The sequence below is a fragment of the Thermasporomyces composti genome, assembly GCF_003386795.1.
Lineage (GTDB): Bacteria > Actinomycetota > Actinomycetes > Propionibacteriales > Actinopolymorphaceae > Thermasporomyces > Thermasporomyces composti.
In genome coordinates, this window is the sequence record NZ_QTUC01000001.1 from 3678870 (window position 1) to 3794212 (window position 115343).

The following is a 115343-nucleotide window of genomic DNA, read 5'->3' on the forward strand; positions in this document are numbered from 1 at the left end:
GACGGTGCGTGCCCTACCCTGGCGATCGTGAGCCAGGGTGGTGACTTTCGTCAGGAGGCGCTGGCCGCGATCGCCGACCGGTACCACATACCGATCGACGATGTCGTGCCCGCTCCGATTCTGGGCGCGGCCAACCACGTGTACTTCCTGGGCGACCACCTGGTGGTGCGGATCCCGCGCGGGGGAGGAGCTCGGCTCGCCGAGCTGGCCAAGGAGGCGACCGTCATCCCGGTCGCCCGACGTGCCGGTGTCCGGACACCCGCGGTGGTGACCTACGACGACAGTTGCACCGTGGTGAACGTGCCCTACCTGGTCATCGAGCGTGTGCGAGGACGTGACCTGGCCGCGCTCGGCACCTCGCCGTCCGAGGCCGCGGACGCCTACCGTGACGTGGGCCAAAGCCTGGCACGGCTGCACGGGCTCACCCGTGAGCTGGTCGGCTCGCTGCCCGGTCTCCACGTCCACGAGCCAGACGACCCGCACGCCACCGTGGACCAGCTGGCCAGCGCCGGCTCCATCGACCTGGAGACTGCGCAGTGGCTGCTGGAGTGGCTCGATCGGCTCGAGGAGTGGCGCCCCGCCGACGTCGAGCCGGTGATCGTCCACGGTGACGCCTCGCCCACGAATGTCGTGGTCGACGCGGACTCACCTGACGTCGCGAGCCTGGTCGACTGGGGCGACGCCGCCTGGGCGGATCCCGCTGTCGACTTCGCCAAGCTGCCCTTGCGGGCGGTGCCCTTCGCGTTGGAGGGGTACGCCGCTGCGTTGAGCGGGCGGGAACGACGCGAGGCGATCCACGAGTGGTCCGCCCGCGTGCTTTGGTACCACCTCAGCTGGGCGCTGGCCGCCCTCCGACAACCAGGCGGTCACAACCGGACCTCACCGTCGGCTGACCGGCTGCTGGAGATGTTGCGGTTCTTCGCGGAGTCGCCGCCATCACCGTGGCCGTCGCTCGTCTGACGCGCCTGGCGCCGTCGTCCACAGCTCCTCGGCTCGGTCGCGCTCTCCACAGCGCGGTCGTCGAACCGTGAGCCGAAGCACGCCCGCGTCCTAGCGTCCGGGGCATGGTCTTGTGGCGTGCCCCTCGTCCCGACGATGCCGCGGTGGCGCTCCACCGCGTGCGTGCGTTGGCTCGCCCTCGCTCACGGGTGGGTGGATGGGTTCCGCGGCGAGGGATGGCCGTGCCGGATGGCGGCGGCGAGCACGAAACGACGAGCGCTGCCGACCCACAGACCGACGCGGCCCCAGCCTCAGGTGGCCGCGGTGGTCTCGCGGCCGTGGGCGACGTCCTCGCGGCGGCGTGGTACGTGCGCCGAGGTCATGTGGTCGTCATCGCGGCCCTGCTCCTGGCCGCGGTCCTGGCCACCGTCGTCACGGCGGTGCGGGACCGGCCTACCCGCATCGACCTCACCCCCGATGACGCGGCGGCCACCCCCCGAACGCTCGTGCCGGTCGCGACCAAGGCTGGTCCGCCCTCGCCCACGCCGGCACCCACCATCGTCGTCCACGTCGCGGGGAAGGTCCGGTCGCCTGGTGTCCTGCGTCTTCCCCCGGGCTCCCGCGTGGTCGACGCGGTGTCGGCCGCAGGCGGTGCGCTGCCAGGGGTCGATCTCTCCACACTGAACCTCGCGCGTCCTCTCGGCGACGGTGAGCAGGTCCTCGTCGGCGTCACTCCACCGCCTGGCGTTGCGTCTCCTGGCCCGTCGCGTGGCCCAGCCGAGGGTGGGTTGGTCGATCTCAACACCGCCACCGCCGAGCAGCTCGAGATGCTGCCGGGCGTCGGACCCGTGCTCGCCCAGCGCATCCTCGAGTTCCGGGCGAGACACGGCCGCTTCTCGAGCGTCGACGAGCTACGCGAGGTGGCGGGCATCGGAGAACGTCGGTTCGCCGAGCTCGCCGCCCGCGTCACCGTCTCGTGACCGCGGTTGAGCGGGTGGGCGCCATGGGGGAGTTCGCGGACTCATCCCCTTGGCGACGGCGTCCGCCCGACCTGCGACTGGTTCCTCTCGCAGCGACCGCCTGGCTGTGTGCGCTCGTGGTTCCTGTCGCTCCCGTGCCCGTCGTGGTGGGGACGGCGATCGGCTTGGCGGCGCTGGTGCCGGTGATCCTGCTCCTCGGCCGACGTCGGGCGCCGGATCGGCGCTCGGCACTGGGGCGGGGCGTCAACGTGCTGGCGGTCGTCCTCCTCGGCGGCGCCGCCTTCTCGTTGATCACCCTCGTGCACGTGTCCAGTACCCGTGCGGGACCTGTGCCCACGCTCGCGGCCGACACGGCTGTGGTCTCGGTCGACCTCCGAGTGCGCAGCGACCCGGTACGTCGCGAGGGACGTGGCTTCCGCTCCGCCTACGTCGTCCTGGACGCGGAGGTGGTGCGCGTCACCGCGCGCGGTGTCACCACCCGAGTCTCCACTCCTGTGGTGGTGATCGCTCCCATGTCGTGGGGGAGCGTCCAACCGGACGAGCTCGTGTCGACGACGGGGCGGCTGTCTCCGACCGAGCGAGGCGATCGTGCGGCCGCCGTGCTCTCCGCCCGCTCGCCGCCCCACCTGGTCGAAGCGGCGTCGCCTGCTCACCAGGCCGCGAGTCGGCTTCGTGCTGGCCTGCGAGCGGCAGTCGCTGACCTACCGGAGGCCGAGCGAGGCCTGGTGCCGGCGCTGGTCGTGGGAGACGAGTCGAACCTTCCGGACCACGTCGTCGACGACTTCGAGCAGGCCGGGCTCACGCACCTGACCGCGGTGTCCGGCACGAACTTCACCCTCGTCCTCGCCGTGGTACTCACCGCGGCGCGCTGGGCGAGAGTGCCGTTCGGTCTGCTGCCGGTTCTGGGCGTGCTGACCACCCTCGGCTTCGTCCTCCTCGCACGACCGGAGCCGAGCGTGCTGCGGGCCGCCGCGATGGGTCTGGTCGGCCTGCTCGCCGTGTTCGCCGGAACCCGTCGATCCGGTGTACCGGCGCTGGCGGTTGCCGTCATCAGCGTGCTGGCCCTCGACCCGTGGCTGGGCCGTACGTACGGGTTCGCTCTCTCCGTCCTCGCGACCGCCGGCATCCTGGCGCTCGCGCCGAGCTGCACCGACGCGCTCCGGCGTTGGTTGCCGCGGACGGTCGCGGCGGCGATCGCCGTCCCGCTGGCCGCCCAGCTGGCGTGCGCACCCGTGGTGGCCATGCTGTCCGGCTCGGTCAGCGTCGTCGCCGTCTTCGCCAACGTCGTCGCCGCTCCCGCGGTCTTTCCCGCCACGGTCCTCGGTCTGCTCGCCACTCTCACGACACCGCTCGATGTGCGGCTTGCGGCGGTGCCGGCCCGGCTCTCCGGCTACGCCGCCCGCTGGATCATCGAGGTGGCCGAGGTGTCCGCCTCGCTCCCGGGTGGGAGCGTGTCCTGGCCCGCCTCGTGGCTGGGCATCGCGGTGCTGAGCTTGCTGTGTCTCGCTGCCGCGCTCACCGCCCCGGCGCTGCTCCGACGGCGGGCCCTCACCCTGGCGGTCGCCGGCCTGACGACCTGCTGGGTGCTCCAGCCCATCCGATCGTTCGTGCCGCTGGCCTGGCTCACCGGTTGGCCGCCGGCCGGGTGGGTGGTGGTCGCCTGCGACGTGGGGCAAGGAGACGCGCTCGTCCTACGGGCCGGACCGCGGACCGGTGTCGTCGTCGACACCGGTCCCGAACCAGCGACCGTTGACCGGTGCCTGGCCGAGCTCGGTGTCACCGACGTCCCGTACGTCCTGCTCACCCACTACCACTCCGACCACACCAGTGGGCTCCCAGGTGTTCTGCGGGGAAGGCGCGTGGGTGAGATCGGCGTCCGTCCCTTCCAGCCCTCCGCCGGCCGTCCCGGGACCTCACCCAACGCGGCCCAGCGTGTGCTCGCGTGGGCCGGCGACGCCGCCGTGCCGGTGACCGTGGCGGTCCCGGGAGAGCGGCGGCGTGTCGGGCAGGTGACGTGGACGGTCGTGAGCTCGTCCGAGGACACCCTCGCGGCGGACGCGCCCTCGCGCCGGGACGCTGTTCCGGGAGATGAGTCGGCCGAGAACGACGCGAGCGTGGTCGTCGTCGCCGAGACGCAGGGCCTCCGTGTGCTGCTCACCGGCGATATCGAGCCACCCACGCAACGAGCGCTGCTTCGGTCGGGCGTCGACCTGCGTGCCGACGTCCTCAAGGTTCCCCACCACGGGTCCCGCTACCAGGACCACGACTTCCTCGCCGCCACTCAGGCGCGGATCGCCCTGGTGAGCGTCGGTGCCGGCAACGACTACGGCCACCCGTCGGAGTCCGTCCTGAGAGCGCTCAGGCGCGGGGGTGCCGTCGTCGCGCGCACCGACCGGGTTGGCTCGGTGGCGATCGTTCGTGACGGAGATCGGTTGGCGGTCGTCACGCGCCGGGAGGACGAGACGCTGTCGGCGTGGCGTGGGATGCTGGCGCTCGATGGCAGCGAAGTCACGGTCACCCGAGGTCTCGGTCCTCGGCGGAGTCACCCTCATCGTGGGCCCGGAGGACTTTCTCGCCGAACGCGCCGTCGCGGCCGCGCTCCGCGCGGTGCGGGAGGCTGATGCCGATGCCGACGTCGCCCAGGTCGACGCCGCCGGTCTCGGCCCAGGAGCCTTGTCCGAGCTGACGAGCCCGTCCCTCTTCGCCAACGCGCGGGCCGTCGTGGTCCGAGGGCTCGAGTCGCTCCCCGCGGAGACCGGCGACGCGCTCGTCGCCTACGTCAAGAATCCGCAGCCGGACGTCGCGCTCCTGCTGGTCCATCGCGGCGGGCAGAAGGGCCGGGCGATCGTCGACAAGCTGCGCAAGGCGCGTGTGCGCACCGTCGAGTGCGAGGCGGTGAAGAGCTCCGACCTCCCGTCGTTCGTCATGCGGGAGGCCCACGCGGCCGGCGGACGGATCAGCGAGGAGGCGGCGCGGATGCTCATCGAGGCGGTCGGCAGTGACCTGCGCGCCCTTGCCGGGGCTACGTCCCAGCTCGTCCAGGACGCCGGTGGCGCTCCGGTGACGGAGGAGGTCGTCGGTCGGTACTTCGCCGGCCGAGCCGAGGTGACCAGCTTCGCGGTGGCCGACGCCGCCGTGTCCGGGCGGACCAGCGACGCGCTGGAGCAGCTGCGCTGGGCTTTGCGAACTGGTGTGGCGCCGGTGCTCGTGACGTCGGCCCTGGCGTCCGGCTTGCGGAGTCTGGCCAAGCTGGCCGGAGCGCCACGAGGACTGCGCGATGCCGACCTGGCGAGAGAGGTCGGGGTGCCTCCGTGGAAGGTGCGCATCCTTCGCGGCCAGCTCCGCGGCTGGAGCACCGAGGGGCTCGCGCGCGCCATCCGAGCGGTCGCGAGAGCCGACGCGGAGGTCAAAGGAGCGGCCGAGGACGCCGAGTACGCCCTGGAGCGAGCCGTCCTGGAGATCGGGCGAGCCCGCTCCAACCGAACGCTGAGCTAAGCCCCGTGGTGGTCGGCGTCGAGAGGCAGCCGGCTCGCGGCGCGACGAGGCCCAGACGGATCGGGTTCAGACAGACACGTGGCTACCCGGCTCAGCCGGGTAGCCATCGAAGCCTGGTCCTCGTGTGCCGCTCGACGTCGCCGCCCGCTCAGGCGGGGTCGAGCGCCAGCAGGCTCAGAGCGCGTTGACCTTCTTGAAGATGGCCGACTTCTTGTTGGCGGCCGTGTTCTTGTGCAGCACGCCCTTCGACGCCGCCTTGTCCAGCAGCCTGCCGGCGTGACGGGCAAGCTCCTCAGCCCTGGCCCTGTCGCCAGCCTCAGCGGCTTCACGGAACTTGCGAATCGCCGTCTTCACCGACGAACGCACCGACTTGTTCCGCAGCCGGCGGCGCTCGTTCTGCTTGATCCGCTTGATCTGGGACTTGATGTTCGCCACGGAGCTTGTGCCTCGATCGACGTCTTCGGACGGATTGGATGGGGTTGGAAGGTGCCCAGGTCGGTCCTCTCACTGACCCCTGGACACGCGACGGGAAAGCCTACCAGCCGACCCGGGCGGGGGGCGAATGAGGCGGGATCGGACGTCGCCCAGACCATCCTCCCGGGCATCCCAGGTGCCTCTCCCGCAGGGCCCGCCCCGTCGGCAGCGGCCCACCGACACGTGCACGTCGCGCCCTGCCGACCTTCTCCTCACCACCCTCTACTCACCTCTACTCACTCTCCGTGAGGGTGAGCGAGCGCAGCCGTTGCCCAGCCAGCACCGTCGCGAGCACGGTCACGACGATGAGCAAGATCGTGCCGGCTCCCGTACCCACAGCCGCCTGGGCCGTGTCCGAGGAGACCATCGCCTCGGTCAAGGCGAGGGCCCACTGCTGGATGCTGAGCATCTGCGCGCCCGGGATGAAGCCGCCGACCATCGACTCCCAGATCAGGGCGTAGATCAAGCCGAAGACGACCGCGTGCTTGGTCACGACCGCGAGGAGCAGGAAGAGAGCGCTGTAGGCGATCCCGGCGACGACGGCTCCCACGCCGAAGCCCACGGCCATCCCCTCGTCGAGACCCACCATGACGAGGCCGGCGGCGACGATCGGGATCGCCGCGAAGACGACCAAACACGCGATCGAGACCAGGAGCTTGGTCACGACGATGACCGAGCGGCGCACCGGCTTCGACAGGATGTAGACGATCGAGCCGTCATCGATCTCCGACCCGATGACACCCGTTCCGGTGATCAGGCCCAGGAGCGGCACGATCGTCCCCAGCGCGAACGTCTGGAGCAGCCCGGCGCTCAGGTGAGGGTCCGGCCCTGCCAGCCAGCGGACGAGGACGGCGAACCCGAGCAGCAGCGCCGGCAGGATCACCAAGAACAGGGCCCGTCGCTTGCCGAGCAGGGTGCTCACGGTGAGCCGGGCGATGGTTGCGTTCATGCTGTCCTCACGAGGTGACGAGGTAGGAGAAGACGCTTTCGAGGGACTCGTCGGTCGGGGAGACCTCGTAGAGCCGGACACCGGCATGTCGGGCCACCTGGGGCACCAGCCAGGTGAAGCGCTGGAAGTCGACGGCCTGCACCCGTAGGCACCCCTCGCGCGTGTCGACCTCGACGCCGGAGGAGGAGCCGTCGGCGATGAGCGCCGCGGCGAGCCGCCGGTCGTCGCTGGACCGGATGACGTACTGGTGCGGGCGGTCGGCCATCAGCCGCCGGATCTCGCGGAAGTCGCCGGAGGCGGCGTGCCGTCCAGCGACCACCACCTCGATCTGGGAGGCGACCTGCTCGACCTCCTCGAGGATGTGCGAGCTGAACAGCACGGTGCGGCCTTGCTCGCCGAGGTGGCGAAGGAGGTCCATCATGTGCAGCCGCTGCCGCGGGTCCATGCCGTTGAAGGGCTCGTCGAGGAGCAGCACGGCCGGGTCGTGGACGAGCGCGGTCGCCACCTTGATCCGCTGTTTCATGCCCTTGGAGTACGTGCCGACGCGGCGGTGCTGCGCGGACGTCATGTCCACCAGCTCGATCGCCCGTCTCGCCGCGGCCTCGGGGTCGGGAAGCCTGTGGAGCTGGGCGTTGGCGAGGACGAACCGCCAGCCCGTGAGGTTGTCGTAGAGAGCCTCCCGCTCGGGGACGAGCCCGATCCGTCGATACACCTCGTGGTTGCGCCACAGCGGCTGCCCGTCCAGCGTCACGCTCCCGGCCGACGGGGCGAGGAAGCCGCTCATCATGTGGATGAGGGTGGACTTGCCGGCCCCGTTCGGACCGAGCAGACCGGTCACGCCGGGACCGATCGTCATGGTGACGTCGTTGACCGCGACGACATTGCCGTACCAGCGGGACGCCCGCTCCAGCCGTAGCACACTCATCCTTGCCTCGCTTCGATGTGACCCGCGACGGGCGGCGGCACCGCGGGGCAGCTCTGACTGATCACGACCCGGTCACCTTCCGGTAGCGCAGGAGCAGCAGCCCGACCGAACCGGCCACGACCACGACAGTCGCCAGCAGGTACACGGCGGTGGCGAGCGCGGTGTCGGGCGGCGGCACGACGCCGCTGAACTCCCCGCCGAAGATCCGCGCCTGGAGGCCGTCGACGAGGGTGATGGGCGAGAAGACGCCCAGGTAGCCGGCCACCTCCTCGTGGTCGGAGTGCTGGATGACCTCGGCGGCGAGCGAGGTGCCGGCGTAGCTCAGCGTCAGGACGCTGATGATCCCGGCGACGCCGAAGCCCCGGCGCGTGGTGAGCGACGCGATGACCGCGCCGATGCCGGCGAGGACGCAGGAGAGGACCAGTGCGCCGGCCGCGCCGACGGCGAAGTCCTTGGTCTGCTCGCCCACCGGCAGCTTGGCCAGGAGCGTGCCGAGGTAGAGCACGGCCAGCGGGGCGATGGTCACGATGGCGACGGCCGAGACCATCGCGGCGTACTTGGCCAGCACGTAGTCGCCGCGTGGCATGGGCCGAGAGAAGTACAGCGCCAGCGTGCGGAACCGCAGGTCGCGGGAGAACAGCACGGGCGCCTGCGCCGCGACGAAGACGCCGATCACCGCCTGCATGATGACGGTGTAGCGGGGATACGGCACCGGCAGGCTCGGCGCGTTGATCACCACCATGATCGCGACGATCAGGGCCGCCGGCATGAGCATGACGCCGAGGAGGAGGAACGGCAGCACCTTCGACCGGGCGCTGCGACCCAGACCGAAGGCCGCGCGAACGCTGTGGGTGTAGAGCGCGCGGAAGATGGCGGCTCGGCCGAGCCGGGCGCCCTCGTACCGGCGGTAGCCGATGTCGTGGATCACGCCGCCCTGGCCGGAAGCACCGGCTGGTGCGGTCGCGGTGGCGCCAGGGGCACCGTCTCCTGTGGGAGTGGATCCCGGGGAACCGGGCCCCGTGGCGGGCGCGTCAGGGGGCACCGACATGCTGCGACTCCTCCTCGGACTCTGGCGTGGCCGCACCGTCACGGAAGACCTCTGCGATGCGGTGCCGGCGTTGGTGCATCCGGACCAGACCCAGCTGTAGCTCCGCCGCTGTGTCGCGGACGACGTCGTAGGTGCGCTCGTCGGCGATGTCGACGGCGAGACAGCGCCCGTCCGCTCGTACGCGCAGACCTCGTGCGGCCAAGGCCTGGCCCATGCGGTCACGCGCGTTCGTCGGCCCGGCCTCGTCGAACGCCACGACCTCCACCGTCAAGACCGGTGTGACACGGGTGAACTCCGCGGTCGACGAGGCGCGCAGCAGCCGGCCGCCGTCGATGACCACCACGTGGTCGCAGATGCGCTCCAGCTCGCCGAGCAGGTGGGAGGTGACGATGACCGAGATCCCGAACTCGGTGCCGATCCGGCGGATGAGGTCGAGCATCTCGTCCCGGCCGGTCGGGTCGAGGCCATTGGTCGGCTCGTCGAGGAACACCAGCCGTGGGTCGTGAACCAGGGCCTGCGCGAGCTTGACGCGCTGCCGCATGCCGGTGGAGTAGCCGCCGACGAGGCGATAGCGCTCCTCGTACAACCCGACGTGCCGAAGCGTGTCGGCGGTTCGCTCGCGCGCGCTGGCCGCCGGCAACCCTGCCATGCGCGCCATGTGGACGACGAAGTCGGTGGCGGACACGTCGGGCACGAGGCAGTCGTGCTCAGGCATGTATCCGACGTACCGGCGGATCTCCTGGGCATGGGTGGCGACGTCGAGGTCGAGCACGCGTGCGTGCCCGGAGGTCGGCCGCTCCAGGCCGAGGAGGATCTTGATGAGCGTCGACTTCCCCGCCCCGTTGGCTCCGACCAGCCCGGTGACGCCGGTTCCGACGTCGAGCGTGAGCCGGTCGAGCGCCGTGACGCCCGGGAAGGTCTTGGTGAGGTCGCGTGTACTGACCACAGGCACGGGGACGACGCTAGTGGACCCGCCGCCTGCTGCCGTCACCCTGTCGGATGAAGCAGGTTGCGGCCCAGGTATGACTTTGGTCGTGCGGTCCCGTAAGGGCTTCCCCGATCAGCCCACCCAGCCGCGACGGACGGCGAGCCAGGACAGCGCGGCGGCGGCGTACGACGCCTGGTGCGCTCGGAGGTGGGGCGACCTGGCGTCGGGCGGGAGCAGGGACGACCGCGTGAAGTAGCCGGCGAGCCCGGCGAGGACGGCGTCGACCGCCTCGGCGTCGACGTCCGCGCCCAGCGGATGGGCGGCGAACAGCGCGTCGGTGTCGTAGCCGTCAGCCCGTGCGGAGATCAACAACAGCAGCAGGTCGAACCACGGCGCGCCACGGCTCGCCCAGTTCCAGTCGCAGAACCACACCTGGCCGCCGTCGCCGACGATCACGTTGTCGTCCCGGAGGTCCGCGTGAATGATCGAATCGCCGCGCAGCGCGTCGAGGGCGTCCTTCTCCAGCGCGGCGAGCTCGGCGACCTGAGGATCGGTCTCCCCGGAGCCGTGACCGGCGAGCTGGGTCCAGTACCCGAAGTCGTCGCGGAGCCACTCGCGGGCCTCGGGGACGACGAGGTCGGGCGGCCCTGGGGTCAGCGCCTGCGCCATCACCGTCAGCGCGGTGAGGGAGGCGGTCAGCTCCTCGGGGCGCCACGGCCGGTGCGGCGGGTGGCCGGGGACATCGTCGAAGCACAGGACCGTCCACCCTGCCTCGTCGAAGGTCCACCGCAGGACGGGGGCGGGCACCTCCTCCGGAAGCCGCGCGGAGGTCTCGGCCTCGACGCGATAGGCACTGGCAAGGTCGGGTGTGTCCTCGACGGACGCGGCCTTGACGAACACGCGCTGGCGTCGCCCGATGACGAGCCGAGCAGCGAACCCGGGGGAGAAGCCGGAGTCCTGGCTGGTCACGGCGACCACACGACCGCCCAGGCGCTCCTCGATGCGAGCACGGATCAGGCCGGGAAGCTCGTACCACTGCAGCCTGACGGCAGTGGCACCGTGGGGGATGGACGGCGAGGACGGCGACGACGACCGAGGCGACGACGAGGGCTGCGAGGAGTTGGACATCGGCGAGATCCTGACATCCCGGCTGTGCGCACAGTGGCCGGGGGAGGGCTGGAGCCGGAGGCCACCTGGAGCGTCCTGGACAAACCGGCCCGTGCCCGGCGATCCGGGCCGGCTGGGTCGTCGGGCCCCCGGAGGCCTCGGTGGGACGGGCAGGCGAGCGAGCGGCGTGGGATGATGAACGTCGTTCCCCGACCACAGTGAATGGATCGTCCGTGCCCGTACCAGTTCAGGGATCCGTGCCGCAGCCGGGACAGACCGACCCGGCGCTGATCCGGAACTTCTGCATCATCGCGCACATCGACCACGGCAAGTCGACGCTCGCCGACCGCATGCTGCAGCTCACCGGGGTGGTCGACGAGCGCGTCATGCGGGACCAGTACCTGGACCGCATGGACATCGAGCGTGAGCGGGGCATCACGATCAAGAGCCAGGCCGTCCGACTGCCGTTTCGGGCGACGGCGGGCGAGCACGCCGGGACGACCTTCGTCCTCAACCTCATCGACACTCCCGGGCACGTCGACTTCACCTACGAGGTGTCCCGCTCGCTGGCCGCCTGCGAGGGGGCGGTCCTGCTGGTCGACGCGGCGCAGGGGATCGAGGCGCAGACGCTCGCCAACCTCTACCTCGCGCTCGACGCCGACCTGCAGATCATTCCCGTGCTCAACAAGATCGACCTGCCGTCGGCGCAGCCGGACAAGTACGCCGCGGAGCTCGCGAGCATCATCGGCTGCGACGAGAGCGAGGTGCTGCGGGTCTCCGCCAAGACGGGGGAGGGTGTCGAGAACCTCCTCAACGAGATCGTCAGGCGGGTGCCCCCGCCGGAGGGTGACCCGGACGCGCCGCCGCGGGCGCTCATCTTCGACTCGGTCTACGACACCTATCGCGGGGTCGTCACCTACATCCGGGTCGTCGACGGGAGCATCTCCCACCGGCAGCGCGCGCTGATGATGGCGACGAAGGCGTCGCACGAGATCCTCGAGATCGGCGTCATCTCCCCAGAGCCCGCTCCGGGCCAGTCGCTCTCGGTGGGGGAGGTCGGCTACATCATCACCGGCGTCAAGGACGTCCGGCAGTCCCGCGTGGGTGACACGGTGACCGTCACCGCCAACCCCGCGGGGACCCCGCTGGGGGGCTACCGTCACCCGAAGCCGATGGTCTACGCCGGGCTCTACCCGGTCGACGGCGACGACTATCCCGACCTGCGGGACGCGCTGGAGAAGCTCCAGCTCAACGACGCGGCGCTGACCTTCGAGCCGGAGACGTCGGGCGCGCTGGGCTTCGGGTTCCGCTGCGGCTTCCTCGGCCTGCTCCACATGGAGATCGTGCGGGAGCGGCTGGAGCGCGAGTTCGACCTCAACCTCATCTCGACCGCGCCCAACGTCGTCTACCGGGTGCAGATGGACGACGGCAGCGAGGTAACCGTCACGAACCCGAGCGAGTTCCCGAAGGGCAAGGTGGCGCAGGTCTTCGAGCCGGTCGTCCGGGCGACCATCCTGACGCCCGCCGACTACATCGGCGCGGTGATGGAGCTTTGCCAGTCCCGGCGCGGGCAGCTCCAGGGCATGGACTATCTGTCCGAGGACCGGGTGGAGATGCGCTACACGCTCCCCCTGGCCGAGATCGTCTTCGACTTCTTCGACGCCTTGAAGAGCCGCACCCGCGGGTACGCCTCGCTCGACTACGAGCCCACTGGTGAGCAGCCGGCCGACCTGGTGAAGGTCGACATCCTGCTCCACGGGGACCCCGTCGACGCGTTCAGCGCGATCGTCCACCGCGACAAGGCGTACTCCTACGGTGTCTCGATGGCCCAGAAGCTGAAGGAGCTCATCCCGAGGCAGCAGTTCGAGGTGCCGATCCAGGCCGCGATCGGCTCCCGCGTCATCGCCCGTGAGACGATCCGCGCGCTCCGCAAGGACGTTCTGGCCAAGTGCTACGGCGGGGACATCACCCGCAAGCGCAAGCTGCTCGAACGTCAGAAGGAAGGCAAGAAGCGGATGAAGATGGTCGGGCGGGTCGAGGTGCCCCAGGAGGCCTTCATCGCGGCGCTGTCGGCGACGGAGCCCAGCGGGAAGAAGTAGGCCGTTGTATGGCCGCGTCAAACCGGATCGCGGCCCCTTGTGGGCGTGGAGCCTGGCGTGCCGGTCGCTCGTGCACCACGATGGTCGCGGCGAGTTGACGACGCGTGACCGCATCGCGCGTCCGACCCGCCTCGTTCGTGGTGAGATGCCTGGGTTCGGGCGGCGCTCGCCGCGAGAGACGTGGGCCGCCGGGCTGTTGGGCGCAACGGCCCGGCTGATCGCAGAAGGTGGAGGGACGCGATGTCCAGCGACCTGATTCGGGGCGCCACGCCCCGCCAGCCCGACCAGTCCAAGGTCGACAACCGCGCACCCACCGTGCCACGGATGATCTTCGACCGGATCTCCGCCACCCCGGACGCCCCGGCATTCAGCTACCCGGTGGGTGATCGCTGGGAGTCGGTTACCTGGCGTGAGGCGGGCGAGCGGATTCGCCACATCGCCGCCGGCTTGATCTCGCTCGGCATCCAGCCGGAGGAACGGGTCGCGATCGCGTCGACGACGAGGTACGAGTGGATCCTCGCCGACTTCGGCATCATGTGCGCGGGTGCCGCCACCACGACCATCTACCCGACGACCACCTCGTCCGAGGTCGCCTACATCATCGGTGACTCCGGGAGCCGGGTGGTCTTCGCCGAGGACGACGACCAGGTCAAGAAGATCCGGGAGCACCGTGCGGAGCTTCCCGACCTCCGCCTGATCGTGACGTTCGACGGCTCCGCGGACCTCGGTGGTGAGGTCATCACCTTGGCCGACCTGGAGGCGCGGGGGCGCGACCACCTCGCCAGGAACCCGTCCGCGGTGGAGGACGCCAGCGCCGCCGTCGGCCCGGACAGCCTCGCGACCTTGATCTACACCTCTGGGACGACCGGCAAGCCCAAGGGTGTGCGGCTGGTCCACGACTGCTGGACCTACGAGGGGGCGGCCATCGACGCCGTCCAGATCCTTCGTCCCGACGACCTTCAGTACCTGTGGCTGCCGCTCGCGCACTCCTTCGGCAAGGTGCTGCTGATGGCACAGCTGCAGATCGGCTTCGCCACGGCGGTGGACGGGCGGGTCGACAAGATCGTCGAGAACCTCGCCGTGGTGCGCCCGACGTTCATGGCCGCCGCCCCGCGGATCTTCGAGAAGGCGCACGGTCGGATCGTCTCGATGATCGAGCAGGAGGGCGGCATCAAGGCCCGCCTGTTCGACTGGGCCTTCGGCGTCGGCAAGCGGGTCTCGCAGCTGCGGCAGAACGGCCAGGACGCCAGTGGCCTGCTCGCGCTCGAGTACGCCGTGGCCGACCGGTTGGTCTTCCGCAAGATCCGACAGCGGTTCGGTGACCGGCTGCGCTTCTTCGTCTCCGGGTCGGCGGCGTTGAGCCGAGAGCTCGCCGAATGGTTCCACGCGGCGGGCATCCTCATCCTGGAGGGCTACGGCCTGACCGAGACCAGCGCGGCGACGTGCGTCAACCTGCCGGGCGACTTCCGGTTCGGCACGGTGGGACGCCCGTTCCCGGGCACCCAGCTGCGGATCGCTCACGACGGCGAGATCCTCGTCAAAGGCCCCGGTGTCATGCGGGGCTACCACAACCGTCCGGAGCTTTCCGACGAGGTGCTGGAGCCTGACGGCTGGTTCCACACCGGCGACATCGGCGAGCTCGTGGACGGCGGACGGCTGTGCATCACCGACCGGAAGAAGGACCTGTTCAAGACCTCGGGCGGCAAGTACATCTCGCCGCAGGCGATCGAGGTCATGTTCAAGGCGATCTGCCCGTGGGTGAGCCAGATCGTCGTCCACGGCGAGAACCGCAACTTCTGCTCCGCGCTCATCACGCTCGACCCCGATTCGATCCAGACCTGGGCGGCGGAGGTCGGGCTCCAGGGCCGCTCGTACGCCGAGATCGTCACCTCCGACGCCGCGCGGGAGATGGTGCAGGGGTACATCGACCAGTTGAACGCGCGGTTGAACCGTTGGGAGACGATCAAGCGGTTCGCGATCCTCGACCACGACCTCACGATCGAGGACGGTGAGGTGACCCCGAGCCTGAAGCTTCGGCGCAAGGCGGTCGAGAACCGCTACGCCGCGATTCTGGACTCGTTCTACTCCTGATCAGGCTGTCTTTGGTCGGACTCTCCTCGGGCTGCCGATGATCGGGTCGCTGGGGGACCGGCGTCGGTCCGATGTGTCGGGTCAGTTGTGGGTCGGGTCAGCTGTCGGTCGGGGCCGGGTGACGTGCTGCGGCGCACCGACTGCTTCGGTCGGACTTCGCCGGATCTGCCCTGACCGGGCGGCGGGTCGGGCGCGGACCGGGCCCCCTGGGCGGGCTGCTTCGTGGGTGCGCGGCCTACCCTGGCCGCATGCCGTCCACCTTGCCCGACGGCGAGCCAGCGCCCCCCTCCGGAGAACTCCCCGCGTCGGCCCTGGGGGAGCTGGGCGAGCGTCCGTTCGGGATCTACGTCCACGTGCCGTTCTGCGCGACCCGCTGCGGCTACTGCGACTTCAACACCTACACCGCGGCCGAGCTCGGATCGGCTCCGGGCGCGTCGCGAGCCACCTACGCGGACGCGGCGATCCGGGAGATCCGGCTGGCGCGCAGGGTGCTCGGCGGCGTCGACCTGCCCGTCGTCAGCGTCTTCGTGGGAGGGGGGACGCCCACGCTCCTGCCACCGACCGACCTTGGACGGATTCTGCGGGCCGTCCAGGACGAGTTCGGACTCGCTCCCGACGCGGAGGTGACCACCGAGGCCAACCCGGAGTCGGTGGACGAGCGGAGCCTCACGGCGTTGCGTGCGCACGGCTTCACCCGGGTGTCGTTCGGTATGCAGAGCGCCCGTCCGCACGTCCTGGCGGTGCTGGAGCGCCAGCACACTCCGGGACGGGCAGTACGGTGCGTCGAGGAGGCGCGCTCGGCCGGCTTCGACCACGTCAACCTCGACCTCATCTACGGCACGCCGGGGGAGTCGGCGGACGACTGGCAGGCGAGCCTGGACGCCGCGATCGGCGCGGGGCCGGACCACGTGTCGGCCTATGCGCTCATCGTGGAGGAAGGCACTCGTCTGGCGGCGCGCATCCGGCGCGGTGAGCTCCCCATGCCGGACGACGACGTGCTCGCCGACCGCTACGTCCAGGCGGAGGAGACGCTGAGCCGGGCGGGCCTGTCGTGGTACGAGATCTCCAACTGGGCCCGGTCGCCTGGCGACCGTTGCCGGCACAACCTGCTGTACTGGACCGGGGGCCACTGGTGGGGCGTTGGTCCAGGCGCGCACAGCCACGTCGGCGGTGTCCGCTGGTGGAACGTCAAGCACCCGGCGGCCTACGCCGAGCGCCTCGCCCAGGGCCTGAGCCCCGCGGCAGGCCGGGAGGTGCTCGACCCGTTCACTCGCCGTTTCGAGCGGATCATGTTGGAGCTTCGCCTCGTCGACGGTCTCGACCTCGAGGTGCTCGACCCGGACGGCCGGGCGGCCGCCCACGCCGCAGCGTCCGAGGGGTTGCTGGAGCCGGCGGCGCTCCGGGACGGGCGAGCGGTGCTCACGCTTCGCGGGCGTCTGCTCGCCGACGGCGTGGCTCGCGACCTGGTGCCGACGGGCGAGAGCCTGGCAGGACAAGCCTGACAGGTCGGGCGTGAGCGCCTGGGAGTGAGCGCCCGGGAGAGGGCGCCAGCGCGGGCTGGCGTGGCGCCCGGCTCACGCGACCGGCGCGGTCACGAAGTCGATGAGCTCCTCGACCCTGCCGAGCAGTGCGGGCTCCAGGTCGCGGTAGTCGCGCACCCGGCCCAGGATGCGGCGCCAGGCCTCGGCGATGTCGGCCTGGTCGGCGTGCGGCCAGCCGAGCGCTGCGCACACGCCGTGCTTCCAGTGCTCCGACCGTGGGATGTCAGGCCAGCGGTCGAGGCCGAGCCGCTGCGGCCGGACCGCCTGCCAGATGTCGACGAAGGGGTGCCCCACGACGAGCACGTGCTCGCCGTAGGGGCCTCGCGCCACCTCCTCGGCGATCCGGCTCTCCTTGCTCCCGGGCACGAGGTGGTCGACGAGGACACCGAGCCGGCGGTGCGCCGTGGGTTGGAAGTCCCGGACGATGGCGGCGAGGTCGTCGACTCCGGCGAGGTACTCGACCACGACGCCCTCGAGGCGCAGGTCGTCGCCCCAAACCTTCTCGATCAGCTCGGCATCGTGCCGACCTTCGACGAAGATGCGGCTCGGACGAGCCACGCGCGCCCGTGCGCCTTCGACCGCGAGGGAACCGGACGCGGTCCGACGGGGTGTGGCGCTGGCCGCGCGCCGCGCCGGTCGCCGGATGGCGACTGGACGGCCTTCGAACAGGAAACCCGGCCCGAAGGGGTAGCTGCGTCGGGCTCCGAAGCGGTCCTCGAGCACCACGAGGTCACGCTCGATCGCTACGACCGCGCCGCAGAAGCCGGTGACGGGGTCCTCCAGCACCATGTCCAGCTCGACGGTGAGGTCGACGGTGCGCCCACGGGCTGGGGCGCGCCAGTCGGTGGCGAGCACGTCGCGACCGTAGCGATCAAAGGACGCGGCCATGGTGGGGCAGGGTACCGGTCGACGGAGGGCTCGTTCGTGACGCTGGCTGGCGTGTCGGTGTCGGCGAGGTCACGGGCGTCGCTCGATCCACGGTCGGGTCGCTCGGCGTGTGGGCCGGAACGGCTCTCACGAGTGGTCGTCTCGGGGCAGCAGCGGGAGGGAGGTCCGACCACCGGGCTGGACCGGCCGGGTGGCCGTGGGTCCTCCGGACTCGGCGAGGTGGGCGTAGCCGCGGCGTACCGCTTCCTCGAGGACCTGCCGGGGGTACGGCCACTCGGCGGCGTCCCACACCCGGTCGAGGGGAACCCCTTCGGCGGCGAGGCGACGGATGGTCTGGGCGACGAGGTGGATGTCGTCACGCTGGTTCGCCACGAAGCCCCGGTCGACGACCGCGCCGTGCCCGGGGACGACGGCCGTACGGGGGGTGAGCAGGCCAGCCACGACGTCCAGCGTGGTCGGCCACTCCAAGGGATACGAGTCGTCGCCGTACGCCGGTGGTCCGGACTCCTCGACCAGGTCGCCGACGTAGACCACGTCGGCGTCGGGAACCCGCACGACCACGTCGCCGTCGGTGTGGCCGCGTCCCGGATGGATGAGCTCGACCACACGATCGCCGAGGTCGATCGTGGCGACGGAGACGAACGTCCGGGTGGGTGGGCGCAGCGTCAGCTCAGCCATGTCGCGGGCCCACTCTGGCGAGCGCCTGGCCAGGTCCGCGCGAACCTCGTCCGCGCGCGCGGCGAGCGTCTCCGGCACCGTCTCGTGGCCGTAGATGACGGCGTCGGCGAACCGCGCGTTGCCGAAGCAGTGGTCGAAGTGCCAGTGGGTGTCGACCACCCACCGCACGGGCGCGCGGGACAGCCTCCGCAGGTCGGCGAGCAGCTCATCGGCCTCTCGCAAGCTCGCGCGGGTGTCGATGACGAGGAGGCCGTGGGACCCCACGACGACGCCGACCGACACGTCGAAGGAGGAGTACCGCCGCACGTAGCAGCCGCGGCCGATTTCGGACCAACCGGACGTGTCCGCGCTCATGTCCCACAGCATGGCATCCGCGCCCGCGCGCGATCTCGGCTGTTCGCCGTAGACTGGCACTCGGGTCAGGGGAGTGCTAGAGCACTGTGGTCGCCTGCCCGCAGAGTCGCGGTCGTTGGAACGTGCGTCGTCTCGTTTGGCGGGTGTGCCGAGCGGGCGAGTACTGGCGACCGCACGAACGCGAGGAGGTGCGAGCGGTCCATGCTCGATCAGAGGAAGCTGGCTGTTCTCCGCGCCATCGTCGAGGACTACGTGCGCACCGAGGAGCCGGTGGGTTCCAAGGCGCTCGTCGACCGGCACAACCTGGGTGTCTCCTCGGCTACTGTCCGTAATGACATGGCGGCGCTGGAGGAGGAGGGTTACATCCAGCAGCCCCACACGAGCGCGGGTCGGATCCCCACCGACAAGGGGTACCGGCTGTTCGTGGACAAGCTGACGAGCATCAAGCCCTTGTCGCCTGCCGAGCGTCGTGCCATCTCGACGTTCCTCGACGGCGCGGTCGACCTCGACGACGTCGTCAACCGCACCGTTCGCCTGCTCGCCCAGCTCACCCGCCAGGTCGCGGTGGTGCAGTACCCCACCCTCACCCGGTCGAAGGTCCGGCACGTCGAGCTGGTGACGCTCTCGTCCACTCGGCTGTTGCTCGTCCTCATCACCAGCACGGGCAGGGTCGAGCAGCGGGTCGTGGACGTGAAGACGACGTTGCGCGACGACCTGTTGAGCGACATCCGCAAGCGCCTCAACGAGAAGGTCGTCGGCAAGAAGCTCTCCGAGGTCAGCTCGCTGGTCGCCGACTTGCCGGACTCCTTCGACGTGGAAGACCGACCCTACGTCGCGACGATCCTGGCGACCTTCCTGGAGACCGTCGTCGAGCGCCCCGACGAGCGGATCGCGGTCGGCGGGACGGCGAACCTCATCCCGCCGGGCCAGGAGTTCCACTTCTCGATCCGTCCGGTCCTCGAGGCCCTCGAGGAGCAGGTCGTCCTGCTCCGACTGCTGGGGGAGGCGAACGGGTCGTCACGGGAAGTCACCGTCCGGATCGGCAGCGAGAACCCCTACGCGGAGCTGTCGTCGGCCTCGGTGGTGGCGAGTGGATATGGTCCTGGTGACGAGACCGTCGCCAACCTCGGTGTCGTCGGACCCACACGCATGGACTATCCCGGCACGATGGGTGCGGTTCGGGCCGTCGCCCGCTATGTCAGCCGAATCCTCGCGAGTGAGTGACACATAGGCGAGTGACCGAGGACAACTCCCAGTGCACGAGGCCACCCACAGCATGAGCCAGGACTACTACGAGCTCCTCGGCGTCGACCGTGACGCGTCGCCGGAGGAGATCAAGCGTGCGTACCGCCGCTTGGCGCGAACGCTGCACCCCGACGTCAATCCCGACCCGGAGACGCAGGAACGCTTCAAGGAGATCACGCGCGCCTACGAGGTGCTGTCGGACCCCAAGAAGCGGGAGATCTACGACCTCGGCGGCGACCCCCTGTCGGCCTCCGGGCGTGGCGGTGCGAGCACCGGCTTCGGGTCCGGCTTCTCGTTCACCGACATCATGGACGCGTTCTTCGGCACCACGACGACGCGGGGACCTCGACCCCGCAAGCGTCGGGGCCAGGACGCGCTCCTGCGGCTGTCGGTGGAGCTCGCGGAGGCGGTCTTCGGCGCGGTCAAGGAAATCCAGGTCGACACGGCGGTCGTGTGCTCGACCTGCTCCGGTGCCGGGACGGCGCCGGGCACCACTCCCGTGACGTGCACGGTGTGCGACGGCCGGGGTGAGGTGAGCTCGGTCCAGCGGTCGTTCCTCGGTCAGGTTATGACGACCAGGCCGTGTCCCCGCTGCCAGGGCTACGGGACCGTGATCCCCAGTCCGTGCCCGGAGTGCGCGGGCGAGGGGCGCGTCCTGTCCCGCCGCACGCTCGCGGTGCGCATCCCGGCCGGCGTCGACGACGGCACCCGGATCCAGCTCGCCGGCCAGGGCGAGGTGGGCCCTGGCGGCGGCCCGGCCGGCGACCTCTACGTCGAGATCGAGGTCGAGCCGCACGAGGTGTGGACGCGCCGTGGGCATGACCTGCACTGCTCGGTGACGCTCCCCATGACCGCCGCCGCGCTCGGCACGACCATCACCCTCGAGACCCTGGACAACGACATCCTGGAGCTCGACGTCAAGCCGGGCACCCAGTCCGGGCACCAGATCAGGGTTCCCGGCCACGGCGTGCCCCACCTGTCGAGCCCGCAGCGTGGCGATCTCATCGTGCACGTGATCGTCGAGACCCCGACCAAGCTGGACCACGCCCAGCGGGAGCTGCTCCTGCAGCTCGCACGGTTGCGGGGAGAGGACAAGTTGACCGGTCAGTTGGCGTCCGGGCGCAAAGGGGTCTTCTCCCGGATTCGCGACGCCTTCAACGACAGGAGCGCGTGACCTGTGACAGCCAGTCCTGTGCCAGCCAACGCCGACTGCGTCTTCTGCCGGATCGTGGCCAGGGAGATCCCGGCCACGATCGTCCGTGAGACCGACCGAACCCTGGCGTTCCGCGACGTCAACCCTCAGGCGCCGGTCCACGTCCTGGTGGTCCCCAAGGCGCACACGACGACCCTGACGGAGCTCGCGGACGACGCGGAGCTCCTGGGAGTCCTGCTCCAGGAGTGCGTCGCCGTCGCCCGGAGCGAGGGCATCGTCGACACCGGCTACCGGGTCGCCGTCAACACCGGCGAGCAAGGCGGCCAGGTCGTCCAGCACTGCCATCTCCACGTGCTCGGTGGTCGGCAGCTCGTCGGTTCCCTCGGCTAGGAGGGGAGACGCTGCGGGGTTCGAGACGGTTCTGGACGCTTGTCCGAAAGACCCCTCATGCGAGGTTGACCCCTGTTCCCGCGCGCAATACGCGTGCTCGCGCGGCACCGCGCGGGCTACGATGAACGTCGTTTCGAATGCTGGCGCGCCTTGCCGAGCGCCGGCGACTGAGTGACGACATGACGAAAAGGAGCAAGGCCAGCAGGCCGCCCATGGCCAAGACGAACTCGTCACAGACCAAGATCGTCGTCCCGGCGAGCATCCCCATGGTGAGCCTTCTCGGGCCGCGCGACGAGTTCCTCCGGGTCGCCGAGAAGGAGTTCGACGCCGAGATCCACGTCCGAGGGAACGAGATCACCGTCACCGCCGCACCGGAGGAACGCATCCTCGTCGAGCAGCTGTTCGACGAGCTGGTCGCCGTTCTCCGCTCCGGACACGGGTTGACGTCTGACACGGTGGAACGCTCCGTCGCGATGCTCCGGGCCCGCGAGGCGGAGCGCCCGGCCGAGGTCCTGACGGTCAACATCCTCTCCAACCGCGGGCGCACGATCCGACCCAAGACGCTGGGGCAGAAGAGGTACGTCGACGCGATCGACAAGCACACCGTGGTCTTCGCCATCGGTCCGGCCGGCACGGGTAAGACCTATCTCGCGATGGCGAAGGCCGTGCAGGCGCTGCAGGCCAAGCAGGTGAACCGGATCATCCTCACCCGACCGGCGGTCGAGGCAGGCGAGCGGCTGGGGTACCTGCCGGGCACCTTGTCGGAGAAGATCGACCCGTACCTGCGGCCGCTCTACGACGCGCTCCACGACATGATCGACCCCGACTCGATCCCACGCCTGCTGACGGCGGGGACCATCGAGGTCGCGCCGCTGGCCTACATGCGGGGCCGCACGCTCAACGACGCGTTCATCATCCTGGACGAGGCGCAGAACACCTCGCCAGAGCAGATGAAGATGTTCCTCACCCGGCTCGGCTTCGGCTCGAAGATGGTCGTCACCGGCGACATCACCCAGGTCGACCTGCCCAGTGGCGTCCACTCGGGCCTGAAGGTGGTCCGCGAGATCCTCGCCGGCATCGAGGACGTCCACTTCGCGACGCTCACCGGCCACGACGTCGTCCGCCACAAGCTGGTGGGACGAATCGTCGCGGCCTACGACGAGTACGAAGCACGCAACTCCGGGCGCTCGGACGCCAGGCGGAGCCGACGCACCCGTGAGGAAACCTGACGACCGTGCACGGCGTCTACACCTCACCTACGGGGAGAGGAGGCGGGTCGGCACCTTCGGTCGCTTCGTCGACATCCTCCGTGCTCGGGTGTCACGCGCACCCCTCCAGGGCCTTGTGAAGTAGCCATGACGATCGACATCGCCAACGAGTCCGGGGTCGAGATCGACGAGCACGAGCTCGCCAGGCTCGCCCGTTTCGTCCTCGACCGGATGCGCTTGCACCCGCAGGCCGAGCTGTCCATCGTCCTCGTCGACGAGCAGACGATGGCGGAGCACAACCTGCGGTGGATGGACGAGACCGGCCCGACCGACGTCCTCGCGTTCCCGATGGACGAGCTGCGTCCTGGCCGCGACGGCGAGGAGCCGCCCTTGGGGCTGCTCGGGGACGTCGTGCTCTGTCCGCAGGTGGCCGCGCGCCAGGCCCGCGAGGCCGGACATACCCTCGAAGACGAGCTGCACCTGCTCACGGTCCACGGGATCCTGCACCTGCTCGGCTACGACCACGCCGAGCCCGAGGAGCATCGAGAGATGTTCGCGTTGCAGGCGAGACTGCTCGCCGAGTGGCAGCCGCGACGAGAACGCGAAGGTGGCGTCGCCGATGGGCGGTGACCCGCAGCTGCTCATCCTCGCGGCGGCCTTGGTGCTGGTCGCGGGGGTGCTCGCTGCGGCCGAAGCCGCCCTGTCGACCTTCTCGAAATCCCGCGCGGAAGGGCTCGCCGAGGCCGGCCGGCGGGGTGCCGAACGAGTTCGGATGATCGTGGCGGACAGCGCCCGGTACCTCAACACCGCGCTGTTCCTACGGCTGGCGTGCGAGCTCATCGCCACGATCCTGGTCGCGGACGTCTTCTTCGGCTGGATCGAGACCACGTGGCTGGCGATCCTCGCGGCCGCCGGGGTCATGATCGTCGTGTCCTACGTCGTGGTCGGGGTGGCACCCCGCACAATCGGCCGTCAGCAGGCCGACCGAGTGGCCTTGCTCACCTCGGGTCTGCTCATGGGGCTGACCCGGGTCCTCGGGCCGCTGCCGAAGCTGCTGATCTGGCTCGGGAATCTCCTCACGCCAGGCAAGGGATTCCGGGAGGGGCCGTTCGCGACGGAGGCGGAGCTGCGCGAGCTGGTCGACATCGCGGAAGCGAGCCGTGTCATCGAGTCCGGTGAACGGCAGATGATCCACTCGGTCTTCGACCTCGGCGACACGATCGTCCGCGAGGTCATGGTCCCGCGGACCGACATCGTCGTCATCGAACGCCACAAGACGCTCCGCCAGCTGATGTCGCTGGCGCTGCGCAGCGGCTTCTCGCGCATCCCCGTCATCGGCGAGAACCTCGACGACATCGTGGGCGTGGCCTACCTGAAGGACGTCACGCAGCGGATCTACGACAACCGCGCGGCCGAGACGACGGAGCGGGTCGAGCAGGTCATGCGGCCGCCCGCGTTCGTCCCCGACTCCAAGCCGATCGACGCGCTGCTCCGCGAGATGCAGCAGCAGCGCACCCACCTCGCGATCGTGTTGGACGAGTACGGCGGTACGGCCGGCCTCGTCACCATCGAGGACATCCTCGAGGAGATCGTCGGCGAGATCACCGACGAGTACGATGTCGCGCCGCAAGCCGTGGAGCGCCTGGGAAGCGGCGCCGTGCGGGTCAGCTCACGGCTGCCCATCCACGAGCTGGGCGAGGTGTTCAACATCGACCTCGACGACGAGGACGTCGACAGCGTCGGCGGCCTCATGGCGAAGTACCTCGACAAGGTGCCGATCCCGGGCGCGAAGGTGACCGTCGACGGGCTCCAGCTCGTGGCGGAGGGGCCGGTCGGTCGGCGGAACCGGATCCCCACGATCCTGGTCACGCGGATCGACACGCCGGAGGACGGCGAGGTTCCGAGCACCGAGGAACGAAAGTGACCTGGCTCGTCAGGCCGACAGGCCGCCGTCGACCATGAGGGTCGCCCCCGTGATGTAGGAGGCCTCGTCGCTGCCGAGGAAGAGGATCGCGTACGCGATCTCCCGGGGCTCGGCGTGGCGTCGCAGCAGCGTGGGCGTCTGTCGGGCGAGCGCCTCCCGCGCTTCGTCCAGGTTCTCGCCGGTGGCCTCGGCCCGCCGACGCACGTGGAACGTCGTCAGGGTCGGGCCCGGACACACCGCGTTGACTCGGATGCCCTCGTCGGCGTGGTCGTAGGCCATCGACCGGGTGAGCGCGAGGAGCGCCGCTTTCGTGGCGTCGTACTGGGCCATGCCACTCCGGCCGGTGACCGCGTTCGCGGACGAGACGTTGACGATGCTGCCACCGCCCCCGGCGACCATCGCGGGCACCGCGAACTTCGAGCAGTAGGCCACCTGGAGCAGGTTCCCGCGCAGGATCACGTCCCAGGACCGCGGATCCGCCGTGGTGATCGGGCCCCACACTCGCACACCGGCGACGTTGGCGAGGATGTCGAGCCGCCCGAAGCGGCGGACGGTCTCGGAGACGGCCCGCCGGGCTTCGCCCTCCTCGTCCAGCCGCGCGGTGACGGCCACCACCTGTTCGCCGGTCGGGTCGATGTCGTGGGCGGCCCGCGCGACCGCGTCCGCGTCCACGTCGACGAGCACGACGCGGGCGCCCTCCTCGGCGAACAGCTGGCCCGTCGCCTGACCGATGCCGCCACCGCCGCCGGTCACGAGGGCGACTTTGCCAGCGACCCGACCCGTCATGCCGCGTCCTCCCCGCCGGTCGTCTCCTCGCCGGCCCCACCTCGCCGGTCGTCATCCCGCGTCACGGGACGACCCGATCATCGCACCGCGCCCTCGCTTCGTCGTCGCTCGCAGCCGGCATCGGCCGACCAGCTCGGCGGGCGCCGAGGGAGCGCGGACGTCTCGCCGCCTAGGATCACGGCGTGCACGAGCTCGACCCTGAGGACGCGAAGATCGTGACGCTGGCGCGGGCCACCCGGGCGCGTGTCGGGGCGGCGGAGGGCGCCGCGGTGCGCGATACGACTGGTCGCACCTACACGGCCGCGACCGTGACGCTGCCGTCGCTGCGGCTGTCCGCGCTCCAGCTCGCCGTCGCGATGGCGGTCTCCAGCGGAGCGGAAGGGCTGGAGGCCGGAGCTGTGGTGTCCGACGCGGACGACGTCTCCGCGGAGGACCGGGCCGTGATCGGAGACCTGGGCGGTGCCGGTGTCCCGATCTTCCTCGCCGGCGTCGACGGCGAGGTCCGAGCTGTCGTCCACACCGGTTGAGCGGGCCGTCGACCGTGGCGTCGACTGGCCCGGGCGCGTCCGTCCCGGGCATCCCCGGCCGGGACGAGGTTCTCGCCGTCCGTCGATGGACGACCGGGCGCGGCCAGCCCGCCGCTCGGGTACGGCAGAATCGGCGGAGTGAGTGAGACGACGGGGTTCCGCTGCGGCTTTGCGTGCCTGGTCGGGCGTCCCAACACGGGCAAGTCGACGTTGACCAACGCCTTGGTCGGGCAGAAGGTGGCGATCGCGTCGTCTCGTCCGCAGACGACCCGCCACACGATCAGGGGCATCGTGCATCGCCCGGACGCGCAGCTCGTCCTCGTCGACACACCCGGGCTCCACAAGCCCCGCACCTTGCTCGGCGAACGTCTCAACGACCTCGTCCTCACCACACTCGGCGAGGTCGACGTGGTGGGGATGTGTCTGCCAGCCGACGAGAAGACCGGGCCCGGTGACCGGTTCCTGGCACGGGAGATCGCGAGGGTCCGCAGCCGGTCGACGTTCGCGATCGTGACGAAGGCCGACCTGGTGGGCAAGGCGAGGATGGTCGAGCGGCTGGTGTCCGTCCAGCGGCTCGGCGAGGAGATCGGCATCGAGTGGGACGAGATCGTCCCGGTCTCGGCCAAGACGGGCTTCCAGGTCGATCTGCTGGCCGACCTGCTGGTGGCTCGACTGCCGGAAGGGCCCCCGCTCTACCCGGAGGGCGAGCTGACCGACCAGCCCGAGGAGGTGCTCGTCGCCGAGCTGATCCGGGAGGCCGCGCTCGAAGGCGTCCGCGAGGAGCTGCCGCACTCGATCGCCGTCGTGGTGGAGGAGATGGGTCTGCGGGAGGACCGTCCGCCCGACCGGCCCCTCCTCGACATCCATGCCAACCTCTACGTCGAGCGGCCCAGCCAGAAGGCCATCATCATCGGCACCAAGGGGCGGCGCCTGGTCGAGGTGGGCACCAAGGCACGGCAGCAGATCGAGGCGCTGCTGGGTACGCCGGTCTACCTCGACCTGTACGTCAAAGTGGCCAAGGACTGGCAGCGCGACCCCAAGCAGCTGCGCAGGCTCGGCTTCTGAGCCCCGTCACCAGGGCACACCTCCGCCAGAGGGACCATCCGGGCGCCCTCCCGCCCGGACATCTGGGACGCCCGAGGGGGAGGCATGGCGGAGGAGGCGGTGCCGGCCCGACCGATCGTCGGGACCGCGGCCGAGCACGCGTCGACCGAGGTCCCGGAGGCGGCGCCGGGGGACACCGTCGCCGACGTCCTGGCGCTCCTGAGGCGACGGGCCTTCGACAGCGTGTCCGTCATCGCGGTCGTCGACGGCGAGCGGCTGGTGGGCGTCGTGCCGATCGAACGCCTGCTCATCGCGCCCGACGGCCAGCCGATGCGGGACCTGGTGGATCCCTCGGCGCCGGTCGTGGCGCCGACCACCGACCAGGAGCGGGCTGTGTGGGCGGCGCTGCGGCGCGGCAGGCTGGGTGTAGCGGTGGTCGACGACGAGGGCCGATACCGCGGAGTCCTGCCGCCGCGGCGGCTGGTGGGGGTCCTCGTGCAGGAGCACGAGAAGGACCTCGCCCGGCTCGGCGGCTTCGGCGGGTCGAGCCGCTCCGCTCGCGAGGCGACCGCGGAGCCGGTGCCGCGTCGACTCTGGCACCGCCTGCCGTGGCTGGTCCTCGGCCTCATCGGGTCGGTGGCAGCGGCCGGGGTCATCGACTCCTTCGAGCAATCCCTCAACCGTCAGATCCTGTTGGCGATCTTCCTACCCGGCGTGGTCTACCTGGCGGACGCGGTCGGTACCCAGACCGAGACGCTCGTCATCCGAGGACTGTCGGTCGGTGTCAGCATCAGGACGGTCGCCTGGCGGGAGATCGTGACCGGCGCCCTCCTCGGGGTGCTGCTTGCCGCGACCTTCTGGGTCATCACGGTGCTGGTCTGGGGGAACGCCGCTGTGGCGACGGCGGTGGCGCTGGCGCTGCTGGCGGCCTGCTCGATCGCCACGCTCGTCGCGATGGCGTTGCCGTGGATCCTCCATCGGTGCGGCCGAGACCCCGCCTTCGGGTCCGGGCCGCTGGCCACCGTCGTGCAGGACTTCCTGTCGATCGCCAGCTACTTCCTCATCGCCACGGCTCTCCTGTGACCAGCGACATGGGACCAAAGATCAGGAGTGGGCGTCGACCGCGTGGGACCTTCGGTACCAGGCCGGGGACCCAGGCCCATGGAAGTCGGGGCGGCAAACGCGAACAATATCCAGGTCCGCGCGGTGCGGACGCGAGCACAGATGCGAACGCGAGTCGACGAGGGCCCACGACCCGCGTCCCTGGAGGAAGGGAGCCGAGATCGCAGCGCAAGTTCGGCGTTTGACCGTCGGCGTCGACGACTCCGACAGCGCGATGACGGCGGTGGAGTGGGCGGCGCGCGAGGCCGCGATCCTCGGCGCTCCCCTGCGCGTGGTCCATGCCTTCGTGTGGCCGCTCCTCCACCTGCCGCCCGTGGCGCGGCGGATGGGTCCGCCCGGTGGGGAGCGGGTGTACGCCGAAAACCTCTTGAGCCGTGCGGCGGACCGCGCACGGGCGGTGGCGCCGTCTGTGTCGGTCAGCACAGCACTGGTGAAGGACTTCCCGTACCCGCTGCTCGTCGAGGAGAGCCGGACCAGCGAGTACGTCGTGGTGGGGGCGTCCGGCCTCGGCGCACTGGCCACCGCGCTCGCCGGCTCCATTGCCGTGCGCCTCGCGGCCAGCGCTCACGCACCGATGGTGCTCGTGCGAGGTGAGACGGAACGGACGGCCGGCCGGGTCGTGGTCGGCGTCGACGGCTCCGAGCTCTCCGCGGTGGCCGCGGAGCTGGCAGCGCGGGAGGCGGCATACCGGTCCGCCCGGCTCGGTCTCGTCCACGTCGAGGAAGGTGGCCGAGGCGACCGCGCCGCCGACGTGCTGGCGTCGGCGGCGATGAGGGCGCGCCAGGCCCATCCGGGCCTCGTGGTCGAGGAGCGAGTCCTTCCCGGTCACACCGCCGGCGTGCTCGTCGAGGAGTCTCGCACGGCGGACCTGGTGGTGGTGGGTTCTCGAGGACGCGGCGGCTTCACCGGGCTTCTCCTGGGCTCGGTGAGTCAGACGCTCCTGCACCAGGCGCACTGCCCCGTCATCGTCGTGCCGCCCAACGCCGCCGAGCGGATCCGGGAGGAACCGGACGGACGCTCCAGCGGAGCAGCAGACCAGCAGACCGGCGGCGGATAGGAGGACAGACGTGAGTCCACGAGGAATCGTGGTGGGTGTCGACGGGTCCGCGGCGAGTGTCTGCGCCCTGCGGTGGGCAGCCGACCACGCCGAGCTCCTCGACGTGCCGCTCGAGGCGGTGCTGGTCTCGGTGGAGGACCAGGGCGAGGACGAGCAGGCGCTCGCGGCGGCGTTGGCGGCGACGGTCGACTCCGCCGTGGGAGCGCCGGAGCTCCGTCGGCGGGTATCCCAGGACGTCTTGCGGGGCCCGCTCGTCGACGTCCTCGTCGAGCGGTCGCGCGGCGCTTCCCTACTCGTCCTGGGTCGGCCGCACGGTCGACACTCGCCGCGCCTGACGACCTTGACCCGGTGCATTCGCCACGCGGCCTGCCCCGTGGCGGTCATCCCGGTGACCGCGCCTCGGCCCCACCCGGTCCGCGTCACCCGGGCGCCGACCGGTGACCTGGGGGACCGTCCGGTCCGAGACGTGATGACGCCGACCGTGCTCGCGATCCTGCCGTCGACGAGTGTCGACGTGGCGCTGCAGATCATGGCGGGCGCCGGCATCCACCACCTGCCGGTCATGGAGCACGGAGCATGTGTGGGTCTCCTCCACGAGACCGACGCGGTGTGGCACCTGGCGTCCAGGTCCTCGAGCGAGCGTCGCCTCACCGCGGGCGAGGCGGTGCGAGGACCCGTCGCGACGGTGGCGCCGGACGCGACGGTCCGCCAGGCGGCGGAGCGCATGTTCGCCAGCAGCGGCGACGCGCTCGTGGTCGTCGAGGACGAGCAGATCGTGGGCATCCTGACGGCCAACGACTTGCTGGCCGTCCTGGCCGGGCACGAGCGAGGACCTGGGCCCCGCCACGACGCCGCCCTGCGCGCGATCGACGGCGGCCAACGGCGGGAGCGGACCCACACGACGCGGCCGGTGGAGGACCAGACGCCCGTTCGGTCCAGCGAGCCGGAGAGCGAGCGGACCATCGTCGTGGGCGTCGACGGGTCGCCGGCGTCACGCGAGGCGCTGAGCTGGGCGGTGGACTACGCCCGCCGGCTCGGCTATGCGGTGCGGGCGGTCTCGGTCTGCTCGCTCGTGTCTCCCGCGGCGTTCATGCCCGCCGGCGGCGCTCCCATGGAGGACCCCGACGTTCTCATCCAGGCGCACGAGGAACAGCTGGATGCCGTCGTGCGGGAGGTTGATCCCGGAAGCCGAGGGGTCAGTGTGCAGACCTCGGTGATCCTGAGCGACCCGGGGCCGGGGCTCTGCGCCGTCGCCGCCAACGCACCCGCCCTCGTGCTCGGCAGCCGAGGGCGAGGGAAGGTGCTGAGCGCACTCCTCGGCTCGGTGAGCGCGTACTGCGTGCGCCACGCCAGGGCCGCGGTGGTCGTGATCCCACCAGCGGCGGTCGCCGACGGATCGGCCGACCTCGACCTGCCGGAGGAGGTGGCGTCCGAGCCGACGCCCGCAGGCGTCGACCCGGACTAGAGGCTGGGCCGAGGCTCACACCGCGCGCTGCCAAGTGACGCCCCGGGCGACGATCGAATACCCGAGCGCCTCGTTCACCGCGATCATGTGGGCGTTGGACTCGGCGTTCCAGGTGTCGATCCAGCGCACGGTCGGCTCCGCCTCGGCGAGCCAGGCCATCATCTCCGACTTCAGCAGCAGCCCCAGGCGGTGACCGCGGTGGGCGCGCATCACGCTCGTGTCGTACTGCCAGGCCCATCCGGGCTGGTCCGATGGCACCGCCACGATCGTCTGACCGGCCAGTGGGCCGTCCTCGCCGAGACGGGCGACGAGCCGGTAGACCCGGACCCGCGCCGCCGCGTGCGCGGCCTCGAAGGCGCGGATTCGCTTGGCGTCGTAGACCTCGTCCTCGATGTCGAGGTCATCCGTGGGGGCGTCGTTGATGGCGGCGGTGATCTCGGCCACCTCGTCGACGAGGTCGTCGGGCACGGCGTCGACCAGCCGCAGGAGCGTGTAGTCCCGTGCGGCCGCGCGTGCTTCCTCGCGAAGCTTGGCGACCCGCTCCTGGTCGACGGCGTGCAGGTCCTGCCGGCGCTGGATCTCCACGCTGCCGGGCGTGAAGCCGGCGTTCCGCAGAAACGCCGACGGTCCGGGCGCGTCGATCGAGTAGGTGAGGGCCAGCCGACGACCGGCCGTCTTGACCCGCGCCAGCCCTTCCTCCAGCAGCGCCCGGCCGTGGCCGCGACGGCGGTGGTCCGGATGAACCTGGACGAAAACGTTGCCCCGGTGACGGTTGTCTCGCTGCGGGAGGTTCACCGTGAGTTTCGCGATCGGGGTGTCACCGTCGTACAGAAGCCACACCTCGTCGGGCTCGCCGTCCCAGCCGTGGCGGAGCAATCCGGCGAACGTGACCGGGCCCTTGGGGGGATCCCACGGCGTGTCCACCGCCTGCGCGGCCTCGGTGAGCGCGCGGGTGGCCGCCACTGCCTCGTCATCGAAGGGATCGACGCGTTCAAGCTTCATCCCGCAAGCCTCGCCGGCGCCGGTCGGGAATGGCAACGGGATTTCCTCGGGGTCGGGCGACGCACCGCGCCTCTCTGGAGACCAGCTCCGCGAATTTCTCCGGGGGGTCGGGTGATTGTGTGACTCCGAGCGCGGTATGGTGACTTACCTCATGTGGGCTGTGGTTCTGCTCCTTCGCTGCCGCGGCGGGGCCCTCTAAGGGCCGGGCTCCCCGTCGCGGAGTTGCTTGGTGTCCGGCCGACGCCGTTCAGTCCCCACATCAGCGAAGACGAAGGACCACTATGCCGAACCGTCAGCGGCCGAGCCGCATGCCCATCCATCGCTACACCGCGTTCCCCACCGTCGATCTGCCTGACCGCACTTGGCCCAACAAGAAGATCACCAAGGCGCCGCGCTGGCTGTCCACCGACCTCCGCGACGGCAACCAGGCGCTGATCGACCCGATGAGCCCGGCCCGCAAGCGGCGGATGTTCGACCTGCTCGTCCGCATGGGCTACAAGGAGATCGAGGTCGGCTTCCCCTCGGCCAGCCAGGCAGACTACGACTTCGTCCGGCAGATCATCGAAGAGGACGTCATCCCCGAGGACGTCACGATCTCGGTCCTCACCCAGGCGCGCGAAGAGCTGATCGAGCGGACCGTGGAGTCCCTGGTGGGCGCCCAGCGGGCCACCATCCACCTCTACAACGCCACGGCCCCGCTGTTCCGGCGGGTCGTCTTCGGCGTCGACCGCGAGGAGTGCAAGCAGATCGCGGTCCGCGGCACCGAGTGGGTGATGAAGTACGCCGAGCAACGACTCGAGGGCACCGACGTCGGCTACGAGTACAGCCCGGAGATCTTCATCGACACCGAGCTGGACTTCGCGCTCGAGGTCTGCGAGGCGGTCATGGACGTCTGGGAGCCCGGGCCCGACCGCGAGATCATCCTCAACCTGCCGTCGACGATCGAGCGGTCCACGCCGAACGTCTACGCCGACCAGATCGAGTGGATGAGCCGCAACCTCTCCCGGCGGGAGTACATCTGCCTCTCGGTCCACCCGCACAACGACCGTGGGACGGCCGTCGCCTCCGCTGAGCTGGCGATCATGGCGGGCGCGGACCGGGTCGAGGGCTGTCTGTTCGGCAACGGAGAGCGCACCGGCAACGTCTGCCTCGTCACCCTGGGCATGAACCTGTTCTCCCAGGGGATCGATCCGCAGATCGACTTCTCCGACATCGACGAGATCCGCCGGACCGTCGAGTACTGCAACCAGCTGCCGGTGCACCCGCGCCATCCCTACGCGGGTGACCTCGTCTACACGGCGTTCTCCGGCTCGCACCAGGACGCGATCAAGAAGGGCTTCGAGGCACTCGAGCGCGAGGCGGCGGAAGCCGGTGTCCCCGTCGACCAGTACCGCTGGAACGTGCCGTACCTGCCGATCGACCCCAAGGACGTCGGTCGGACGTACGAGGCGGTGATCCGGGTCAACTCCCAGTCCGGCAAGGGCGGCGTCGCGTACGTCATGAAGACCGAGCACCACCTCGACCTGCCACGCCGTCTGCAGATCGAGTTCAGCCGGGTCGTCCAAGCGCACACCGACGCGGAGGGCGGCGAGGTCCCGGCGGCGGAGATCTGGCGGCTCTTCGAGCGGGAGTACCTTGCCGCCGGTGCGCTCGCGCTGGACTCGGTCCGGACGTCGGAGACCCAGGGCGACCATGACGCGCTCACCGTCACGATCGAGATCGACGGAGCGCGTCGCACCCTCTCCGGGACTGGCAACGGTCCGATCGCGGCGTTCGTCGACGCCCTGAGACAAGTGGGGATCGACGTCCGCGTGCTCGACTACAGCGAGCACGCCCTTGGAGCGGGCGGGGACGCCACCGCTGCGGCGTACGTGGAGTGCGGCTTCGGGTCGACGGTCCGGTGGGGCGTCGGCATGGACTCCAACATCGTGAGCGCCTCCCTGAAGGCCGTGGTGTCCGCCATCAACCGGGCCCACCGTGCCGGCGTGCTCGACTTGCCGACGCTGTGACCTGAACCCGTCACCCCGCCGGCGCTGGCCGGTCCGGTAGGCAACCGCCGGCGGCGTTCGGATCGGTCAGCCCGGCGGGGTGAGCGAGGTCCAGGACGCCAGCACGTCCCGCACCTCCCCTGTGGCGCGCTCGAGCGCCTCGGCGTGCGCGCGCTCCAGGACATCGGCCACGACGACGCGCTGCCGCGACCGTGAGGACTCGATGGCCGCGTGGACCATCGCCAGGCTCAGCACGTTGTCCGCGGCCTCGCCCATCGGCGTGCTCCCGGTCCGCACCGCGTGGACAAACTCCCGCAGCGACCCGGCGATGCCTGGGTGAACCGTCTCCTCGGCGTCGTCCGTTTCCTCACCCGCGTCAGCGCCCTCGGCGACCTCGAGGGTGGGAGGGCTGTCGCCGTCCCACACCGCGCTGCCGTACTCGCCGCTGGCCCGCCACGCGGCGTTCCACGAGGTCTCCAGTCCTGGGCTGCACCAGCTGCCGGTGTAGACGTAGCGCGACCCATCGGCCATCTCGAAGATCGCGGTGCTCGCGGCGTCGCCGGCGTACCAGCTCCAGGCCGGGTTGTGCTCGTCGCAGTAGACGGCGACCGGATCGACCCCGAGCAGGTACCGCGCGCTGTCGAAGCTGTGAATCGCCATGTCGAGCACGAGGGGATGCGCCATGGCGTCACGGAACCCGCCGAACCGCGGTGCCTTGAAGAACTGGGTGGTGAGGATGCCGATTCGGCCGAGCCGACGCAGCAGCCGCCGGAACGCCACGAGGTTGGCGTCGTAGCGTCGGCTCTGGCTCACCATGAACAGCCGCCCATACGCCTGTGACGCCGCGACCAGCTCGAGTGCCTCGGCGAGACTCGCGGCGAGCGGCTTCTCGCCGAGGACGGGCAGGCCCCGGCGCAGCGCCTGCATCGTCACCGTGTGGTGGGCTTCGGGAACCGTCACATCGAGGACGACGTCGGCGGCGACGTGGTCGATGAGCTCCTCCAGGGTGCGGGCGGTCGGAACGTCAGGCGCACCCGTCTCGTCAAGTGCGGCTTTCGCTCGAGCGACATCCAGGTCGGCGAGGCCGACCAGCTCCACGCGATCGTGGGAAAGCAGTGTCCGCAGCCACGTACGCCCCATCCCGCCGGCACCGACCTGGAGCACGCGAAGAGGCAGGTTCGTATTGACGAGCGAATCCGAGCTGGGCGTCACAGCGTGTCCTCCCGTCCGTTCACCGCGAGGACCGTAGTGAGCGACGCTCTCGACTGTCCACCTCGGCTCGTCGGAGGGGCCGCACCTGGTCACGCTCGGGTCAGCTCGGCGGCGGTGCGATGCTGCGCCCGCCGATCCAGCGCGCCGGGATGAGGCGGCTCGTGGGGGTCTCACCCTCGATCCTGGCGAGCGCGAACTCCACCACCGTGGTGGTCATGTCGGCGATCGGAAGTTCGGATCGGGCGAGCGGCACCTGGTCGACCAGGTCGGGGGTAGCGCCGATCACGGCGAGGGACACGTCGCGCGGGATCACGTACCCGTGCTCCCGCAGGATCCCCGGCAGGGCGGGAACGGCGTGGTGGATGACGACCGCCGTCGGTGTCGGCTCGCTCGCCAGGAGCGCGAGGAGCCGACGGGCCAGAGTCCGGCGCGAGGGGGACGACCGCATGACCGCGAGCCTGACTCCAGCCTCTCGGGCGGTCGCACGAGCACCGGCCACGGCGCGCGGGGCGTAGTTGAGGCCGGCGCGGAACTCGGCGTCGGTCGAGCTGACGAAGATGATCGAGCGGTGGCCGGCGCGGACCAGCTCCCGCACGGCGCGGGCGGCCGCTCCTTCGAAGTCGTAGTCGCACCACGGCAGGCCGCGCGGGTCGGCCGGGCGGCCCAGGACGGCCCCGGCGAACCCGAGGTCGTCGAGGGCGTCGACCCGCTGGTCGTGGGTCAGCACGGCCATGAGCACCGCGCCGTCGGCGAGTCGGCTACCGGCGATCCGACGCAGGTCACGGACGCTGTCGTCGCCGGTCAGCAGGAGGACGTCGTGGTCGTGGGCACGAGCGGCGGCGTTGATGTGGTAGACGAAGCGCCAGCCGATCTCGTGGTAGCTCTCCGCCTCGCGGGGGATCGAGAGGGCCAGGATCCTGGTTCGCGCGCCGCGCAGGGCGCGAGCACCGGCGTGGGGTCGGTAGTCGAGCTCCTCGATGGCCCGCTCGACAGCGCGACGGGTCGCCGCGGAGATCGGTCGCCGATTCGTCAGGACGTACGACACCGTGCTGGGGGAGACGCCCGCGCGTCGGGCGACGTCAGCGATGGTGGTCACGAGAGGTCGTTCCTTTCACGCCGCGGACCGCCGACGGTGTCTCGGGGTTGTCGTGACCTGGCGAGGCGAGACCGACCACAGCGTACGCGGCGGTCGTGTTCGAGATCCCGGACACCTCCGTTGACGTCCGGGGACGGCCAGCGCTCGTCGTCCGCCGATCTTGACACCGTCCGAGCACGCCCGACTACCGTGTCCCGCATTCGTTGAATCGAATCGAATCGACGGATGCCGGTGTCCTGGTGACGTGTTCCGGTGCCCCTGACTCCTGTTCCACGCTCGACTGACCGGGGTGCCGACCCAACCACGCCCGAAGGCGAAAGGTCCCGGAACCATGGCAGCTCAGGTTGAGGTCACCCGACGCTCCTTCCTCCGCGCCACTGCGTTCGCCGTCGGCAGTGCCACGCTCGCCGCGGCGTGCAGCGGGAGCAGCGACCGATCGAGCACGAAGCCGCGTTCGAAAGCAACAGCGAGCGCTCGGAAAGGCTCAGAACCGCGGCCGCTTTCCGCGCCTGCCACGTTCCGGGAAGCGCCGATGCTCGCCGCGCAGGTCAAGGACGGAAAGCTGCCTCCAGTCGAGGAACGGCTGCCCGTGAACCCTTACGTCGTCCCGCACCGATGGCTGACGCCCGGAACGTACGGCGGACACCTTCGGCTGGTCTGCGGCGCCACCAACGACTACTCCATCAAGGAGTACATGTACGGCCATTCGCCGTTGCGCTGGCTGAACGAAGGACTCGACCTGGGCCCGGGTCTGGTGGAGAGCTGGGAGGCCAACGACGACGCGTCGGAGTGGACGCTGCATTTCCGCAAAGGCCTGAAGTGGTCCGACGGCCACCCGTGGAGCACCGAGGACATCCTGTTCTGGTGGGAGGACATGGTCCTCAACGAGGAGTTCGGTGAGGGCATCCCCGATGAGGCTCGCTCCAGCAAAGGTACGGTGGTCAGCCTCTCCGCCCCTGACGAGACGACACTCGTGCTGAGCTACGACGCGCCGAGCCCGATGGTGGCGGAGATGATCGCCAACTGGGTCAACCGAGGTGTCGGCGCCTCGTGGATGGAGCCCAAGCACTATCTCGCGCAGTTCCATCCCAGGTACAACCCGAGCATCCGCGGTGACTGGACGGCCAACTTCGACCGCATGCGCAACCCCATCCTCAACCCCGAGGTGCCCACCATGACCGGGTGGCGGCTGGTCTCCTACGAGGAGGGGAGCTACTCCAGGTTCGAACGCAATCCGTACTACTGGGTGGTCGACCGAGACGGCAACCAGCTTCCCTACATCGACAGCCTGACCTTCCGGGTGGTCGACAATGTCGAGACCAGGAAGCTACAGATCCAGAACGGTCAGTTCGACTTCGTCCACGGTGCTTTCGCCGGCATCACGCTGGCCGACGTCTCCGGCCTTCGCGCCACCCAGTCTCGGCACCAGATGGACATCATCTTGTGGGACAGCGGATCAGGCACCGGGTCGGTGTTCTTCTTCAGCCAGGACTACGAGGACCCGGCCATGCGGGAGCTCATCCGGATGCCGAAGTTCCGGCAGGCGCTGTCCCTCGCCTACGACCGAGCCGAGGTTCGACGCTCGATCTACTTCGACACCGGGGACCTCACCACAGGCGGCTACGGACCGAAGACCCGAGAGTTCAACCGTGGTGATGGCCGGCGGATGTACGAGCAGTGGCGGAAGTCGTGGCTCGACTACGACCCAGATCGGGCGCGCGCCATGCTCGACGAGATCGGATGTGTCGACCGGGACGGCGACGGCTTTCGGGAGAAGCCGGATGGCAGCAGGCTCGTCGTTCGGTTGGACTATCCGGCGGACCTTGACCCCAGTGGCGAGCACATGCGCAAGAACCAGGTGCTCAAGAAGAGCTGGGAGGCCGTGGGCATCAAGACCGAGCTGAACCCGGTCGCTCCCACCGCGTTCGCCGACCTGTGGGCGCAGGGCAAGCTCATGTCGACGACGGCGTGGGAGGTCAGCACGATGAGCGTCGCCGCAGACCTCCTGTGGATGATGCCGATGGAGCCCACCCGATGGGCGCCGCTCCAAGGCCAGTACTACGCGCTGCGCGGAACGCCGCACGAGCATCGGCAGAAGGACGTCGACCCGTACAAGCGCACGCCTCCCCGCATGGAACCTGACCCAGATGGGCCCGTGGACCGGCTCTGGAAGCTCGCCGAACGCGTGCGGGTCGAGGCGGATCCGGTCGTACGGGACAAGCTCGTCTGGGACATGGTGAAGATCCACATCGAGGAAGGGCCGTTCTTCCTCGGGGCTGTCGCGAACTATCCGCAGGTCGAGCTCGTCAAGCAGGGCCTGCGGAACGTTCCGACTCGCGAGGAGACCGCACTCGGCGGCTTTGTCAACGACTGGCACTACCCCATGCCAGCCGCCTACGACCCGGAGGCGTGGTACTGGGACGACCCCGACAGCCACACCGAATGACGACGCCGTGAACCATTTCCGTGCGGCCCAGGGCACCTAGCGCGTGTCGCCGGAGCCCTGACGTCCGTCGCCACTGCTCGCGGTGGGACCGGAGGGCAGTACGGCGGCACATGCCGTCGCGACCCGGCGGAATCCGAGTCGCTCGTAGATTCGTGCGGCGTCCGCCGATCCGGCGGAGAGGAACACCAGCGCCACACCGTGGCGCAGCGCGTCGGCGGACAGGGCCGCTGTGATCGCACTCCCGATGCCGCGCTCTCGCCGTGACGGGATGGTCGCGATTCCCATCAGCTCAGCGACGCCGTCACACGGCTGGTAGCTTCCGCCGGCGACCGGTCCCGACGCGTCCTCCGCGACCGCCCACCGCTGATGACCGGCCCGGATGTGCTCCCGAATCAGGGCGAGACGTCCCGGCGGGAGGTTGCGCGCGAGCTCGTCGCGTCTGGATAGGTCGTCTCCCTCACCTGGCGAGAACCCGATGTCGACGGCGGCCACCGCGGCGGCGAGGGCGTCATCCTCGGCCTCCATGAAGCGGACGCGTACCCCGGGCGGCGGCTCGGCGGGTACGAGCTCGTCGAGAACGAGCAGGGGATAGCGCTCCACACTCAGGCCGGCCTCGGTCATCACCTCGACCAAGCTCGGTGCCGCTTCGTGGGTCCACTCGAACCGCACGGGTTGGCGAAGCTCCTCCAGCCGACGGCGGACCGCCGTGACGTCTAAGACATCGAACGAGTCGGTGTGGCCCAGGCGTGGGCGCGCGTAGAGTGGCCACGGCATCCGGGAGACGAACAAGGTGAACGGTCCGTGATCTTCGACGTCGGCCTGGGTGCGCGGCATCGTGTCGTAGTAGGTCTCCAGCCGACACACCAGGTCTGACGTCCCCCGTGTCGCGTTTTCGTGCACGGGCGGATTCTGAACGAGGCGGTGGATTCTCGTCCAGCGAGTTCAGCGCACGTCGACGAGTGCACGTCGTGCGCACCATCGACTCGGCACATCGCCTTGGCCCAGCGCGTGCTGAGGTGAGCACACCTCAGCACCGCGAGGCACGATGTGCCCGGATAGCCCGTCGTGAAGCCCGGCTGTGCCGGGCTCGCACGATCAGGCAGGCGCGCCGTCGTCCGACGGCGACGGGCCGCCAGACTGCGTGCCCAGGAAGAACTGGACGCTGCCCTGAGCGTCGACCTCGGCGTCGAGCACCATCTGGTCGAGCATGCTGGACGCGCTCGGCTCCAGGAAGACACGTGCCCCTTGCTCCTCGACCACCGTGTCACCGGCGGCCGGCTCGGGGGCCACGGCCAGGCTGAGGCTTTGCTGGTCCTCCGGCAGGGCGGTGATCCGCAGACCCGCGCTGCCGGGAAGGTCAGGGCTGTTCGTCAACGACTGGATGACGAGAGCAGCGTTGCTGGTGAGCGCAAGCAAGATGGCTCCTTGACTGAACTGGGAGAACATGGACTTCCGACCCCTCGTCACAGGGGGCGCGGTGACCGCACCATGAGGGGTCACGCCGGCTGCAAGTGGTGAATCACTCCTCGGCGCACTCGAATGCCGGTCTCTCCACCCTTGCCCCTCAGCCCCGCTGAGTCAAACCCACGCGCTGGGCGATGATGGTCAGGTGACAACAGTCGAGCCACCCGAATCGGTCCCGACCCAGCCAGTCCTACCCCGCTGGGGCCTCCGCGATGCGATCGGTTCTTTGCTCGGGTTTGTCCTGCTCACCCTCGGCGTGTCGTGGGGCTTGACGAGCCTGGGGGTCCACCCGGTGACGGCCACGCTCATCGGGACACCCGTCGGGTGGCTGTCCCTGGCAGGGTGGCCGCTTGTGGCCAGCAGACGTCGCGGCAACGGTCCTCGCTCGGACTTCGCGCTGCGGTTTCGGGTCGCGGACGTGGGCTACGGCTTGCTCGGCGCCCTGGTCGCCTTCGCGGCCAGCGCCGTCTACGTCCTCGTCTACCTGCAGGTCACCGGACGGATCCCCACCTCAGCGGTGGGCCTCGCGGCGGGGCACGCGACGGCCGACTGGCAGGTGCTGGGGCTGGCTGGCTTGGCGCTGGCCGCGGCGTTCGTGGAGGAGCTCCACTTCCGCGGCATGTGGTGGTCGGCGCTGCGGCGGCGCGGGCTCGGGCCGTGGGCCACGCTGCTGATCACTTCGGCGTTGTTCATGCTCCTGCACCTGGAGCCGCAGCGGGCGCCGCTGCTGTTCGCCGCGGGCTTGACCGTCGGGTACGTCCGGATGGTCACCCATCGACTGGGCCCGGCGATCGCCACCCACCTCGTGATCAACGGTGTCGCCGCGCTCGCGCTGCTCGGCCTGCTCGAGAGCACCGGCTGAGGTGTGGGGAGCACCGGCTGAGGCGTAGGGAAGAATGACCGTGTGGCTTTGTACGTCGATGAGGCCGTGGTGCTGCGCACCCACAAACTGGGGGAAGCGGACCGGATCATCACGTTGCTGACCCGGCACCACGGTCGGGTGCGGGCGGTCGCCAAGGGCATCCGGCGTACGACGTCCCGGTTCGGTGGGCGGCTCGAGCCCTGCTCCTACGTCGAGGTGCAGCTCGCGGTTGGTCGCTCGCTCGACGTCATCACCCAGGTCGAGACCCGTCGCCCCTACGCGGAGGCGATGTACTCCGACTACCGCCGCTACACCACCGCGGCGGCGATGCTGGAGACGGCGGAGCGCTTGACGGCGGAGGAGCGGGAGCCGGCGACGCAGCAGTTCCTGCTGCTGGTGGCCGCCCTGCGGGCCCTGGCCGAGCGGCGCCACGACCCTGGTCTGATCCTCGACTCCTACCTGCTGCGGTCTCTGGCGGTCGCGGGGTACGCGCCATCGTTCGACGCCTGCGCGCGGTGTGGCGCCCCTGGCCCTCACCGCGCCTTCTCGCCTGCCGCGGGCGGCATGACCTGCGCCACGTGTCGTCCCGCGGGTGCCGCGCTGCCCGCGCCTGAGACGGTGCGCCTGCTCGCCGCGCTCCTGACGGGGGAGTGGGAGGTCGCCGAAGCCAGCGAGGAGAGGCACCGTCGGGAGGCGACCGGGATGGTGTCGGCGTACCTGCAGTGGCACCTGGAGCGGTCGCTGCGCTCGCTTCCCCACGTCGAGCGCGGCTTCACCCCGCCCAACCGCCCGGTTGGATCCTCCACGGAGGGCATGCCGAACCTCGAGCGCGCCATGCCGAGTCTCCAGCGGCCCGTCCACGCTGCTGCACGAGGTGTGAGCGCCGGATGAGCACCCGAAAGGACGGCGACCGGTCGACGCGGCCTCGGCGCGAGTACGTCCCGCCCGACCCGCACCCCTCGGGCGCTCGACCTCCGGACATCCCGAAGGAGCTGGTCCCGCGGCACGTGGCGCTCGTCATGGACGGCAACGGCCGCTGGGCGAAGGCCCGCGGGCTGCCTCGAACCAAGGGACACGAGCGTGGCGAGAGCGCCCTACTGGACACCATCAAGGGCGCGATCGAGATCGGGGTGCAGACCCTGTCGGCGTACGCGTTCTCCACGGAGAACTGGCGGCGTTCCCCTGAGGAGGTCCGCTTCCTCATGGGGTTCAACCGGGATGTGATCCACCGCCGCCGGGACGAGCTGGATGCCATGGGCGTGCGGGTCCGCTGGGCGGGCCGTCGTCCCCGGCTGTGGAAGAGCGTGATCGCGGAGCTGGAGGAGGCGGAGCGGCGTACCCGCCACAATGACGTGATCACGTTGCAGTTCTGCGTCAACTACGGCGGGCGTGCGGAGATCGCTGACGCGGCTCGCGCGATCGCTCGGGACGTCGCCGCGGGACGGCTCAACCCCGACCGGATCGACGAGCGGACCGTGCAGCGTTACCTCTACAACCCGGACCTGCCGGATGTGGACCTGTTCATCCGCTCGTCGGGGGAGCAGCGGACGTCCAACTTCCTGCTGTGGCAGTCGGCGTACGCGGAGATGGTCTTCCTCGACACCCTGTTTCCCGACTTCGACCGGCGCGACCTGTGGCGGGCGATCGAGATCTACGCCACGCGGGAGCGCCGTTTCGGCGCCGCCTGACCACCGAGCTCCGGCGAACCGACCATCGGGAGCTGACGTCAGCGGGTTGACGTCGCTCCGATCACGGTGAGACGGTGACGCTCCACCAGACGGGAGGGAGCGGCCATGGCGCTGGGGGAGAGTCCGGCCGAACGGCACCGGCACATCGCTGGGACCTTCACCGACCGTGTCCTGGGTGTGCGGTCCTGGGACGCGCCGTCGCCGGTGGCCGGCTGGGTCGCCCGGGACGTTGTGCGGCACCTGATCGACTGGACGACCGACTTCGTCGCCTCCGGCTCTGGGATCGAGCTGCCTCGCGGACCTTCGGTCGATGACGATCCAGTGACCGCCTGGCGCGTCCATTCCGACGGGGTGCAGGCGCTCCTGGACGACCCCGCCGCGACGCAGCGCGAGCTCAGTCACCCGAGAATCGGTCGGCTAGCCCTGGAGTCGGCGATCGACCGGTTCTACACCACCGACGTGTTCATGCACACGTGGGATCTCGCCAGGGCGACCGGTCAGGACGACCGACTGGATCCTGACTTCTGTGCCGAGCTCCTCGCTGAGCTTGAAGGGCTGGACGAGCGGATCCTGCGGAACCCCGAGGTGTTCGGCCCCCGGGTCGGGGTTCCCGTCAACGCGGACGTCCAGACCAGGCTGATCGGTTTCATCGGCCGGGACCCGTCCTGGCGACCGTCCTGATGCCGATGCACGCGGAGTCGTGAGCCCGGTGCACGTGCGGCTCCACGCCGTGAGGGCGTCGAGCCGGCGCACGTGTCGGGTGGTCTAGGCGGGAGCGCTCACCGGGTCTCACCGGCCGCCTTGCCGCGAGCGCCTCGCGCGCAGTCGGGGCACGTCCCGAACACCTCGACGGTATGGGTGACGTCGACGAACCCAGCCTCCCCGGCCACACGCTCCGCCCAGCGCTCGACGGCCGGGCCTTGCACCTCCACCGTGTGGCCGCAGTACCGACAGACCACGTGGTGGTGATGGCGGGAGGTAGCGCAGCGTCGGTAGACGGTCTCGCCGTCGTCCGTGCGGATCGCGTCGACCTCGCCGGCCTCGGCGAGGGTCGCGAGCGTGCGATAGACGGTGGTGAGGCCGACGCTGTCACCCCGGGACCGGAGCAGGGCATGGATCTCCTGGGCGCTGCGGAAGTCGTTGATGCCCTCCAGGGCCTCCGCCACCGCCGCGCGTTGGCGAGTCGAGCGCAGCTTCGGCGCGGTGCTCACGCCACACACCTCCTCGGTGGAATCCCCCGTCCATTCTGGTTCACATTCGGGTCTCGTCCATGGTCCCCTCGGTGCTCGGGCCTCCTCGCGACCAGCGATCAATGCTCGTCGTAGTGGTCGCCATGCGGAGCGTGGCGATGCCCGTGGTGCACGTAGTCGACGTGGTCGCCGTGGACGACCGTGGGGTGACCGCAGCTGGGGCCGTGGTCGTGCAGGTGCTCTTCGGCCTCTCGATGAGGTTGACGCAGGGCCGCCGCCAGCCCTGACCCTACGACGGCGAGGAGAAAGACCGCGATCGCGGCGAGGACGATCGTCCCTCCGGACGGGAGATCGGCGTGGTACGACACGACCACCCCGCCGACGCTCACGGCGACTCCGATCGCCATCGCTGTGGTGGTCGTCCCAGTGAAGCCACGGCGCAGCCGCTGCGCGGCCGCGACCGGCACGATCATGAGGGCGCTGACAAGGAGTAGGCCGACCACCCGCATCGAGACCACGACGGTGGCGGCGACCATGACCGCGAGCGTGATGTTGAGGCCGAGGACGGGCAGGCCGCTGGCCCGGGCGTACTCCTCGTCGGCGCCGACGGTGAAGAAGACCCGGGACAGACCGAAGGTGACGAGGAGGACGACGGCCGCGAGGACCCCGAACGCGAGGAGGTCCGCCGTCGTGGTCGAGGTGATCGAACCGAACAGGTAGGCATCAAGGTTCGTGGGCGTGCTGCCGCTCGCCTGCGACACCAAGACGATGCCGCCCGCGATGCCGCCGTAGAAGAGCACCGCCAGCGCGACGTCGCTGCTCGTCCGCCCTCGCGTGCGCAGCAGCTCGATGAGGATCGCGCCGACGACCGCGCAGCCGAGCGCCGTCCAGATCGGGCTGGTCCTGGTGACCAGACCAACGCCAACACCCGTGAGAGCGACGTGCCCCATCCCGTCGCCGATGAGGGCGAGGCGGCGCTGGACGAGGTACACGCCCACCGCCGGGGCGGTGAGCCCGATGAGCAGGGCCGCGAGGAGGGCCCGCTGCATGAAGCCGTACTGCAGGAGTTCCATAGCGCTCACCGGCTTAGTCCGAACCCCTCAGGGCCGGGTTCGTGGGGAGGTGAATGGGGATGGGCGTCGGCGGCCCCGAACCGGTCGAGGACCTCCCTGGTGGGAGGGCCGTCGTAGACAAGGCCGCCGTGGTGGAGAACCACGGTCCGACGCACGAGAGAGGTCACCGGGCCGAGCTCATGGGTGACGAGGAGCAGCGTCATCCCCTCGGCGTTCAGCTTGCCGAGCGTGGCCGCCAGGATCTCCTGGTTGGCGTGGTCGACGCCGGCGAAGGGCTCGTCCATGACGAGGAGCTCAGGTTGGCTGGCGAGCGCCCGGGCGATGAGGACGCGCCGCTGCTGACCGCCCGAGAGCGTCGAGACCGGCTGGTGCGCCTTCTCCGACAAGCCCACCGTCGCGATGGCCTCGGCGATCACGGCGCGGTCGGTGGCACTCAGCCAAGGACGCCACAGCCGACGTCGTGGCAGCCGCCCGGAGCCCACGACTTCCTCGACTGTCGCGGTCACTCCGCCGCCGACGGTGTGACGTTGCGGCACGAAGCCGATCCGGGCCCTGTCCCGGAACTGCGCGCTGGGGGTCCCGAACAGCTCCAACGACCCCGTCTCGAGCGGGACCAGGCCCACGATGGCTCGGACCAGGGTCGACTTGCCTGACCCGTTGGCGCCGAGCACCGCCACGACCTCGCCAGGTCGGACGACGAGGTCGATGTCGATGAGCGCGGGGTGACCGTCGTAACTGACCCTGCCGCTCCGGAGGGCCACGACTGGCTGTTCGGTGCTGGTGGACGCGGGGACGGCCGTCATCGGCAGGACTGTCCCTTCCGCAAGGTCCGGAGATTGGCGCGCATCACGGTGAGGTAGTCGCCTCCTGGCGAATCCGGGGTGAGTCCTTCCAGCGGGTCGAGGACCGCGACGCGGGCGCCTGTCTCGGCGGCGACAGTCTCCGCGATCCGTGGGCTCACCAACGTCTCGTGGTAGATGGTGGACACGCCGTGCTCTCGCACGAACCGCGCGACCTCGCTGATCTGGGCGGGTGAGGGCTCCTGGTCGGGCACCAGCCCTTCGACCCCGATCTGCTCGAGGTCGTAGCGGCGCGCCAGATAGCCGAACGACTCGTGGCTGGTCACGAGCACCCGGCTGGCGCACGACGCCAGACCGGCCGCGTAGTCGTCGTCGAGGGCCTCGAGGTCGTCGCGCAGCTCTTTCGCGTGGCGCCGGTACGCCGCGGCGTGCTCGGGATCGAGTCTGGCCAGCCGCTCAGCGAGCTCGTCACCGACCGTTGCCAGGCGCAGTGGGTCGAGCCAAAAGTGCGGGTCGGTGCCGGCCGTGTCGTGCGTGTGGTCCGCGTGCTCGTCGTCGGTGCCGCCGCGGTCGAGGACGCCCGGGATGGCGCCGACGTCGAGGACGTCGCTCTCGGCCACCTGGGCGATGGAGTCGTCGAGGGCTGGTTGGAAGCCACGCAGGTAGACGACCAGGTCGGCGTCGTTGAGGCGAGCGACGTCCTTGGGCCTGAGTTCGACGTCGTGAGGCTCGGCGCCAGGTTGGGTGAGGCTGGTGATGTCGGCGTGGCCGCCGGAGACCCGCTCGGCGGCGTACTGCAGTGGATAGAACGCCGTGATGACGCGGAGCCGACCATCGGCGTCGGGCGCGCCATCGGAGGAGCAAGCGGCCAGGGAGGCCACGCTGAGCGCCGCGGCCCCGACCCACAGCAGCGCCACTCGAGTCGCTCGCCGCAGCCGAAAGAACATGAGAACGATTTTCATTTAACTTCGGTGGAGCTGTCAACCGCCCGCAGACGGCCGAGCGAGGGAGAAGCCGACGGACTCACCGGGCTATTCCAGGACGCGGAGGACGATGGCACCCGCGCCGAGGCCGAGCGCGACGAGGCGCAGCATGCGACGCGTCCGGTCACCCTCCGGCCACGCGAGGTAGCTGAGCCACGCCATGAGGATGACCACGACCGCCAGGCAGAGAGGACCCCACGGTTTGGGGGCCATCAGACCGGCGACGAGGAGGACGATGAAGCCGCCCGTCACCACCCACCTCGGCAGCTGGTGGAGTCGGACCAGGAGCGGATAGCTCAGCCGCTCCACCCGGTGGCGAAACCCGCTCGAAGGAGGCGCGCTCGTTCGCCCTGACCCGCCGGCGCGGACGGACGTGGGACGCGGCTGGACCGTACGGCCGGGGTCGGCACCCTTCCGGCGGCCGCGGCCGTTGGACCCAGCTCTCGACTTGGACCGCTTGGCTCGGTTCACTCTTCGATCCTCCCTCATCGGAGACCTGCGCGATCAGGCCGCCCGTTACGGAGCGTCGTCGTCTCACGCCCGCGAGACGTCACCTCGGCGGTGAGCCCTGAATCGGGGAAACCTGTGGATGACCGGGGCTCGGCGATGCGGGTGCGATCGGACGCCGGTACCGTCATCCGGGCGAGATCGGCACACCGTACTGTGTGACCGTCGACTTCGAGATGGGTGGAGGATCGCCGCGTGAGGAAACGTGAGCGCGACACGGAGGCGCCGGCCGGCACCTCGGCCTGGTGGAACGAGCGCCTCGCCGGACGAGTGGTTGGCTGCTGACCATGCCGGGAGCCCAGTCGTTGCCATGAGCGAACGTGCATCGCAGATCCTCAAAGTGGCGGTATCGGCCGCGACCACGCTGATCGTCGGCGTGGCGGCGGCGTGCGGCGGCAGCAAGCTCTCCGCCGACATCGCGGCCCCCATCGAGCTGCCGAGGGCGACACCACTGCCGAAGGAGCCGCCACCGCCTCCGCTGTCACCGGTCCGTACGGTCACACCCGAGCCCAGCGCGAGCGCGACCACCACGACCCCACGCCCCGCGGCGAGCCTGTCACCTCTCCCGCAGCCGAGCGAGACCTACCCCACGCCGAAGATGCCGAAGGGGCCGGACAAGGCCGACCCCGAGTTGTCACACATCAAGTACAAGCTCAGGACGATCGTGTGGAACTCCGCCGGCGTCGTCGATCCCAAGACCACGAAGGTGACGTGCGACGTCGACGAGGACGACATCATCAAGATCGGCACGTACGACTTCAGCTGCCGGGTGACGCTCTGGGGCTCGACGACCAAGTTCAAGGTGAAGGCCAAGGTCGACGAGTCCGAGGTGACGTGGAGCTGGACCGCCACGGCTTTGCCGGTGTCGGAGCAGAAGGCGGTCTACGAGGCGACACGGCAAGGGTGGAAGCCGGCGCGGGTCACGTGCGACATCGTCGGGATGAAGCTCGTCACGGTCGGTGTGCGGGACGGCTTCACCTGCTGGGTCACCAACGTCCTCAACGAGAGCATCCCGTACCGCGGTGAGCTGCTGCCCAACGGCGCGCTGGCGTTCCGCTCAGACTCCGGCTCCTGACCCGGGTCTGGTATGACGTGGGCGTGAGGCAGTTCTCCGACCAGCGCCAGGGCGACCTTCGCATTGGCGACATCCGGGTCGACCCGCCGGTGGTGCTCGCGCCGATGGCCGGTGTCACGAACGCGGCGTTTCGCACGCTGTGCCGAGAGCAAGCGCTCGCCGGGCGGCCGGACACCGTCGGCGCCGACCCGGCGGAGCGCACCGCGACAGGGCTCTACGTGTGCGAGATGATCACCTCGCGTGGGCTGGTCGAGGGGGATGAGACCACGCGGCGGATGCTGGTCTTCGACCCGGCTGAGCCCGTTCGCTCCGTCCAGCTGTACGGCGTCGACCCGGTCTACGTAGGTGAGGCCACCAAGATCCTCTGCGCCGAGTACGGCGTCTCCCACGTCGACCTCAACTTCGGCTGTCCGGTGCCCAAGGTGACCCGACGGGGTGGTGGCGCGGCACTGCCGTGGAAGCGGAAGCTGCTCGCTGCCATCCTCCACGCGGCCGTGGCGGCCGCCGAGCCGTACGGCGTGCCGGTCACGATGAAGACCAGGATGGGGATCGACGCCGACCACCTGACCTTCCTCGACGCGGGCCGGATCGCGCAGGATGTGGGCTGCGCAGCGATCGCTCTCCATGGTCGGACGGCGGCGCAGCACTACAGCGGCGCCGCCGACTGGGACGCCATCGCGGAGCTGGTCAGCCACGTCGACATTCCCGTCCTCGGCAACGGCGATATCTGGGAGGCTTCCGACGCGGTCGCGATGGTCCGGCGGACCGGATGCGCGGGCGTCGTGATCGGACGGGGATGCCTGGGCCGACCGTGGCTGTTCCGCGACCTGGCCACGACGTTCGGCGGCGAGCCGGAGCCGACGCTCCCGACGCTGGGCGAGGTCGTCGCCATGATGCGCCGCCACCTGCACCTGCTGGTGCACTACATGGGGGAGTATCGCGGGAGCCGGGAGTTCCGCAAGCACGTGGCGTGGTACCTGAAGGGCTTCTCGGTTCCGCAGCCGATCCGCCACAACCTCGGGCTGGTGTCCAGCATGGAGGACTTCGATGCCCTCGTGGCGGGACTCGATCCAGCACAGCCGTTCCCAAGGCACACGTTGGGCCTGCCGCGTGGTCGGCAAGGCAGCCCACGGCCTGTGACCTTGCCGCACGGGTGGCTCGACGACCAGGACGGTCTCACCGCCGACCTGGCCTCAGCTGAGCTCGACGTCTCGGGCGGCTAGGACCCGCGGCGACGCCCGGCCTGGCTCGGCTTGGCCTTCGCCTGGCCTGAACAGGTCCTGAACAGGTCACACGTGGGCCTGAACAGGTCACACGTGGGCCGAGCGTCGAGACGATTCTCCGCTCACCCTGAAGGGGCACGAGGCGTTCGGCGGCGAACGCCTCCGCTTCAGGTTCCTTCGGAGGTGGAGAGTGAGCCACGGACTCAAGCGGCGGGTGGTGCTCGTCGGTGGCCTGGCGACAGGCTCCCTGCTCGGGATGAGGGGAACGGCGAGCGCCAGCGTTCCCAGCTACATCCGGAAGAATCCCTTCACCCTCGGAGTCGCGTCGGGCGACCCCAGCCACGATGGCTTCGTCCTGTGGACGCGCCTCGCGCCTGAGCCGCTGAACGACGACGGCTTGGGTGGCATGCCGAACACCGTCGTGCCGGTGAGCTGGCAGGTCGCGACCGACGAGCGCTTCCGTCGCATCGTGGCGTCGGGCACCGTTCCGGCTCGTCCCGAGAGCGCGCACAGCGTCCACGTCGAGCTCACCGGTCTCGAACCAGGCCGCGATTACTGGTACCGGTTCCGCGTGGGTCCCCACCTGTCCCGGGTCGGTCGCACGCGCACGGCGCCGGCGCCGCACGTTCTCGTCTCCAGGCTGCACATGGCGTTCACCTCCTGCCAGCACTACGAGGAGGGCTACTACAGCGCCTACCGAGGTCTCGCCAACGACATGCCCGACCTGGTGCTGCACCTCGGCGACTACCAGTACGAGTACGCCGGTGTGGAGGGCAGGCCGAGGTTCCACCTCGGCCCGGAGACCACGACGTTGGCGAACTACCGTCAGCGGTACGCCCAGTACAAGACCGACGAGGACCTGCAGGCCGCACACGCGGCGGCGCCGTGGCTGGTCGTCTTCGACGACCACGAGGTCGACAACAACTGGGCGGACGAGACGCCGCAAGACCCGGACCTGCAACCTCCCGAGGTGTTCCTGCCGCGACGCGCGGCGGCCTTTCAGGCGTACTACGAGAACATGCCGCTGCGGCGACGATCGATCCCGCGCGGCATCGACATGCAGGTCTATCGGCGGGTGGCGTGGGGTCGTTTGGCGACCTTCCACATGCTCGATACCCGGCAGTTCCGAGACGACCAAGGCTGTGGCGACGGCTACAAGGACTGCCCGGCGGCGCTCGATCCCAACCGCTCCATCCTGGGGAAGGACCAGGAGGAGTGGTTGATCGACGGGTTCCACCGGTCCCGCGCCCAATGGGACATCCTGGGCCAACAGGTGTTCTTCGCTCAGCGCGACAACAACGCCGGGCCGGTCAAGGTCACCAGCCAAGACGCCTGGGATGGCTACGTCGCCTCACGTCAGCGCATCACGCAAGGATGGGTTGACGCCAAGGTGCGCAACCTCGTGGTGCTCACCGGAGACGTGCACGCGCACTGGGCCAGCGAGCTGAAGCTGGACTACGACGACCCGACCACGCCCACCGTGGGGACGGAGTTCGTCACCTCCTCGATCTCCTCCGGCGGGGACGGTTTCGACTCCGACCCCGCGGACCACCCGTTCCTCCAGATCAACCCGCACCTGAAGTTCTACAACAACCTGCGCGGCTACGTCCGTGCGACGATCAGCCCGGAGCAGATGCACGTCGACTTCCGCGTCGTGCCGTACGTCTCCAGTCCCGGCGCCGAGACGTACACGCGCGCGTCGTTCGTCACGGTCGACCGCGAACCCGGCCTGCACCAGGTGTACGACAACCCGTCCATCCAAGCGGCACGACGGGCACCGCGCACCCCGCAAGAGTGGATCGACCACACCGTCTACGAGGAGACCGAGCGGTACCGCTGACGGCTCGTCGGATCGCCCGAGGCATGGAACGAGCCGCCGCCGGAGAGTAGCGTCCGGGATGTGGCGGACCCGGCGACCCGACGAGGCTCGACCACGGCGCGGCGGCGTGCGGCGAGCCGGTCCGGCCGTGCCGCCCGTGACCGGAGGCGGTCGACGCGGCCCGACACCGGGCTGTTCGGCCCGGAGTCGGTCACCTGGCGGGTGCACCGTGAACACCTCATGTGGGTGGCTGGTGTTCGCGCGCTGTACCTGCAGGCGCTGCACCCACGCGTGATGCGGGGAACGTTCCAGAACTCCGCGCTGTTCGACCGGGACCGAGCGTGGGGCCGGTTCGTGCGGACCACCGAGTTCGTGGCGACCCGTACCTACGGCACGACGGCCGAGGTCCGGCGCACGTCCGCGCGTGTTCGGGCGATCCACGCCTCGCTCACCGGCTACAACCCCGACACGGGCGAGACGTTCCGGCTCGACGAACCCGAAGGATTGCTGTGGGTGCACTGCGGCGAGATCGACTCCTACGTCGATGTCGCTCGGCGCGCCGGCATCCTGCGCAGCGACGAGGAAGCCGACCAGTACGTGGCGGAGAGCCGACGCGCAGCGGAGGTGGTGGGCATCCGACGGTCGGACGCGCCCGCCTCGCGCGCCGAGCTCACCGAGTACTTCGAGCGGATGCGCCCAAAGCTGTACGTGACACCAGAAGCCAGGCGAGGGGTGCTCAACACGTTCAACCCGCCGTTTCCGCTCTTGCTCGCGCCACTTCGGCTCGCCGTCCCGTCCCTCAACGTCTTGGCGTTCGCGACGCTGCCGGCCTGGGCGCGACAGCTGTACGGCATACCCTCACCTCCGGCCACCGACCTGGCGGTGACGCTGACGCTGCGTGCGCTGCGTCCGCTCACCGCGCTCCTGCCGCGTCCGTCCGTGCCACCGTCAACCCAGCCCTGACACGAACCGGTGTGGCCCGAGCGCCACGCTGGTCCGCGGAGATACGGGGACGCGAGAGTCACCACGGATCCGGCCGACTCCGCCTAGCCTCATAGGTAACGCAGGGCAGCGGAGGAGGTCGCCCTGATGTTCGTCTACGACTTCTCCCAGGGCAACAAAGACATGCGGGACCTCCTCGGCGGAAAGGGTGCCAACCTCGCCGAGATGACCAACCTGGGTCTGCCCGTCCCGCCCGGCTTCACCATCACCACCAAGGCGTGCCAGGTCTACCTGGCCACCGGCGAGGAGCCGCCCGGCCTGCGCGAGGAGGTCACCGAGCACCTACGCCGCGTCGAGCAGGCGAGAGGACGCCGACTGGGTGACCCCGACGATCCGCTGCTGGTATCCGTGCGCTCCGGCGCGAAGTTCTCCATGCCGGGCATGATGGACACCGTCCTCAACATCGGCCTCACCGACGCGTCCGTGCATGGCCTGGCGCGGCAGGCCGGCGACGAGCGTTTCGCCTGGGACTCCTACCGGCGGCTGATCCAGATGTACGGCAAGACCGTCATGGGAGTCGACGGCGCCCGCTTCGACGAGGCGTTGGAGGACGCCAAACGGCGTCACGGCGCCGAGCACGACGTCGACCTCGACGCGGCCGCCCTGCGCGACCTGGTCGCCTCCTACAAGCGGATCCTGCGGGAGGAGACCGGTCAGGAGTTCCCGCAGGACCCGCGTACCCAGCTGGACGCCGCGATCCGCGCGGTCTTCGAGAGCTGGAACGCCCCACGCGCGGTGATCTACCGACGGCAGGAGGGCATCAGCGACGACCTCGGGACCGCGGTGAACGTGGTGGCCATGGTGTTCGGCAACCTCGGCCCCGACTCTGGCACGGGTGTGGCCTTCACGCGCGACCCCGCGACCGGCGCCCGAGGCGTCTACGGGGACTACCTGCCCAACGCGCAGGGCGAGGACGTGGTCGCCGGGATCCGCAACACCGTCCCGTTGTCGGAGCTCGCGCGGCTGGACAAGCGCAGCTACGACGAGCTGCTCGACATCATGGCGAGGTTGGAAGCCCACTACGCCGACCTGTGCGACATCGAGTTCACGATCGAGCGGGGCAAGCTGTGGTTGCTCCAGACACGGGTCGGCAAGCGCACCGCGGCCGCCGCGTTCCGGATCGCCGTCCAGCTCGTCGACGAGGGCCTGATCGACGAGGAGGAGGCGCTGCGCCGAGTCGATGGATGGCAGCTCGCCCAGCTGATGTTTCCGCGCTTCGACGAGAACGCGCGTCGGCAGGCCATCGCGAAGGGGATGAACGCCTCCCCGGGCGCCGCGGTCGGTCGAGCGGTCTTCGACAGCGCCACCGCGGTGGAGTGGGCACGGCGCGGCGAGAACGTCATCCTCGTCCGACGCGAGACCACGCCCGACGACCTAGACGGCATGATCGCGGCGCGCGGCATCCTCACCTGTCGCGGCGGCAAGACCTCCCACGCCGCGGTGGTCGCCCGCGGCATGGGCAAGACATGCGTGTGCGGCGCGGAGGCACTCGACATCGACGTCTCCGCTCGCACCCTCACCGGGCCCGGCGGGGTCGTGGTCCGCGAGGGCGACGTGCTGTCCATCGACGGCTCCACCGGTGAGGTCTTCCTCGGCCAGATCCCAGTCGTCGACTCGCCGGTGGTCCAGTACTTCGAGGGCACACTCGATCCGGCCTCCGGTGACGACCTGGTGCGGGCCGTCGACCGGCTCATGAAGGTCGCCGACGCCAGACGCCGACTCGGCGTCCGAGCCAACGCCGACACTCCAGCCGACGCCGAGCGCGCCCGCGCGATGGGAGCGACGGGCATCGGACTGTGCCGGACCGAGCACATGTTCCTGGGGGAACGCCGGCGCCACGTCGAGCGGCTCATCCTGGCCGAGAGTGACACGGAGCGCGAGGCCGCGCTGGAGGCGTTGCTACCCGCCCAGCGGCGGGACTTCATCGAGATCCTGGCGGCGATGGACGGCCTGCCAGTGACGGTGCGGCTGCTCGACCCTCCGCTGCACGAGTTCCTGCCCGACCTGACCGACCTGGCGGTGCGCGTCGCCGAGGCGAGGGCACGTGGCGAGGAAGCCGCCGAGGACGCCCGCCTGTTGAGCGCGGTCCGGCGTCTCCACGAGCAGAACCCCATGCTGGGTCTCCGCGGCGTGCGGCTCGGGCTCGTCGTACCCGGGCTGTACGCGATGCAGGTGCGGGCGATCGCCGAGGCGGCGGCCCAGCGGATCGCCGAGGGCGGGGAGCCCAAGGTCGAGATCATGATTCCGCTCGTCGGCTCCGTCGAGGAGCTGGAGCGGGCGCGCGAGGAGGCGACGGCGGTCGTCGCGGAAGTCGCCGCGCGTGCCGGCGTCGACCTCGCGATCCCGATCGGAACGATGATCGAGCTGCCGCGCGCGGCCTTGACTGCGGCCAGGATTGCTCGGTCGGCGGACTTCTTCTCCTTCGGCACCAACGACTTGACCCAGACCGTCTGGGGATTCTCGCGGGACGACGTGGAGGCCGCGTTCTTCCCCGCCTACCTCGACATGGGGATCTTCGCGGTCTCGCCCTTCGAGACCCTCGACGTCGAGGGCGTGGGGCGTCTGATCAGGCTGGCCTGTGAGGAGGGCCGCGCGGTCCGACCCGACCTCAAACTCGGCGTGTGCGGCGAGCACGGCGGTGACCCGGAGTCGGTGCGCTTCTTCCACCAGGTGGGCTTGGACTACGTGTCGTGCTCGCCGTTCCGGGTCCCCATCGCCAGGCTGGAGGCCGGCCGCGCGGCCGTCCTGCACGGAGACGACCCCGGCTCCGACAGCCGCTGAGCGATCCGCACCTCAGGTCCGCGGACGGCGTCGCGGCAGTGCGAGTCGGGTCGCGAGCGCCGCCGCGACGGTGCTCAATCGTGTCGCGGGCGCCGCCGCGACGGTGTTCAATCGTGTCGCGGGCGCCGCCGCGACGGTGTTCAATCGTGTCGCGGGCGCCGCCGCGACGGTGTTCAATCGTGTCGCGGGCGCCGCCGCGACGGGACCCACTCAGATCGCAGGTGGCCACAGGCGCGGACACACCACCGGGTCCGCGTAGTCAGGAACACCATCCGAGGTACGCCGGACCAAGCGGTCGTTCGGATGCCAGGCGAGGGTGCCGTCCGGATGCCGGTACTCCACGTAGTGGTTGTCGCCCGGCTGGAAGTGGATCGCCATGGACCGTCGCGGAGCGTCGGATCGGTTCGGCCCGCTGCCGTGCAGCAGTCGACAGTGGTGGAAACTCACCGCGCCCCGTGGAATCTCCGCGACGACCACCTGGACGTCGTGGTCGGCTCGAACCGCGTCGAGGGTCGACAAGTCGGGGTTGAAGAAGTCGAGGACCACGTCCTCGGTCCACAGGTGGCTGCCGTCGACGAACGACACCGCGCCCTCACGCTCGCCGACGTCGTGGAAAGGCACCCAGGCGGTGAGCATGTCGGTGCTGGAGCAGGTCCGCCAGTACTGCCGGTCGGTGTGCCAGCCGACGTTCGCCTTCCCCCTCCCGGCATCCGGCACCGTGTCCTCAGCGGGCTTGTAGAGCAGCTGGTCGTGCCAGAGCCGGATCGTGTCCGTACCGCTCAGCCGCGCCGCGCAGGCGGCGAGGAGTGGGTAGCGGACCAACGCGGCGAGCTCATCGACGACGAGGGAGGAGTAGTCGTTCTTCCGCAACACCTCGCCGTGCTCGGGCACCCACCCGACACGCGCTGACCCATCGGGCAGCAACCGGTCCGTGTCCCCGGCGTAGAAGCGGGCCATCCCTCGCTCGGCGGCGTCCAAGACGTCCGACGGCAGGATCGGTGGAGAGATCCAGTAGCCGTGCGTTCGATAGAACGCCACGTCGGCCTCGGTGGGAAGCAGGTGCGCGTACTCCACGAGGAGGGCATCGGGGGTCGTCGCCATGCTTCGACGCTACGGCTGAGAAGCTCGAGCGTCGTCTCACCGCGTGGCGAGATGCGGACAGCCTCGCCACACGTGACCGGGCCGCGTGGCGGCGTGGCCGCACCGGCTCACGGGCTCGCCCACTGGCTATGGTCAGCGTCGATGAGCGGTTCGCGGACGTTTGACGACGGTGGCTACGGTCCGGCCGATGTGGAGCGCTGGGTGGCCGAGCCGCCGAAGAGCGCAGGTCGGACACCGTTCGCACGGGACCGAGCGCGGGTTCTCCACTCCGCCGCGCTCCGCAGGCTCGCGGCGAAGACCCAGGTGGTGGGACCCGGTGCGGATGACTTCGCGCGGACGCGCCTCACCCACACGCTCGAGGTCGCGCAGGTGGGGCGCGAGCTAGGGCAAGCCCTGGGCTGCGACCCGGACGTCGTCGACACCGCCTGCCTGGCCCACGACCTCGGGCATCCGCCGTTCGGGCACAACGGCGAGGCCGCGTTGGACGAGGTGGCCCGCCACATCGGCGGCTTCGAAGGAAACGCCCAGACCCTTCGTGTGCTCACCCGCCTGGAAGCCAAGACCTTCGCCCCCGACGACACGGGGAAGCCGGGTGCCGGGCGCAGCGTGGGTCTCAACCTCACCCGAGCGAGCCTCGATGCCGCCACCAAGTACCCCTGGCGACGAGGCGAGGGTCCGCCGGACGTCCCGGGCAAGTTCGGCGTCTACGACGACGACCTCGAGGTCTTCACCTGGCTTCGCCGAGGTGTCACCGGGAGCCGTCGGTGCGTCGAGGCGCAGGTGATGGACTTCGCCGACGACGTGGCCTACTCCGTCCACGACGTCGAGGACGGTGTGGTCTCCGGGCGGATTCGCCTTGCTCGCCTCGCCGACCATGCCGAACGCCGCGGTGTGTGGGAGGTGGTTCGCGAGTGGTATGTCGCCGACGCGACGGACGACGAGCTCGACGCGGCGTATGACCGCCTGCGCTCCTTCGGATACTGGCCGGAGCGTGACTACGACGGGCACCGTCGCACGCTCGCGGCGCTGAAGGACATGACCAGCCAGCTGATCGGGCGTTTCTGTCAGGCCGCGCAGGAGGCGACCCACGCCGCCTACGGCGGTGGGCGACTCACCCGCTACCGCGCCGACCTGGTCGTCCCGCGCGAGACACGGCTGGAGATCGCCGTGCTCAAGGGGATCGCGGCACGCTACGTCATGCGCTCCGAGGAGCGGTTGAGCGTGCTGGCACGCCAGCGGGAGGTCATCCACGCACTGGTCGCCGTCCTCCAGGAGCGGGCCCCCGAGGGTCTTGACCCGGCGTTTCGAGCCGACTTCGAGGCGGCGCCGGATGACGCCGCCCGGCTTCGCGTCATCGTCGACCAGGTGGCGTCCCTCACCGACGCCTCGGCACTCGCGCTGCATCGCACCCTGGTCGAGACGCCGACCTGACCGTCGCACCCGACGAGCTTGCGGCGTGACGGTGCCGCCGGTCCTGGTGGCGGGGACCGGCGGCACCCGTGGAGGGTCCTAGGCCGGACTGGCTCCGAGTTCCCCGGACCGTGAGACGGGTGCGGCGCCGCGTGGGACGGTCCGAGCGACGGCGGGCGGGCCGGCATCCCAGGAGGCCGACACGTGCGCCGGCTGCGGGCGAATGAGGAGGAACGGCGTCATCTCGTCGGACTGCCCGGCGGGGTTGTCGTGCAGGACGGCCTTGATGGCCTTGATGAAGGCCTCATCTTGGTCTCGCAGGGCCCTCGACGTGCCGAACACCTCGACGTTGAAGTCGTTGGCGTCGACGATCACCAGCGGCATGCCCAGCCGCGCGTAGACCTCCTCGGTGACACCGTCCGGGTCGATCGGGTTCAAGATGGCGTTGTCCTTGTAGAAGTCGAAGGAAGAGCGCTGGTAGAAGCCGTCGATTCCGGCGATCCCATGACCGGCGACGCGGTAGAACACCCCGGAGCGCCCGAAGAGCTTCGTCACGCCGCTCAGGAACGCCGCCAGCAGGATGCGAGGCCGTCCGGCCAGGTTGATGGCGAGCTGTAGCTTCAACGGCTCGTCCATCGCCACGCCGTGGTCGCCCGAGCTGGCGAACTTCGACAGGGTCCTCGCCAGGAATCCGACGCGAATCTCGCGTCGGTTGACAATGTTGTTCTGGCACATCGATACGACTTTTTCTCCCGAGACGACGATGTCGCCGTCTTGGAAGAGAGGTTTGACGTACCTCGCCAGCAGGTCGACGTAGCTTTCCCCCGGCGTCACGAAGTGGGTTTGCACGGCGAGACGCTGGTAGGCTCGGCCGTCCACCGAAACCGTGCCTCGGTCGTAGTAGACGATGTCGCCGTACCGCCGCTTGTCGGACTCACGGTTTCTGAACGCCATGATCGCCCTCTTCCCGACCTGGCTGTGTGGCTCTTTTCGGTGGCGGTCACCAGGTCAGTTCGACAATAGACACGTCGTAGCGATCCGAACCTTGAATGGCAAAAATCTGGATCGACGCGGAAGGCGGGAGAGGCGCGTAAAGATTGAGCGATTGACACCCTGATACATTCGTGGACTTTCGTCCGACACTATCGACTGCGGAGCAGCCGTGGGCTGGTGTGGAAAGACTGGCCACATCGGTGACGGAACTTGACGAGCTAGGGGACGGGGGCGGGCCGTGAGCGAGCGGGTCGCGGACAAGGCGCCGGACGTCGAGCTCTTGCGAGCCAGCGCGGGCATGGCGATCGGCACCGTGGTCTCGCGGGTGACCGGATTCGTGCGCACGCTCGTCCTCGTCTGGGCGCTGGGCACCGCGCTGTTCGGGGATGCCTTCAACCTCGCCAACTCGGTGCCGAACGCGCTCTACATCCTGGTGGCGGGTGGGGCGTTGAACGCGGTCTTCGTCCCCCAGCTGGTTCGGGCGATGACCCGCGACCCAGACGGCGGCGAGGCGTTCGGACAGCGACTGCTGACCGTCGCGACCCTCATCCTGCTCGCGGTCACCGTCCTCGCCGTCGTGGGCGCACCGTGGCTCGTGTCGCTGTACGCCAGCTCGTCTCTGGCGGCTCCGGAGAATCGCCCCTACTTCGATCTCACGGTGACGTTCGCGCGGTACTGCCTGCCGCAGGTCCTCTTCTACGGGCTGTTCGTGCTGCTCGGCCAGGTGCTCAACGCGCGGGGTCGATTCGGCCCCATGATGTGGGCACCCGTCCTGAACAACCTCGTCTCGATTGCCGTCTTCACCTCATACATCGGCATCTCCGGCGCCCACACCCCGGGGGAGATCAGCGCCGGCGAGAAGGCCCTCCTGGGGATCGGCTCCACGGCGGGCATCGCGGCCCAGATGCTGGTCTTGGTCCCGATCGTGGCGCGCACCGGCTTCCGGCTGCGTCCCCGCTTCGACTTCCGGGGCGCCGGCCTCGGCAAGTCGGGGCGACTGGCCTTGTGGACCATCGGCTTCGTCGTCGTCAACCAGGTGTGGTTCTTCGTCTCGGCCCGGCTCACCACGGGCGCGGGCATCGCGGCCGAGCAGGCCTATGGCGACGGAGTGGGCTACGGGCTCACGCCTTTCCTCCACGCGTACACGATCGTGCAGCTGCCGCACGGCGTCATCGCCGTGTCGATCGTCTCGGCCCTGCTGCCCAAGATGAGCCGGTCGGCCAGCATCGGAGACATCGCCGCGGTCCGGGAGGACCTTTCCCAAGGCCTGCGCACGACCGCCGCGGCCGTCATGCCGGCCGCGTTCGCGTTCCTCGCGCTCGGCCCGTGGATGTGTGTCGCGATGTTCGACCACTTCGGCGCCATGAACACCGAGAGTGCGCGCGTGATCGGCTACGTCCTCATGGGGTACGCGGTCGGCTTGGTCGGGTTCTGCGGCCAGTACGTCAGCCTCCGCGGCTTCTACGCGTTCGAGGACACCCGAACCCCGTTGTTCACTCAGACCGTTCTGGTGGCGACGAGCATCGCCCTGGCCGTCGTGGCCGACGCGACGTTGCCGATCCGCTGGCGCACCGTCGGTGTCGCGACCGCGTACTCCATCGCCTGTTGGGTCGGCCTCGCCGTCAACCTGGCCGTGCTGCGGCGACGCTGGGGCCACGTTGATGGGCGTCGATTGCTGCGCACCCATCTGCGGGTGGGGGCGGCGTCACTCGTCGCCGCCGTCGTGGCCTTCGGCGTGGCCGTGCTGTGCGCCCTCGCGCTGGGCGACGGTGCGCTCGGCGCCTTGGTCGCGGTCGTCGTGGGCGGTGTCGTCCTGCTCGCCGCCTACCTGGCGCTGGCTTGGTGGACGGGCATCGAGGAGGTCACCGACGTCCTCGCGATGGTCCGGGACGTCGTCGCCCGGGCACGCCGACGTCGGGCCTGACCCCTCTGGGCGTGCCCGCGCTGGGTGCGGGCGGGCCCAGAGGGCTGTCCCTCGCTCAGACCTGGACGTCGACCCGCTCGCCGACGATCGTGCTCGTCGGGTCGTTGTCGATGAAGGTGCGGAGCCACAGCTCCACGTTGAGCAGCCGCCAGAACAGCATGGTCTCGGACGCCGCGCGGCGCTCGACCAGCTTGTCGAACGCCTCGACGACGGTGGGCTGGTGCCAGTACGGGCGAGTCCCGAACGACGGGGAGCTCAGGATGGCGCGGAACTCCCGGGCCAGCACCGGGAACCACGTGCGCTCCGGGATGGTGAAGCCGATCTTGTTGCGGCGGTGTCGGACGTCCGGCGGCAACAGGTCGGCGGTCACGTCGCGGAGCACCCGCTTGTTCCAGCCGCCCGACACGATCGCCTTCGGATCGATCGCCCACAGCGTGCGCATCAAGTCCACGTCACAGAACGGCACCCGACCCTCGATCGAGAAGCGCATCGTGTTGTGGTCCTCGTAGCGCAGCAGGCACGGCAGGCTGTGGCGGAACACGTCGTCCTCGAGCCGGCGCTTGATGTCGTCGGGGACCACGTCGAACCGTTCGTCCGCGTACTCCATCAGAAACGCGGGCGCGAGCATGTCGGTGACGGTGAGCGAGTCACGTCCGTGGAGTCGGTCGAACAGCCGGAAGCGACCCATCCGCCACAGCACGTCCAGCGACCGGGCGAGGCCGCCGGCGGCCCGGACCGAGCCACCGGTCCGACGCAGGTGGCGGAGATAGACCAGGTGGTACGCCGCGTAACCGGCGAGGAGCTCGTCGGCCCCTTGGCCGTCGATCATGACGGTCACGTGTTTGCTTGCCTCGCGCATCACGCAGTACTGCGCGTAGGGGGCGGTCGAGACGACCGGTTCCTGTTGGGTGCGGAGGAAGTCGCTCAGGTCGGCGATGAAGCGCTGCGGGCTGGGCGCCACCTTGTGCACGACCAGGGAGTCGGAGCAGGTCGCGGCGACGGCGTCGATGTAGCGCTCCTCGTCGTTGAGCTCACCCGGGAAGATCGCCGAGAAGGTCTGCTGGCGCGGGCCGAGCGACTCGGTGTCGCGGCTATGCCGGGCGAGTGCCCGGTTCAGCGTGGCCACGATCGTCGACGAGTCCAGTCCGCCGGAGAGGGCGGTGCCCACCGGGACGTCGCTGACGAGCCGCTGCTCGATCGCGGTGGTCAGTGCCTCCGCGAACCGGCGCCGCGCGTCCTCGTCGTACGGCTCATTACGCTCGGCGAGGTCCCGCAGCTCCTCGTACAGGCGGGTGTAGGTGCGCACGTGCACCCTGCCGTCCGGGGTGATCGTCGCGGCCTGGCCCGGCAGCAGGCGGGTGATCCCGTCGAAGAAGGTGCGTTCGGTGTCGTCGTGGACCCGGTAGCGCAGGTAGCGGTAGATCGTGCGGTCGTCCGGACGGCGCGCCACTCGCCCGGTGGCCAGCAACGCGCCGATCTCGCTGGCGAACAGCGCCTCGCCGGCGACGCCGGTCGCGAGGTACAGCGGCTTGATCCCGAAGTGGTCGCGGGCCAACACGACCGTTCCGGTGGTGGTGTCGGCGATGGCGAGCGCGAACATGCCGTTGAAGCGATCGAAGGCCGCCTGACCCCACACCTCGTACGCGACCAGGACGACCTCGGTGTCCGAGGCGGTGCGGAACTCCCGGCCCAGGTGCGCCAGCTCCTCCCGCAGCTCGCGGAAGTTGTAGACCTCGCCGTTGTAGATGAGCACGTAGCGACCGTCCCGGGACACCATGGGCTGCTGGCCGCCGGCCCGGTCGATGATCGCCAGCCGCTGGTGGGCGAAGCCGAACCGCTCGCCGACGTAGGTCGTCTGGCCGTCCGGGCCGCGGTGTCGCTGCGCCTGGTTCATCACGTCCAGCAGCGGCGCGCCTTCGAGCTCGCCCAGCCCCACATAACCCGCGATACCGCACACGAGAATCCCCCCACGTCTCGGTCGTGACTTCGTCCCACGGCGGTCGTCTCCCGCGGGACCGCGCGTTCACCAGCGACCGTCCAGAATGCCGGCGAAGAATTGAGAAAGTCGCTCGACGAGACCTCGGTTCGATTCGTATCCAGTGAGACCGGTCGCGTCGAGAACCAAATGTGTATTGAACGTCTAGAGTGCGACCACCGTCTTTGTCGCTCCCTTCTCCACGGCCACCACAACCGTACCCGGGGAGGTCGGTGTCGGTGACTAAATGGCCGCAAGCCGAGAATGGTCGCGGAAGGACCGACGGCGAATGTCGGGCACAAATTTCGCGGTACGCGAATTCGTGGTGACGCGGCGGTGGTCTCCGGAGCTCGACGGGCGGGATGTCAAGGAACGCTGGCGTCCGGTCGCCACGCCCGGTCCTCCGCGTCGTCGTGGCGGCGCGCGGTGGCGGAGGGTCAGCTGCCCGCTACGGCACGCCGTGTGGCCGGCCGCCGGCGGGCGGTCGGTGGAGTCGTAGACTCCGACCATGGCTGGCCGGATCCGCGACGAGGACATCGCGCTGGTCCGCGAGCGTACCCGCATCGACGAGGTCGTCTCGCAGTACGTCACACTGCGTCCCGCCGGCGGAGGATCGCTGAAGGGGCTGTGCCCGTTCCACGAGGAGAAGACCCCGTCGTTCAACGTTCGTCCGCACGTCGGCGCGTTCCACTGCTTCGGCTGCGCCGAGGGCGGCGACGTCATCTCCTTCCTACGCAAGATCGAGGGCCTCAGCTTCGTCGAGGCGGTCGAGCGCTTGGCGGCCCGGGCCGGTATCACCCTGCGCTACGTCGACGGGGGCCGCTCGGAGCGCCGTGAGCACGGGAGTCGCGCGCGCCTGCTCGAGGCGCACAAGGCGGCGGCGGAGTTCTACGCCGAGCAGTTGCACACCTCACCCGAGGCGGCTCCGGGACGCGCGTTCCTCGCCGACCGCGGCTTCGACCGCGCGGCCGCGGAGATGTTCGGCGTCGGCTACGCGCCGCGCGAGTCGACGGCGCTGCTCCGGCACCTGCGTGGTCGCGGTTTCAGCGACGAGGAGCTCATTACCGGCGGTCTGGTGTCGTCCGGTGTTCGCGGACGCTACGACCGCTTCCGTGGCCGGCTGGTGTGGCCGATCCGGGACCTGTCCGGTGCCGTCGTCGGTTTCGGGGCGCGCCGGCTCTTCGACGACGACCGGATCGAAGCCAAGTACCTCAACACTCCCGAGACGCCGATCTACCGCAAGAGCCAGGTGCTGTACGGGGTCGACCTGGCTCGTCGGGAGATCGCCCGACGCTCCCAGGCTGTCGTCGTCGAGGGCTACACCGACGTGATGGCCTGTCACCTCGCCGGTGTCACCACCGCGGTGGCGACGTGCGGCACCGCGTTCGGTGAGGACCACGCGCAGGTCCTGCGCAGGCTCATGCTCGACCACGACGAGTTCCTGGGCGAGGTGATCTTCACCTTCGACGGTGACGAGGCCGGCCAGCGGGCCGCGATGCGGGCGTTCGAAGGCAGCGACGAGCGCTTCGTGTCCCAGACCTACGTCGCGGTCGAGCCGTCCGGCCTGGACCCCTGCGACCTGCGGCTCAAGCACGGCGACGCGGCGGTCCGCGACCTCATCGCGCGCCGGGTCCCGCTCTACCGGTTCGTGCTGGAGACCCGACTCCAGCGCTACGACCTCGATCGCGCCGACGGTCGGGTGGACGCGCTGCGCGCCACCGCCCCCTTGGTCGCCCACGTCAGGGACAAGGCGAAGGTCATCGCCTACGCCCGCGAGCTGGCCGGCATGCTCGGCATGGACGTCGAGGAGGTTCGGGCCGAGGTCGACAAGGTGTTGGCGGCGCAGGGACGGAACACCCGGGGGGCGCGACGCAACGGTGCTCCGGTGCGGGCGGCTCGGGGTGGTCGCTCGGGCGCGCCGGCCACGCCGCTTCCCGATCCGAACGACCGGAACCTGTTCCCCGAGCGTGAGTTGCTCAAGCTGGTCGTCCAGTCACCCACCTTGGTCGGTCCGGCGTTCGACACGCTCGAGGACGAGGACTTCAGCCATCCCGCCTACGTCGCGGTCCGTCGCGCGGTGCACGCCGCCGGTGGCGCCGGCACGTCACCCGGCGGCGAGAGGTGGCTGGCCGCACTGACCGAGCACGCCGCCGACGAGGGGGTGCGGAACCTCATCACCGCGCTGGCTGTCGAGTCGTTCCACGCCAGCCGCACACCGGACGTCGGTTACGCCGAGGCGCTCCTCGCGCGGGTGCAGGAGCTCGCCACCTCCCGACGGATCGCTGAGGTGAAGCGCCGGCTCCAGCGGATGAACCCGATCGAGCGCACGGACGAGTACAACCGGCTGTTCGGGGAGCTCGTGGCCTTGGAGCAGCACCGGCGAGCGCTGCGGGAACGGGCTGCCGGCAGCCCGAGCTGAGTGTCGTCCGCCGCGACCGGCTGATGGTGGCCTCTTCCTGTCACGACGGCGTGTCGTGCGTCCGCGCATCACCGGCGGCTCCCGAGGATGTCGCGGTGAATCCGATCATCGGCAAACTGCTTACCGGCGCGGTCCTCTCCGCCGTGTTGGCGGCCACGGCGCCAGCGCCCGTGGCCAGCGCGGCGGCGAGCGGCCCCCGCCGCGACACCGTCACCTACACCCTCACCGGCTCGGCCGAGGCCCGGACGTGGCAGACCGAGCTGCGCTGCGACGATCGGTCGCATGCCCGGGCTCGGCTGGTGCCGAAGCGACCGGGGCAGACGCGGGTCCACCACGTGGCCGGACGCACCTGCACCGTCGCCACGTCGACGAGTCGGCGTGCCGGGTGGGTGGACGAGGTCACGATCACGGTTCGGCAGGCCGACGAGGTGCTCGCCCGTCGGGTGCTGTACTCCCACGACGGGCTCGCTCGGTCGACGGACTTCGTCGTCCCGAAGGGCGAGCTCCACGTCGACATCGCCGTCACGCAGCTGCCCCAGGACCGTGTCGGCACGCCGCTGCGGCTCATGCAGTTCAACATCTGGCGCAGCGGGCTCCTCGACGGCCTCGCCGGTCCCGAGGGCGGGCAGGAGAACCTCCGCCAGCTCGTCGAGTACGTCCGCAGTGAGGATCCGGACGTGCTGTTCCTCGTCGAGACCTACGGCTCCGGCGAGGCGATCGTGGAGGGCCTCAACGAGGGCCTGCCACCGGAGCGGCGGTACCAGGGAGTGCAGGTGACCCGCGAGCCCGGTCAGGCACCGGACGAGGACAACCTGTGGCTGGTGACCCGGCTGCCGGTGGAGACGATCTACCCGCGGGAAAGCGGTGGCGACCTGACGTCGTTCAACTTCGGCGGTGCCCGGCTTCGGCTGCCGGACGGACAGCACATCCACGCCTTCGCCACGTGGCTGCACCACACGGACAGCGCGTGGAACCCGACGAACCAGTCGGCGTTGGAGAACGTCCTCGGCCTGTCGCGCACCTACACCGACGAGCAGATCCTCGCCGCCGACGCCCGTCGACGCATCGGGATGGCGACCACGCTCCTTCGCGAGCGGCTCCCGGGCTACATCGGCGACGACGAGGCGCCGGTCTTCCTCGGCGGCGACTTCAACACCTTGTCGCACCTGGACTGGAGCGAGCGGTTCGCCGACGCACCCGGCCACGGCGGGCTGGTCCTTGACTGGCCGGTCATGCGGATGTTCGACGAGGCCGGCTTCCTCGACACCTACCGCTTCGCCAACCCGGACGCCGCCCGCTACCCAGGCCGCACCTGGAGTCCCTACGCCGGCTTCGGCTTCGCGCCGGGTCGGATCGACTACATCCTCGCCAAGGGCGATGCGGTCCGCGTGCTCGGTTCCCGCACTCGCACGGTCCGGCTCGAGGAGCACCTCGACAGCCCACTGGTCGACCTGTTCCCGTTCTACTCCGACCACGGCGCGCTCATCACCGATGTCGTGGTGCGCGGTGTGGGGCCGGGCCCGCGGCCGGGAGAGGAGCCCGCGAGGGACGAGCCGGAAGACATCGGTGAGATCACCTGGCCCGCTCCACCGGAGGGCCAGCCGGTGCCGCCCGCCGAGCTGAGTGCCACCGCGAGCACCGAGAACGCCAACGGCGAGGCGCACCGCGCGGTCGACGGTGACCTGCGCACGCACTGGCACTCGCAGTACTCGCCGGAGGTCACCCCGCTGCCGCACGAGCTGACCATCGACATGCAGCGGGTCCGAACCCTGCGGGCGGTGCGTTACCAGCCGCGGATCGTGGGCAACCTCAACGGCACGATCCTGCGCGCTCGGGTGGAGGTCAGCGAGGACGGCCAGACGTACCAGGAGGTTGCCCAGGTGAACTGGGCCCGTAACTCCCTCCCGAAGGACATCGACCTCCAGGGAGTGCGCGCCCGCTACCTCCGCTTCCACGTCGAGCTCGGGACCGGCGGGTTCTCCTCGGCCGCCGAGATCACGCCGTACGTGGAGCCTGACGAGTCTTGAGCGTGGTGCGCTGGCGGTGGACGAGCAGTCCACCGCCAGCGCACCCGCGCACATGTCCATGAGCGTGGGTTTGAGGGCATCGCTCATGCGCCGTCGGCGCGGCGAACCTCAGATCGCGGGCTTGAGGACGACCTTCGTCCACCCGTGCTCGCGGGAGGCGAAGTGCATGTAGGCCTCCGGGGCGCGTTCGAGCGGAAGCTCGTGCGAGACGAGGAACGCCGGGTGGGCTTGGTTGTTGCGCAGCAGCTCGCACAGCGAGCGGTTGTAGCGCTTGACCGGGCAGGGACCGGCCATGATGCGTTGTGCCTTGCGCCAGAACTGCCCGAAGTTCATGGCCACCTGGCCCTCGCGGCTGAGCTCATCCCGCGCGCCCAGGTCGTGGAGGGGGTAGTACCCGACGACTCCGATCGCGCCTCCGTGCCGCACCGAGGCCACCAGGTTGTTGAGCGTCATGCTGTTCTGCTCGTTGCCCGCGACATCGCGCGCGCGAAAGCCCACGCATTCACAGCCACAGTCCGCGCCGACCCCGTCGGTCAGCTTCAGGACCTCCTCGACGGGGGAGGTCTTGCAGTCGTCGATGGCGATCGCGCCGATCTTCTCCGCCAGCGCGAGTCGGTCCGGATGGTGGTCGACAACCATGACCCGGGACGCGCTCTTCAGCACGGCGGAGTACGCCGCGAGCAGGCCGACCGGCCCGGCGCCGTAGACGACGACGGTGTCGCCGGGTTTGACGCCGGCCATCTCGGTGGCGTGGTAGCCGACCGGCCAGGTGTCGGCCAGCATGACGTAGTCGTTCTCGCGGTTCCTGGCGTCCTGGGGAAGTCGCAGGCAGTTGAAATCCGCCCACGGCACCAGGAGGTACTCCGCCTGCCCACCGGGCCAGGGCCCCATGTCGGCGTACCCGTACACCGCTCCCACGGCGTCGGGATTCGGGTCGGCTCGCAGACAGAGGTGCGTCATGCCCTGGTTGCAGTTGTCGCACTCGCCGCAGGCGACGTTCATGGGGACGCAGACCATGTCGCCGACCTTGACTCGTTGGACGGCGGAGCCGACCTCGACCACTTCGCCGAGGTTTTCGTGACCGAACCATCGACCAGGTTCGAAGGTGGTCCGTCCCGTGTAGATGTGCACGTCCGATCCGCAGATGCCACTCGTGGTCACTTTGACCACAGCGTCCGTGGGTCGCTCGAGCCGCGGGTCGGGAACGTCGTGGACGCTGACGTCGCGGGGTCCGTTGTAGACGACAGCCCTCATGCTGACCATTCCCTCTCACCCGCGCGCCAGGGGCTTCGAGCCGATGGGCTCTGCCAGACGGCCTAGGGTCCCGAGTGCCATGGGACCCCGAGCGGGTACGGGCGAATGGGACACGTTTGACCACACCTGGCCAGCTCCGGTGGGCCACCGAAGCCGCGCGACGGACCCGTGGTGCTGACGGACCCGTGGTGCTGGGGGGGAGAGCAGGAGTGCGGGGCTGGCCCGTGGGTGCTGGGGTGGCCAGTTTGGTCACCCGCTCGCTCACGCGCACGCGCGCGGCCCAGCGGTCGGACAAACCGGTTAGCTTTCAGCCATGCCGAAGGTTGCGGGTATCGACTCCTCCACCCAGTCGTGCAAGGTCGTGGTGTGTGATGCCGACTCCGGTGAGGTGCTCGCGCAGGCCAGCGCACCTCACCCGGATGGCACGGAATGTCCCCCCAGCGCCTGGTGGGCGGCGTTGCAGGAGGCGGCGTCGGGCCTTCTCGACGACGTCGCGGCGATCGGCGTGGCCGGGCAGCAGCACGGCATGGTCACGCTGGACAGCCGTGGCGAGGAGGTCAGGCCGGCGCTCCTGTGGAACGACACCCGCTCGGCTGCGGCGGCGACGAAGCTTGTCGAGCGGCTCGGTGGCGCCCGAGCCTGGGCGGAGGCGGTGGGGTCGGTGCCGCTGGCGAGCATGACCGTGACGAAGCTGGCCTGGCTGGCGGAGCACGAGCCCGAGAACGCCGACCGGGTCGCGCAGGTCATGCTCCCCCACGACTACCTCACGTGGAGGTTGTGTGGTCAGCCGGAGCAGGCGGTCACCGACCGCGGTGACGCCTCCGGCACCGCCTACTGGTCGCCGATCACCGGCGAGTACCGCACCGACCTGCTGGAGCTGGCGTTCGGGCGGGTGCCCAACGTGCCGCGCGTGCTCGCCCCGAACGAGCCGGCGGGTGAGACACCCGACGGTGTGCTGGTCTCCGCCGGCACGGGGGACAACATGGGTGCCGCCCTGGGCCTCGGTATCGAGGAGGGCGACGTGGTGGTGTCGCTCGGCACGAGCGGCACGGTGTTCGGCGTGTACGACAAGCCGACCACCGACCCGTCGGGCATCGTGGCTGGCTTCGCCGACGCCACCGGGCGCTTCCTTCCCTTGGTCTGCACCCTCAACGCGGCGCGGGTGCTCACGTCCACCGCCGCCATGCTCGGCGTGGACCTGGCGCGGTTCGACGAGCTGGCGTTGGCCGCGGCCCCTGGATCCGGCGGGCTGGTGCTGCTGCCGTACCTGGATGGCGAGCGTACGCCGAACCTGCCGGACGCGGCGGGCTCGTTGCACAACCTGCGCCGGGAGGCGATGACGCCGGAGAACCTCGCCCGGGCCGCGGTCGAGGGGATGCTGTGTGGGCTGGCCGATGGCCTTGACGCCTTGCGTGGTCAGGGCCTGGTCGTGCGGCGCGTCCTGCTCATCGGCGGCGCCGCGCGGTCGGCCGCGGTGCGAGCGGTCGCCCCGACGATCTTCGGCGTTCCGGTCACTGTCCCACCGCCCGCGGAGTACGTCGCGATCGGCGCCGCCCGGCAGGCGGCGTGGGCGTTGCGTGGTGACGCGCACCCTCCGACGTGGTCGCTCGGTGAGGGCACCGTCGAGATCTCCGGTGACGAGGTGGCCGACGGCGCGGCGGTCGGGGAGGAGATCCGACGCAGGTACGCCGCAGCCCGCGTCGCGCTGTACGGCTGAGGGTGTGCGACGACTGAGGGTTCGGCACGACCCGGTGGCACCACGCCACCGGTGACTCACCCGCAGGTGGTGAACCAGTGGGCGTGTCCTGTCGTGCCCGGCGCGTCGCCGATTGGACGGCAGGTGGCCGGGGGATGGTGCTGGTCGGGGGAACGCACCATGACCTTGGCACATGGCAGGACCGGCGAACGCCGGCGGATGGTGACGCAACGACTACGCGAGCGTCGACGGCAGCTTGGCCTCACCCAAAAGCAGGTGGTGAGTCGGCTCGCGAAGTTGGGCGTCCTGACGACGAACAAGGCGCTGAGCAGCCTGGAGCACGGCGCGGGTCTCGACGTCGCCAAGCTTCCTGAGTTGGCGATGGCTCTCGAATGCACCGTGACCTACCTGCTCGGCTTGACCGCGGATCCGTGCCGTTGGGAGCCCGACGAACCGGGCGCCGAGCACGACGTCTCCACGACCCCAAGCGAGCGCGGGGTTCCCGCCGATCGGAGGTTGGCGGTCCCGCGCGGCCCGGTGGGTCCGATGGCCCGGCCACCGGAGCGTGGCATGGCGCCCACGCGTGGGCTACCGCCAGAGCGCAGCGTGGTTCCCGGCCGTGGCGTTCGGCCCGGACCCGGAGTCCCCGTGGAGCGTCAGGTGCCGGTGGGGCGCGGGCTGCCGGTCGAGCGTGGGGTCCCAGTGGCGCGTGGGATCCCGGTCACTCGTGGGATGCCTGCAGACCGTGGGGTGCCGTCCAGCCGCGGCGTGTCGCCCGCGCACGGAGGTGTGGCGACTCCACACGGGGGTCCCCGCGGGGGTCCGCACGGAGGGTTGACCGAACGCGAGGGCCGGGCAGACCCTCGGACGTCAGCGGAGCGTGGCACACCGACCGACGGTGGCCCCGCGCGGCCGCCTGGTGACACCGGAGTCGGTCGACACCCCACGATCCCGCCGCAGCGCTGACACCCGTCGCGACCTGACACCCGCCGTAGCACTGTGTCTCAGCGCTGACCGGTCTCAGGGCTGACCGGTCTCAGGGCTGACCGGTCTCGGGGCTGACCGGTCTCAGGGCTGACCGCACGACGCTTCTGGCACGCCGAGCGCCTCACTGGCGCCACCCTCGCCAGACCCGGTAGGCGCGACCGTGCGGGCGTGACGGCGATCGGTCACGATCACTCACCTGGCGCCGGAGCCTTCACCCGGTGGTCACTCTTGACGGTGGCGATGACCGGCCCTAGTTTGTTCGGGATCTGAACGAATGTCGGGCACCACCACCATGCGGGCCACCGGACCTCGAGGGAGGTTCCGTGACGGGTGCGACGTGGCACCTCTCCGGCCGGGCGGATCACGGCGACGTGCGCCGTGCGAACCTGGCGCTCGTGGTCCGCGTCCTGCGCTCGGGGCCACGCACTCGTGCCGGTCTCGCTCACGACACCACCCTCACCAAGGCGACCGTCTCCAGCCTCGTCGGTGAGCTCGTCGACCGTGGGCTCGTCCGGGAGAGCGGACCCGCCACGGCGGGCGCTGTCGGGCGTCCGGGCCAACAGGTCGCCCTGGTGGGTGAGCGCGTCGTCGGGGTCGGCCTGGAGATCAACGTCGACTACCTGGCGGCGATCGCTCTCGACGTGCGGGGTGACACTCGGGTCGCGCTCCGGCAAACCCACGACCCGTCCGCTCAGGTCGAGCAGACCGTCGACCAGGCGGCCCGCCTCGTGGCCGACGTGGTCGAGCGAGCGCTCGTCCGTGGCGCCAGCCTCCTGGCCGGTGTCGGCGTCGCCGCGCCGGGACTCGTGGACGTGGCCTCTGGCGTGGTCCGGGTGGCCCCCAACCTCGGTTGGCGTGACGTTCCCCTTCGCGACCTGCTGCTTCGGCGACTGGATCCGCACCCCTGGGACGCGGTGGCGATCCCGCACGCGCGGGCGTCGAGGCCGCTCCAGCTGCTCGTGGACAACGAGGCCAACCTCGCGACCCTGGCCGAGTACGCGACGTCCGACACCGCCGACCGCGACCTGGTCTACGTGACCGGTGGGGTCGGGGTGGGCGGCGGCATCGTCGTCAACGGACACGTCGTCCGCGGACACGCCGGCTTCGCCGGTGAAGTCGGCCACCTGCCCGTGGACCCGGCGGGGGAGCGGTGCGGATGCGGTCGCCGCGGCTGCTGGGAGACGACGTGCGGCCTCGAGGCGCTGCTGCGCCTGGCCGCCGACCCGGACGACATCGTCCGCGACCACGACCGGGACCTCGACGAGCGGCTCGACCTCCTCCTCGACCGCGCCCGGTCCGGTGACACGCGGACCCTCCAGGCGTTCGACCGGGTCGGCCGGGCCCTCGGTCATGGCGCCTCGATGCTGGTCAACCTCGTCAACCCCCGGGTTCTCGTGCTCGGCGGCTACTTCGCCCGTCTCGGCGAGTTCCTGCTGCCGCTGGTCGAGGACGAGCTCGCCAGCCGGGTGGTCGCGCCCGACCTCGGCGGATGCCGGGTGACGCTGTCGCGGCTCGGCCTGGCCGCGGCGGCCACCGGCGCGGCGTACGCCGCCCTCCAGCCGGTCCTCGACGACCCCACTGTGGTTCCGATCGTGCGCGCAAGTCCAGTGCCAGAGAAGGAGACCCAATGAGCGACTACACACCGACCCGCGAGGACAAGTTCTCGTTCGGGCTGTGGACGGTCGGTTGGCAGGGTGTCGACGTGTTCGGGACAGCGGTTCGCGAGCCGCTCGACCCGGTCGTCGCGGTGCACAAGCTGGCCGAGCTCGGTGCGTACGGCGTGACGTTCCACGACAACGACCTGTTCCCGTTCGGGGCCAGCGCCGCCGAGCGTGACCAGGTGATCGCGCGCTTCCGCAAGGCGCTCGACGAGACCGGCCTGGTCGTCCCCATGGCGACGACCAACTTGTTCGCTCACCCGATCTTCAAGGACGGGGCGTTCACGGCCAACGACCGGGCCGTTCGCCGGTTCGCGATCCGCAAGGTGATGGAGAACCTCGACCTCGCGGCGGAGCTCGGTGCCAAGACCTACGTCTGCTGGGGCGGACGTGAGGGCGCGGAGTCCGGCGCCGCGAAGGACGTGCGGGCCGCCCTGGACCGCATGAAGGAGGCGTTCGACATCCTCTGCTCCTACGTCCTGGACCAGGGCTACGACATCCGCTTCGCCATCGAGCCCAAGCCGAACGAGCCGCGCGGCGACATCCTGCTGCCGACCATCGGGCACGCGCTGGCGTTCATCGACCAGCTGGAGCACCCCGAGCTCGTCGGGCTCAACCCGGAGGTCGGGCACGAGGAGATGGCCGGCATGAACTTCGCGCACGGCATCGCCCAGGCGCTCTGGCACGGCAAGCTCTTCCACGTCGACCTCAACGGGCAGAACGGGCCGCGCTTCGACCAGGACCTCCGCTTCGGCGCCGGCAACCTGCGCGGCGCGTTCTGGACCGTCGACGTCCTCGAGAACGGCGGCTACGACGGTCCGCGGCACTTCGACTACAAGCCGCCCCGCACCGAGGACATGGAGGGCGTGTGGGAGTCCGCCCGTGGGTGCATGCGCAACTACCTGATCCTGCGTGAGAAGGTACGGGCGTTCCGCTCCGACCCGGAGGTGCAGGAGGCGCTGCGCGCGGCGAAGCTCGATGAGTTGGCGCGACCGACTCTGGCCGCGGGGGAGACCTACCAGACCCTTCGCGACGAGGATTGGCCCGACGCCACCATCGAGGCGCTGGCCGCTCGCGGGATGGCGTTCGAGCGGCTCGACCAACTGGCCATGGACTACCTCCTGGGCGTTCGATAGGGAAGACGAGGAGAACGCATGACAAGCAAGCAGACGCTCGGCGTCGGCATGGTGGGGTACGCCTTCATGGGCCAGGCGCACTCGCAGGCCTGGCGTACCCTCAACGCCGCCTTCGACGTCCCGTACGCGATCGACATGGCGGCCATCTGCGGTCGCACCGAGGAGAAGGTGCGCGCGGCGGCGGAGAAGTACGGGTGGCGGTCGTATGAGACCAACTGGCAGGCGTTGATCGAGCGAGACGACATCGGCTTGATCGACATCTGTAGTCCCGGTGGCAACCACGCCGAGGTCGCCATCGCCGCCCTCAACGCCGGCAAGCACGTGCTGTGCGAGAAGCCGCTCGCCAACACCGTCGAGGAGGCCCGGGAGATGGTCAAGGCGGCCGAGGCCGCCGCGGCCAACGGTGTCCGCGCGATGGTCGGCTTCAACTACCGCCGGGTTCCCGCGGCCGCGTTCGCCCGGAAGCTCGTGCAGGAGGGGAAGCTCGGCGCGATCCGTCACATCCGTGCCGTCTACCTGCAGGACTGGATCGTCGACCCGGAGTTCCCGCTGGTGTGGCGGCTGCGGAAGGAGGAAGCCGGCTCCGGCGCGCTCGGTGACATCGGCTCGCACATCGTCGACCTCACCCAGTGGATCACCGGCCAGAAGATCGTCGGGGTGAGCGGCCTGACGGAGACGTTCATCAAGGAGCGTCCGTTGGTCGCCGACACCCAAGGGTTGCGTGGGACCGGCTCCAGCGAGCGCGGCGAGGTGACGGTTGACGACGCGGCGCTGTTCGTGGCGCGCCTGTCCGGCGGCGCGGTGGCCACGTACGAGGCGACGAGGTTCGCCACCGGCCGCAAGAACGGCCTGCGGATCGAGTTGAACGGCGAGAAGGGCTCCTTGGTGTTCGACCTCGAGCGACTCAACGAGCTCGAGCTGTACCTCACCGAGGACGACAACACCACGCAGGGCTTCCGCCGGATCCTCATCACCGAGGCCGAGCACCCGTACATGGCCGCGTGGTGGCCCGCCGGGCACATCATCGGCTGGGAGCACACGTTCACCCACGAGGCCTACGACCTGGTGACCGCGATCGCCGAGGGCACCGACCCGTCCCCGACGTTCGCTGAGGGCCTCCAGGTGCAGATGGTCCTCGACGCCGTGCTCAAGAGCGCGGAGTCCGGCTCGAGCTGGGTTCCGGTCGAGTCGCCGACCGGGTGACACCTCGCCGCCACCCTCGAGGTTCCGGCGAGACACCAGACGCCTAGTAAGTACCCGACTGACCCGCCAGGGTCGGAGGAGGAGAAGAGCAGATGCCGCGTCCTGTCACGTTGTTCACCGGCCAGTGGGCCGACCTGCCGTTCGAGGAAGTCTGCCGGCTGGCGTCGGAGTGGGGGTACGACGGCCTGGAGATCGCCTGCTGGGGCGACCACCTCGACGTCTGGAAGGCGGCTGAGGACGACAAGTACGTCAAGAACAAGCTGGACACCCTGGAGAAGTACAACCTCAAGGTCTGGGCCATCTCCAACCACCTCAAGGGCCAGGCGGTCTGCGACGACCCGATCGACGAGCGGCACAAGGCGATCCTTCCCGCTCGGATCTGGGGCGACGGTGACCCCGAGGGCGTGCGTCAGCGGGCCGCCGAGGAGATGAAGATGACCGCGCGTGCGGCGGCGCGGCTCGGCGTCAAGACCGTGGTGGGCTTCACCGGGTCGTCCATCTGGAAGTACGTCGCGATGTTCCCGCCGGTGTCGGAGGAGCTCATCGAGGCCGGGTACCGGGACTTCGCCGACCGCTGGAACCCCATCCTCGACGTGTTCGACGAGGTGGGCGTGCGCTTCGCGCACGAGGTGCATCCGAGCGAGATCGCGTACGACTACTGGACGACGGTGCGGACCCTGGAGGCGATCAACCACCGGCCGGCGTTCGGTCTGAACTGGGACCCGAGCCACTTCGTGTGGCAGGACCTCGACCCGGTCGGGTTCATCCTCGACTTCAAGGACCGCATCTACCACGTGGACTGCAAGGACGCGAAGCGTCGGGTCGGCAACGGCCGCAACGGCCGCCTGTCGTCCCACCTGCCGTGGGGTGACCTGCGTCGGGGTTGGGACTTCGTCTCCACCGGTCGCGGCGACGTGCCGTGGGAGCAGTGCTTCCGCGCGCTCAACGCCATCGGCTACGACGGCCCCATCTCCGTCGAGTGGGAGGACGCGGGCATGGACCGGCTCATCGGCGCCCCGGAGGCGTTGCAGGTCGTTCGGAAGCTTTGCGAGATCGAGCCGCCAGCGGCCGCGTTCGACGCCGCGTTCGCCACGAGCGACTGACCGTCGGTTCGTCCCACTGGAGCCGTCGACCCGCCAAGGGTCGGCGGCTCCATCGCGTTCACACCTTTCCGAGGTTGGCCATTGACTGTCTGGATATTGCCAAATGCCCTACGTGACGACGTTGAGCCGGGCACACTGGATCACGCCAATCTTCCCGTGGGAGGAGTTGCGCCGTGGCGGTATACGCACTCAGGTCAAGGGCTCACGAAGCCGACGCGCTACCGAGGCCCCGAAAAGGGGGCGAACGACGGGATCTGCGTTCCGAGGAACTCGACGCGACAGCGACCTCCACACCCGAGCCAGATGCCCGCCTGGAGGTCGAGGACCTTCCACCGCTGGACGACGTCTCCGAGCGAGCGCCGGACCTCGTTCGGCAGTACCTTCGCGAGATCGGCCGGGTGCCGCTGCTCACGGCGGAGCAGGAGGTCGAGCTGGCGCGCGCCGTGGAAGCAGGTCTCTTCGCCGAGCGCTGCCTCGTCGAGAAGGCGTACAACGTCGACGCGACGGAGGAAGAGCTCAAGGCGTTGGTCCGCATCGGCGCCGCCGCGAAACGGCAGCTCATCGAGGCGAACCTGCGCCTGGTGGTGTCGGTCGCCAAGCGGTGCACCGGTCGTGGTCTGCCGCTGCTCGACCTCATCCAGGAAGGGAACGTCGGGCTGATCCGGGCGGTCGAAAAGTTCGACTACACCCGCGGCTACAAGTTCTCCACCTACGCCACGTGGTGGATCCGCCAGGCGATCTCGCGGGCCATCGCCGACCAATCGCGCGCGATCCGCGTGCCCGTCCACGTCGTGGACGCGATCAACCGGGTGCTGCGAACCCAGCGGCAACTCTTCCAGCAGCTTGGTCGGGACCCGCAGATCGAGGAGGTCGCCGAGGCGGTAGGCCTGGACCCGGAGCGGACTCGCGAGCTTCTCCGGTTGGCGCGTGAGCCCGTCTCCCTCCACACGCCGATAGGTGAGATGGAGGCGTCCGAGCTTGGTGACCTCATCGAAGACCTTGATGCCGTCGCCCCGTTGGAGGCGGCGGCGTCGTCGCTTATGAGGGAGCACATCGACTCGGCGCTGGCGCAGCTGGGAGAACGCGAGCGGTACGTCCTCCAGATGCGCTACGGGCTGACCGACGGCCAGGTGCACACGCTGGAGGAGGTCGGCCGACGCTTCGGAGTCACGCGCGAGCGCGTGCGCCAGATCGAGGCGAAGACGCTCGCCAAGCTACGCGGCGGCGCGTGGGGGCCGGGCTTGCGCGAGTACCTCGCCTGACCGCTTAGGGCGTCGGGCTCCGGCGGGCGTCGTCGCGGCGCGCCGGCTCGACCCGGCTGTACCCGCGGCGGACCTGGGCGGGTGATCGACAGCGGCGGACCTCCTGAGGTCGCCCGGTGCCGACGGCAAGTACGGTGACCTGGTGCGCCGTCGTCCCAAGGTTCCACGTGAGGTCCACGCCGCGCTCCCTCTCGCCCGGCGGGAGCGCGTGCTCGCCGGAGCCCTGGACGCCTCGGGGCGGTGGATCGTCGCCACGGATCAGGCGCTCCACCTGCCGCTGCGCGCCGGCTCTGACGCCGTGCCGTCTGAGCAGCCCCAAGCGGGAGCCCTGCCCACGCCGTCGGCTGCACGCGGGGGAGAACGCAGGGGAGATAGTGAGACGCCCGCGTACCGCCGGATCGCGTGGGAGCAGATCGAGCGCGCCGAATGGGACCGCGACACCGACCTGCTGCGGATCGTCGAGACCGCGCCGCTCGGGCAGCGTATGCCGGTCTGGTCGCTGCGCTTCCAGCGCGCCGACGATCGCTTCCTGCGTCTGATCCGTGAGCGCATCACCGCCAGCGTGGTCGTCGACCGGCGGGTCCCGATTCGCGGTCGCCACGGCGTCCGGGTGATCGCTCGACGCGCCGCCCAGGTCGACGCGGAGCTCGTCTGGGCGGTGGCGTTCGACGAGGAGCTCGATCCGAGTGACCCCGAGATCCTCGCGGCGGCCGAGGAGGCGCTCGCGGCGGTTCGTGCGGAGGTGGAGCCGTGAGGCGACGGCTCGCGGCGCTCGCGCTGGGCGCGGTCGCGATCACCGGTTGCACACCGACCGCGACGGACGCGCTGCCTGACACCACCCCCACCCCGACGGCCAGCCAGGAGCAGGTGACCCCACCGCGTCGCTCGGACCCGGCGGCCTGCCCGACCGGCGCCGGGGGCGGGGGAGGAGCGAGCAGAAAGGTCTCCTACGAGCCCGTGTCCGCGCGCCTCGCGCCGCGAGCCGCGCCGGACAAGGACCGCCCGGTGGTGCGGCTCTGCTTCGACGTCTCCGCCGACCGCCGGCTCATCCGAGGCATGGAGACCGTCACGTTCACCCCCGACCTGCGCACCTGCGAGGTCGTCTTCCGCGCCTGGCCGAACAAGCCCGAGACGGCCCGCTACGGCAACCGCCTCGAGGTCACCGCCGTCGCGCTCGACGGCTCGATGGTGACGCCGAAGGTGGAGTCGGCGGGGGCCCCGCCCGGCGTGCCGGGCACCCTCATTCGGGTCCCCGTCGAGGACTGCCTCGAACCTGGTGAGCAGGTGACCGTCGCCCTGGCGTTCACCGTCACCCTCGGCGCCCTGACACCCGAGCGGGTCGGGTACTCCCCCGACGACCTCGTCGCCTGGGCGGGCACGGCGTATCCGCTGCTGGCGTGGGAGCGCGGCCGGGGCTGGGCGACCGAGCCCGCCGTCGACCTCTTCGGCGAGACCGTGACGAGCGAGGTCTTCCGGTTGGAGCTCCTCGAGATCGTGGCGCCACAGGGGGATGCCGTCCTCGGCACCGGTGAGGCGCTGGGGACCGAGCCCGCCTCCCGGCCGGGGAGCGTCGTCCACCGGTTCCGCGCGGACGCCGTCCGCGACGTCGCCTTCTCCGTCGGGCGCATGCAGGTGACCGAGCGGGAGGTCGACGGGGTCCGCGTCCACGTCGGTGCGCCGGCCGGCTCGGTGGCGACCCCGGGGGAGTGGGCGGACGCCACCATGACCGCGGTGAAGGAGCTGTCCGCCTCCTTCGGCCCGTTCCCGTACGAGGACCTGTGGGTGACGATCGTGCCGGGGTTCACCAGCGGCATCGAGTTCCCCGGCGCCATCCAGTTCGGCGACATTCATCCGGCTCGCTATCCCAGCCTCGCCCCGCACGAAGTCGCCCACATGTGGTTCTACGGCCTGGTCGGCAACAACCAGGCACGAGACCCGTGGCTGGACGAAGCGTTCGCCGAGTACGCCGAGGTGCTCGTGAACGACACCGTCGACGAGCTGCTCCAGTTCCCGACCCCGTCGGCGGTGCGGAACCGCGTCGGCGAGTCCATGGAGTGGTACGCCGCGTTGCGCCAGCCCGACCTCTACGCCTCGGGGGTCTACCGGCAGGGCGGCCAGATGCTGCACCGTGCCCGGCGGGAGGTGGGCGCCGCGAGGTTCGACCAGCTCCTGCGCGACTACATCGACGCCAACGCGCACCGCGTCGTCACCGACGAGGACGTGGTCCGGGCGTTCGAGGACGAGCCGCGTGTGGTGGAGCTGCTGCGGGAGTACGGTGCGATACGCCCCTGACCAGGCCCGCGCCCGGCCGCATGACCCCGCCTGGAGACGAGCGGGGACGCGGACCGACCGGGTGGGCGCGTGCCCGTCCCGGAGGCTGCTAACCTATGCGGGGCCGGCGCCCGAGGCGGCGCCGATGACACGATCCCGCGTAGCTCAATTGGCAGAGCGTCCGGCTGTTAACCGGCAGGTTGCTGGTTCGAGTCCAGCCGCGGGAGCGGCCACTGATCCCCGTCCGGAGCCTCCGGGCGGGGATCTTTTCGTGCCACCGGCGGTCGGTAGCCGGATGCGGCGGATTCACGACGTACGTCCGGATCGCCGGGTCTTAGGGAGCTTGGGCGTGTAGTCTCACAAGAGGCCCGGCTGTCGCCATCCCGGCACGCCGGCGCCGAGAGGGTCAGCGCATGTGAGGTCGAGGAGGCGCTATGGGTGTTCCAGACCTCCCCGCCTCGGCCGCCGCTCCCTGTGCCCAGCGCAGGTACGCCATCCTCATCGACGTCGGCTACCTCTATGCCGCCGCCGGCGAGGTGCTGTTCGGGGCGCGGGAGCGCCGCGAGTACCGCGTCCAGGCCGACGAGCTCATCCGGGTGCTCCAGGAGTACGGGGCGAGCCGTCTGCCCGGGGAGCTGCTGCGGGTCTACTGGTACGACGCGGCCGCTGACCGGGTGCCCACCGTCGACCAGCGGGTGATCGCCGCGCTGCCGATGGTCAAGGTGCGTCTCGGCAACCTCAACAAGCTGGGTCAGCAGAAGGGCGTGGACGCGCAGATCCGCAGCGATCTCGACGCGCTGGCCCGACACGGGGCGGTCACGGACGCGGTGCTGCTCGCCGGTGACGAGGACCTGGTGTCGGCGGTCGACGCGGCCCAGGCGTACGGCGTCCGGATCCACCTCTGGGGAGTCGAGCCCGCCTACGGCAGCAACCAGGCGGAGCGGCTGGTCTGGGAGGCTGACACGGTCGAGGTGCTGTCCGCAGACCTGCTCAGGCCGTACTTCCGGCTGGCGCATCCCCTGCCGACCCAGGCCGCCTCCACGACACCCACCCCGGCCCAGGTGTTCGCCGGTCTGACGCCGGCTGCCCGGACGGTCGCTCGGCCGAACTCCTCGGCCTCCGCGTCCGGGTCGACGTCGGCCACGGTCTCCAACTCCAAGCTCGGCCCTAACCGCAGCACGGTCGAGGAGATCGGCGAGCACGTCGCCCAGAAGTGGATCCTGACCCGAGGCCGGGACAACATCCGAGACCTGCTGCCGGGACCGCTGCTGCCGACGGTAATCGACACGGAGCTGCTAATCGAGGCCGAGAAGGAACTCGGCCACTCCCTCCGCCCCTACCCGGAGGCCCGGGTCTGGCTGCGGGAGGGCTTCTGGGCCCGGGTCTACCGGGAGTTCGACATAGACCGCAAGAGCGGCAAGTAGCCCGGCCGACGTCGCGGGACCTCTCCGGTCGGCTGCCGGTGGTGCCGACTAGGCTCAGGCAACCGAGGGAGGTGTGACAGGGGGGCGGTAGCTCAGCCGGTTAGAGCAGGGGACTCATAATCCCTGGGTCGCGGGTTCGAGTCCCGCCCGCCCTACCCTCCTACGAGCTCGGCCGTTCTGGTGGTACGAACCGGCGTCGGTGTCGCCTCGGCGCGAGCGCTCATGTTGATCCCGCACGTCCCACACCTCGAGTTCGACGAAGTACTCGTGCCGCGTGCGCGTCGCGGACGAGGACGTGCCCTCCGCGATGGCCGGGGCTGCGGTGAATGTTTCCCACCTTTCGATGTTTGCTGTCGCCTCATTCACGGTGGGGCGAGTGCTCTTGTCGCTGAGACCTGGGCAACAGTGCCAGCAGCCGTGCATCTGTCGGCCCGGTCGGAGGTGAGAACGACCGGTTCATCGGTGTGAGGTCTTTCACGAGACGCCGTTCCGTGGAGACTGGACACCGGTCATTTAACTACACTAAGAGCCGTGAAAAATCATCCGGCGACAGCTTTCGCCAGGAGCGGGCTACGGGCCACTGGCAGCTCGACCAATGTCAGCTCTGTCGCCGGCTCGTGCCACGGTCCTCACGGCACTCCGTCGTCGGCGGTCGCTGCGCGTCCGGGTAGGGGCGCGGGTCAGGTGTTTGTCGTCGGCGCGGGTTCCGACCTCGCTCCGTCGTTCCACGTGGTAGGCGGGCCGTTCGACATGGTCGACGCGTACGCGGCGCGAACGGGGTGTTCGAGGCGGTGCCGTGAAGCCCGTAACTCACGAAGCCGTCACACGCGGTCGGATCGTTCATCGCTGGTGATCGGTGACGCCATAGCCATCGACCGGTTGCGCTCCGAATCCGACCGTTGGCGCCGACTGTAGGAGGGCCGCGTCATGTGCGAGTACTGCGGGTGCCGACAGGTCGAACCAATCGCCCAGCTGATGGACGAGCACTTCGCGCTGCTAGACCTCGGCGGCGCCATCAGGCGGGCCCTCCGTGACAAGGGTGGCGGTGCTGCGACCGAGCTGCTTCAGGAGTTTCGCGAGCTACTCCATCGGCATGTCCGCCTGGAGGAGCGTGGCGTCTTCGCCGCGATGAAGGCTGAGGGCGAGTTCGTCGACCAGGTGCTCGAGCTGGAACAGGAGCATGACGACCTCGAGCAGGCTCTGGCGGAGCTGGACCTCACGGACGGCAATGTGGTTGAGGTGGTCGACCGGCTGCTTGCGGAACTCTCCGAACACATCGACCGGGAGAACCTCGGGATTTTCCCTGTCGCTGTGGTGTCGTTGGGGGCGACGGGTTGGGAGATCGTGACCCGGGCACACGAAGAACAGCAGGCCGCTGCCTCCTAGCGCCTGGAGGTCGCGGCGGTCGAGCTCCTGCCAGGATCACACCGACAGGAGGACTGGCAACGCCTCGCGAGCTTCGTCAGCAGGCGCGCCGATTGCGGCCGGCTGGCCGTGCTGTGGAAGCAGCGCGCGACGCGAGCGGCGGAGTTCCATCGTCAGCTGATGCGGGTCGAACGGCTGCTCACCGCAACGTGATCGTGTCCCCGGACTGTGCAGCACCGCGCGGCTGCGTCGGCTTCGCCGGCAAGGCGAGCGTGCTTGTCGCGTCCGGTCCTTGGTGAGGAGGTCAAGCGGCGCCGCCGTTGACGAAGACGGTCTGGCCGTTCACCCAGCGGCCGGGGCCGGCCAGGAACGCCACGGCCTCCGCGATGTCCTCAGGCGTGCCGAGACGCCCGAACGGGTTGCTGTTCGCGATCTGCTCGATCAGCTCAGGACTCTTGCCGTGGAGGAACAGCGGGGTGGCGGTGGGTCCGGGCGCGATGGCGTTGACGGTGATGTTGCGGCCGCTCAGCTCCCGGGCCAGGACCAACGTGATCGCCTCGACCGCGCCTTTGGACGCGGCGTAGGCGCCGTAGGTGGGTGGCTGCAGGCGGGTGACGGAGCTGGAGAAGTTGATGATCGCGCCGCCGGCGCGGAGCCGTTGGGCGGCGAGCTTGTCGACGACAAGGGTCCCACGCACGTTGACGCGTTGAACGCGGTCGAAGACGTCCAAATCGAGCTCCGCGATCGGCGCGAGCGGCATGATCCCGGCGGTGTGCACGAGGACGTCCACCCCGCCGAAGTCTCGCTCGGCCGCGTCGAACAGCGCAGTGGCCTGGGTTTCGTCGGCGATGTCGCCTCCGACGGCTATCGCGCGTCCTCCGCCTTCCGTGATGGTCCGCACGGTCTCGTCGGCGCGGGTCCTGTTGCTGTTGTAGTGGACGACGACCGCGATCCCGTCGGTGGCAAGGCGTAGGGCGCTGGCCCGCCCGATGCCCCCGGATCCGCCGGTCACGATCGCGACGCGGTTGGTGGCGCTGGTCATGGAGCACCTCGTTGACTCGGGAGGATGCCGCCAAACCCTGGTGGCCGAGCTTGTGGGTGCGGCTCACATGGACGAGGAGGCGGTCCGCACCCTTCGCTCACCTCGTCGACCGATGCCCTTCGCGGCACTGGAGCCTCTTGATGGAGGCGTTTCGCGACGGTCTGGACCGGTCTGCACGGGACGTTGCGGCCGTCCTTGTACCGGTCAGCGGCGCCCCAACACGCATGCGGTCCGGGAGCGACGTCGACGACGAGGCCAAAATGACAGCGCCTGTCGCGCCTGGGTGTCGTCTCAGTCAATTCCGCGGTGGGCCGCCCAGAGCTGCGCCGCCCGGTCGGCCGCCCTCCTGATCAGGTCGGCGAGCTCGGGGCGGTCGGGCACGCGGAAGGACGTGTACGCGCCTCGGCCGCCGTCGACGGGACGGCCGTAGGCCTTGGCGGCCAGCCGGCCGTCCGGCAACAGCCGCACGTTGAGGCTGGTGAGGACGAACTCCACGCCCCGTCGGGAGTCCGTCCACCGCAACGGCTCTGGGATCTCGACGTTGATCGCCAGCGCGCTCACGTTCACTTCAGGCAAGCTCTCTGTGGTCACGCCCGTATCGTCCCAGCCCCGCCACGCGGTGTCGCCCAAGGATCGACACTGGGGACTGTCAAGCGGCCCATGACGAGGGTGTCCGCTGTGGCCAGGTGCTCGTCAGCGGTAGCCCTTGGCCTGGAGCTGATACAGCTCGGCGTAGTGGCCGCGGGCCGCCATCAGCTCGGCGTGGCTGCCCACCTCGACGACGCGACCGCGGTCGAGGACGACGACCACGGCCCCGGTCGGTGAGGGAGAACGGCTCCAGCAGGGCCGCGCCGGGCTGGGCGATGATGCGCAATGGCACAGGTAGACGTCCCCAGCCGTACCCGTGGCGAGGGTGACGGGCCGGTGGGCGCTCGCCTGCTCGACGAGTGGCGCGGATGCGGCGTTGTCGAGTCCGTCGTCGCCGAACGGTGCGAGGGCCCGGGCGGCGTCCACGTGGGAGCCGATGCGAATCCGGGTCGGCGCGTCGTCCGGGTCGACGTCGGTGAAGAGGAGCAGCGCCAGCAGGCCCCGGTCTCGGCTGCGGACACTGGCCCGCCACGTGTCGCCGGCGAGAAAGCTCATCTCGATGTGCCAGCCCGCGTCCCCTGGATCAGCGTGATGGGGAAGCGGACGGGGATGGTGCCCCCCGACGCCGTGCCGTCGGCCACCACCGGCCCGGACCCATCAGCTGGTCGTACGCCTCCCACAGGGCGGGGGAGGTGCCTGTCGACGCGAAAGGGCCGTCGGAGTCCGCGTGCCCGGGGCAGTCGATCCTCACCACGGCAAGGCTTACGTGGTCGGGTCATCACGCCGGACACCTTGGGCGGCCAGCTTCTCCCGAACCACGTCGACACAGGCGTCCACCACGGGGCAGGGAACGGCGCTACGGACAGCGACGAAGCTGTCCCGCTGAAAGCCGGCGATCTGCGCGCGCTCAGCGCACCGGGCCTAGTGGGCATCTCGTGAGCCGTCGTCAACGAGCGGACGCGAGACCAGTGCTGCGGTACCGCTCGATCCACTCCTGGTTGAGCTCGTCGGCCTGACGCCGAAGCCGGGCCCTGATGGTGCGGCCCTCCGGAAGACGCAACCCGAGGAAGTCGAGGACGCGACGCGTGGTGCCGACCTGGTCCGCGTCGAGCTCCTCGTAGCGGAGGACGAGCGGTTGGATCCCCCAGGCGGTGAACCACGCCTCCCAGGCGGCGTTGTGCTCCTCGATCGTCTCGACGAAGTGCCTGATGCCGTCCGCGTCGTACCTGGGGGCCTGCCCGGTGACGGTGCTGTCGTCGGTCTGTCCGTTGTCATCGATGAACCAGACACCGGTCTGCTCCGCCCGCAGCCACGAGACCGCTTGGGCCAGCACGTCGTCACGTCGGAGGTAGATGAAGCGGGTACGGCCAAAGGCCCTGGTCAGCAGCGCGACATCGTTGCCGCGCAGCTCGGGGTAGACAGTGCCGAGCTTGTCGACCACCTCGTCGAGGGTCCCCCACATGAGCTTGGCGCCGAAGACACCGTTGTCGGTGCGGCCGGCGGCCAGCGCCGCGCGTACGTAGTCCGCGTAGTCGAACCCACCGTCGGCGGTGCGCGGGATCCGCCAACGCTCGGCCCACGTCGGCTCATCGGGCGCGCGGAAGTACGCCTCGGGACGACCGGCGACACCCGTCGATTCCAGCAAGCTCAGCAGGAGCGAGCTGCCCGTACGGGGCGTGGCGCAGACGAAGTAGGAGTCGAGCTGGTCGGCGTGTGTGGACGGCACGGCCGCACCTAATCGCGACACGTCCACGTCTCGCAAGCGAGTTTTCACCTGCGCGAAGGCGAGCGTTTGCGGTCACAGTGCTGGTCGACGGCCACGATGCGCTGTCAGGATGAGACGTTCTCGATCACGAGGGGGTGTGTGATGGCACGTCGAGGAACACTCGCGCTGGGCAGGCATCTCGCTCGCCGTCGGCTGTTGCAGCTGGGGGTCCTGACCGCGGCCGCGGCGTCTCTCACCACGGAGGCGTGGTCCAGTACCTCGACGACCGCCGCCCCACGGTTCAGCGAGTACCCCTTCAGCCTGGGTGTCGCTTCCGGTGACCCGGCACCCGACGGCATGGTGCTGTGGACGAGGCTGGCGCCCGAGCCGCTCGCCGAGGACGGTCTCGGTGGGATGCCGAACCGCCCCGTGCCTGTGCAGTTCGAAGTCGCCGAGGACGACAACTTCCGCCGCGTGGTGCGACGAGGCACGGTCGTGGCGCGGCCGGAGCTGGCGCACTCGGTGCACGTGGAACTCCACGGCCTTCGCCCAGGGCGGGAGTATTTCTACCGCTTCCGAGTCGGGCGTGTGGAGAGTCCCGTCGGCCGCACGAGGACCCTTCCCCCCACGGGAGCGCCGGTCGGGATGCTCACCCTCGCGTTCGCGTCGTGCCAACGCTGGTCGGAGGGCTTCTACACCGCGTACCGGCACATGGCCGAGGAGGACGTCGACCTGGTGTTCCACCTCGGCGACTACATCTACGAGGACCCCATCAACCCCACGAGCAATGCTCGCCAGCAGACGGTGCCGGACTACTTCCAGGTCGAGGCGATCACGCTCCCGCGCTATCGCACCCAGTACGCGCTCTACAAGATGGACCCCGACCTGCAGGCGGCGCACGCCGCGCACCCGTGGGTTGTCACGATCGACGACCACGACGTCGACGACAGCTGGGCGGCCGACGTGCCGAAGGAGAACTCGCCGACGCCCACGCGGGAGGAGTGGCTAGCCCGCCGCGCCGCGGCGTTCCAGGCGTTCTACGAGCACCAGCCGGTCCGGTTGGTGTCGAAGCCGAGCGGGCCGGACATGCAGCTCTACCGGCGGTTCGCCTATGGGGACCTCGCCGAGTTCAGCGTGCTCGACACCCGGCAGTTCCGCTCCGACCAGGCGTGCGGCGACGGCCGCGTGATCGGCTGTGAGGACCGGCTCGACCCGACGCGCACCATGCTCGGGGAGGAGCAGGAGCGGTGGCTGCTGGACGGTCTGGCCCGCTCGCGGGCCCAGTGGAATGTGCTCGCTCAGCAGGTCTTCTTCTGCCAGCGGGACTTCGAGGAGGGTCCCGAGCAGCGCTTCGGCATGGACGAGTGGAGCGGATACGAGCCGGCCCGGGCGAGGGTGATCGAGGGCTTCCGACGCACCTCGAACCCCGTGGTCCTTACCGGCGACGTCCACGTTCACGCCGCGGCCGAGGTCAAGAGCGACTTCAACGACCCGACCTCCGAGACGTTGGCCGTGGAGTTCGCCACCACGTCGATCTCGTCCGGCGGCGACGGCGCGGACGTCACACCGGCGACGCTCATCCGGCTGAAGGAGAACCCGCACCTGAAGTTCGAGAACCAGCAACGCGGCTACGCCGTGTGCACGGTGACGCGCCGGTCCTGGCGGACCGACTTCAAGATCCTCCCGTACGTCGTCACGCCAGGAGCTCCCATCTCGGTGCGCGCCAGCTACGTCACCGAGGCGGGCCGTCCTGGGCTGCAGGAGGCGTGACCGGGCGTCGAGTGCGAGGCCGGCGGGCTGGTCTGGTTGGCCGGAACGGTCGCGTGGTGCGCGACGCGGCCGCTACGGGCGGCGGCCGCCGAGCGCCTGCCGGCTCGCGAACGTCGCGCGGTCGCCCAGCTCGGCCGCGATCCGCAGCAGTCGGTTCCACTTCGCCGTGCGCTCGGACCGGGTCAGCGAGCCCACCTTGATCTGGCCGGCTCGCCAGCCGATCGCGAGGTCGGCCAGGTAGGAGTCCTCGGTGTCACCGGATCGGGCGCTCACCACGCAGGCGTACCCCGACTCCAACGCGCGCTGGACCACCCGCTGAGCACGGCTGACGGTGCCGGTCTGGTTGGGCTTGACGAGGATCGCGTTCCCCGCGCCTCGCCCGATGCCCTCGTCGAGGCGGGACAGGTGGGTCGCGAACAGGTCGTCCCCCAGCAGCTGCACGTGAGGAAGCCGCCTGGTCAGCTCCACCCACCCGGCCCAGTCGTCCTCGCTGAGGACGTCCTCCAGCGACACCACGGGAAACTCGTGGCACCAGCGGGTGACCTCGTCGAGCCACTCGTCGCGGCTCACCTCCCGGTCTTCGATCGCGAGCCGGTACCGCCCGTTCGGAAGGGCGAACTGGCTGGCTGCCAGGTCGACAGCGAGGGCCACGTCGGTTCCAGGCCGGAGACCCGCTCGCTCGATCGCCCGCGTCACCAGGTCCAACGCGGCCGCGTTCGTGGGCAGGTGAGCGGCGAGTCCGCCTTCGTCCGCGACGAGGCTGGCCTGTTCGCCCTGCTGCTCGAGCAGCTCGCCGGTCGCCGTGCGCACCCGCCAGACCCACTCGATCGCCTGGGCCGTCTCGGTCGCCCCGACGGGGACCGCGAGCACGTCTTGGATGTCCAGCAGCCGGCCGGCGTGCGCACCGCCCGAGACGATGTTGACCATCGGTAGCGGGAGCAGCGGCGGGAGACCCGAGTCGTCGAGGTAGCGGTAGAGGGGGAGGCCGGCGTCGTCCGCGGCCGCGAGCAAGGTCGCGAGCGACACCGCCAGGACGGCGTTGCCGCCGAGCCGGGACAGGTTCGCCGTCCCGTCGGCGTCGACGAGCGCGGCGTCGACCGTCTCCTGCTCGTGCGCGTCCAGGCCATGGACCGCGGGCGCGAGTACGTCGACCACGGCGCGGACGGCCTGCCGCACCCCGAACCCGCCATACGGCTCGCCGCCGTCCCGCCGCTCGTGCACCTCGTACGTGCCGGTCGACGCTCCCGAGGGCACGACCACCTCGCCACGGGCGCCGCTCCGCAGCGTCACCTCGCATCCCACGGTGGGGCGGCCCCGCGAGTCCAAAGCCTCCCACGCGAACACCCCGCTGATCTGGGAGGTCGAGGTCGCTGACGCCATGGTTTCCGCTCCTCTGCTCGTCCGGCGGCCACGAGTCGATCGGCGCCGCAGTGTCGCCGGCGTGATCGTACGGGCCTTGGGATCCACGGGGTCCGGCTGTCACGACGCGCGCCAGCCCGCGCCCCGTCGCGACCAGTGGCGGTGTCGCGACGGGGCTGGAGGGAAAGGGCGTGGCCGGTGGGAAAGGCCGATGGGGAAGGAAAGCCGATGGGAAGGAAAGAGGCATGCTGGATCTGCGACCCGCGACCGACGTCCTCGCCCGCCTCGTCCAAGGCGTCCGTGACGCTCAGCTGGGGGAGCCCACCCCCTGTGTGGACATGACAGTAGGCGACCTTCTCGACCACATCGATGGGCTCAGCCTGGCGTTCACCGCGGCGGCGACGAAGGTGCCCCCGGCGGACTGCCCACGAGGGCCGTCCGCGGACGCGTCCCGGCTAGGTGATGACTGGCGTACCCGGATCCCGGTCAGGTTGACTGCCCTGGCGAACGCCTGGCGGGACCAGTCCGCCTGGGAGGGCATGACCGAGGCCGGGGGACTGGAGCTTCCTGGCGAGGTCGCGGGGATCGTCGCCCTCGACGAGGTCGTGGTGCATGGTTGGGATCTCGCGGTCGCGAGCGGCCAGGAGTTCACGTGCGATCGTGAGCTCCTCAACGCGGTCCACCAGTTCGCGCGTCAGACAGTCGCGGAGAACCCGCACGGAACCCCCGGCTTGTTCGGCCCTCCGGTCGCTGTTCCGGACGATGCCCCACTCCTGGACCGTGTGCTGGGGCTCACCGGCCGCGACTCGGCGTGGCGACCTGCTCGCTGAGCGGCTGATGACACGTCTCCGACACGGCCCGTCCGTCGCGCTTCGCATGCCGCAGAAGGACGTCGTGTCTCGCAGGCCTCGAAAAGGGACACAGTATTCTGACCCCGCCTCCGGCCGTCCGAGGCCGGACCAAGCGTGCCGAGAGCTAGGGGATCGCGAGCGTGTCGAAACTGCCGAGCGCCGGCGTCTGCGCTGGTGCATGGTCCAGGCGGGCGGTGCTGACGAGCGGGCTTCTGGCCGCGGGCGGCTTGTTCGTCGCCGGTTGCGAGCGGGAGCGTCCGGTCATCGAGAGTGAGGACTACGTCGACTCCGCAAGCTCGATGCGCAACCGGTTGCGCGACATCCTCGATCGGCAGGCTCAAGCGGTCCTCGACCGTGATGAGGAGGCCTACCTCGCCGACCTGGACCAGTCGAACCAGCAGCTCATCGAGCAGGAGAAGCGCGTCTTCGCCAACCTGCGCCAGTTCGACTTCGCCGACTTCCGCCACATCCTCGACCAGACGAGCGAGGAGAAGCAGGACGACGGGACCACGGTCTTCCGGCCGGTCATCCGCGTCATCAAGCTGACCGCGGACGAGGGCCCGGGCGACGTCGCTCCCGCCGAGATGTTCCTGTATCGGGTCCGCGAGCAGGACGACAAGCTCGTCGTGACCGAGATCGTCGGCGCGACCGAGGACAACCACGAGAGCCTCAACCTCACCGAACCTTTCGCCGAAGCGCCGTGGTACACCGACCGGCTCCGGGTGGTGAACGTCAACGGCAAGGTGTGGTTGGTGGGCGACGAGACCGTCGACGACCTGGACGACTACGCCGCTGTGGCGGAGCGGGAGCTGGCGGTCGTCGAGGACCTGTGGGGTGACCGGACGAAGTTCCCGGGCCATGTGCTCTTCTTCACCCGCGACCGTTCGAACTTCCACGACTGGTTCGGCGTGGGACGGACCGAGACGTTCGACCCCGACGTGCTCGGCCTGCAGATCCCTCTTCTCGGCGTCCGCAAGGACGGCATCCTGTACCGGGACCAGTTCGTCGCCTCCCGAATCGTGGTGAACCTCGCCTCGATCGAGGCGAAGAACACCGAGCCGCGGATCACCATCCGCCACGAGCTGACCCACGCGGTCACCGCGCGGGCGGAGTTGACGGTGGGGTTCACCCGCCCACCGATATGGGCGATCGAGGGCTTCGCCCGCTACAGCGAGACCGTCGGGAACCCGGAACGCGCCAACTGGATCCTCGCGATCGTGGCCGACGGTGTGCGGGCCGGCAAGTTCACCGGGGAGCCTCCCGCCTCGAAGGGCTTCTACGAGGACTCCGGCTTCAACTACTGCCTGGGTGCGTCGGTCTTCATCCTGGCGGAGCGGCTCAAGGGGCGCGACGCGGCGGTCGAGCTGTACGCGTCCATCATCAAGCGTCCCGACCCCTTGGACGTCTCGTTCTTCGACCTGCCGATCTTCGACGGCATCGCCCGACGAGTCCTCGGCATGTCCGGTGACGCCTTCCAGAGCCGGTGGGCCAGCTTCGTCCGATCGGGAGCATGAGATGACCATGACGCCACCCGGGCCGCCCGGAGCCCAACCGCCAGCCTCTCCAGGCTCGTTCGCGCTGACGTCGTCGGGGTCGCCGGACGACGGACGGTCCGGTGGCGTGAGCCGGGCGGTGCTCATCGGGCTCGGCGTCGTCCTCTTCCTCGTCGCCGGTGTCGGCGCGTTCGTCGCGGCGCGCAGCTACCGCCTCGTCCAGCTGTCACAACCGTGCGGCAGCTACCGCTGCATCCCCCAACTCGAGATCGACGCGGTGACGGAGGCCTTGCGCGAGCAAGGGCACACGTGCAAGCAGGAGCACATCCACATCGACTGCGACCTGCGCATCGGCATGGTCCACTTCGAGACCACGCTGAGCGTCGCCGACAACCGCATCCACACGATCTCGAGCTCGATCTTCCGCGCAGACAGCGACCCGATCACGAAGACCGGTCTGGCGTACCTGGGGTGGTTCGCGACGTTGCCCTACCGCGACGACCCGGCGACGTCCGCGGAGATCCAGAAGTGGCTCGCCGAGAGCGTCGAGGCCAACAAGGACACCAAGGCCACCATCGGCGACTACGAGTACGTGCTGACGCATCCAGAGACGTACGAGATCGTGCTGCGCATCGAGGGGAAGTCCTGATGGCCGGTTCGCCGCCACCCCCGCTCTACTCTCCGGACGGGAAGTTCTACTGGGACGGCACCGCGTGGCGGCCCGTGCCGCAGCAGCCTGGCGCGCCGCAGCATCATGGGCCACCGCAGCCCGGTGACCATGCCCAGGCACCGTCTCCTCCAGCCTTCGGACCTCCGCCCGGACAGCCCGGCGGTGGGCCGTGGGCGTTCCCTCCACCACCGGCCGGTGCGCCGTCGACGCGCTCGTCGAGCTCGCCGCGCAAGCGCCTGGTCGGAACACTGGTCGCGGCCATCCTGGCGGGCGCGGCGGTCGGCGGTCAGGTGGGACTGACGGTGACCGAGCCCGAGGGCAGCAAGACCCCACACCCTGTTCCCGCGGCGTTTCCTCGCGGCGACCAGCAGTACCTGCGCGGCGTCACGGTGACGCTCGTCTCCGACTCCTGGCTGGTCAAGGCCAACTCGTGGACGTGCGCTGACGATCCCGACGTGGACGGCCTCTACAGCGGCGCCAAGCGGAAGATGGTGTGCTGGCCTCGCGGCGACGCCGAGGACGACATGGACGTCGCCATCGAGTACGACGAGGAGAACAAGGTCAAGGTGGTCCGGGCCAGGTGCCGCCTGGGCACGGACAATCCCGTGTGCACGAGCCTGTTCGCCAGCATGGCCCACACCCTGCTGAGCTCGCAGAAAGACGTCGCCAGCGAGGGGGAGACGTGGGCCAAGGAGAACGCGGGGAGCGAGGAGATCACGACCATCGGCGGGATTCGCTTCGCGTTCAATCTCGAGCCGAACGGCCTCGAGGCGACGCCCGGGGTCTAGGGGAGCGGGTCTAGCGCAGGGGCACGTCACGCCCGTGCACTGATGTCCATGTCAGGTCGCGTTTGGTCACTACCAATCTCTTTACAAGACGGCTCTCGTTGCATACCAATGGCAGTGCCACCTACGGGACCGACAGCCGGGAGGGTCCATGGGCGAGCGGCCTGCCACGCCACGCGACCAGCTCTCACGATGGACGAGAGCACTCGTCGCCTTCAGCGCCGCCTGCGCGACAGTCGCCGTCTCGATGCCAGCCGCGGCGACGGAACGCACCCCCACGGGGTCAGGCGCAGGCCACGAGCAGATCCTCGAGAACCTCTACGGCCACCCGCATTGGCAGGGGCGGCTGCTGTGGCTCGACCTGGCCGCGAACCGCACCGCGCTGGACACCCGGGAGGAAGTCCGTGACGTCATGCGACGCACGGCGGAGGTCGGCTTCGACTCCGTCGTCGTCGACGTCAAGAACCCCAGCGGGTACGTCGCCTACCAGTCGCGGATCGCGCCGCACCTGTCGACGACGAAGATCCCGGACTACCAGCCCTACCCGGCCGACTACGACCTGCTCCAAACCGTCGTTGAGGAAGGGCATCGCTACGGCCTCGACGTGATCGCCGCCGTCAACGTCTTCAGCGAGGGCTCGACCACCTACCGCGACGGTCCGGCGTACGACAACCCGCACTGGCAGACCACCTACCTCACCGTGACACGGGCGGCCGTCACCGGGGACGGTGCCCGTCGTCGTGTCGACGGCATCGATGTGACGCGCGGCGCCGACATGCTCGTCATCTACACCCCAGAGCACTACAACGTGTCGCCGGCGAACCAGTGGGGTGTGGAGGCCAGCGTCGTCGACGGCAAGGTTGTCGAGGTCGTCGACCGCGTCGACGGGGCGCCACCACTGGCCGTGCCCGACGACGGGTTCGTGCTCTCCGGTCACGGGGAGGCCGCGACCTGGATGCGGGAGAACCTCGTTGAGGGCACCGAGCTGACCGTGGAAGCGGACGTCGACTTCATCCGTGCCCAGGATCATCCATCACCCGCGACGTTCGTCAACCCGAACCTGCCCGAGGTCCAGGACTACGAGCTGGCAATCCTCGAGGAGATCGCCCGGAACTACGACGTCGACGGCATCGCCCTCGATCGCGCCCGGTACTCCAACCTCGACGCGGACTTCTCCCCAAAGAGCCGCGCCGCGTTCGAGGCCTACCTGGGGCGGCCCGTGGAGAACTGGCCCGACGACGTCATGACCTACGAGCTGGAGGGGTTCGCCGCACGCCGGGTCGAGGGCCCGCTGTTCACCCGGTGGATCGAGTGGCGCGCGCACGTCATCCAGGAGTTCTTCCAACGAGCCCGCGACCGCGTCCTGGGCATCGACCCGTCGCTGTACTTCACCGACTACGTAGGTGCCTGGTACCCCCTCTACTACGAGGAGGGCGTGAACTGGGGCAGCCGGAAGCGCCAGCCGGACTACGAGTGGGCGAGCGAGCGGTACGGCGAGACCGGCTACGCCGAGGACCTCGACTTCCTCATGGTGGGGACGTACTTCGAGGACGTCACACGCCAGGACGCCATCGACTCCGGCAGGCCAGCGGACTGGTACTCCGTCGAAGGCTCAGCCGAGATCGCCGTCCAGGAGGTCAACGAGGCGACGTTCGTCTACGCCAGCCTCTACCTGCTGCAGTACCACGACGACCCGGAGCGCTTCCGAGCGGCCATGGAGATGGCGCTCCAGCGCACCCACGGGATCATGCTGTTCGACCTGATCTACCTCGAGCAGTACGACTGGTGGGGAATCGTGCGAGAGGTGTTCGACCAGTTCCCGAGGACGCGGGCGCCACACACCAATCCGGGCTGGCATCGCATGCTGCGCGCGGACGGGTGAGCTGCTCTCGTCCACGCGGCGGCCGTCACGCGGGTGGCTCGAAGCGGCCGTCGATGGCCGTCCAGCCGCCGTCGACGGTGAGGACGCTGCCGGTGACGAAGCTGGCGGCGTCGGACGCGAGGTAGACGACGGCCCCGGCGATCTCGTCCGGACGAGCCCAGCGTCCGAGCGCGCTCTTGGTGGCGTAGGCGGCGTACCACTCCGGATCGGCCTTGATCTGCTGGGTGAGCGGTGTGTCGACCACACCGGGTGCGACGACGTTCACCCGCACCCCGGACGGTCCCAGCTCGGCCGCGGCGGTCCGCACGAGCTGGACCAGGGCAGCCTTGGTCGCCGCGTACACACCTTGGCCGGGCTCGACGGTGAAGGCGCGAATGGAGGAGAAGCCGATGATCGAGCCGGACCCCTTCCGTGCCATCGTGGCCCCGAACGCGCGCACCAGGTGGAAGGCAGCACGCAAGTTCAAGCTGACGACTCGGTCGAACTCCTCCGTGGAGTAGTCGAGCAGCCGCTTGCGGACGTTCACCGCGGGAGTGAAGACCAGCACGTCGGCGGTGTCGTGCTCCCGCGCGACGCGCTCGACGGCGGCCGGGTCCAGTACATCCAGCTGGTACGCCGTGCCCGCGCTCCCCAGCGCGCTCGCCGTCTCCTCCGCCGCGTCGCGGCGCACGTCAGCCGCGACCACCTGGGCGCCGTGGGCGGCCAGCGCGAACGCCGCCTCCCGTCCGATCCCGCTCCCCGCGCCCACGACGACAGCGGTACGTCCGTCCAGACGGAACAGGGTGGCGTACTTCTCCTGCTGCTCCATGGTCGACCCCCATCGCTCGGATCCGCTGGCCACGACACCGCCGACCCGTCGCGTTGCTCGATCGCCCGCGGCGCCGTGGCCAGCGAAGAGGTGACATGGCCGGCGAGTTGGTGAAGACGTCATTGCGCGTTTCCGCGCAGGAAGCGGTCGGCGGCTTCGGCGTAGACCTTGGCGCACTGGACGAGGTCGGCGACCTCGACGTACTCGTCAGCCTGGTGGGCGATCCACTTGCCGCCGGGCCCGTAGACCACGGTGGGAATCCCCGCGTCGCGGGTGAGGATCGTGCCGTCGGTCGCGCCCGGCACACCGCCATACCGGGCGGGCGACCCCACGACCGCCTCGTGTGCCTCCGCGAGCGCGACGACGACCGGCTCGGTCGGCTCGACCTCGACGGGTGGGCGGTCATCGAGGACGGTGACGTGACCCGCGACACCCTCGGGAGCGCCGGCGGCCTGAGCCAGCAACGTGACGGTCCGCACGAGGTCCTGGTGGTCGACACCTGGGATCGTCCGGACGTCGACGTAGACGCTCGCGTCGGAGGGGATCACGTTCACCTGGTTCGCGGAGCCCGCCTCGAGGACCGTCGGGGTGAGGTAGGGGAGGCCGAGCGTCCTGTGCCGGCCGTACTGGTCCTGCAGGTGCTGTTGGTACTCGCTGAGCGAGTCGAGCAGCCGGCCGACGGCGACGATCGGGTTGCGCCCGTGCTGGGGCATGGCACCGTGGGCCATGGCGCCGAGCAAGTCGATCCGCAACCGGATCGCTCCCTTGGCGGCGACGCAGATCTCACCCTGCTCCGGCTCGCAGACGATCGCGGCGTCGATGTCGCGCGCCGCCTCGGAAGCCGCGAAGTGCTTCGCGCCGAGCATCAGGCCTTCCTCGTCGACGAACGCGCAGACCTTGACCCGACCGGGGAACGGACCCGCCAGCTGAAGTGCCCGGACCGCGTGGAGCATCGCCGCTAGTCCGCCCTTCATGTCCGCGGAGCCTCGCCCATAGATGCGTCCGTCCCGCAGCTCGGCGCCGAACGGGTCGACGGTCCAGCGCGTCGGATCGCCCTCGGTCACCACGTCGGTGTGGCCGACGAAGGCGAGCGTCGGCCCGTCTCCGCCGCCGCCCTCCACGACGGCCACGACGTTCGGGCGGCCCGGCGCGACCTCGGTGATCACCGGTTCCCATCCGAAGTCGCGCATGGTGTCCGCGACGAGCGCGGCCGCCTTCGCCTCCGTGTGGCCATGGGCCGGTTCATGGACACTGCGGACGCGTACCAGCGCCCGAGTGAGCTCGATCAGCTTCTCCTCGTCGATGGGGAAGGTGCGTGGCGCCTTGGGGTGAACCTGCGTCACTGCGTCTGGTCCTCCTCGCTGGCTGGGGAATCCATGACCCCTTCGGTCGGTGCGGAGCTTGGTTCGAAGCGAGCGTTGGCGCCGCCGACCGCACCGCGCGCCAGGTCACCGGCGGTCACTCCGGCGAGCGCACGGCGCAGGGTTGGAATGGCGGCGATGAGCCGTCGAGTGTAGGGGTGACGCGGCTGGTCGTGTATCTGCGCGGCGGTTCCGACCTCCACGAGCTCACCGTGGCGGAGGACCGCCACGGTGTCGCAGACGTGGCGAACCACCGACAGTTCGTGGGAGACGAAGACCAGCGTCAGCGCGTACTCCTCGACGAGGTCGGTGAGCAGATTCAGGATCTGCGCCCGGACGGACACATCCAGCGCGCTGACCGGCTCGTCCGCGACGAGGACCTCGGGTCGAGGCGCCAATGCCCGGGCGATGGCGATGCGCTGCCGTTGACCGCCGGAGAACTGGTGCGGGTATCGGTCGGCCGCGTCGGCCGGAAGCCCGACGTCGCTGAGCACCTCGCGCACGCGCGAGGCGGGGTCGGGGTGTCGTTGCGCCACCAGCGGCTCGGCGACGATGTCGCGGACACGCATCCGGGGATCGAGCGAGCTCATCGGGTCCTGGAAGACCACCTGGAGCCGCCGGCGCAGGAAGCGAAGACGACGCTCCGGCTGGCCGGAGATCCGCCGGCCCTCGAACTCGATGGTTCCTGAGGTCGGGTGGTCGAGCGCGCACAGCAGCCGAAGCAACGTCGACTTGCCTGATCCCGACTCTCCTACGATGCCGAAGCGTTGGCCCGGCAGGACGTCGAACGAGACGCCGCGCAGCGCGTGCACCTCACTCGGAGGTCGGAACAGGGAGACGCGCGGCTGCCGGTAGACGCGGTGGACGTCGCGGACGCACAGGATCGGCTCGGCTGGGGGTGGGGAGGGCGAGTCAGACCCCGCGGACCCTCGAGCAGCCGTCGGTGCCGAGCCCGTGAATGTCGCAGTGCGAGAGCGGGTGGCCTCACGCATCCTCGGCTCCTTCCGGATGCCAGCACGCGTAGCCGCCGTCGGCGACGGGTCGCCATGGCGGGAGCTGGGCGCACAGGCCGTCGGCTCTCGGGCAGCGATCCCGGAAGACGCAGCCGTCGGGGAAGCGCCCGGCCGCGGGCACCGTTCCCGGGATGGTCCGCAGCCGTCCGTCGTCCGCCAAGGACTCCAGGTCCGAGGCCTGCAGCAGCCCTCGCGTGTACGGGTGGCGAGGACGGGTGAACACCGTCTCGACCGGGCCGGACTCCACGATCCGCCCGCCGTACATCACCATGACCCGCTCACACACCGTGGCCACCACCGCCAGGTCGTGCGTGATGAACAGCAGCGCGGCGTCGCGTTCGGCGACACCCCGGACGATGAGGTCGAGGATCTGGGCCTGCACGGTGACGTCCAGAGCGGTGGTGGGCTCGTCGCAGATGAGGACGTCCGGGTCGTTGGCCAAGGCGATGGCCAGGAGGACCCGCTGGCGTTGCCCACCGGAGAGCTGGTGGGGGTAGGCCCTGGCCGCGCGGGCCGGGTCGGGCAAGCGAACCTTGGCGAGTAGGTCGACGGCAGCGGCCCGCGCGGCCCGTCGGTTCGGTTGGCTGCCGTGGAGCAGCATCGTCTCGGCGATCTGGTCGCCGACCCGCATGAGCGGGCTCAACGCCGTCATGGGTTCCTGGAAGACCATCGCCATCCGGTTGCCCCGGATGCGCGCCAACCTCCGGTCGCTCGCGCCGATGAGGTTGTGGTCGACTCCGGCCAGCTGGACCAGACCTCGTGCCCACACGCCGTCGGGCAGTAGACCCATGAGTGCCAGGGCGGTGAGCGACTTCCCCGAGCCGGACTCACCGATCAAACCGACACGCTCCCCCGGCTGGAGCGAGAACGACACGTCGTGGACGAGCTCGAGCCGACGTGTGCCGACGTGGAGTCTCCGCACCGTGAGCGCGTTGGTCCGCGAGACGGCGGGCTCGGGTGTCAGGGGCGCGGTCACCGGTGCTCCTCCAGCCGGGGATCGAGGCGGTCGCGCAGGCCGTCGCCGAGCAGGTTGAAACCGAGGACGGCGATCGCGATCGCCAGACCCGAGCACACCGCGAGCCGAGGCGCCTCGTGCAGCAGCTCCTGAGATTCCTGCAGCATCCGGCCCCAGGACGGGGTCGGGGGTCGAGTGCCGAAGCCCAGGAAGGACAGCGCCGCCTCCGCCAGGACCGCGATCGCGAACGAGACCGAGCTTTGGACGATGACGAGGCTCGCGATGTTCGGGAGCACGTGGCGGAGCCCGATCGCGAGTCGGGAGCGGCCCGCCGCGCGTGCTGCCAGGACGTACTCGGTGCTCATGACCTGCAAGGTTCCGCTGCGTGCCAGGCGCGCGAAGGCGGGAATGGTCGCGATGCCGATGGCGACCATGGCGGTCAGCGTGCCCGGACCAAAGACCGCCGCGAACATGATCGCCAACAGGAGGGCGGGGAAGGCCAGCAGCAGGTCGTTGAGGCGCATGACGAGCTGGCCGACCCAGCGCGGGCCCATGCCCGCCAGGATGCCGAGCGGTGTTCCGAGGAGTGCTGCCACGCCCACGGCGACGACTCCGACGACGATGGTCGTTCGCGCGCCGACCAGGAGCTGGCTGAACACGTCACGGCCGAACTTGTCGGTGCCCAGCAGGTGGTCGGTGCTCGGACCGGCGAGTCGGGCCGCCGGATCGATGCGGGTGGGGTCGTATGGCGTCCAGAGGAAGGACACCAGGGCCGCGCCGACGACGACAGCGACGAGAACGCCGCCGACGACGAGGCTCGGGTTCCACGCTCGCCGCGTGGGCGCCCGGGCGACGGCCCCGAGCGCGCTCTCGACGCGGTCGCTGACGCTCATGCCACCGCCCTCCCGATACGTGGGTCGAGCACGGTGTAGAGGACGTCGACGACGAAGTTGACCAGCAGGACGGCGAGGACGAGCACCATGACGACCCCTTGTACGAGGAGCAGGTCACGGTTGGCCACCCCGTCCAACAGCAAGCTCCCGAGCCCTGGGATGACGAAGACTCGTTCGATGACGACGGCACCGATGAGCAGGGTGGTCAGTTGCAACGCCAGGACCGTGACGACCGGGATGGCGGCGTTGCGCAACCCATGCCTGCGCAGCGCGCCCGACAGGGTGAGACCCTTGGCACGCGCCGTGCGCAGGTAGTCCTCCCGCAGCACGTCGAGGATCGCCGAACGGACGTAGCGGGTGAGCACCGCTCCCTGGACCAGGCCGAGTGCCAGCGCGGGCAGGATGAGCCGCTGGAGGAACCCCAGGGGGTCCACGGCCGGCGGAACCCAGCCGCCGGACGGGAGAAGTCTCCAGCGCACGGCGAAGAGCGCCACGAGCAGGATGCCGGCGAGGAAGTTCGGGATGGCGACGCCCACCTGGCTCAGTCCGGACAGCAGTATTCCGCTCAGGCGGCGGTGACGAACGGCGGCCAGGATGCCGAGCGGCACGGCCACCACAACCGCGACGACCATGGCCGATCCGACCAGCCACAAGGTGACCAGCAGCCGGTCCGCGATCTGCGGACCGATCGGTGCGCGGGTGACGTAGGAGACGCCGAAGTCCCCCGTCACCAGGCCGCCCACCCAGTCGAGGTACTGGACGAGCAGGGGACGGTCCGTGCCGAACTCCGCCCGCAGGGCCGCGATCGCCTCGGGCGTCGCGTTGACGCCGAGCGCCACCCGAGCTGGATCCCCCGGGAGGACAGCCATGAAGAGGAAGACCGCGATCGACGCGAGCAGGAGGGTGAGCACGAGCGCCAGTGTCCGGTGCACGATGTGGAGGAACACAGGCACATCACCTCGCGCTGCTCACGCCGTCGGACGCGTCGCCTGTGTGCGCCCGCGCTCGGGCGACCAGGCTGAGATCGACTCTAGGAGCGGCCAAGGGTCGTCAGGTCGAAGGCCTCACCGATCCGGTTCTTCGGCAGCCCGGTGACGTCCTTCTTGGCGACGATGAGGTTCGGTAGCAGGAAGAGCCAGTCGGCCGCCGCGTCCTCGGCGATCGTGCGGGCAACCCGCTTCATCGCCGTCACCTGTTCCTCGTCGGTCCCGGCGTCGGCCTGGGCGAGCAGGTCGCGCACCTCCTTGTTGTCGTAGCGCCAGTAGTACTCCGGGTTGCCGAAGGTACTGATGTCCCGCGGTTCGACGTGGGCGACGATCGACATGTCGTAGTCGGCCTTGGTGAAGACCTCGTCGAGCCACCGAGCCGGGAACTCCAGCGGTTCGATCTCGGCCGTGATGCCGACCTCCGCCAGCTGCGCGGCCACCACCTGAGCCGCCGCCACCGCGTACGGCAGGTTGGCGATGCGGAAGCGCAGCCTGAGCTTCTCGTGCCCCGCCTCCGCGAGCAGGTCCTTCGCCCGCTTCGGGTCGTATGGGTACAAACCCGTCAGGTCCTCGTACCACGGGTCCGTGGGCGGGACGTGACTGCCGATGAGGAAGCCACGGCCGGCCCAGGCGGTGTCGAGGAGCGCCTGGTGGTCGATGGCGTGCTTGATCGCCTTGCGCACCCGGATGTCACTGGTGGGGCCGGACTCGTTGTTGAAGGCAAGCGTGACCTCGCCGTTCGTCGTGCCCTCGATGACCTGGAAGCGGTCGTCGTCGGTGAACTGGTCGAGAGCCTCGGGCGCCTGGAGGGTGCCGACGACGTCGATCGCGCCACTCAACAACGCGTTGGTCATCGCCGTCGGGTCCTTGAAGTACCGGAGCGTGACGGTCTTGATCGCGGGTGGCTCCCCCCAGTAGTTCTCGTTTCTTTCCAAGACGATGGAGTCGCCTCGCCGCCAGGACTTCAGCACGTACGGCCCGGTGCCCACCGGCTTGTTGGCCAGGTCGTCCACGCCGGTGCGGGAGAACATGGCGCCGATGCGGGTCGTCATCGCGAACAGCCAGCTGTTGCTCGGCTTCGACAGCACGACGCGCACCTTGGTGGGGGAGAGCACCTCGACCGACTCGACGACGTCCATCCCCTTCTTGAGCGAGATCGTCCACGCGTCGGACTTGACTCGCTCGATGCTGAACTTCACATCCTCGGCGGTGAACTCAGCACCGTTGCTGAACCTGACGCCCTCGCGCAGCGTGAACTCGTAGGTCCGGCGATCCTCACTGACCGTCCACGACTCCGCGAGGAGGGGGACGATCTCGCCGGTGGACTGGTCGAGCTTGACCAGACCCTCGTAGACGTTGACCAGCAGCGCTTCCGGGATGGCTGCGCCGTCGGTGCGGGTGAAGTCGAGGTTGGCTGGCTCCGCGCTGAAGCCGATGACGAGCGACGAGTCCTCTCCCGCGGTGCTCGTGGACGTCGGCTGCGGGGCACTGCCCGCGCCGGCGGAACAAGCGGTGAGGAGCCCGCTGACGAGGATCGCGACGACAAGGCGGCGGAGCCTGCGTTTCATGAGGACCTCTCGCGCGGCGTGGGGGTGACGGGGTTGGCACGTCGCTGAAGCGATGCCAACTGCTGGTCTGACCAGTATCCTTAGCGGGCCGTATCGTGGCATGTGTCACAGTGGCGGGTCAAGGGAGCGAAACGGAGCACGGCATGGCCGACGACCTCCAGCTCAAGCCGGTCCAGCCCGTTCGCGCCTACGAACGCGTCGTCGAGCAGATCGAGGACCTGGTCATGCGCGGTCAGCTCAAGCCCGGCCAGCGCTTGCCCAGCGAACGAGAGCTCACCGCGCGGCTGGGTGTGAGCCGTTCCACCGTCCGCGAGGCTCTGCGCGTGCTGGAGAGCGACGGCGTCCTGCGTTCCCGTGCGGGTGACCCGCGAGGTCCGGAGATTCTCCCGTTCTCACCGGCCACGCTGCGCAAGGCGATGACCAGACTCGCGCGCGTGGCCGAGTTGGGTCTCGGTGAGCTCGTGCAGTTCCGCATGCTGCTCGACAGCGCGGCGTCCATGCTCGCCGCACGGCTGGCGACCCAGGAGCAGATTGGGGCGATGGAAGCGGCGATCGAGGAGATGGAGGACGCCGTCGACCGTGGCTACGCGGCCTTCAGCGAGGCGGATGTGGCCTTCCACGACGCGGTCGCACGAGCCAGCGGGAGCACGCTGATCCAGGTGCTCACCGACGTGGTGCGTGGTGTCGTCCTCGGCCTGATCGCGCACAAGATCGCGGACAGCCCCGACAGCCGGACGCTGATGGCGACCTCCCTGCAGCACCACCGCGAGGTCCTCGACGCCGTGCGGCAACGTGACGGTCAGCGAGCCGCGCGTCTCGCGAGGGAGAGTCTCTACGCCTACTACGCGGAGTACGTACCGGAGGCGGAGCGACCTCTGCTGCGGGCGTTGTTGGACGACCCCGACGCGTGAAGTCCGGTTCTTCAGACGTCACACGACGACGGTCAGGACAGGGCCGCCTCGACCGCGCCAGTCCTGGTGGGTGTTCCCCAGCGGAGGTCGAAGCCGCCATCGCGGAGTGAGCCACGGAACCAGGTCACGGACATGCAGAGGCCGATCAGCACCGGCGGCACCGACGCGGCGTTCGCGACGGGTACCGACCAGGTGATGGGCGCGGTGAGGAGCAGGGAGAGCGTCAGGCTGGCATTGACGAACAGGACGGCGGCCCACAGCAAGGAGACGCGCTGAAAGAACCGGCGTAGCGCCGCCGAACGGACGACCTCGGGCGGGAGGGGGCAGAAGTCGTGGGCGAGCCGTTGGATGAGGGGACGGTCCAACGGCACCGTGACCAGGAGTGCCGCGGCGAACAGGTACGTCGCCACGGTCGGCTGGAGGAAGTAGACGGTTGCCGAGTCCGCGGCGAGTGTCAAACCGGCCTGGACAGTGGCCATGCCCGCGGTCGCCAACAACAGCATGGAAGGGCCTCCGCCGCGGACCAGCTTGACGCCCACGGTCAGGTACGCCCACGCCACAGCGCCGATGAGCGCCCAGATCATCCCGACCGTGACGAGCAGCGAGTAGAAGAGGACGAGCGGCAGGACGACAGCCTCGAGAAGGCGCCACGCGACCGTCGCTGCCAGGCGCGTCGGTGCGGGCATGGCGATGGGGACGAGGGCGGCGTGGGACGGCTGTGTGTCGGGAGAGGTCACCGGGCGCATGTCGCGTTACAGAATACCTGCCGGCGCTGGACCTAAGTCCTGCGTACGTCACTGCCGGAAGGAGAGTGAACGCGGCATATCGCTCGTCGCCTGTCCTTCAGCTCAGCGGGATCTCGACGGCGGCGTCCAGTTTGGAGTAGTACGAGCGCACTTGGTCGTCGCCGTACTTGTCACGGAAGCGTTGGACGACAGCCTGGATCCGTCCTTGATCGGTCAGGGGAGTGGCGCGTGTGGTGAGTGTTGCGTCGTCCGCGCGCAGACGCACGGTCGGTGTCTTCCGCACGTTCTTGTACCAGTGGCTCTCCGTTCCCTTCACGGGTACGAGGTAGAGCTTGTCGTCTTCTTGATCGAACCACACGGGAAGAGTGATCTGCCTACCTGTGCGTCGACCTGTCACGGTGAGGTCGATCTCGTCCGTGGTTCGGAGGGCCTCCTTGAAGCTTCTGACGGTCACGGTGTCCTCCCGTCGTTCTCCTCGACTGGTCGTCGCACGCCCAGCACTGTCCGTGGTCGCACGTCTGCCGCGACGCCAGGGCGCCTCCGAGCGTCCGTCGCGAGCGCAGGACTGAGCCCCGCACGCGCCCTACCCGAGGAGAACGAGGGAAAACGCGCGTTCGGTGGTCGAGCTCGACCACGGCAGACGGCCAGCTGGCCAGATGGGTGACTTGCGCGAGTCGGGACGGGCCCACGCCACACGTGAGTTTCGGCCTTGCGTAGCGCCTGATGCCGCGGCCTACGGTGGCGTTGAGGGGCGAACGGAGCAACCTCGCACATCAAGCATGGACCACGAGGCAGCGCGCTATCCATGGCGAGGCGAGGCCGACGACGGCTCACCACGCGGGGGTGATTTGCTGTGGAGGTAGGAGTGTCATGAGTCTGTTGACAGAGCTCTTCTCCTTGTCCTTGGCGCCAATTCGTGGAGTGAGCTGGATCGCTGGGCGGATGTTCGCCAATGGCGGTTCGGACGGGGACGACCTGCTCCGTATCCAAGCGGATCTGCGCGAGCTGTACTGCTCGTACGCGAAGGGTCGCATGGCGCCGGAGGAGTTCTTGTCCGCCGAGGAGCAGCTGCTTCGTCGGCTGGAAGAGGCAGAGCGGCTCGGCGGAGGCGGAGGGTAAGCGCTGGGCTCACTGGTCGTGGTCCGTGCTGGTGCACCGAGGGCTGGCACGTTGGGGGGAAGGAGAGCGATGAAGACAACCACGAAGGTTGCCCTCGCGGTCGCAGGGGGGTACGTGCTCGGCCGGCGGAAGAAGGCCAGGGCAGCTCTTGTCATGGGCTCGTGGCTGGTCGGGAAGAAGCTCGACCCGAAGACACTGCTTCGTGAGGCGGTCACGAAGGTCGCGGAGTCGCCGGAGGTCGCGAAACTGCGTGAGGACGTGCGCAACGAGCTCGTGGCATCCGGCCGGGCCGCCGCCAATGCCGCGATCAGTAGCACGTTGGAGAAGGTGTCGGACAGCCTGCACCAACGGACCGAAGCGTTGACGCAGGCCGTCGAGAAGACCAAGCCGGAGAAGCCGGAGCCGGAGAAAGCGGAGTCCGAGAAGGCCGAGCCGGACAAGCCGGAGAAGGAAGAGCCAGAGAAGGCGGCGTCCGACAAGGCGGAGGCGGAGGAGGAGCCCGCCGAGAAGGGTGAGCCCGAAGCGCGCGAGACGGAAGGCGAGCCCGAGCGCGAAGAGCCGAACGAAGGCAAGGACGAAGGGCAGCCGAAGGCGGAGGTTCCTGAGCAGCGGACCGAGGAGGAGCCTTTTCGCGGCGAGAAGGCCGAGCAGGAAGGGGCCTCGTCCGATGAGAGCGGGGAGCCGTCGAGCCAGCGAGGTCAGGGAACGCCTGGCGAGCAGGCGGGAGCGCCTGAGGGAGAGGCGCAGCAGGCGGCGAAGCGGTAGCGACCGGCGGAGGCGGTTCAGCCCTTGACTCGGAACGCAGGGAGGTCGAGATGACAGAGACGACCAGCCGCGGTGTCGGACCGGAGACTGTCCACCTGTCCGACATCGGGGAAGGAGTGCGCTCAAGCCTTGCCAACAACCCCGCCACGAAGCGGCTCATGGAAGAGGTCGAGGCCTACGTCGGTGCGAAGGCCAAGCAGGCGCTCGGCAAGGTGAGTGGGAAGCTCGGCGACACCACTCGGAAGCTCACCGAGGTGGCGACGAGCGGTGGAGGAGCACCAGGCATGCTCGGCCGGACGCTCAAAGAGGTCGCGGGCGGAGCGTCACCGGTGGCCGCTGCCGGCAAGGCGGGCATCAAAGGCGTGGCTGAAAAGGCGACCTCGATGTTCAAGCCTGGAGGTAAGACGTCCGGCGGAAAGTCGATGAACATCGTCGAGGACATCGACATCGGCGCGCCGCTTCGCGTGGTCTACAACCACTGGACGAAGTTCGAGGAGTTCAGCAAGTGGTCCAAGGGCGTCCAGAGCGTCGACCGTGAGGACCCCGTGAAGAGCAAGTGGAAGGCCAAGATCGCCTTCTCGAACCGCAGCTGGGAGGCGACCACCACCCAGCAGATCCCGGACCAGCGGATCGCTTGGACCTCCGAGGGTCAGACGGTGGTCAACGGTGTCGTCTCGTTCCATCCACTGGGGGACAACCTCACCAGGATGCTGGTCGTTCTCGAGTACATCCCACATGGGTTCTTCGAGAAGACCGCGAACCTGTGGCGCGCACAGGGACGCCGAGCTCGCTTGGACATCAAGCTGTTCCGTCGCTACGTGATGATGGAAGCCGACCCCGAGGAGGAAGGCTGGCGAGGCGAGATCAGAGACGGCGAGGTGGTCCGGGAGCACGACGAGGTCGTGCGCGAAGAGAAGGGCGAGCAGCCGAGCGCGGAGAAGAAGCCAGAGGAGGGTGAGCCCGAGGAGCCACGAGCCGAGGAGAAGGCCGAGGAGAAGAAGGAGGAGGCAGAGGTCCCGCGGCAACGCCAAGAGGAAGAGGCGCCGAAGCAGGAGGAATCCGCGGGACGGTGAGGGCGGTCGCCAGCTGGTGCGTCAAGGTCAGGTGAGCAATGTCCACGAGTTCCAGTGACCTCGAGACGCCCTCGACGCCGAACGCGCCGCGGCGCGCGGAGGGCACGAGCGAGGCGGGCTTCCTCCTGGCGGTCGGTGATCGCTGGCTGCCCGCGCTCGTGGTCGGCGGGGCGAGCCTCGTGGTGGGGTTGGCGGTCCTCGCGTGGCCGACCCGCTCGGTCCGTGTCGTCGCCCTCCTGCTCGCGGCGCAGCTCGTGATCTACGGCGTGCTATGCCTCGTCCGGGCGGCTGGCCGGCCCGGCGCTGGGGGTGACGTACGCATGATGGTGGCCTTCCTCGGTGTGCTCGGTCTCATCATCGGCGTCCTCACCCTGCGGGACGGGACCCAGGCCGTGGCCGTGCTCGCGCTCCTGTCGGGATTGTTCTGGTTCGTCGGTGGCGCGCTCGGAATCCTGGGAGCCTTCGTCCGACGAACCGGGTCCAACCACATCCCGGAGACCCTCACCGACCTCCTCGCCGTCGTGGTGGGCGTCGCGGTGCTCGCCTTCCCCGAGATCTCTCTCGGTGTCCTGACGTCCATCCTCGGCACGTGGATCGCCGTCTTCGGGGTCCTGGTGGTCATCACCGCCTACCGCCGGAAGCTCGCCCGAGCCCGGCCTGCGTGAGACGCTCGTTCAGAGCGAGCGCAGCAGGTCCGTCTCGACACGGTCGAGAACCTCGTGCAGGCGGCATCCGCGGCGGGCGTCGACGGTCACCGGTGCGCCGTCCCGGATGGCTGAGACGAACTCGGCGTACATCGTGGTGTAGGCGTCGGGTCCCACCGCGGCCGCGCAGTCGATGTCAGCGACGCCGTTGGAGCCGACGATCTCCACCTCGGCGCGGCGTGGCTGGACGCCAGCGTGAGCACTGAGCGACACCTCGCTGAACCGTCCGCCTTCGTGCTCCAACAACAGCCCGATCCACCCGAGACGGTCGCCGTGGCCGCGAACTGTGCGGATCCGGCCGAGAGCGGCGTCGAGAACATCCACGATCTCGGGGCCCTGGTCGAAAAGGACGCTTCGCTCGACCCACCACGTGCGTGCGGGAGTGCCTTCGGTCAACAAGGACGACCTGGCGCGTGCGGTGGCTCCGATCGGATGGGTGCGGGGGACCACCCTGTCCAGGAACCGGCGGACAGCGGGCGCGTAGCGCCACGTCAAGGCCAGGAGTGACACGACGTTCGAGCGCTCGACCTCACTGGCGAGCTCCTTGGCACCGGCCAGGTCGACCGCCAGCGGCTTCTCGAGCAGGACGGCCAGGCCGCGCTGGGCGGCGGTGACCGCGAGGTCCACCTGAGCGGCGGGCGGAACCGCGAAGGCGACCGCCTCACAGGTGTCCAGGAGGTCGTCGTACCGCTCGAAGACGGGAACCCCGTACTGGGACGCGAGGCGCTCCGCCGGGCCGAACGTCCGTGACCAGACACCGGCAAAGCGCACATCCGGGGACGCCGCCATGGTGGGAGCGTGGACCCGAGCGGCCCGCCCTCCGGCGCCCACCAGGCCGATGGCGACCGTCACCGTTCCACTCTAGGCGGTTCGGCTCGCCGACGGCTTGGTTTCGTCACCGCGGCGGAGGTCGCCATCGGCGCTGCTGGACACACGGTGGCTCATCGAGGCAGCACCGGGAGGAAGACCCGCATCGGGCCCGGCTCGCGGTTGGCCCAGGCGTAGTAGGGGATCGCCGTCACCGTCGCCGGCTGGGTCGGCACCGCGCCCGGCTCGTACGGGCGGTAGAGCGGGCCGTCGTCGGGGACGACGGCCCGCGCGTCCGCGGTCAACGCCACGACGCCGCCCAACGCCTCGGTGAACGTCGGCGTCCACCGCTCGGTGCCGGTGAGCCGGATGTCGGCCACATCGACGTCAGGGTGGTCGACCTGCTCTACGCAGTACACGAGCGGTCCTCGAGTGAGCGCGACACGGAAGTGGGTGGAGGCGACTCGAGGATGCGCGGCGATGAGGCGGGTCGGGAGGGCGAACCGCAGTCGGACCCGGTCGCCGGCCCGCCACGTCCGACGCAGCGTGAGGTAGCCCTGCGCGGTATCCGGCTCGATGACGTCCTCGCCGAGCCGGACGGTGACGTCGCCGGCCCAGCCCGGTCGCGGCAGGAAGAGCGTGAACTCGGTGGGCTCGTCCGGCGTCAGCTCGATCTCGACCTCGCCGTCCCACGGCAGCGCGGTGCGGACCTCGACCCTCGCGTGGGTTCCGTCGGCGAGGTGGACGTCGGCGTCGCTCCCGACGTAGAGGTGCACCCACAGGCCGTCGTCGGAGGTGGTGTAGAGGTAGCCCGGGAGCGACGCCAGCAGGCGAGCGACGTTCGGCGGGCAGCAGGCGCACGTGAACCACGGCTTCCGGCGGTGACGTCCGGCGTCGGCGAGCGGGTTCTGGTAGAAGAACTCGGTTCCCGACAGGGCGAGACCCGGCAGGACACCGTTGTAGAGCGCGGTCTCGATGGCGTCGCGGTACTGGCCGTCACCGGTGAGCAGGAGCAGCCGCCAGGCGAAGAAGATCGCCGCGATCGCGGCGCAGGTCTCGTTGTAGGCGCGGTCCGGTAGTTCGTACGGATCCCCGAACGCCTCGCCGTCCCACCGTGCGCCCACACCGCCGGTGACCGCGGTCTTGTGCTGGGCGAGGTCTCGCCACAGCCGGTCGACGACGGCGCGCAACTGCTCGTCACCGGTCTCGAGGACGACGTCCGCCGCCGCGGCGTACAGGTAGAGCGCACGGACCGCGTGGCCGGTGACGTAGGTCTGCTCGCGCAGGGGAGCGTGGTCGAGGAGGTACTCGCTGCCGTTCAGCACTCCCCGGCCGCGTGAGTCGAGCTGCCACGTGGCGAGCCGTAGCCAGCGGCCGTCCCGCGTGGTGCGATACAGCTCGACGAGGGCCATCTCCAGGCAGGGGTGTCCGCATGTGCCGGGCACCTGGTCGGGCGTGAAGCGCGCGAAGACGTGCTCGCAGGCGCGGAGCGCGACGTCGAGCAGGGTGCGCTTGCCGGTCGTCCGAGCGTGGGCGATCGCGGCTTGGGTCAGGTGTCCGATGCAGTACATCTCGTGGCGGACGGCGAGATCGGTCCAGCGCTCGGCCACCCGGTCCACGGAGAAGTAGGTGTTGAGGTAGCCGTCGTCATCCTGGGCCGCCGCGAACAGCGCGATGGTCTCGTCGAGTGTCCGATCGAGCTCGGCGTCGGGCCGGCCGGCGAGGCTCCACGAGGCCGCCTCCACCCACTTGTAGACGTCGGAGTCGGAGAAGTACAAGCCGTGGAAGGGTTCACCGTCGACCAGGCCGCCCGCGCGGCGGAAGTTGGTCAACGCACCCGTCGACTGGCACTGCTGGTACTGGGTCGGAATCGTCTCGTCACGGTTGCGGTCGAGCCGGGGACTCCAGAACCGGTCGTGCACGCGCACCGCCGCCACGCCGACCGGTCGCAAGCGAGCGTGAGGGCTCCTCGTGGTGTCCACGACGGGTGCGTCCTCGATCGTCGGTTCGACTGTCATGGGCGTCCTCGTCGTCAGGTGGTGTCGTCGGATGGCACCGTCGTCAGCCGCGCCACGATGCCAGCAGATGATCGACGGGCGCAATCCGATCGTCCTGAGCCGGCCGGAGGCCTCAGGACGATCGAGAGCGTCCCGAGCACCGGGCGGATGGTCGCGCTCGGGCGCCGAGAGCGACGAGCGCCGTAAACGCAAGATCACATTGACGCTGGACGGCTCGCGGTAGCCGCTGGCTCAGTGGACGCGCCCCCACCCTTGCGGGGGGGGGGGACATCTCACCCAAATGGCACCAGGGGCGACGGCGGGCGGGTGCTGGAAGCGGTCCCAACGTTTGGGGAGGAGCTGCGCGGGCACACCCACGTCGCCAACAGAAGGAGGTGAACGTCGATGACCACCATCTTGTGGATCATCGCCGCCATCCTGGTCGTCGCGGGCATCGTGGCCCTGGTACGTCGGCAGCTGGTGCTGGGCATCGTGTTGATCATCATCGGCCTGCTGGTCGGGCCAGGTGGTGTCAGCATCTTCGGCTGACTTGAGGCCCTCCGGTGAACCAGCCCTGATCACGTGGTGTCCTTCGGGGCACCCTTTGGTCAAGCGACTTGGTCTTGCGGTGACCTCTCTGTCGTCGGCACCCCTCGACGACGTCGTGGGCGTAGGTCACCGGATGCTCATCCATCGACGGGCGACCGCACCGGGCGACTCGTCGCACGGGTGACCGCGCGGGGACTGGTCGTGACGAGAGTGACAGCGGCCTCGGTGTGGCTCGGGCTGGGGCGACATGGGTGGGCCAAATGGGTGGGTTTCCCTGGTGGGGGTTGCCTATCCTTGCCTTTCGTATGTCAGCCCCCTCCTCGCTCACCCACCTGCGCTCCCGCCTTACCGACCTGACGCTGCGTGACGAGCACCGCCTGCGGCGCCGACTCGACGGCCTCCGCAAGCTCCCGCCCGCGAGACGGCAGGTTGTGGTGGAGGAGATCGCGGCCGAGATCGCGGCCGCGGAGGAGCGGGTCGCGCGACGGCGAGCCGCCCTGCCGGCGGTGAGCTACCCGCCCGAGCTGCCGGTCAGCCAGAAGAAGGACGACATCCTGGCCGCTATCCGCGACCACCAGGTCGTCATCGTCGCCGGGGAGACCGGCTCGGGGAAGACCACCCAGCTGCCCAAGATCTGCCTTGAGCTGGGCAGGGGTGTCCGAGGCCTGATCGGACACACCCAGCCCCGGCGGATCGCCGCGCGAACGGTCGCCGAGCGTATCGCCGCCGAGCTCGCCGCGACGGCCGCCGAGGCGGACGGCCATCCGTCGCCGCCGTCCTCCGCCGGTGGCTTGGCACATCCCGCCGTCGGATGGAAGGTGCGATTCACCGACCGGGTGAGCGAGGACACGTTCGTCAAGCTCATGACGGACGGGATCCTGCTCGCTGAGATCCAGGGCGACCGGCTGCTGCGCCAGTACGACACGCTCATCATCGACGAGGCGCACGAGCGAAGTCTCAACATCGACTTCTTGCTCGGCTATCTCAAGCAGCTGCTGCCCAAGCGCCCGGACCTGAAGTTGATCGTCACCTCCGCCACGATCGACCCCGAACGCTTCTCCCGCCACTTCGGTGGGGCGCCGGTGATCGAGGTCTCGGGTCGTACCTATCCCGTTGAGGTGCGCTATCGGCCCGTGGCCGACGCCGAGGACCGGGACCAGATCCAGGCGATCTGCGACGCCGTCGACGAGCTGGTGGCCGAGGGGCCTGGTGACATCCTCGTCTTCCTGAGCGGCGAGCGCGAGATTCGCGACACCGCCGACGCGCTCGCCCGGCAAGGGCTGCGCGACACCGAGATCCTGCCCCTCTACGCCCGGCTGTCCGCCGCCGACCAGCATCGAGTCTTCCAACCGCACCGAGGCCGCCGTATCGTCTTGGCGACCAACGTCGCCGAGACCTCTCTGACGGTGCCGGGCATCAAGTACGTCATCGACCCCGGCACGGCACGCATCTCCCGCTACAGCCACCGGCTCAAGGTGCAGCGGCTGCCGATCGAACCGATCTCGCAGGCCTCGGCCAATCAGCGCAAGGGTCGCTGTGGGCGGACCTCCGACGGCATCTGCATCCGGTTGTACTCGGAGGAGGACTTCCACTCCCGTCCCGAGTTCACCGACCCGGAGATCCTGCGCACCAACCTCGCCGCCGTCATCCTGGCGATGACGGCGGCCGGCCTCGGCGACGTGGCGACGTTCCCGTTCATCGATCCGCCCGACTCCCGCAACATCAAGGCCGGCATCCAACTCCTCGAGGAGCTCGGCGCGTTGGAACCCACCTCGGGTGACCTGCGCCGGCGCCTGACCCCACTGGGGCGCAAGCTCGCGCAGATCCCGCTGGACCCGCGGCTCGGCCGCATGGTGCTCGAGGCGGACCGCAACGGCTGTGCCCGCGAGGTCCTCATCATCGCGGCTGCCTTGTCGATTCAGGACCCTCGGGAGCGCCCGGTCGACAAAGAGCAGGCGGCTGCCGAGAAACACGCCCGCTTCGCCGACCCCGACTCCGACTTCCTGACCTACCTCAACCTGTGGAACTACCTCCAGGCCAAGCAGAAGGAGCTGTCGTCCAACCAGTTCCGGAAGCTGTGCCGGGCGGAGTTCCTCAACTACCTGCGGGTGCGGGAGTGGCAGGACATCGAGGCCCAGCTCCGCCAGGTGGCCCGCTCGATTGGGGTGCGGCTCAACTCCGTGCCGGCCGATCCGGAACGGATCCACATGTCCTTGCTGGCTGGGCTGCTGTCGCACATCGGCCACAAGGACGAACGCCGGAACGACCAGGCGGGGCGCGGTCGGCGGCAGCAGGAGTACGTGGGTGCTCGCGGGGCGCGGTTCGCGATCTGGCCCGGCTCCGCGCTGGCCAAGAAGCAGCCGGCGTGGGTCATGGCCGCGGAGCTGGTCGAGACCTCTCGACTGTGGGGTCGCGTGGTTGCCAAGATCGAGCCTGCGTGGGCCGAATCGCTCGGCGGTCACCTGCTCAAGCGCAGCTACAGCGAGCCGCACTGGTCGGCGAAGCAGGCGGCGGTGCTGGCGTACGAGAAGGTCACGTTGTACGGCGTCCCGCTCGTCGCTCGGCGTCTCGTCAACTACGGCCGGATCGACCCCGAGCTCTCGCGTGAGCTGTTCATCCGACACGCGCTCGTCGAGGGGGACTGGGAGACCCACCACGAGTTCTTCCACCGCAACCGTCAGTTGCTCGCGGAGGTGGAGGAACTCGAGCATCGCGCGCGCCGGCGCGACATCGTGGTCGACGACGAGACGCTGTTCGCCTTCTACGACGAGCGGATCCCTCCGGAGGTCGTCTCCGGCGCCCATTTCGACAGCTGGTGGAAGAAGGCCAGGCGCACCGACCCCGACCTGCTGACCTTCACACCGTCGATGCTGGTCAATGAGTCAGCCGGCGATGTCGATGAGTCCGACTACCCGGACCACTGGGTGCTCGACGGCGTGCGTCTTCGGCTCAGCTACCAGTTCGAGCCCGGCACCGACGCCGACGGCGTCACGGTCCACGTTCCTCTCGCGGTCTTGAACCAGCTTCGCCCTGACCCCTTCGAGTGGCAAGTGCCGGGACTGCGCGAAGAGCTGGTCACGGCGTTGATTCGGGCGCTGCCCAAGCAGATTCGCCGTCACTTCGTCCCGGCGCCGGACTACGCGCGGGCGGTGTTGGAGCGCGTGTCTCCGGGCACGGAGCCGTTGCTGCCGGCGTTGGAGCGGGAGCTTCGCCAGCTCACCGGGGTCAGCGTGCCGCGGGAGGCCTGGCAGCTCGAGCGGCTCCCCGCCCACCTGCGGGTGACCTTCCGAGTCGTCGACGAGAAGGGCAGGACGCTCGCCGAAGCCAAGGACCTGGCGGCGCTCCGCCAGCGGCTCAAGGGCAAGCTGGCGCGGACCCTGTCACGGGCGGCTGGCGGCCTCGAGCAGGAGGGCCTGCGCACGTTCCCGCCAGGTGGCCTGCCGCGGACGTTCACGCGACGGCGTGGCCCGCACCTGGTCCAGGGGTATCCCGCGCTGGCGGACGCCGGCGACAGCGTGGCCGTCCGCGTCTTCGAGACCGAGGTCGAGCAGGAGGCGTCGATGTGGCAGGGCACGCGTCGCCTCCTGTTGCTGCACCTGCCCTCCCCGGCCAAGTACGTCCTCGAACGCCAGAGCCACCAGGCCAAGCTGGTGCTCAGTCGCAGTCCTCACGGAAGCGCGAGCGCCCTCTTCGACGACTGCCTCGCCTGCGCGGTCGACAAGCTGATGGCGGACGCGGGCGGTCCGGCGTGGGACGAGGAGGGGTTCGGCAAGCTCCTGGACGCCGTCCGCGCTGACCTGGCCGACACCCTCCTGGACACGGTGAACAAGGTGGCCGACATCCTCGCCGTCGCACAGGACATCGAGCGACGGCTGGGAGGGACGAGCAACCCTGTTCTGCTGCCGGCCTTGACTGATGTCAAAGAGCAGTTGACAGAGCTGGTCTACCCGGGGTTCGTCACCGCGACGGGCTGGGAGAAACTGGCGGACCTGTCGCGTTACCTACGGGCGATTCAGCGTCGGCTCGACAAGCTCCCGCAGGACCCGTACCGAGACCGGGAGCGCATGCTGAAGGTTCAACAAATGCGGCAGCTCTATGAGGAGGTCCGGCGTCGCCTGCCACCGGAACGGCGGTCCAGCCCTGAGCTGAGGCGTATTCGCTGGATGATCGAGGAGCTGCGGGTCAGTTACTTCGCGCAGGTCTTGGGTACGCCCACGCCCGTCTCCGACAAGCGGATTCGCAAGGCCCTCGAGGAACTCGCGGCCTGACCATGCGCGGCGCGTTTGTTCCAAATTGACGACGTCATAGCAGTTGACGGAACTCCTTTCCGCGCCGACAGTGGAGATCAATTCGGCCGTGCGTATCCCCCTCACCCCCCGGGAGACACGATGGCTCTGACGTCACGACACGTGCTCAGGCTGGTCGCCTGTATGGCGCTGTTCCTCGCGACCCTGGTCGTCATCACCGGCAACACAGCCACGCCCGCGCACGCGGACGGCTGCTACACCTGGAACCGCACCCTCCGTGAGGGCATGTCGGGCAGCGACGTGCGCGAGCTGCAGATTCGCGTCGCCGGTTGGGCCGGATACCGCAATCAGCTGGCGATCGACGGGATCTATGGTCCCCAGACCGCGGCGGCGGTGAGAAGGTTCCAGGCGGCGTACGGTCTCACCCAGGACGGCATCGCCGGACCTGAGACCTTCGGCAAGATCTACGAGCTGCAGGACAACGACTGCACGCCCATTCACTTCTCCTACGCGGAGATGAACCGCTGCAACAGCGACTGGAGCGGAGGCGCGGTGCCACCTGCGACCGCGCGGGCGAACGCGCTCCGAACGATGTGGAAGCTCGAGGCGCTTCGCCACGCTCTCGGCGACTACCCGTTGATCGTCACGTCAGGCTTCCGCAGCCGCGCGTGCAACTCAGCGGTCGGCGGTGCAACGAATAGTCGACACCTCTACGGAGACGCCGCGGACTTGGTGTCCAACCACGTGTCGCTGTGCCGCATCGCCCAGGAGGCTCGGTACCACGGCTTCGGTGGGCTCTTCGGTCCCGGCTACCCGGGTCACAACGACCACGTCCACGCGGACGGACGCTCCGGCTTCGT

96 protein-coding genes, 2 tRNA genes and 1 pseudogene (1 of these 99 only partly in view) are annotated in these 115343 nt (G+C 69.8%); 59 read left to right on the plus strand and 40 right to left on the minus strand.

Annotated elements, in window-relative coordinates; translation table 11 throughout:
- Positions 1 to 27 precede the first annotated feature (27 nt).
- The 4 genes from DFJ64_RS16005 to holA all read left to right on the plus strand — a co-directional run bounded on the left by DFJ64_RS16005 (position 28) and on the right by holA (position 5414).
- Positions 28 to 960 carry a phosphotransferase family protein gene (locus DFJ64_RS16005; RefSeq protein ID WP_170152637.1) on the plus strand — a complete coding sequence of 311 codons (933 nt, stop codon included), beginning with the start codon at positions 28 to 30 and terminating at the stop codon, positions 958 to 960.
- Positions 961 to 1277: 317 nt separating this feature from the next.
- Complete coding sequence (locus tag DFJ64_RS16010; RefSeq protein WP_245941169.1) at positions 1278 to 1919, plus strand: ComEA family DNA-binding protein; 642 nt, start codon at positions 1278 to 1280, stop codon at positions 1917 to 1919.
- A gap of 134 nt (positions 1920 to 2053) precedes the next feature.
- Positions 2054 to 4540 carry a ComEC/Rec2 family competence protein gene (locus DFJ64_RS16015; protein ID WP_245941170.1) on the plus strand — a complete coding sequence of 829 codons (2487 nt, stop codon included), beginning with the start codon at positions 2054 to 2056 and terminating at the stop codon, positions 4538 to 4540.
- Positions 4473 to 5414, plus strand: a complete 942-nt coding sequence (gene holA / locus DFJ64_RS16020; protein WP_245941325.1) for a DNA polymerase III subunit delta — start codon at positions 4473 to 4475, stop codon at positions 5412 to 5414. Before DFJ64_RS16015 ends, holA begins: the two co-directional genes overlap by 68 nt.
- Positions 5415 to 5588: 174 nt before the next feature.
- Here holA and rpsT read toward each other — a convergent pair whose 3' ends face one another.
- The 6 genes from rpsT to DFJ64_RS16050 all read right to left on the minus strand — a co-directional run bounded on the left by rpsT (position 5589) and on the right by DFJ64_RS16050 (position 10866).
- Positions 5589 to 5849, minus strand: a complete 261-nt coding sequence (gene rpsT, locus DFJ64_RS16025) for a 30S ribosomal protein S20 (RefSeq protein WP_115851180.1) — start codon at positions 5847 to 5849, stop codon at positions 5589 to 5591.
- A 271-nt stretch (positions 5850 to 6120) separates the two neighbouring features.
- The gene (locus DFJ64_RS16030) at positions 6121 to 6837 is read right to left on the minus strand and encodes an ABC transporter permease (RefSeq protein ID WP_115851181.1); all 717 of its coding nucleotides are present in this window, start codon (positions 6835 to 6837) and stop codon (positions 6121 to 6123) included.
- A 7-nt stretch (positions 6838 to 6844) separates the two neighbouring features.
- The gene (locus DFJ64_RS16035; protein ID WP_115851182.1) at positions 6845 to 7762 is read right to left on the minus strand and encodes an ABC transporter ATP-binding protein; all 918 of its coding nucleotides are present in this window, start codon (positions 7760 to 7762) and stop codon (positions 6845 to 6847) included.
- 61 nt (positions 7763 to 7823) lie between these two features.
- Positions 7824 to 8810, minus strand: a complete 987-nt coding sequence (locus DFJ64_RS16040; protein ID WP_115851183.1) for an ABC transporter permease — start codon at positions 8808 to 8810, stop codon at positions 7824 to 7826.
- The gene (locus DFJ64_RS16045) at positions 8794 to 9762 is read right to left on the minus strand and encodes an ABC transporter ATP-binding protein (RefSeq protein WP_211310637.1); all 969 of its coding nucleotides are present in this window, start codon (positions 9760 to 9762) and stop codon (positions 8794 to 8796) included. Before DFJ64_RS16045 ends, DFJ64_RS16040 begins: the two co-directional genes overlap by 17 nt.
- A gap of 108 nt (positions 9763 to 9870) precedes the next feature.
- Positions 9871 to 10866 carry a phosphotransferase gene (locus tag DFJ64_RS16050; RefSeq protein WP_115851185.1) on the minus strand — a complete coding sequence of 332 codons (996 nt, stop codon included), beginning with the start codon at positions 10864 to 10866 and terminating at the stop codon, positions 9871 to 9873.
- Between the two features lie 212 nt (positions 10867 to 11078).
- Here DFJ64_RS16050 and lepA point away from each other — a divergent pair, with 212 nt between their 5' ends.
- The 3 genes from lepA (at position 11079) to hemW (ending at position 16537) form a co-directional block, all read left to right on the plus strand.
- Complete coding sequence (gene lepA / locus DFJ64_RS16055; RefSeq protein WP_281268512.1) at positions 11079 to 12944, plus strand: translation elongation factor 4; 1866 nt, start codon at positions 11079 to 11081, stop codon at positions 12942 to 12944.
- 240 nt (positions 12945 to 13184) lie between these two features.
- Positions 13185 to 15035: an AMP-dependent synthetase/ligase gene (locus tag DFJ64_RS16060; protein ID WP_115851187.1), complete on the plus strand. Its 1851-nt coding sequence runs from the start codon at positions 13185 to 13187 to the stop codon at positions 15033 to 15035.
- Between the two features lie 248 nt (positions 15036 to 15283).
- On the plus strand, positions 15284 to 16537 hold the full coding sequence (gene hemW, locus DFJ64_RS16065; RefSeq protein ID WP_115851188.1) for a radical SAM family heme chaperone HemW: 1254 nt from the start codon (positions 15284 to 15286) through the stop codon (positions 16535 to 16537).
- Positions 16538 to 16609: 72 nt separating this feature from the next.
- On the opposite strand, the gene DFJ64_RS16070 is transcribed toward hemW, so the two are convergent.
- Together DFJ64_RS16070 and DFJ64_RS16075 are read right to left on the minus strand one after the other, a co-directional pair.
- Positions 16610 to 17464 (minus strand): DUF3097 domain-containing protein, encoded by an 855-nt coding sequence (locus DFJ64_RS16070; protein WP_115851189.1) that lies wholly within the window; start codon positions 17462 to 17464, stop codon positions 16610 to 16612.
- 126 nt (positions 17465 to 17590) lie between these two features.
- Positions 17591 to 18496, minus strand: coding sequence for an MBL fold metallo-hydrolase (locus DFJ64_RS16075; protein ID WP_115852158.1), 906 nt, complete (start codon positions 18494 to 18496; stop codon positions 17591 to 17593).
- A 201-nt stretch (positions 18497 to 18697) separates the two neighbouring features.
- Between DFJ64_RS16075 and hrcA the strand changes: the two genes are divergently transcribed.
- The 6 genes from hrcA to DFJ64_RS16105 all read left to right on the plus strand — a co-directional run bounded on the left by hrcA (position 18698) and on the right by DFJ64_RS16105 (position 24416).
- A complete protein-coding gene (gene hrcA / locus DFJ64_RS16080) occupies positions 18698 to 19720 on the plus strand; it encodes a heat-inducible transcriptional repressor HrcA (RefSeq protein ID WP_115851190.1) in 1023 nt (340 codons plus the stop codon).
- Between the two features lie 52 nt (positions 19721 to 19772).
- The gene (gene dnaJ, locus DFJ64_RS16085) at positions 19773 to 20915 is read left to right on the plus strand and encodes a molecular chaperone DnaJ (protein WP_115852159.1); all 1143 of its coding nucleotides are present in this window, start codon (positions 19773 to 19775) and stop codon (positions 20913 to 20915) included.
- 3 nt (positions 20916 to 20918) lie between these two features.
- Positions 20919 to 21284, plus strand: coding sequence for a histidine triad nucleotide-binding protein (locus tag DFJ64_RS16090; RefSeq protein ID WP_245941171.1), 366 nt, complete (start codon positions 20919 to 20921; stop codon positions 21282 to 21284).
- A 212-nt stretch (positions 21285 to 21496) separates the two neighbouring features.
- The gene (locus DFJ64_RS16095; RefSeq protein ID WP_115851192.1) at positions 21497 to 22513 is read left to right on the plus strand and encodes a PhoH family protein; all 1017 of its coding nucleotides are present in this window, start codon (positions 21497 to 21499) and stop codon (positions 22511 to 22513) included.
- A 126-nt stretch (positions 22514 to 22639) separates the two neighbouring features.
- Positions 22640 to 23122 (plus strand): rRNA maturation RNase YbeY, encoded by a 483-nt coding sequence (gene ybeY, locus DFJ64_RS16100; protein ID WP_115851193.1) that lies wholly within the window; start codon positions 22640 to 22642, stop codon positions 23120 to 23122.
- Positions 23112 to 24416 carry a hemolysin family protein gene (locus DFJ64_RS16105; RefSeq protein WP_115852160.1) on the plus strand — a complete coding sequence of 435 codons (1305 nt, stop codon included), beginning with the start codon at positions 23112 to 23114 and terminating at the stop codon, positions 24414 to 24416. The genes ybeY and DFJ64_RS16105 overlap by 11 nt, the downstream gene beginning before the upstream one ends.
- Before the next feature lie 9 nt (positions 24417 to 24425).
- On the opposite strand, the gene DFJ64_RS16110 is transcribed toward DFJ64_RS16105, so the two are convergent.
- Positions 24426 to 25202, minus strand: coding sequence for an SDR family NAD(P)-dependent oxidoreductase (locus DFJ64_RS16110; protein ID WP_115851194.1), 777 nt, complete (start codon positions 25200 to 25202; stop codon positions 24426 to 24428).
- 182 nt (positions 25203 to 25384) lie between these two features.
- On the opposite strand from DFJ64_RS16110, the gene DFJ64_RS16115 reads away from it, so the two are divergent.
- The 5 genes from DFJ64_RS16115 (at position 25385) to DFJ64_RS16135 (ending at position 30417) form a co-directional block, all read left to right on the plus strand.
- Entirely contained in the window at positions 25385 to 25729 is a 345-nt protein-coding gene (locus tag DFJ64_RS16115) for a cytidine deaminase (RefSeq protein WP_115851195.1), read from the plus strand.
- Between the two features lie 138 nt (positions 25730 to 25867).
- Positions 25868 to 26794 carry a GTPase Era gene (gene era, locus DFJ64_RS16120; RefSeq protein ID WP_245941172.1) on the plus strand — a complete coding sequence of 309 codons (927 nt, stop codon included), beginning with the start codon at positions 25868 to 25870 and terminating at the stop codon, positions 26792 to 26794.
- Positions 26795 to 26878: 84 nt separating this feature from the next.
- Positions 26879 to 27856, plus strand: coding sequence for a magnesium transporter (locus DFJ64_RS16125; protein WP_115851197.1), 978 nt, complete (start codon positions 26879 to 26881; stop codon positions 27854 to 27856).
- A 220-nt stretch (positions 27857 to 28076) separates the two neighbouring features.
- Entirely contained in the window at positions 28077 to 28952 is an 876-nt protein-coding gene (locus DFJ64_RS16130; protein ID WP_115851198.1) for a universal stress protein, read from the plus strand.
- A 10-nt stretch (positions 28953 to 28962) separates the two neighbouring features.
- The gene (locus DFJ64_RS16135; RefSeq protein ID WP_115851199.1) at positions 28963 to 30417 is read left to right on the plus strand and encodes a universal stress protein; all 1455 of its coding nucleotides are present in this window, start codon (positions 28963 to 28965) and stop codon (positions 30415 to 30417) included.
- Between the two features lie 15 nt (positions 30418 to 30432).
- Here the strand turns inward: DFJ64_RS16135 and DFJ64_RS16140 are convergent, their stop codons facing one another.
- Positions 30433 to 31419 carry a GNAT family N-acetyltransferase gene (locus tag DFJ64_RS16140; protein ID WP_115851200.1) on the minus strand — a complete coding sequence of 329 codons (987 nt, stop codon included), beginning with the start codon at positions 31417 to 31419 and terminating at the stop codon, positions 30433 to 30435.
- A 281-nt stretch (positions 31420 to 31700) separates the two neighbouring features.
- Between DFJ64_RS16140 and leuA the strand changes: the two genes are divergently transcribed.
- Positions 31701 to 33428, plus strand: a complete 1728-nt coding sequence (gene leuA, locus DFJ64_RS16145; RefSeq protein WP_115851201.1) for a 2-isopropylmalate synthase — start codon at positions 31701 to 31703, stop codon at positions 33426 to 33428.
- Between the two features lie 66 nt (positions 33429 to 33494).
- Here the strand turns inward: leuA and DFJ64_RS16150 are convergent, their stop codons facing one another.
- Both DFJ64_RS16150 and DFJ64_RS16155 read right to left on the minus strand, forming a co-directional pair.
- Entirely contained in the window at positions 33495 to 34619 is a 1125-nt protein-coding gene (locus DFJ64_RS16150) for a Gfo/Idh/MocA family protein (protein WP_245941173.1), read from the minus strand.
- 100 nt (positions 34620 to 34719) lie between these two features.
- The gene (locus DFJ64_RS16155) at positions 34720 to 35715 is read right to left on the minus strand and encodes a LacI family DNA-binding transcriptional regulator (protein ID WP_115851202.1); all 996 of its coding nucleotides are present in this window, start codon (positions 35713 to 35715) and stop codon (positions 34720 to 34722) included.
- A gap of 532 nt (positions 35716 to 36247) precedes the next feature.
- On the opposite strand from DFJ64_RS16155, the gene DFJ64_RS16160 reads away from it, so the two are divergent.
- Complete coding sequence (locus DFJ64_RS16160) at positions 36248 to 38161, plus strand: ABC transporter substrate-binding protein (protein WP_245941174.1); 1914 nt, start codon at positions 36248 to 36250, stop codon at positions 38159 to 38161.
- 36 nt (positions 38162 to 38197) lie between these two features.
- On the opposite strand, the gene DFJ64_RS16165 is transcribed toward DFJ64_RS16160, so the two are convergent.
- Together DFJ64_RS16165 and DFJ64_RS16170 are read right to left on the minus strand one after the other, a co-directional pair.
- Complete coding sequence (locus DFJ64_RS16165; RefSeq protein ID WP_147304738.1) at positions 38198 to 39061, minus strand: GNAT family N-acetyltransferase; 864 nt, start codon at positions 39059 to 39061, stop codon at positions 38198 to 38200.
- 195 nt (positions 39062 to 39256) lie between these two features.
- On the minus strand, positions 39257 to 39577 hold the full coding sequence (locus tag DFJ64_RS16170) for a Fe-S cluster assembly protein HesB (protein ID WP_115852162.1): 321 nt from the start codon (positions 39575 to 39577) through the stop codon (positions 39257 to 39259).
- Positions 39578 to 39851: 274 nt separating this feature from the next.
- On the opposite strand from DFJ64_RS16170, the gene DFJ64_RS16175 reads away from it, so the two are divergent.
- From DFJ64_RS16175 to DFJ64_RS16190, 4 genes and pseudogenes are all read left to right on the plus strand, one after another.
- On the plus strand, positions 39852 to 40487 hold the full coding sequence (locus DFJ64_RS16175; RefSeq protein ID WP_170152639.1) for a CPBP family intramembrane glutamic endopeptidase: 636 nt from the start codon (positions 39852 to 39854) through the stop codon (positions 40485 to 40487).
- A 42-nt stretch (positions 40488 to 40529) separates the two neighbouring features.
- Positions 40530 to 41255: pseudogene (gene recO, locus DFJ64_RS16180) on the plus strand (DNA repair protein RecO); the annotation flags it as partial.
- A gap of 119 nt (positions 41256 to 41374) precedes the next feature.
- Complete coding sequence (locus tag DFJ64_RS16185; protein WP_115851207.1) at positions 41375 to 42175, plus strand: isoprenyl transferase; 801 nt, start codon at positions 41375 to 41377, stop codon at positions 42173 to 42175.
- Positions 42176 to 42280: 105 nt separating this feature from the next.
- Positions 42281 to 42856, plus strand: a complete 576-nt coding sequence (locus tag DFJ64_RS16190) for a TIGR03086 family metal-binding protein (RefSeq protein ID WP_115851208.1) — start codon at positions 42281 to 42283, stop codon at positions 42854 to 42856.
- A gap of 98 nt (positions 42857 to 42954) precedes the next feature.
- Here the strand turns inward: DFJ64_RS16190 and DFJ64_RS16195 are convergent, their stop codons facing one another.
- From DFJ64_RS16195 to DFJ64_RS20165, 5 genes are all read right to left on the minus strand, one after another.
- Entirely contained in the window at positions 42955 to 43386 is a 432-nt protein-coding gene (locus tag DFJ64_RS16195; RefSeq protein WP_115851209.1) for a Fur family transcriptional regulator, read from the minus strand.
- A 98-nt stretch (positions 43387 to 43484) separates the two neighbouring features.
- On the minus strand, positions 43485 to 44438 hold the full coding sequence (locus tag DFJ64_RS16200; protein WP_115851210.1) for a metal ABC transporter permease: 954 nt from the start codon (positions 44436 to 44438) through the stop codon (positions 43485 to 43487).
- 5 nt (positions 44439 to 44443) lie between these two features.
- Positions 44444 to 45241 (minus strand): metal ABC transporter ATP-binding protein, encoded by a 798-nt coding sequence (locus DFJ64_RS16205; protein ID WP_115851211.1) that lies wholly within the window; start codon positions 45239 to 45241, stop codon positions 44444 to 44446.
- Positions 45238 to 46200, minus strand: a complete 963-nt coding sequence (locus DFJ64_RS16210; RefSeq protein ID WP_245941175.1) for a metal ABC transporter substrate-binding protein — start codon at positions 46198 to 46200, stop codon at positions 45238 to 45240. Before DFJ64_RS16210 ends, DFJ64_RS16205 begins: the two co-directional genes overlap by 4 nt.
- Positions 46201 to 46269: 69 nt before the next feature.
- Positions 46270 to 46710 (minus strand): DUF6703 family protein, encoded by a 441-nt coding sequence (locus DFJ64_RS20165; RefSeq protein ID WP_342768141.1) that lies wholly within the window; start codon positions 46708 to 46710, stop codon positions 46270 to 46272.
- Positions 46711 to 47038: 328 nt separating this feature from the next.
- On the opposite strand from DFJ64_RS20165, the gene DFJ64_RS16225 reads away from it, so the two are divergent.
- The 5 genes from DFJ64_RS16225 to ppdK all read left to right on the plus strand — a co-directional run bounded on the left by DFJ64_RS16225 (position 47039) and on the right by ppdK (position 54628).
- Entirely contained in the window at positions 47039 to 47803 is a 765-nt protein-coding gene (locus DFJ64_RS16225) for a hypothetical protein (RefSeq protein ID WP_115851214.1), read from the plus strand.
- Between the two features lie 23 nt (positions 47804 to 47826).
- Positions 47827 to 49026: a tRNA dihydrouridine synthase DusB gene (gene dusB / locus DFJ64_RS16230; protein WP_281268513.1), complete on the plus strand. Its 1200-nt coding sequence runs from the start codon at positions 47827 to 47829 to the stop codon at positions 49024 to 49026.
- Positions 49027 to 49216: 190 nt separating this feature from the next.
- The gene (locus tag DFJ64_RS16235) at positions 49217 to 50866 is read left to right on the plus strand and encodes an alkaline phosphatase D family protein (RefSeq protein WP_245941176.1); all 1650 of its coding nucleotides are present in this window, start codon (positions 49217 to 49219) and stop codon (positions 50864 to 50866) included.
- A gap of 60 nt (positions 50867 to 50926) precedes the next feature.
- Entirely contained in the window at positions 50927 to 51808 is an 882-nt protein-coding gene (locus DFJ64_RS16240) for an oxygenase MpaB family protein (protein WP_245941177.1), read from the plus strand.
- A 126-nt stretch (positions 51809 to 51934) separates the two neighbouring features.
- Positions 51935 to 54628, plus strand: coding sequence for a pyruvate, phosphate dikinase (gene ppdK / locus DFJ64_RS16245; protein WP_115851215.1), 2694 nt, complete (start codon positions 51935 to 51937; stop codon positions 54626 to 54628).
- A 210-nt stretch (positions 54629 to 54838) separates the two neighbouring features.
- Here ppdK and DFJ64_RS16255 read toward each other — a convergent pair whose 3' ends face one another.
- A complete protein-coding gene (locus tag DFJ64_RS16255) occupies positions 54839 to 55729 on the minus strand; it encodes a phytanoyl-CoA dioxygenase family protein (protein WP_115851217.1) in 891 nt (296 codons plus the stop codon).
- Positions 55730 to 55870: 141 nt separating this feature from the next.
- On the opposite strand from DFJ64_RS16255, the gene DFJ64_RS16260 reads away from it, so the two are divergent.
- Positions 55871 to 57160 (plus strand): deoxyguanosinetriphosphate triphosphohydrolase, encoded by a 1290-nt coding sequence (locus DFJ64_RS16260; protein WP_170152640.1) that lies wholly within the window; start codon positions 55871 to 55873, stop codon positions 57158 to 57160.
- Positions 57161 to 57238: 78 nt separating this feature from the next.
- Here DFJ64_RS16260 and DFJ64_RS16265 read toward each other — a convergent pair whose 3' ends face one another.
- Positions 57239 to 58093: a coenzyme F420-0:L-glutamate ligase gene (locus DFJ64_RS16265; RefSeq protein WP_211310638.1), complete on the minus strand. Its 855-nt coding sequence runs from the start codon at positions 58091 to 58093 to the stop codon at positions 57239 to 57241.
- 277 nt (positions 58094 to 58370) lie between these two features.
- On the opposite strand from DFJ64_RS16265, the gene murJ reads away from it, so the two are divergent.
- Positions 58371 to 60056: a murein biosynthesis integral membrane protein MurJ gene (murJ, locus tag DFJ64_RS16270; RefSeq protein ID WP_115851219.1), complete on the plus strand. Its 1686-nt coding sequence runs from the start codon at positions 58371 to 58373 to the stop codon at positions 60054 to 60056.
- A 55-nt stretch (positions 60057 to 60111) separates the two neighbouring features.
- On the opposite strand, the gene asnB is transcribed toward murJ, so the two are convergent.
- Positions 60112 to 62013 (minus strand): asparagine synthase (glutamine-hydrolyzing), encoded by a 1902-nt coding sequence (gene asnB, locus DFJ64_RS16275; protein ID WP_115851220.1) that lies wholly within the window; start codon positions 62011 to 62013, stop codon positions 60112 to 60114.
- Between the two features lie 526 nt (positions 62014 to 62539).
- On the opposite strand from asnB, the gene dnaG reads away from it, so the two are divergent.
- The gene (dnaG, locus tag DFJ64_RS16280; protein ID WP_115851221.1) at positions 62540 to 64450 is read left to right on the plus strand and encodes a DNA primase; all 1911 of its coding nucleotides are present in this window, start codon (positions 62540 to 62542) and stop codon (positions 64448 to 64450) included.
- Between the two features lie 95 nt (positions 64451 to 64545).
- Positions 64546 to 66477 (plus strand): discoidin domain-containing protein, encoded by a 1932-nt coding sequence (locus DFJ64_RS16285; RefSeq protein ID WP_115851222.1) that lies wholly within the window; start codon positions 64546 to 64548, stop codon positions 66475 to 66477.
- 108 nt (positions 66478 to 66585) lie between these two features.
- Here the strand turns inward: DFJ64_RS16285 and DFJ64_RS16290 are convergent, their stop codons facing one another.
- Positions 66586 to 67731, minus strand: a complete 1146-nt coding sequence (locus DFJ64_RS16290; protein WP_115852166.1) for a glutathione-independent formaldehyde dehydrogenase — start codon at positions 67729 to 67731, stop codon at positions 66586 to 66588.
- A 313-nt stretch (positions 67732 to 68044) separates the two neighbouring features.
- On the opposite strand from DFJ64_RS16290, the gene xylB reads away from it, so the two are divergent.
- On the plus strand, positions 68045 to 69448 hold the full coding sequence (xylB, locus tag DFJ64_RS16295) for a xylulokinase (RefSeq protein WP_115851223.1): 1404 nt from the start codon (positions 68045 to 68047) through the stop codon (positions 69446 to 69448).
- A gap of 213 nt (positions 69449 to 69661) precedes the next feature.
- Here xylB and DFJ64_RS19535 read toward each other — a convergent pair whose 3' ends face one another.
- Positions 69662 to 69895, minus strand: coding sequence for a hypothetical protein (locus DFJ64_RS19535; protein ID WP_170152641.1), 234 nt, complete (start codon positions 69893 to 69895; stop codon positions 69662 to 69664).
- A gap of 842 nt (positions 69896 to 70737) precedes the next feature.
- On the opposite strand from DFJ64_RS19535, the gene DFJ64_RS16305 reads away from it, so the two are divergent.
- The 11 genes from DFJ64_RS16305 to DFJ64_RS16360 all read left to right on the plus strand — a co-directional run bounded on the left by DFJ64_RS16305 (position 70738) and on the right by DFJ64_RS16360 (position 81857).
- Positions 70738 to 72045: an ROK family protein gene (locus tag DFJ64_RS16305; RefSeq protein WP_211310639.1), complete on the plus strand. Its 1308-nt coding sequence runs from the start codon at positions 70738 to 70740 to the stop codon at positions 72043 to 72045.
- Positions 72042 to 73208 carry a xylose isomerase gene (gene xylA, locus DFJ64_RS16310; protein ID WP_115851225.1) on the plus strand — a complete coding sequence of 389 codons (1167 nt, stop codon included), beginning with the start codon at positions 72042 to 72044 and terminating at the stop codon, positions 73206 to 73208. Before DFJ64_RS16305 ends, xylA begins: the two co-directional genes overlap by 4 nt.
- A gap of 18 nt (positions 73209 to 73226) precedes the next feature.
- Entirely contained in the window at positions 73227 to 74411 is a 1185-nt protein-coding gene (locus DFJ64_RS16315; RefSeq protein ID WP_115851226.1) for a Gfo/Idh/MocA family protein, read from the plus strand.
- A gap of 92 nt (positions 74412 to 74503) precedes the next feature.
- A complete protein-coding gene (locus DFJ64_RS16320; protein ID WP_115851227.1) occupies positions 74504 to 75514 on the plus strand; it encodes a sugar phosphate isomerase/epimerase family protein in 1011 nt (336 codons plus the stop codon).
- A 173-nt stretch (positions 75515 to 75687) separates the two neighbouring features.
- Entirely contained in the window at positions 75688 to 76776 is a 1089-nt protein-coding gene (locus DFJ64_RS16325) for an RNA polymerase sigma factor (RefSeq protein WP_245941178.1), read from the plus strand.
- A 142-nt stretch (positions 76777 to 76918) separates the two neighbouring features.
- Positions 76919 to 77530, plus strand: a complete 612-nt coding sequence (locus DFJ64_RS19540) for a hypothetical protein (RefSeq protein WP_170152642.1) — start codon at positions 76919 to 76921, stop codon at positions 77528 to 77530.
- The gene (locus DFJ64_RS16340) at positions 77527 to 79068 is read left to right on the plus strand and encodes a M1 family aminopeptidase (protein ID WP_170152643.1); all 1542 of its coding nucleotides are present in this window, start codon (positions 77527 to 77529) and stop codon (positions 79066 to 79068) included. Before DFJ64_RS19540 ends, DFJ64_RS16340 begins: the two co-directional genes overlap by 4 nt.
- A gap of 133 nt (positions 79069 to 79201) precedes the next feature.
- Positions 79202 to 79274, plus strand: a tRNA-Asn gene (locus DFJ64_RS16345).
- Positions 79275 to 79481: 207 nt separating this feature from the next.
- Positions 79482 to 80471: an NYN domain-containing protein gene (locus DFJ64_RS16350; RefSeq protein ID WP_115851231.1), complete on the plus strand. Its 990-nt coding sequence runs from the start codon at positions 79482 to 79484 to the stop codon at positions 80469 to 80471.
- A gap of 81 nt (positions 80472 to 80552) precedes the next feature.
- Positions 80553 to 80626 (plus strand) — tRNA-Ile (locus DFJ64_RS16355).
- Positions 80627 to 81398: 772 nt separating this feature from the next.
- On the plus strand, positions 81399 to 81857 hold the full coding sequence (locus tag DFJ64_RS16360; RefSeq protein WP_115851232.1) for a hemerythrin domain-containing protein: 459 nt from the start codon (positions 81399 to 81401) through the stop codon (positions 81855 to 81857).
- A 283-nt stretch (positions 81858 to 82140) separates the two neighbouring features.
- On the opposite strand, the gene DFJ64_RS16365 is transcribed toward DFJ64_RS16360, so the two are convergent.
- From DFJ64_RS16365 to DFJ64_RS16380, 4 genes are all read right to left on the minus strand, one after another.
- Positions 82141 to 82878 carry an SDR family oxidoreductase gene (locus tag DFJ64_RS16365; protein ID WP_115851233.1) on the minus strand — a complete coding sequence of 246 codons (738 nt, stop codon included), beginning with the start codon at positions 82876 to 82878 and terminating at the stop codon, positions 82141 to 82143.
- A 291-nt stretch (positions 82879 to 83169) separates the two neighbouring features.
- On the minus strand, positions 83170 to 83469 hold the full coding sequence (locus tag DFJ64_RS16370) for a hypothetical protein (protein WP_115851234.1): 300 nt from the start codon (positions 83467 to 83469) through the stop codon (positions 83170 to 83172).
- A gap of 102 nt (positions 83470 to 83571) precedes the next feature.
- Positions 83572 to 84021 carry an ABC transporter ATP-binding protein/permease gene (locus tag DFJ64_RS19745; protein ID WP_115851235.1) on the minus strand — a complete coding sequence of 150 codons (450 nt, stop codon included), beginning with the start codon at positions 84019 to 84021 and terminating at the stop codon, positions 83572 to 83574.
- A gap of 391 nt (positions 84022 to 84412) precedes the next feature.
- A complete protein-coding gene (locus DFJ64_RS16380; protein WP_170152645.1) occupies positions 84413 to 85192 on the minus strand; it encodes a Stf0 family sulfotransferase in 780 nt (259 codons plus the stop codon).
- Between the two features lie 141 nt (positions 85193 to 85333).
- Here DFJ64_RS16380 and DFJ64_RS16385 point away from each other — a divergent pair, with 141 nt between their 5' ends.
- Entirely contained in the window at positions 85334 to 86941 is a 1608-nt protein-coding gene (locus tag DFJ64_RS16385; protein WP_115851237.1) for an alkaline phosphatase D family protein, read from the plus strand.
- A gap of 72 nt (positions 86942 to 87013) precedes the next feature.
- On the opposite strand, the gene eno is transcribed toward DFJ64_RS16385, so the two are convergent.
- A complete protein-coding gene (gene eno, locus DFJ64_RS16390; RefSeq protein ID WP_115851238.1) occupies positions 87014 to 88321 on the minus strand; it encodes a phosphopyruvate hydratase in 1308 nt (435 codons plus the stop codon).
- Between the two features lie 224 nt (positions 88322 to 88545).
- On the opposite strand from eno, the gene DFJ64_RS16395 reads away from it, so the two are divergent.
- The 5 genes from DFJ64_RS16395 (at position 88546) to DFJ64_RS16415 (ending at position 93981) form a co-directional block, all read left to right on the plus strand.
- A complete protein-coding gene (locus DFJ64_RS16395) occupies positions 88546 to 89130 on the plus strand; it encodes a TIGR03086 family metal-binding protein (protein WP_115851239.1) in 585 nt (194 codons plus the stop codon).
- Between the two features lie 161 nt (positions 89131 to 89291).
- Entirely contained in the window at positions 89292 to 90665 is a 1374-nt protein-coding gene (locus tag DFJ64_RS16400; protein WP_147304740.1) for a hypothetical protein, read from the plus strand.
- 106 nt (positions 90666 to 90771) lie between these two features.
- The gene (locus DFJ64_RS16405; protein WP_115851241.1) at positions 90772 to 91293 is read left to right on the plus strand and encodes a hypothetical protein; all 522 of its coding nucleotides are present in this window, start codon (positions 90772 to 90774) and stop codon (positions 91291 to 91293) included.
- Positions 91293 to 92102, plus strand: a complete 810-nt coding sequence (locus tag DFJ64_RS16410; protein WP_115851242.1) for a hypothetical protein — start codon at positions 91293 to 91295, stop codon at positions 92100 to 92102. Before DFJ64_RS16405 ends, DFJ64_RS16410 begins: the two co-directional genes overlap by 1 nt.
- Before the next feature lie 148 nt (positions 92103 to 92250).
- Positions 92251 to 93981, plus strand: a complete 1731-nt coding sequence (locus DFJ64_RS16415; RefSeq protein ID WP_115851243.1) for an alpha amylase family protein — start codon at positions 92251 to 92253, stop codon at positions 93979 to 93981.
- Between the two features lie 25 nt (positions 93982 to 94006).
- Here the strand turns inward: DFJ64_RS16415 and DFJ64_RS16420 are convergent, their stop codons facing one another.
- The 7 genes from DFJ64_RS16420 to DFJ64_RS16450 all read right to left on the minus strand — a co-directional run bounded on the left by DFJ64_RS16420 (position 94007) and on the right by DFJ64_RS16450 (position 101565).
- On the minus strand, positions 94007 to 94789 hold the full coding sequence (locus tag DFJ64_RS16420; protein ID WP_115851244.1) for an SDR family NAD(P)-dependent oxidoreductase: 783 nt from the start codon (positions 94787 to 94789) through the stop codon (positions 94007 to 94009).
- 119 nt (positions 94790 to 94908) lie between these two features.
- The gene (locus DFJ64_RS16425) at positions 94909 to 96132 is read right to left on the minus strand and encodes a M20 family metallopeptidase (protein ID WP_115851245.1); all 1224 of its coding nucleotides are present in this window, start codon (positions 96130 to 96132) and stop codon (positions 94909 to 94911) included.
- Positions 96129 to 97142, minus strand: coding sequence for an ABC transporter ATP-binding protein (locus DFJ64_RS16430; RefSeq protein ID WP_211310640.1), 1014 nt, complete (start codon positions 97140 to 97142; stop codon positions 96129 to 96131). The genes DFJ64_RS16425 and DFJ64_RS16430 overlap by 4 nt, the downstream gene beginning before the upstream one ends.
- Entirely contained in the window at positions 97135 to 98139 is a 1005-nt protein-coding gene (locus DFJ64_RS16435; RefSeq protein ID WP_245941179.1) for an ABC transporter ATP-binding protein, read from the minus strand. Before DFJ64_RS16435 ends, DFJ64_RS16430 begins: the two co-directional genes overlap by 8 nt.
- On the minus strand, positions 98136 to 99011 hold the full coding sequence (locus DFJ64_RS16440) for an ABC transporter permease (RefSeq protein ID WP_115851246.1): 876 nt from the start codon (positions 99009 to 99011) through the stop codon (positions 98136 to 98138). The genes DFJ64_RS16435 and DFJ64_RS16440 overlap by 4 nt, the downstream gene beginning before the upstream one ends.
- On the minus strand, positions 99008 to 99964 hold the full coding sequence (locus DFJ64_RS16445) for an ABC transporter permease (protein ID WP_425452195.1): 957 nt from the start codon (positions 99962 to 99964) through the stop codon (positions 99008 to 99010). The genes DFJ64_RS16440 and DFJ64_RS16445 overlap by 4 nt, the downstream gene beginning before the upstream one ends.
- Before the next feature lie 77 nt (positions 99965 to 100041).
- Positions 100042 to 101565: an ABC transporter substrate-binding protein gene (locus tag DFJ64_RS16450; protein WP_115851247.1), complete on the minus strand. Its 1524-nt coding sequence runs from the start codon at positions 101563 to 101565 to the stop codon at positions 100042 to 100044.
- Between the two features lie 143 nt (positions 101566 to 101708).
- On the opposite strand from DFJ64_RS16450, the gene DFJ64_RS16455 reads away from it, so the two are divergent.
- Positions 101709 to 102476, plus strand: a complete 768-nt coding sequence (locus DFJ64_RS16455) for a FadR/GntR family transcriptional regulator (RefSeq protein ID WP_115851248.1) — start codon at positions 101709 to 101711, stop codon at positions 102474 to 102476.
- Positions 102477 to 102508: 32 nt separating this feature from the next.
- On the opposite strand, the gene DFJ64_RS16460 is transcribed toward DFJ64_RS16455, so the two are convergent.
- Positions 102509 to 103222 (minus strand): VC0807 family protein, encoded by a 714-nt coding sequence (locus DFJ64_RS16460; RefSeq protein ID WP_115851249.1) that lies wholly within the window; start codon positions 103220 to 103222, stop codon positions 102509 to 102511.
- A 97-nt stretch (positions 103223 to 103319) separates the two neighbouring features.
- Complete coding sequence (locus tag DFJ64_RS16465; RefSeq protein WP_115851250.1) at positions 103320 to 103676, minus strand: nitroreductase/quinone reductase family protein; 357 nt, start codon at positions 103674 to 103676, stop codon at positions 103320 to 103322.
- Between the two features lie 416 nt (positions 103677 to 104092).
- Between DFJ64_RS16465 and DFJ64_RS19550 the strand changes: the two genes are divergently transcribed.
- The 4 genes from DFJ64_RS19550 to DFJ64_RS16485 all read left to right on the plus strand — a co-directional run bounded on the left by DFJ64_RS19550 (position 104093) and on the right by DFJ64_RS16485 (position 106844).
- On the plus strand, positions 104093 to 104341 hold the full coding sequence (locus DFJ64_RS19550; protein ID WP_170152646.1) for a gas vesicle protein GvpG: 249 nt from the start codon (positions 104093 to 104095) through the stop codon (positions 104339 to 104341).
- A 69-nt stretch (positions 104342 to 104410) separates the two neighbouring features.
- Positions 104411 to 105106: a hypothetical protein gene (locus tag DFJ64_RS16475; RefSeq protein WP_115851252.1), complete on the plus strand. Its 696-nt coding sequence runs from the start codon at positions 104411 to 104413 to the stop codon at positions 105104 to 105106.
- 50 nt (positions 105107 to 105156) lie between these two features.
- The gene (locus tag DFJ64_RS16480; RefSeq protein ID WP_115851253.1) at positions 105157 to 106179 is read left to right on the plus strand and encodes an SRPBCC family protein; all 1023 of its coding nucleotides are present in this window, start codon (positions 105157 to 105159) and stop codon (positions 106177 to 106179) included.
- 38 nt (positions 106180 to 106217) lie between these two features.
- Positions 106218 to 106844, plus strand: a complete 627-nt coding sequence (locus DFJ64_RS16485; protein WP_115851254.1) for an HdeD family acid-resistance protein — start codon at positions 106218 to 106220, stop codon at positions 106842 to 106844.
- Positions 106845 to 106853: 9 nt separating this feature from the next.
- Here DFJ64_RS16485 and DFJ64_RS16490 read toward each other — a convergent pair whose 3' ends face one another.
- Both DFJ64_RS16490 and DFJ64_RS16495 read right to left on the minus strand, forming a co-directional pair.
- Positions 106854 to 107735: a Gfo/Idh/MocA family protein gene (locus DFJ64_RS16490; protein WP_115851255.1), complete on the minus strand. Its 882-nt coding sequence runs from the start codon at positions 107733 to 107735 to the stop codon at positions 106854 to 106856.
- Between the two features lie 89 nt (positions 107736 to 107824).
- Positions 107825 to 109708, minus strand: coding sequence for a glycoside hydrolase family 127 protein (locus DFJ64_RS16495; RefSeq protein WP_115851256.1), 1884 nt, complete (start codon positions 109706 to 109708; stop codon positions 107825 to 107827).
- A gap of 384 nt (positions 109709 to 110092) precedes the next feature.
- Here DFJ64_RS16495 and DFJ64_RS19555 point away from each other — a divergent pair, with 384 nt between their 5' ends.
- The 3 genes from DFJ64_RS19555 to DFJ64_RS20115 all read left to right on the plus strand — a co-directional run.
- Complete coding sequence (locus tag DFJ64_RS19555) at positions 110093 to 110236, plus strand: GPGG-motif small membrane protein (protein WP_170152647.1); 144 nt, start codon at positions 110093 to 110095, stop codon at positions 110234 to 110236.
- 305 nt (positions 110237 to 110541) lie between these two features.
- On the plus strand, positions 110542 to 114504 hold the full coding sequence (gene hrpA / locus DFJ64_RS16500) for an ATP-dependent RNA helicase HrpA (RefSeq protein ID WP_115851257.1): 3963 nt from the start codon (positions 110542 to 110544) through the stop codon (positions 114502 to 114504).
- 120 nt (positions 114505 to 114624) lie between these two features.
- Positions 114625 to 115343, plus strand: partial view of a D-Ala-D-Ala carboxypeptidase family metallohydrolase gene (locus DFJ64_RS20115; RefSeq protein WP_211310641.1) — the 5' portion only. Its footprint extends 28 nt past the window's final position; 719 of the gene's 747 nt are visible here — the first part of the coding sequence; its start codon is at positions 114625 to 114627; its stop codon lies beyond the right edge, outside the window.

Excerpts from the sequence above, each read along its gene's own strand:
- DFJ64_RS16030 (WP_115851181.1), bottom strand. The coding sequence starts at position 6,837 with ATGAACGCAACCATCGCCCGGCTCACCGTGAGCACCCTGCTCGGCAAG.
- DFJ64_RS16035 (WP_115851182.1), bottom strand. The coding sequence starts at position 7,762 with ATGAGTGTGCTACGGCTGGAGCGGGCGTCCCGCTGGTACGGCAATGTC.
- DFJ64_RS16040 (WP_115851183.1), bottom strand. The coding sequence starts at position 8,810 with ATGTCGGTGCCCCCTGACGCGCCCGCCACGGGGCCCGGTTCCCCGGGA.
- DFJ64_RS16050 (WP_115851185.1), bottom strand. The coding sequence starts at position 10,866 with ATGTCCAACTCCTCGCAGCCCTCGTCGTCGCCTCGGTCGTCGTCGCCG.
- DFJ64_RS16060 (WP_115851187.1), top strand. The coding sequence starts at position 13,185 with ATGTCCAGCGACCTGATTCGGGGCGCCACGCCCCGCCAGCCCGACCAG.
- hemW (WP_115851188.1), top strand. The coding sequence starts at position 15,284 with ATGCCGTCCACCTTGCCCGACGGCGAGCCAGCGCCCCCCTCCGGAGAA.
- DFJ64_RS16070 (WP_115851189.1), bottom strand. The coding sequence starts at position 17,464 with ATGGCCGCGTCCTTTGATCGCTACGGTCGCGACGTGCTCGCCACCGAC.
- DFJ64_RS16075 (WP_115852158.1), bottom strand. The coding sequence starts at position 18,496 with ATGAGCGCGGACACGTCCGGTTGGTCCGAAATCGGCCGCGGCTGCTAC.
- hrcA (WP_115851190.1), top strand. The coding sequence starts at position 18,698 with ATGCTCGATCAGAGGAAGCTGGCTGTTCTCCGCGCCATCGTCGAGGAC.
- dnaJ (WP_115852159.1), top strand. The coding sequence starts at position 19,773 with ATGAGCCAGGACTACTACGAGCTCCTCGGCGTCGACCGTGACGCGTCG.
- DFJ64_RS16095 (WP_115851192.1), top strand. The coding sequence starts at position 21,497 with ATGGCCAAGACGAACTCGTCACAGACCAAGATCGTCGTCCCGGCGAGC.
- ybeY (WP_115851193.1), top strand. The coding sequence starts at position 22,640 with ATGACGATCGACATCGCCAACGAGTCCGGGGTCGAGATCGACGAGCAC.
- DFJ64_RS16105 (WP_115852160.1), top strand. The coding sequence starts at position 23,112 with ATGGGCGGTGACCCGCAGCTGCTCATCCTCGCGGCGGCCTTGGTGCTG.
- DFJ64_RS16110 (WP_115851194.1), bottom strand. The coding sequence starts at position 25,202 with ATGACGGGTCGGGTCGCTGGCAAAGTCGCCCTCGTGACCGGCGGCGGT.
- DFJ64_RS16125 (WP_115851197.1), top strand. The coding sequence starts at position 26,879 with ATGGCGGAGGAGGCGGTGCCGGCCCGACCGATCGTCGGGACCGCGGCC.
- DFJ64_RS16140 (WP_115851200.1), bottom strand. The coding sequence starts at position 31,419 with ATGAAGCTTGAACGCGTCGATCCCTTCGATGACGAGGCAGTGGCGGCC.
- leuA (WP_115851201.1), top strand. The coding sequence starts at position 31,701 with ATGCCGAACCGTCAGCGGCCGAGCCGCATGCCCATCCATCGCTACACC.
- DFJ64_RS16160 (WP_245941174.1), top strand. The coding sequence starts at position 36,248 with ATGCTCGCCGCGCAGGTCAAGGACGGAAAGCTGCCTCCAGTCGAGGAA.
- DFJ64_RS16185 (WP_115851207.1), top strand. The coding sequence starts at position 41,375 with ATGAGCACCCGAAAGGACGGCGACCGGTCGACGCGGCCTCGGCGCGAG.
- DFJ64_RS16190 (WP_115851208.1), top strand. The coding sequence starts at position 42,281 with ATGGCGCTGGGGGAGAGTCCGGCCGAACGGCACCGGCACATCGCTGGG.
- DFJ64_RS16200 (WP_115851210.1), bottom strand. The coding sequence starts at position 44,438 with ATGGAACTCCTGCAGTACGGCTTCATGCAGCGGGCCCTCCTCGCGGCC.
- DFJ64_RS16205 (WP_115851211.1), bottom strand. The coding sequence starts at position 45,241 with ATGACGGCCGTCCCCGCGTCCACCAGCACCGAACAGCCAGTCGTGGCC.
- DFJ64_RS16210 (WP_245941175.1), bottom strand. The coding sequence starts at position 46,200 with ATGAAAATCGTTCTCATGTTCTTTCGGCTGCGGCGAGCGACTCGAGTG.
- DFJ64_RS20165 (WP_342768141.1), bottom strand. The coding sequence starts at position 46,710 with ATGAGGGAGGATCGAAGAGTGAACCGAGCCAAGCGGTCCAAGTCGAGA.
- DFJ64_RS16225 (WP_115851214.1), top strand. The coding sequence starts at position 47,039 with ATGAGCGAACGTGCATCGCAGATCCTCAAAGTGGCGGTATCGGCCGCG.
- ppdK (WP_115851215.1), top strand. The coding sequence starts at position 51,935 with ATGTTCGTCTACGACTTCTCCCAGGGCAACAAAGACATGCGGGACCTC.
- DFJ64_RS16255 (WP_115851217.1), bottom strand. The coding sequence starts at position 55,729 with ATGGCGACGACCCCCGATGCCCTCCTCGTGGAGTACGCGCACCTGCTT.
- DFJ64_RS16260 (WP_170152640.1), top strand. The coding sequence starts at position 55,871 with ATGAGCGGTTCGCGGACGTTTGACGACGGTGGCTACGGTCCGGCCGAT.
- DFJ64_RS16265 (WP_211310638.1), bottom strand. The coding sequence starts at position 58,093 with ATGGCGTTCAGAAACCGTGAGTCCGACAAGCGGCGGTACGGCGACATC.
- dnaG (WP_115851221.1), top strand. The coding sequence starts at position 62,540 with ATGGCTGGCCGGATCCGCGACGAGGACATCGCGCTGGTCCGCGAGCGT.
- DFJ64_RS16290 (WP_115852166.1), bottom strand. The coding sequence starts at position 67,731 with ATGAGGGCTGTCGTCTACAACGGACCCCGCGACGTCAGCGTCCACGAC.
- xylB (WP_115851223.1), top strand. The coding sequence starts at position 68,045 with ATGCCGAAGGTTGCGGGTATCGACTCCTCCACCCAGTCGTGCAAGGTC.
- xylA (WP_115851225.1), top strand. The coding sequence starts at position 72,042 with ATGAGCGACTACACACCGACCCGCGAGGACAAGTTCTCGTTCGGGCTG.
- DFJ64_RS16315 (WP_115851226.1), top strand. The coding sequence starts at position 73,227 with ATGACAAGCAAGCAGACGCTCGGCGTCGGCATGGTGGGGTACGCCTTC.
- DFJ64_RS16320 (WP_115851227.1), top strand. The coding sequence starts at position 74,504 with ATGCCGCGTCCTGTCACGTTGTTCACCGGCCAGTGGGCCGACCTGCCG.
- DFJ64_RS16350 (WP_115851231.1), top strand. The coding sequence starts at position 79,482 with ATGGGTGTTCCAGACCTCCCCGCCTCGGCCGCCGCTCCCTGTGCCCAG.
- DFJ64_RS16360 (WP_115851232.1), top strand. The coding sequence starts at position 81,399 with ATGTGCGAGTACTGCGGGTGCCGACAGGTCGAACCAATCGCCCAGCTG.
- DFJ64_RS16365 (WP_115851233.1), bottom strand. The coding sequence starts at position 82,878 with ATGACCAGCGCCACCAACCGCGTCGCGATCGTGACCGGCGGATCCGGG.
- DFJ64_RS19745 (WP_115851235.1), bottom strand. The coding sequence starts at position 84,021 with ATGAGCTTTCTCGCCGGCGACACGTGGCGGGCCAGTGTCCGCAGCCGA.
- DFJ64_RS16385 (WP_115851237.1), top strand. The coding sequence starts at position 85,334 with ATGGCACGTCGAGGAACACTCGCGCTGGGCAGGCATCTCGCTCGCCGT.
- eno (WP_115851238.1), bottom strand. The coding sequence starts at position 88,321 with ATGGCGTCAGCGACCTCGACCTCCCAGATCAGCGGGGTGTTCGCGTGG.
- DFJ64_RS16395 (WP_115851239.1), top strand. The coding sequence starts at position 88,546 with ATGCTGGATCTGCGACCCGCGACCGACGTCCTCGCCCGCCTCGTCCAA.
- DFJ64_RS16410 (WP_115851242.1), top strand. The coding sequence starts at position 91,293 with ATGGCCGGTTCGCCGCCACCCCCGCTCTACTCTCCGGACGGGAAGTTC.
- DFJ64_RS16415 (WP_115851243.1), top strand. The coding sequence starts at position 92,251 with ATGGGCGAGCGGCCTGCCACGCCACGCGACCAGCTCTCACGATGGACG.
- DFJ64_RS16420 (WP_115851244.1), bottom strand. The coding sequence starts at position 94,789 with ATGGAGCAGCAGGAGAAGTACGCCACCCTGTTCCGTCTGGACGGACGT.
- DFJ64_RS16430 (WP_211310640.1), bottom strand. The coding sequence starts at position 97,142 with ATGCGTGAGGCCACCCGCTCTCGCACTGCGACATTCACGGGCTCGGCA.
- DFJ64_RS16440 (WP_115851246.1), bottom strand. The coding sequence starts at position 99,011 with ATGAGCGTCAGCGACCGCGTCGAGAGCGCGCTCGGGGCCGTCGCCCGG.
- DFJ64_RS16450 (WP_115851247.1), bottom strand. The coding sequence starts at position 101,565 with ATGAAACGCAGGCTCCGCCGCCTTGTCGTCGCGATCCTCGTCAGCGGG.
- DFJ64_RS16455 (WP_115851248.1), top strand. The coding sequence starts at position 101,709 with ATGGCCGACGACCTCCAGCTCAAGCCGGTCCAGCCCGTTCGCGCCTAC.
- DFJ64_RS16460 (WP_115851249.1), bottom strand. The coding sequence starts at position 103,222 with ATGCGCCCGGTGACCTCTCCCGACACACAGCCGTCCCACGCCGCCCTC.
- DFJ64_RS19550 (WP_170152646.1), top strand. The coding sequence starts at position 104,093 with ATGAGTCTGTTGACAGAGCTCTTCTCCTTGTCCTTGGCGCCAATTCGT.
- DFJ64_RS16475 (WP_115851252.1), top strand. The coding sequence starts at position 104,411 with ATGAAGACAACCACGAAGGTTGCCCTCGCGGTCGCAGGGGGGTACGTG.
- DFJ64_RS16480 (WP_115851253.1), top strand. The coding sequence starts at position 105,157 with ATGACAGAGACGACCAGCCGCGGTGTCGGACCGGAGACTGTCCACCTG.
- DFJ64_RS16485 (WP_115851254.1), top strand. The coding sequence starts at position 106,218 with ATGTCCACGAGTTCCAGTGACCTCGAGACGCCCTCGACGCCGAACGCG.
- DFJ64_RS16495 (WP_115851256.1), bottom strand. The coding sequence starts at position 109,708 with ATGACAGTCGAACCGACGATCGAGGACGCACCCGTCGTGGACACCACG.
- DFJ64_RS19555 (WP_170152647.1), top strand. The coding sequence starts at position 110,093 with ATGACCACCATCTTGTGGATCATCGCCGCCATCCTGGTCGTCGCGGGC.
- hrpA (WP_115851257.1), top strand. The coding sequence starts at position 110,542 with ATGTCAGCCCCCTCCTCGCTCACCCACCTGCGCTCCCGCCTTACCGAC.